General features: G+C 63.9%; 92 protein-coding genes, 1 pseudogene and 1 riboswitch (1 of these 94 running past the window's edge). Of the genes and pseudogenes, 30 read left to right on the top strand and 63 right to left on the bottom strand.

The window, feature by feature from the left end; genetic code table 11:
• The 4 genes from JFN91_RS21940 to JFN91_RS15770 form a co-directional block, all read left to right on the top strand.
• On the top strand, positions 1–181 hold a 181-nt coding region (locus JFN91_RS21940; protein ID WP_215907420.1), incomplete at its 5' end, for a hypothetical protein.
• Between the two features lie 254 nt (positions 182–435).
• Entirely contained in the window at positions 436–2271 is a 1836-nt protein-coding gene (locus JFN91_RS15760) for a tetratricopeptide repeat protein (protein WP_199390151.1), read from the top strand.
• A gap of 153 nt (positions 2272–2424) precedes the next feature.
• Positions 2425–3645, top strand: coding sequence for a tetratricopeptide repeat protein (locus JFN91_RS15765; protein WP_199390152.1), 1221 nt, complete (start codon positions 2425–2427; stop codon positions 3643–3645).
• A 351-nt stretch (positions 3646–3996) separates the two neighbouring features.
• Positions 3997–6075, top strand: coding sequence for an Lcl domain-containing protein (locus JFN91_RS15770; RefSeq protein WP_199390153.1), 2079 nt, complete (start codon positions 3997–3999; stop codon positions 6073–6075).
• Positions 6076–6342: 267 nt separating this feature from the next.
• Here the strand turns inward: JFN91_RS15770 and JFN91_RS15775 are convergent, their stop codons facing one another.
• The 3 genes from JFN91_RS15775 to JFN91_RS15785 are packed head-to-tail and all read right to left on the bottom strand — an operon-like array spanning position 6343 to position 10619.
• Positions 6343–7620 carry an N-acetyl sugar amidotransferase gene (locus JFN91_RS15775; RefSeq protein ID WP_236015220.1) on the bottom strand — a complete coding sequence of 426 codons (1278 nt, stop codon included), beginning with the start codon at positions 7618–7620 and terminating at the stop codon, positions 6343–6345.
• Positions 7617–9500: an asparagine synthase (glutamine-hydrolyzing) gene (asnB, locus tag JFN91_RS15780; RefSeq protein WP_199390154.1), complete on the bottom strand. Its 1884-nt coding sequence runs from the start codon at positions 9498–9500 to the stop codon at positions 7617–7619. Before asnB ends, JFN91_RS15775 begins: the two co-directional genes overlap by 4 nt.
• Before the next feature lie 48 nt (positions 9501–9548).
• A complete protein-coding gene (locus JFN91_RS15785) occupies positions 9549–10619 on the bottom strand; it encodes a Gfo/Idh/MocA family oxidoreductase (protein WP_199390155.1) in 1071 nt (356 codons plus the stop codon).
• A 547-nt stretch (positions 10620–11166) separates the two neighbouring features.
• Between JFN91_RS15785 and JFN91_RS15790 the strand changes: the two genes are divergently transcribed.
• From JFN91_RS15790 to JFN91_RS15815, 6 genes are read left to right on the top strand one after another with little or no spacing between them, the layout of a single operon-like run.
• Entirely contained in the window at positions 11167–12423 is a 1257-nt protein-coding gene (locus JFN91_RS15790; RefSeq protein WP_199390156.1) for a glycosyltransferase, read from the top strand.
• A gap of 52 nt (positions 12424–12475) precedes the next feature.
• The gene (locus JFN91_RS15795) at positions 12476–15412 is read left to right on the top strand and encodes a CmcI family methyltransferase (protein ID WP_199390157.1); all 2937 of its coding nucleotides are present in this window, start codon (positions 12476–12478) and stop codon (positions 15410–15412) included.
• A 56-nt stretch (positions 15413–15468) separates the two neighbouring features.
• Positions 15469–17676, top strand: a complete 2208-nt coding sequence (locus JFN91_RS22405) for a glycosyltransferase (protein WP_199390158.1) — start codon at positions 15469–15471, stop codon at positions 17674–17676.
• Positions 17673–21566, top strand: a complete 3894-nt coding sequence (locus JFN91_RS15805; RefSeq protein WP_199390159.1) for a glycosyltransferase — start codon at positions 17673–17675, stop codon at positions 21564–21566. Before JFN91_RS22405 ends, JFN91_RS15805 begins: the two co-directional genes overlap by 4 nt.
• Positions 21563–24880: an O-linked N-acetylglucosamine transferase family protein gene (locus JFN91_RS15810; RefSeq protein WP_199390160.1), complete on the top strand. Its 3318-nt coding sequence runs from the start codon at positions 21563–21565 to the stop codon at positions 24878–24880. The genes JFN91_RS15805 and JFN91_RS15810 overlap by 4 nt, the downstream gene beginning before the upstream one ends.
• Before the next feature lies 1 nt (position 24881).
• Positions 24882–26657 (top strand): O-linked N-acetylglucosamine transferase, SPINDLY family protein, encoded by a 1776-nt coding sequence (locus tag JFN91_RS15815; RefSeq protein WP_199390161.1) that lies wholly within the window; start codon positions 24882–24884, stop codon positions 26655–26657.
• A gap of 247 nt (positions 26658–26904) precedes the next feature.
• Here the strand turns inward: JFN91_RS15815 and flaF are convergent, their stop codons facing one another.
• The 24 genes from flaF to flhA form a co-directional block, all read right to left on the bottom strand.
• Entirely contained in the window at positions 26905–27294 is a 390-nt protein-coding gene (gene flaF / locus JFN91_RS15820) for a flagellar biosynthesis regulator FlaF (RefSeq protein ID WP_199390162.1), read from the bottom strand.
• Positions 27284–27673, bottom strand: coding sequence for a flagellar biosynthesis repressor FlbT (locus JFN91_RS15825; RefSeq protein WP_199390163.1), 390 nt, complete (start codon positions 27671–27673; stop codon positions 27284–27286). The genes flaF and JFN91_RS15825 overlap by 11 nt, the downstream gene beginning before the upstream one ends.
• 5 nt (positions 27674–27678) lie before the next feature.
• Complete coding sequence (locus JFN91_RS15830; RefSeq protein WP_199390164.1) at positions 27679–28422, bottom strand: hypothetical protein; 744 nt, start codon at positions 28420–28422, stop codon at positions 27679–27681.
• Positions 28423–28481: 59 nt separating this feature from the next.
• On the bottom strand, positions 28482–29300 hold the full coding sequence (locus tag JFN91_RS15835; protein WP_199390165.1) for a flagellin N-terminal helical domain-containing protein: 819 nt from the start codon (positions 29298–29300) through the stop codon (positions 28482–28484).
• A gap of 218 nt (positions 29301–29518) precedes the next feature.
• Positions 29519–32488, bottom strand: coding sequence for a tetratricopeptide repeat protein (locus JFN91_RS15840; RefSeq protein ID WP_199390166.1), 2970 nt, complete (start codon positions 32486–32488; stop codon positions 29519–29521).
• Between the two features lie 3 nt (positions 32489–32491).
• Complete coding sequence (locus JFN91_RS15845; RefSeq protein ID WP_199390167.1) at positions 32492–36838, bottom strand: tetratricopeptide repeat protein; 4347 nt, start codon at positions 36836–36838, stop codon at positions 32492–32494.
• Positions 36831–37883 carry a glycosyltransferase gene (locus JFN91_RS15850; protein ID WP_199390168.1) on the bottom strand — a complete coding sequence of 351 codons (1053 nt, stop codon included), beginning with the start codon at positions 37881–37883 and terminating at the stop codon, positions 36831–36833. The genes JFN91_RS15845 and JFN91_RS15850 overlap by 8 nt, the downstream gene beginning before the upstream one ends.
• Before the next feature lie 235 nt (positions 37884–38118).
• Positions 38119–38892 carry an OmpA family protein gene (locus JFN91_RS15855; protein WP_199390169.1) on the bottom strand — a complete coding sequence of 258 codons (774 nt, stop codon included), beginning with the start codon at positions 38890–38892 and terminating at the stop codon, positions 38119–38121.
• Positions 38893–39657, bottom strand: a complete 765-nt coding sequence (locus JFN91_RS15860; RefSeq protein ID WP_199390170.1) for a flagellar motor protein — start codon at positions 39655–39657, stop codon at positions 38893–38895.
• Positions 39658–39696: 39 nt separating this feature from the next.
• The gene (locus JFN91_RS15865; RefSeq protein WP_199390171.1) at positions 39697–39954 is read right to left on the bottom strand and encodes a flagellar FlbD family protein; all 258 of its coding nucleotides are present in this window, start codon (positions 39952–39954) and stop codon (positions 39697–39699) included.
• Positions 39955–40114: 160 nt separating this feature from the next.
• The gene (gene flgL / locus JFN91_RS15870; RefSeq protein ID WP_199390172.1) at positions 40115–41035 is read right to left on the bottom strand and encodes a flagellar hook-associated protein FlgL; all 921 of its coding nucleotides are present in this window, start codon (positions 41033–41035) and stop codon (positions 40115–40117) included.
• Positions 41036–41045: 10 nt separating this feature from the next.
• Positions 41046–42491, bottom strand: coding sequence for a flagellar hook-associated protein FlgK (flgK, locus tag JFN91_RS15875; RefSeq protein ID WP_199390173.1), 1446 nt, complete (start codon positions 42489–42491; stop codon positions 41046–41048).
• A 1-nt stretch (position 42492) separates the two neighbouring features.
• On the bottom strand, positions 42493–42993 hold the full coding sequence (locus JFN91_RS15880) for a flagellar protein FlgN (RefSeq protein ID WP_199390174.1): 501 nt from the start codon (positions 42991–42993) through the stop codon (positions 42493–42495).
• An 11-nt stretch (positions 42994–43004) separates the two neighbouring features.
• Positions 43005–43307 carry a flagellar biosynthesis anti-sigma factor FlgM gene (gene flgM, locus JFN91_RS15885; RefSeq protein WP_199390175.1) on the bottom strand — a complete coding sequence of 101 codons (303 nt, stop codon included), beginning with the start codon at positions 43305–43307 and terminating at the stop codon, positions 43005–43007.
• Positions 43297–43638, bottom strand: coding sequence for a rod-binding protein (locus JFN91_RS15890; protein ID WP_199390176.1), 342 nt, complete (start codon positions 43636–43638; stop codon positions 43297–43299). Before JFN91_RS15890 ends, flgM begins: the two co-directional genes overlap by 11 nt.
• An 11-nt stretch (positions 43639–43649) precedes the next feature.
• A complete protein-coding gene (locus JFN91_RS15895) occupies positions 43650–44741 on the bottom strand; it encodes a flagellar basal body P-ring protein FlgI (protein WP_199390341.1) in 1092 nt (363 codons plus the stop codon).
• Positions 44742–44833: 92 nt separating this feature from the next.
• Entirely contained in the window at positions 44834–45535 is a 702-nt protein-coding gene (locus tag JFN91_RS15900) for a flagellar basal body L-ring protein FlgH (protein WP_199390177.1), read from the bottom strand.
• Positions 45536–46255: a flagellar basal body P-ring formation chaperone FlgA gene (flgA, locus tag JFN91_RS15905; RefSeq protein WP_199390178.1), complete on the bottom strand. Its 720-nt coding sequence runs from the start codon at positions 46253–46255 to the stop codon at positions 45536–45538. It abuts the gene before it with no gap.
• A 6-nt stretch (positions 46256–46261) separates the two neighbouring features.
• Complete coding sequence (gene flgG, locus JFN91_RS15910; protein ID WP_199390179.1) at positions 46262–47050, bottom strand: flagellar basal-body rod protein FlgG; 789 nt, start codon at positions 47048–47050, stop codon at positions 46262–46264.
• A gap of 157 nt (positions 47051–47207) precedes the next feature.
• On the bottom strand, positions 47208–47924 hold the full coding sequence (gene flgF, locus JFN91_RS15915; RefSeq protein WP_199390180.1) for a flagellar basal-body rod protein FlgF: 717 nt from the start codon (positions 47922–47924) through the stop codon (positions 47208–47210).
• A gap of 8 nt (positions 47925–47932) precedes the next feature.
• Positions 47933–48685, bottom strand: coding sequence for a FliA/WhiG family RNA polymerase sigma factor (locus tag JFN91_RS15920; RefSeq protein WP_199390181.1), 753 nt, complete (start codon positions 48683–48685; stop codon positions 47933–47935).
• The gene (locus JFN91_RS15925; protein ID WP_199390182.1) at positions 48669–49583 is read right to left on the bottom strand and encodes a MinD/ParA family protein; all 915 of its coding nucleotides are present in this window, start codon (positions 49581–49583) and stop codon (positions 48669–48671) included. Before JFN91_RS15925 ends, JFN91_RS15920 begins: the two co-directional genes overlap by 17 nt.
• Positions 49583–51013 carry a flagellar biosynthesis protein FlhF gene (gene flhF / locus JFN91_RS15930; RefSeq protein WP_199390183.1) on the bottom strand — a complete coding sequence of 477 codons (1431 nt, stop codon included), beginning with the start codon at positions 51011–51013 and terminating at the stop codon, positions 49583–49585. Before flhF ends, JFN91_RS15925 begins: the two co-directional genes overlap by 1 nt.
• On the bottom strand, positions 51003–53084 hold the full coding sequence (gene flhA / locus JFN91_RS15935) for a flagellar biosynthesis protein FlhA (protein ID WP_199390184.1): 2082 nt from the start codon (positions 53082–53084) through the stop codon (positions 51003–51005). Before flhA ends, flhF begins: the two co-directional genes overlap by 11 nt.
• A 508-nt stretch (positions 53085–53592) precedes the next feature.
• On the opposite strand from flhA, the gene JFN91_RS15940 reads away from it, so the two are divergent.
• On the top strand, positions 53593–54825 hold the full coding sequence (locus JFN91_RS15940) for a BamA/TamA family outer membrane protein (RefSeq protein ID WP_199390185.1): 1233 nt from the start codon (positions 53593–53595) through the stop codon (positions 54823–54825).
• 346 nt (positions 54826–55171) lie between these two features.
• Here JFN91_RS15940 and JFN91_RS15945 read toward each other — a convergent pair whose 3' ends face one another.
• Both JFN91_RS15945 and pdxR read right to left on the bottom strand, forming a co-directional pair.
• Positions 55172–55969, bottom strand: coding sequence for an FRG domain-containing protein (locus JFN91_RS15945; RefSeq protein ID WP_199390186.1), 798 nt, complete (start codon positions 55967–55969; stop codon positions 55172–55174).
• 86 nt (positions 55970–56055) lie between these two features.
• Positions 56056–57498 (bottom strand): MocR-like pyridoxine biosynthesis transcription factor PdxR, encoded by a 1443-nt coding sequence (gene pdxR, locus JFN91_RS15950; protein ID WP_199390187.1) that lies wholly within the window; start codon positions 57496–57498, stop codon positions 56056–56058.
• A gap of 160 nt (positions 57499–57658) precedes the next feature.
• Between pdxR and JFN91_RS15955 the strand changes: the two genes are divergently transcribed.
• A complete protein-coding gene (locus tag JFN91_RS15955; RefSeq protein ID WP_199390188.1) occupies positions 57659–58291 on the top strand; it encodes a hypothetical protein in 633 nt (210 codons plus the stop codon).
• A gap of 35 nt (positions 58292–58326) precedes the next feature.
• Here the strand turns inward: JFN91_RS15955 and JFN91_RS15960 are convergent, their stop codons facing one another.
• Complete coding sequence (locus JFN91_RS15960) at positions 58327–59244, bottom strand: TIGR01212 family radical SAM protein (RefSeq protein WP_199390189.1); 918 nt, start codon at positions 59242–59244, stop codon at positions 58327–58329.
• A gap of 278 nt (positions 59245–59522) precedes the next feature.
• Between JFN91_RS15960 and JFN91_RS15965 the strand changes: the two genes are divergently transcribed.
• Positions 59523–62015, top strand: a complete 2493-nt coding sequence (locus tag JFN91_RS15965) for a helicase C-terminal domain-containing protein (protein ID WP_199390190.1) — start codon at positions 59523–59525, stop codon at positions 62013–62015.
• A gap of 451 nt (positions 62016–62466) precedes the next feature.
• Here the strand turns inward: JFN91_RS15965 and JFN91_RS15970 are convergent, their stop codons facing one another.
• The 3 genes from JFN91_RS15970 to JFN91_RS15980 form a co-directional block, all read right to left on the bottom strand.
• The gene (locus JFN91_RS15970; RefSeq protein WP_199390191.1) at positions 62467–63438 is read right to left on the bottom strand and encodes a peptidylprolyl isomerase; all 972 of its coding nucleotides are present in this window, start codon (positions 63436–63438) and stop codon (positions 62467–62469) included.
• Positions 63439–63542: 104 nt separating this feature from the next.
• Positions 63543–64532, bottom strand: coding sequence for a prenyltransferase/squalene oxidase repeat-containing protein (locus JFN91_RS15975; RefSeq protein WP_199390192.1), 990 nt, complete (start codon positions 64530–64532; stop codon positions 63543–63545).
• A gap of 84 nt (positions 64533–64616) precedes the next feature.
• A complete protein-coding gene (locus JFN91_RS15980; RefSeq protein ID WP_199390193.1) occupies positions 64617–66110 on the bottom strand; it encodes a hypothetical protein in 1494 nt (497 codons plus the stop codon).
• A 503-nt stretch (positions 66111–66613) separates the two neighbouring features.
• On the opposite strand from JFN91_RS15980, the gene JFN91_RS15985 reads away from it, so the two are divergent.
• Positions 66614–67213, top strand: a complete 600-nt coding sequence (locus JFN91_RS15985) for a DUF2845 domain-containing protein (RefSeq protein ID WP_199390194.1) — start codon at positions 66614–66616, stop codon at positions 67211–67213.
• A gap of 19 nt (positions 67214–67232) precedes the next feature.
• On the opposite strand, the gene JFN91_RS15990 is transcribed toward JFN91_RS15985, so the two are convergent.
• The 9 genes from JFN91_RS15990 to proB form a co-directional block, all read right to left on the bottom strand.
• Positions 67233–67970 carry a ComF family protein gene (locus JFN91_RS15990; protein WP_199390195.1) on the bottom strand — a complete coding sequence of 246 codons (738 nt, stop codon included), beginning with the start codon at positions 67968–67970 and terminating at the stop codon, positions 67233–67235.
• Between the two features lie 167 nt (positions 67971–68137).
• Positions 68138–68791, bottom strand: coding sequence for a lactate utilization protein (locus tag JFN91_RS15995; RefSeq protein WP_199390196.1), 654 nt, complete (start codon positions 68789–68791; stop codon positions 68138–68140).
• Between the two features lie 264 nt (positions 68792–69055).
• On the bottom strand, positions 69056–69718 hold the full coding sequence (locus JFN91_RS16000; protein WP_199390197.1) for a flavodoxin family protein: 663 nt from the start codon (positions 69716–69718) through the stop codon (positions 69056–69058).
• Between the two features lie 138 nt (positions 69719–69856).
• Positions 69857–71395, bottom strand: coding sequence for a 2,3-bisphosphoglycerate-independent phosphoglycerate mutase (gene gpmI, locus JFN91_RS16005; RefSeq protein WP_199390198.1), 1539 nt, complete (start codon positions 71393–71395; stop codon positions 69857–69859).
• 82 nt (positions 71396–71477) lie between these two features.
• The gene (locus JFN91_RS16010) at positions 71478–71942 is read right to left on the bottom strand and encodes a 23S rRNA (pseudouridine(1915)-N(3))-methyltransferase RlmH (protein ID WP_183350076.1); all 465 of its coding nucleotides are present in this window, start codon (positions 71940–71942) and stop codon (positions 71478–71480) included.
• Positions 71939–72328 carry a ribosome silencing factor gene (rsfS, locus tag JFN91_RS16015; RefSeq protein WP_199390199.1) on the bottom strand — a complete coding sequence of 130 codons (390 nt, stop codon included), beginning with the start codon at positions 72326–72328 and terminating at the stop codon, positions 71939–71941. Before rsfS ends, JFN91_RS16010 begins: the two co-directional genes overlap by 4 nt.
• Positions 72318–72968 carry a nicotinate-nucleotide adenylyltransferase gene (gene nadD, locus JFN91_RS16020; protein WP_199390200.1) on the bottom strand — a complete coding sequence of 217 codons (651 nt, stop codon included), beginning with the start codon at positions 72966–72968 and terminating at the stop codon, positions 72318–72320. Before nadD ends, rsfS begins: the two co-directional genes overlap by 11 nt.
• Before the next feature lie 134 nt (positions 72969–73102).
• Positions 73103–74359: a glutamate-5-semialdehyde dehydrogenase gene (locus tag JFN91_RS16025; protein ID WP_199390201.1), complete on the bottom strand. Its 1257-nt coding sequence runs from the start codon at positions 74357–74359 to the stop codon at positions 73103–73105.
• A gap of 150 nt (positions 74360–74509) precedes the next feature.
• A complete protein-coding gene (gene proB, locus JFN91_RS16030) occupies positions 74510–75631 on the bottom strand; it encodes a glutamate 5-kinase (RefSeq protein ID WP_199390202.1) in 1122 nt (373 codons plus the stop codon).
• Between the two features lie 146 nt (positions 75632–75777).
• Between proB and JFN91_RS16035 the strand changes: the two genes are divergently transcribed.
• Entirely contained in the window at positions 75778–76263 is a 486-nt protein-coding gene (locus JFN91_RS16035; protein ID WP_199390203.1) for a DUF2062 domain-containing protein, read from the top strand.
• 65 nt (positions 76264–76328) lie between these two features.
• On the opposite strand, the gene JFN91_RS16040 is transcribed toward JFN91_RS16035, so the two are convergent.
• Positions 76329–77330: an inorganic phosphate transporter gene (locus JFN91_RS16040; protein WP_199390204.1), complete on the bottom strand. Its 1002-nt coding sequence runs from the start codon at positions 77328–77330 to the stop codon at positions 76329–76331.
• The gene (locus tag JFN91_RS16045; protein WP_199390205.1) at positions 77323–77940 is read right to left on the bottom strand and encodes a DUF47 domain-containing protein; all 618 of its coding nucleotides are present in this window, start codon (positions 77938–77940) and stop codon (positions 77323–77325) included. Before JFN91_RS16045 ends, JFN91_RS16040 begins: the two co-directional genes overlap by 8 nt.
• 225 nt (positions 77941–78165) lie before the next feature.
• Here JFN91_RS16045 and radC point away from each other — a divergent pair, with 225 nt between their 5' ends.
• From radC to JFN91_RS16060, 3 genes are all read left to right on the top strand, one after another.
• The gene (radC, locus tag JFN91_RS16050) at positions 78166–78861 is read left to right on the top strand and encodes a RadC family protein (RefSeq protein WP_199390206.1); all 696 of its coding nucleotides are present in this window, start codon (positions 78166–78168) and stop codon (positions 78859–78861) included.
• A gap of 17 nt (positions 78862–78878) precedes the next feature.
• Entirely contained in the window at positions 78879–79226 is a 348-nt protein-coding gene (locus JFN91_RS16055; protein WP_199390207.1) for a hypothetical protein, read from the top strand.
• A gap of 72 nt (positions 79227–79298) precedes the next feature.
• A complete protein-coding gene (locus tag JFN91_RS16060; RefSeq protein WP_199390208.1) occupies positions 79299–79772 on the top strand; it encodes a hypothetical protein in 474 nt (157 codons plus the stop codon).
• Between the two features lie 558 nt (positions 79773–80330).
• On the opposite strand, the gene JFN91_RS16065 is transcribed toward JFN91_RS16060, so the two are convergent.
• The 3 genes from JFN91_RS16065 to JFN91_RS16075 all read right to left on the bottom strand — a co-directional run bounded on the left by JFN91_RS16065 (position 80331) and on the right by JFN91_RS16075 (position 86328).
• A complete protein-coding gene (locus tag JFN91_RS16065) occupies positions 80331–81005 on the bottom strand; it encodes a DUF1318 domain-containing protein (protein WP_199390209.1) in 675 nt (224 codons plus the stop codon).
• 63 nt (positions 81006–81068) lie between these two features.
• A complete protein-coding gene (locus JFN91_RS16070; RefSeq protein ID WP_199390210.1) occupies positions 81069–84623 on the bottom strand; it encodes an AsmA family protein in 3555 nt (1184 codons plus the stop codon).
• Positions 84624–84882: 259 nt separating this feature from the next.
• A complete protein-coding gene (locus JFN91_RS16075; RefSeq protein WP_199390211.1) occupies positions 84883–86328 on the bottom strand; it encodes a glyceraldehyde-3-phosphate dehydrogenase in 1446 nt (481 codons plus the stop codon).
• Positions 86329–86770: 442 nt separating this feature from the next.
• Here JFN91_RS16075 and JFN91_RS16080 point away from each other — a divergent pair, with 442 nt between their 5' ends.
• Both JFN91_RS16080 and JFN91_RS16085 read left to right on the top strand, forming a co-directional pair.
• Positions 86771–87100: a DMT family protein gene (locus JFN91_RS16080; RefSeq protein ID WP_199390212.1), complete on the top strand. Its 330-nt coding sequence runs from the start codon at positions 86771–86773 to the stop codon at positions 87098–87100.
• 106 nt (positions 87101–87206) lie between these two features.
• Positions 87207–87680: a DUF2127 domain-containing protein gene (locus JFN91_RS16085; protein WP_199390213.1), complete on the top strand. Its 474-nt coding sequence runs from the start codon at positions 87207–87209 to the stop codon at positions 87678–87680.
• On the opposite strand, the gene JFN91_RS16090 is transcribed toward JFN91_RS16085, so the two are convergent.
• Together JFN91_RS16090 and JFN91_RS16095 are read right to left on the bottom strand one after the other, a co-directional pair.
• Entirely contained in the window at positions 87677–88447 is a 771-nt protein-coding gene (locus JFN91_RS16090) for a sugar phosphate isomerase/epimerase family protein (RefSeq protein ID WP_199390214.1), read from the bottom strand. The two genes, JFN91_RS16085 and JFN91_RS16090, sit on opposite strands and share 4 nt — an antisense overlap.
• Complete coding sequence (locus JFN91_RS16095) at positions 88440–89492, bottom strand: potassium channel family protein (protein ID WP_199390215.1); 1053 nt, start codon at positions 89490–89492, stop codon at positions 88440–88442. Before JFN91_RS16095 ends, JFN91_RS16090 begins: the two co-directional genes overlap by 8 nt.
• Before the next feature lie 145 nt (positions 89493–89637).
• On the opposite strand from JFN91_RS16095, the gene JFN91_RS16100 reads away from it, so the two are divergent.
• The 6 genes from JFN91_RS16100 to cysS all read left to right on the top strand — a co-directional run bounded on the left by JFN91_RS16100 (position 89638) and on the right by cysS (position 97082).
• Positions 89638–90330 carry a GntR family transcriptional regulator gene (locus tag JFN91_RS16100; RefSeq protein WP_199390216.1) on the top strand — a complete coding sequence of 231 codons (693 nt, stop codon included), beginning with the start codon at positions 89638–89640 and terminating at the stop codon, positions 90328–90330.
• 634 nt (positions 90331–90964) lie between these two features.
• Positions 90965–92338, top strand: a complete 1374-nt coding sequence (gene selA, locus JFN91_RS16105) for an L-seryl-tRNA(Sec) selenium transferase (RefSeq protein ID WP_199390342.1) — start codon at positions 90965–90967, stop codon at positions 92336–92338.
• 189 nt (positions 92339–92527) lie between these two features.
• The gene (gene ispD, locus JFN91_RS16110) at positions 92528–93223 is read left to right on the top strand and encodes a 2-C-methyl-D-erythritol 4-phosphate cytidylyltransferase (protein ID WP_199390217.1); all 696 of its coding nucleotides are present in this window, start codon (positions 92528–92530) and stop codon (positions 93221–93223) included.
• 4 nt (positions 93224–93227) lie between these two features.
• On the top strand, positions 93228–93704 hold the full coding sequence (gene ispF / locus JFN91_RS16115; protein ID WP_199390343.1) for a 2-C-methyl-D-erythritol 2,4-cyclodiphosphate synthase: 477 nt from the start codon (positions 93228–93230) through the stop codon (positions 93702–93704).
• A 179-nt stretch (positions 93705–93883) separates the two neighbouring features.
• Positions 93884–95572, top strand: a complete 1689-nt coding sequence (locus tag JFN91_RS16120) for a glutamine--tRNA ligase/YqeY domain fusion protein (RefSeq protein WP_199390218.1) — start codon at positions 93884–93886, stop codon at positions 95570–95572.
• Positions 95573–95639: 67 nt separating this feature from the next.
• Positions 95640–97082 (top strand): cysteine--tRNA ligase, encoded by a 1443-nt coding sequence (gene cysS, locus JFN91_RS16125; RefSeq protein WP_199390219.1) that lies wholly within the window; start codon positions 95640–95642, stop codon positions 97080–97082.
• Between the two features lie 99 nt (positions 97083–97181).
• Here the strand turns inward: cysS and JFN91_RS16130 are convergent, their stop codons facing one another.
• Positions 97182–97361 carry a ribbon-helix-helix protein, CopG family gene (locus tag JFN91_RS16130; protein ID WP_199390220.1) on the bottom strand — a complete coding sequence of 60 codons (180 nt, stop codon included), beginning with the start codon at positions 97359–97361 and terminating at the stop codon, positions 97182–97184.
• A 246-nt stretch (positions 97362–97607) separates the two neighbouring features.
• Positions 97608–99890 (bottom strand): sigma 54-interacting transcriptional regulator, encoded by a 2283-nt coding sequence (locus JFN91_RS16135; protein WP_199390221.1) that lies wholly within the window; start codon positions 99888–99890, stop codon positions 97608–97610.
• A 373-nt stretch (positions 99891–100263) separates the two neighbouring features.
• Between JFN91_RS16135 and JFN91_RS16140 the strand changes: the two genes are divergently transcribed.
• A complete protein-coding gene (locus JFN91_RS16140) occupies positions 100264–101706 on the top strand; it encodes a transglutaminase-like domain-containing protein (protein WP_199390222.1) in 1443 nt (480 codons plus the stop codon).
• Between the two features lie 116 nt (positions 101707–101822).
• Here the strand turns inward: JFN91_RS16140 and JFN91_RS16145 are convergent, their stop codons facing one another.
• Complete coding sequence (locus JFN91_RS16145) at positions 101823–101960, bottom strand: hypothetical protein (RefSeq protein WP_199390223.1); 138 nt, start codon at positions 101958–101960, stop codon at positions 101823–101825.
• 540 nt (positions 101961–102500) lie between these two features.
• On the opposite strand from JFN91_RS16145, the gene JFN91_RS16150 reads away from it, so the two are divergent.
• The gene (locus JFN91_RS16150) at positions 102501–102881 is read left to right on the top strand and encodes a hypothetical protein (protein WP_199390224.1); all 381 of its coding nucleotides are present in this window, start codon (positions 102501–102503) and stop codon (positions 102879–102881) included.
• A 751-nt stretch (positions 102882–103632) separates the two neighbouring features.
• Here the strand turns inward: JFN91_RS16150 and JFN91_RS16155 are convergent.
• From JFN91_RS16155 to yihA, 10 genes and pseudogenes are all read right to left on the bottom strand, one after another.
• Positions 103633–104463, bottom strand: coding sequence for an energy-coupling factor ABC transporter ATP-binding protein (locus JFN91_RS16155; RefSeq protein WP_199390344.1), 831 nt, complete (start codon positions 104461–104463; stop codon positions 103633–103635).
• Between the two features lie 419 nt (positions 104464–104882).
• On the bottom strand, positions 104883–105644 hold the full coding sequence (cbiQ, locus tag JFN91_RS16160; protein ID WP_199390225.1) for a cobalt ECF transporter T component CbiQ: 762 nt from the start codon (positions 105642–105644) through the stop codon (positions 104883–104885).
• Positions 105644–106682, bottom strand: a pseudogene (locus JFN91_RS22080) (energy-coupling factor ABC transporter permease). The gene cbiQ and the pseudogene JFN91_RS22080 overlap by 1 nt, the downstream one beginning before the upstream one ends.
• Positions 106683–106744: 62 nt before the next feature.
• Positions 106745–108052, bottom strand: a complete 1308-nt coding sequence (gene thiC / locus JFN91_RS16175) for a phosphomethylpyrimidine synthase ThiC (protein WP_199390227.1) — start codon at positions 108050–108052, stop codon at positions 106745–106747.
• A complete protein-coding gene (locus JFN91_RS16180; protein WP_199390228.1) occupies positions 108049–109437 on the bottom strand; it encodes a cobyrinate a,c-diamide synthase in 1389 nt (462 codons plus the stop codon). The genes thiC and JFN91_RS16180 overlap by 4 nt, the downstream gene beginning before the upstream one ends.
• 16 nt (positions 109438–109453) lie before the next feature.
• The gene (locus tag JFN91_RS16185; protein WP_199390229.1) at positions 109454–110050 is read right to left on the bottom strand and encodes a histidine phosphatase family protein; all 597 of its coding nucleotides are present in this window, start codon (positions 110048–110050) and stop codon (positions 109454–109456) included.
• A 232-nt stretch (positions 110051–110282) separates the two neighbouring features.
• Positions 110283–111020: an adenosylcobinamide-GDP ribazoletransferase gene (cobS, locus tag JFN91_RS16190; RefSeq protein WP_199390230.1), complete on the bottom strand. Its 738-nt coding sequence runs from the start codon at positions 111018–111020 to the stop codon at positions 110283–110285.
• 16 nt (positions 111021–111036) lie between these two features.
• On the bottom strand, positions 111037–112089 hold the full coding sequence (gene cobT / locus JFN91_RS16195) for a nicotinate-nucleotide--dimethylbenzimidazole phosphoribosyltransferase (protein ID WP_199390231.1): 1053 nt from the start codon (positions 112087–112089) through the stop codon (positions 111037–111039).
• 46 nt (positions 112090–112135) lie between these two features.
• Entirely contained in the window at positions 112136–112657 is a 522-nt protein-coding gene (gene cobU / locus JFN91_RS16200; RefSeq protein WP_199390232.1) for a bifunctional adenosylcobinamide kinase/adenosylcobinamide-phosphate guanylyltransferase, read from the bottom strand.
• Positions 112658–112746: 89 nt separating this feature from the next.
• Positions 112747–112927, bottom strand: a riboswitch (cobalamin riboswitch).
• Positions 112928–113139: 212 nt separating this feature from the next.
• Positions 113140–113775: a ribosome biogenesis GTP-binding protein YihA/YsxC gene (yihA, locus tag JFN91_RS16205; RefSeq protein WP_199390233.1), complete on the bottom strand. Its 636-nt coding sequence runs from the start codon at positions 113773–113775 to the stop codon at positions 113140–113142.
• Positions 113776–113923: 148 nt separating this feature from the next.
• On the opposite strand from yihA, the gene JFN91_RS16210 reads away from it, so the two are divergent.
• Positions 113924–114775 (top strand): HDOD domain-containing protein, encoded by an 852-nt coding sequence (locus JFN91_RS16210; RefSeq protein ID WP_199390234.1) that lies wholly within the window; start codon positions 113924–113926, stop codon positions 114773–114775.
• A 2-nt stretch (positions 114776–114777) separates the two neighbouring features.
• On the opposite strand, the gene JFN91_RS16215 is transcribed toward JFN91_RS16210, so the two are convergent.
• Complete coding sequence (locus JFN91_RS16215) at positions 114778–114960, bottom strand: hypothetical protein (protein WP_199390235.1); 183 nt, start codon at positions 114958–114960, stop codon at positions 114778–114780.
• 177 nt (positions 114961–115137) lie between these two features.
• On the opposite strand from JFN91_RS16215, the gene JFN91_RS16220 reads away from it, so the two are divergent.
• On the top strand, positions 115138–115343 hold the 5' portion of the coding sequence (locus tag JFN91_RS16220; RefSeq protein ID WP_236015221.1) for a sensor histidine kinase. The gene runs 1267 nt beyond the window's last position; the window shows 206 of its 1473 coding nt (coding positions 1–206); the start codon lies at positions 115138–115140; its stop codon lies off the right edge, out of view.

Raw genomic sequence — 115343 nt, forward strand, 5'->3', positions numbered from 1 at the left:
TACAAATTACGTTGAGGGAACGAGTGTCCACGATGTCCTGGCATCAAAATCTGTCCACGATGTCGTGGCACTCAACATCTACGTTCTACGTTCGGCATTCGGCGTTCGGCGTTCGGCGTTCGGCGTAAACCGTACTGGCGACGACAAAGATGATCCTGAAAGGCAACTGTCGGATAATTGACCATGGAGGCGACCGGCGCCTTTTCAAGAATTTGACAGGGCACGCTAATTCCTCCGCCCGCCACCCACTTCCTGCGCGGGGTTCAGCCAAGACCCGCGTCCTGCGCCTCTTGGCGCGGGCACCAGATCCCTCCGACGGGGGGCGATTCTTCTGGCATGCCAGTTGCTTCTCCTAACCAGGTCGGACTCCACGCCCCTCCCGAACCGTCAAGGGAGCGACCAAAGCCGTCACACCACCGCACAATGGAGAACTCAATGAGCCAGATAGTTACCCGCCCCAGCGCCCCGCTCGCCGTCGTGGACCAAGGACCGCTCGTCTCAGCTATCATCGTCACCCGCAACCGGGAGTCCCACCTGAGGGAATGCCTCACGGCACTGATGGAGCAAACGATAGCGGACCGGATGGAAGTGATCCTGGTGGACCAGGGATCGGATGAGTGCGAATGGGCCGTGGCCGCAGACCTGCAGAAGCGTTACGGCAACTTGTCGCTGCTGCGCGTTGCTGCCACGTCCGCGGGCAAAGCGGTCAACATGGCCCTCAGAATGGCTGCCGGCAGATACCTGACCATCGTGGACGCGACTGACCGCATGCGGCGCGACGCGTACCAACAGTTGGTGGCAAGCCTGGAAACGGCCCCGGAGGTGATGCTGGCGTACGGCGACACCTGCTTCACCGCCATCCCCCACGAGACCTTCGCCAACCACACCAGCTACGGCAAGGTAATCTGGCCTGACTACACCCCGCAGCAACTATCCCAACTCTCCGAAGTGGCCCCACACCTGCTCTGGCGCAGGGAGGTGCACGACAGCGTGGGCTTCCTGCCGGAAGGGTATCCGAACCACGGGCTGCGCGAGTTCCTGCTCAACGTGGTGCAGCGCTTCCGCATCCAGCACATCGCTGACTTCACCGGCTTGAGACTGATCGCCGCCGTCCCGCAATCGGCTCCCCAACAGGCTCCGCAACCGGTGGAGGTACAGAGCGCTCCCCCCGCCGCGCAGCCGGTTGCGTCGCCGCGGCAGAGCGACCCGGCCCCCAGGCCGATGCCGGAGCGGGTCGGCTTGCCGAGCGCGGAAGACGCCTACGCCGCCCTGAGCCCGCAGCTCTCCGGCGACGACTTCGAGCAGGCAGCGGCAGTGCTGCGGCAGCACCTCGCCAACTACCCTGACCACGCCGTGGCCCACAACGACCTCGCCGCCGTGAGCTACCAACTCGGGGACACCGATCAGGCCCTGGCCCATTACCGCGAGGCGGTGGCCCTGGAGCCGGACGAGGACGTCTACCTGAAGAACCTGGCCGACCTCCTCTACGTCGAGAAGGGGCAGACCGACGAGGCGATCAACATCTACCTGAAACTGCTGGAGAGGGCGCCGCGCGACGTGGAAACCCTGCTGAACCTCGGCATCATCTGCGAAGGCGTCGGCCAGCCGGACGCCGCCGAGTCGTTCCTGCAGCGGGCGCTCGAGATCGAGCCGTCCAACATGACGGTGCGCGAGCGGCTCTCCGAACTGAGGCAAAACGCTTCCCCAGCGACCGCACCGACGGCAGCGACCGCGCCGACGGCACCGGCTGCACCGGCGGCAGCCACAACACCGGCGACAGCCGCCGAGGAAGAGGAGGACGATTTGACAGCTGAAGACCACTACCTGAAGTCGCAGGAACTGGTGAACCGTGGGGACCTGGCCGGGGCCGAGCAGACGTTGCGGGGCATCGTGGCACTCTATCCCGATTTCGCACCGGCCTACAACGATCTCGCGGTGCTCGCCTATCAACACGGCGACAACGACACCGCCCGCCGCAACTACGAAAAAGCGGCTGAACTGGCTCCCGGCAACAACACCTTCCAGAAGAACCTGGCCGACTTCTACTTCGTCGAGGGGTACGACGTGGACGGCGCCATCAACATCTACCTGGACCAGCTCAGGAAGGAGCCCAAGAACGTCGAGACGCTGATGAGCCTCGGCAAGATCTGCACCATCCTGGACCGGCCGCAGGAGGCCGAGACCTTCTACGGCAAGGTGATCCACCTGGAGCCCTGGAACCGCGACGCCCGCGAGTGCCTGGACACCCTGAAGCAGGCCGCCAACTCCTAGGGAGGCAGGCGCATCTACCAAGCGACAAAACGCCCGGTCGGCCTGCACGCGCAACCGGGTGTTTTCGTTCACTATTGCAGATTTCACTAAAGTTTTCAGCCCGGATGCCGATACGCGACAGGCGGCTAATGAGTATCTAGCGCGGAGGATGTTATGGCAACCCAGAAGACAGCCTGGGACTACCTGGGCGACATGTTCGACACGCTGACCTCGCAGGACAGCATGAAGGCCCAGGCGGCGAACGGCGCCATGGCCACCGGTGCCGGGTTCTTCCAGAAGAAGGACTACGCCCGCGCCGCCAGCGAGTTCAAGCGCGCCATCTCCCTCGACCCGACCAACTCGCAGTCGTACAACTACCTGGCCAACGCCTACCTGGCCCAGAAGAAGTACGACGATGCCATCAAGACCTACAAGACCTCCCTCACCATCGACCCGACCCAGGACTCGGTGCACACCAACCTGGGCAACATCTACCTGCAGCAGAAGAAATACAACCTGGCCGAGAAGGAGTTCAAGGACGCCGCCCGCCTCAACCCCTCGGACACCCTGGCACCCTACACGCTGGGACAGCTCTACCTGCAGACCAACCGGCTGCCGGAGGCGGAGGCCCAGTTCAAGAAGGTCTCCAAGATGGCTCCCAGCGACCCCAACCCCTACTACAGCCTCGGAGCGACCTACAACAAGGAAGGGAAATTCCAGGACGCCGTGAAGCAGCTCACCCAGGCCATCAAACTGAGGCCCAAGATGGCAGCGGCTCACTTCGAGCTCGGCGTAGCCTACGCGGGGCTCGGGGACACAACCAGCGCGCAGGACGAAGTCGACACCCTGAGCAGGCTCGATGCGACACAGGGAGCACTGCTGGAGAGGACCATAGCGAAACCCAAGATGGTCGCTGGAGGCGGCGGCGAACTGGACACCTTCTTGCCGATCTTGCAGAAAGCGCCAGACCCGCCCCTGGTCGGTTACGACCCCTACCAGCTCATGTTGCTGGACGTCGTCAACCTCTCGACCCCCAACGCATCCAAGGCCTTCAGCATGACCTTCTACTTCGATTCGAAAATGGATCGCGAATCGGTGCAGGACGTAAACAACTGGACCATCACCAAGGCAAGCGGCGGTGCGGCGGGGTACTACAACAACCTGCAGCCTGTGCTCCCCACCGAAGCGTATATCCCGCAAAACCCTATGACGGTGAGCTACGATGCTGATGCACAGAGCGCGACGGTCACCTTCATGCTCAGCCAGAACGACACGAACAACGCCACCATCGACGCTGCCCACATGGTCTTCAAATTTTCAGGAAAGGACGTGACGGGAAAGACGATCGACCCGACTGCCGACGAGTGGGATTACGAAGCCCCCACCCCCTTCTAAGGGCAAATACACTGCAACCGCCCAAGAGGCGTCGGTCCCTGGACAGGCGCCTTTTTATTTCCCCCCCCTTGCCTTCCCCCCCTCGGAAAACTTCCCATTTCAATCGCCGCTTCCTTGTGCGCATTAGCTGAACAATCCAGCTGTTCAATATTTGCACATTCCTGTAGTGACTGCCCCTTGAATCACCACCTCCAAGAACACAACCTGCTGTTTTTTAATCATTGAGCCTGGTGGCATACGAATTGCCGACAGAGATGCGTCAACTTCTGTTTTGGTCCAGTCGTTCCTCGGCCTGTCACTACCTTATTCGCTGCAACACGCAGTCATCGTCTCACAAGGAGGCACCTGATCATGATCCACAAAACTTCCCTGTTTTTACTACTGACGTTGACCTTGTTGCTTCCACTTCACGCACAAGCGGGCACTGTTGAGATCCCTCAGACCGGGCAAGTCACAAGCTATGCGGCAGGGGATGACGGTGCTATACAAACGGGCGTGGCTTGGCCTAATCCGCGCTTTACCGACAACGGCGACCAGACCATCACGGACAACCTGACAGGATTGATGTGGGAAAAAAACGCCTATAAAGGGAACTATGACAAAGCTGCCAATGGCGTCATAGTTGGGACATTTACTTGGCAAACAGCGTTGGATACCGCAGCATTCTACAACAACATCAGCTACTTAGGGTACAGCGATTGGCGTCTGCCAAACATAAACGAGCTCAAAAGCCTTCTCAACATGGGGGCACCGGACCAGTCCCAATGGTTGATGTCGCAGGGCTTCACCAACGTTCTTAATCAGCCTTACCGTACATCAACCTCCCCATCTGTGATGGTAAACATGGCTGATGGCGGCATCGCCAATAACCTATACAGCTATGCCTGGTTTGTGCGCGGTGTGAAGCCCGGTGTTGTGGCTCTGCCTGAAACAGGTAAAGAGACCTGTACGGGGAGTGATGGTTCCTGGCGGCCATGTAGCGGCACTGAAGATGCCAACTTGCGAATGGGAATCGAATGGCCGGAGCCGCGTTTTACCGATAACAGTCTGGCAAATCCAGCGGACTTGACCCTGCTCGACAATTTGACTGGGCTGGTTTGGCCTAAAAATGCCGGACTCGCCGGCAAGATGACTTGGCAGCAGGCGCTCGACTTCATCGAGACCCTGAACAACGCCAACTATCTTGGGCACAATGATTGGCGGCTGCCAAATCTTAATGAACTGCAAACGCTTTCCCACGCTCAGTATTCGGACTATTTCAAATATCACGCCTTCCTCAATTACCAGCTCGGATATTACTGGTCATCCAGTACATACGTAAAAAACCCCGTCGGAGCTTGGGTTAAGTCTTCTGGCACGTTTAATACCAGTTGGTTTGCTAAAACCTCATTGCAGTACGTCTTGCCAGTTCGCGCCGGAGGGGGCGGTCTGACGACACCGGTTATCAACTGGGCCGAGCCGTACGATATCGTTTACGGAACTCCTATTTCTGCGGTTCAACTGAACGCTACGGCTGATGTGGAAGGGACCTTCGTCTACACGCCTGTTGCAGGGACGGTGCTTGATGCGGGAACCCACACGCTAAACGTAACGTTTACACCTTCCGATACTGCAAGGTACAAAGCGTCTACAAAAACAGTAACGATCAATGTCGTCAAGGCGACCCCTGCCATCACTTGGAGCGATCCAGCGGATATCGTGTACGGGACGGCTCTTTCGATAACACAACTCAACGCCACGGCTGACGTTGCCGGTGCATTTTTCTACTCACCTGCGTCGGGCACAGTGCTGGACGCGGGCCTCCATACGCTGACCGCTATCTTCACTCCTGCAGATACGGTCAACTATACAGTTGCAGCAGCCACTGTGAGGCTGACGGTACTCAAGGCAAACCAGACCATTGTTTTTCCCGCAATAGCTACCAGATCCGTTCGTGATCCCGACTTTGATCCGGGCGCTAACGCGAGTTCAGGGCTTGCTGTCACCTACACTAGCAGCGATGGCACCGTGGCTACAATCTCCGTAGGCATGATCCACATCGTCGGTGGAGGCACCGCAGCTATAACTGCCTGGCAGGCCGGAGATGCTAATTACAATCCAGCCTCGCAAACACAGATCCTGAAGGTCACTGGGCGCCCTTCGAAAAGACCGGTGCTCACTATCAACACACTTGCCGATGGTACTGTCACGAGCAGCGCTTCTCTCAGCATCACAGGCAATGTCGGCGGCCTCAACAAAAAGGACACGCTCACTATCAGCATAGCCAACAACGGCACAACAACTTCAGTCCCCGTTCAATTCGCCGTACCCTCCGGCAACTTCAGCGGAGTCTTTTCCTTGGGAGACGGAGAGAATGTGATAGAGATTGCCGCAACCAACCGCCTCGGTACAACTGTCGACAGGCGAACGATCTTCTTGCAGGTCCCGTAGCCTGAAGATGAAGCACATTTAACTGCTGTAAAAAATAAGCCACAGGCGTTAACCTTGCCTTCCAGTTCACCGGCACCGACGCCCTCGGCAAGGTCATGGACCCGACGGCGGACGAGTACGCCGGCGCGTCGGACACCCCCTTCCAGCCCCCCGCCTTCCGCGACGAAGGGTCCCAAAACGACGACTGCCGCCTCTCCTTGACCGGGAGAGGCGGCAGTTTTCGTTCCGGGGTCGCTCCCCCTTGCGGCTCATCGGAGCAAGCGCAGCTCAATCCGAGACGGGAAAGCAGTACTTCAGGTAGAAACTCATCGGCACCAGGTTCGCCCGGGCCAAAAGGGCGAACAGCGGCCGCATCCTCTCGAAGCGCCTCTTGTAAGTCGGGTAGTCGCGCCAGCACTTCGGGGGCTGCGCCATGACCCGGTCGTACTCCGCGTCGCTCAGCTCGAGCCGCTTCTTGAAGTAGGCCAGCAGTTCGTCCTCCACCGCGGGCTCGGTGTTGTACTGCGCCCAGGCCTCGGCGCGCGACAGCTTCCCCGTCCGCGCCAGGGCGGCAAGGGTGTTGTTCCTGAAGTCGGCCCCGAATTTCGTCGGCGCGTAGATACCGTGGAAGAAGGCGGTCATGCGGTTCTCCAGGTGGTGCCCGCCGTAGTATTCCCAGCCGTACTCCCGCTCCAGAAAGGCCCGGGCCTCCTCCTTGCCGTAGTCGAGATACCAGAAGGGGCGGATCTTCCTGATGCGCGCCACGCAGGACCACCACAGGAAGCGCTCGAAGGTCATGAGCGGATAGGAGCGCATCGGGCGACGGCCGAAGCGGCTGTGGATGGCGCTGATGTACCGGCCGTCGAAGTAGTTGCGCCCCACCGGCGTGATCCCCTCGGTCACGAAGGAGTGCCCCTCCAGGACGTAGCGGATGCCGTACTTGGCGGCGGCCCGGTACATGGTTTCGGCCAGCGCCAGGTCGGTGGAGGCCTCTATCTCCGCCACGCCGGCGTAGAAAAAGGACCTGAAGATGTCGTCGGCCTCCTTGTTGTCCACCACGTGGGTGTAGAGGTCGACGTCCAGGGCGCTCAGCACCTTGCGGATGTTCTGCGTCGAGATGGCCGTGTTCCAGGTGTTGTCGTAGTGCACCGCCAGCGGGCGCAGCCCCATCTCTTTCGCCAGGTAGACCATGTACGAGGAGTCGGTCCCCCCGCTCACCCCGATCACGCAGTCATACCTCTTGCCGTGACCGGCCCGGGCGATGTCCTCGACGATGGCCTCGAAGTTCCGCTTCCCCGCCTCGGTGCCGGTGCCGTACTGCTCCTTGAGGGCGTCGATCTGGCGGCAGTAGTTGCAGACACCCTCCTCGTCGAAGCTGATGGCGCTGACCCGCTCGTCGTAGATGCAGCGCGAGCAGACCCGCACCCCCGCCCGCTCCAGCTCCGCGTCCAGTATCATCCCGGAGGCCCGCCCAGCACGGAAAGGGAGGGACTCCGTCTGTGCCGCCCCCTCCGCGTCGCTTTCGTACCAGGCCTGCGGCGTCGTTGCCAGGATGTTCCCGCTCATGTTCCTCCCAGGTAGTGCCGGAGCCACTGCTCCACGTTGAGCAGCGACCAGATGAAGAGGCGCCGGTTCTGCCGGCCGCTCAGGTGATCGTCCACCAGGCTGCGCACCGCATCCCGGTCCAGGTAGTCGTAGATGAGAGGCGACCCCTTGAGCAGGTGCCTGCGCACGTAGTCGATGCTCTCCCCCTTGAACCAGGAGGCGTCCGGGGCGGAAAAGCCCTGCTTCTCGGCGCGGGTGACGCTCTCCGGGATGTAGCGCTCCATCATCTTGCGCAGGATCACCTTGCCGTCGTTGGTCTTTTGGAAATACTTGTGCTCCTTGCCCGGGTCGTTCTCGTCCATGCGCAGTACCGAGGAGAGGTCGCGCAGCTTCAGGGAGATGGGGATCTGCTGGGCGAAGTCGACCAGGTCGTTGTCCAGGAAGGGGACCCGCGTTTCCAGCCCGTGCGCCATGCTGATCTTGTCCTCGACCACCAGGAGCCCGTGCAGGAAGGTCTTGGCCTCGAAGTAAAGCGACGAGTTGATGTAGTCGGCCGGCGACCTGAGCTCCTGGGCCTCCCTTTGAAAGACGCCGCAGAAGATATCGCGCAACGAGACGTGGCTCACCCGATCCCATACCGGGCGGAACACCCGGGCCAGCTCCGACTCCGGGATGAGCCGCTGCCAGTAGCGGTAGTACTTGTCGGTGTAGTCGTCGAAGCTGTGGTTCACCGCGGCCCGGTAGTAGCGCCAGGGGTAGCCGCCGAAGAGCTCGTCGCCGCCGGCGCCGGAGAGGACCACCTTGACGAAGCGGGAGGAAAGCTTGGCGGCGTAGAAGTTGGGATAGCTCTGCCCCACCCGCGGCTCCTCGAGGTGCCAGGCGAGTTGCGGCAGGCAGCGCTCCATGTCCCCGGCCTTGAGCACCATCTCGTAGTGCTCGGTCTTGAACAGCGCCGACATCATCTCGGCCGTCTGCCGTTCGTCGAAGGCGAGCTCGAGTCCGGAGGCGGAACTCAGGTCGAAGCCGCAGGTGAAGGTCTTGATGTAGGGAAGCCGGCTGGCAGCTATGGCGGTGATGGAGCCGGAGTCCATACCGCCGCTCAGGTAGGTGCCGAGGTCGACGTCGCTCACCAGTTGGCGGTTGACGGCCTGGCAGAAGAGCCGGTCCAGCTCCTCCAGGTACTCCTGCTCCCCCATGGGGCGGTCGGGTTTCCTGAAGTCGTAGTCCCAGTAACGGACCGGGGCCAGGGCGCGGGACGGGCGGCGGGTGGAGAGCCTGGCCCAGCTCCCGGCGGGGAAGATGCTGACCCCCTTGAGCAGGGTCCTTTCCGTGAAGATGTTCTGGAAGGTGAAGTACTCGAGCAGCGCCTCCAGGTCGACCTCCCGGCGCAGCCCCGGGAACTCCGTCAGGGCCTTCTGCTCCGAGCCGAACAGGAAGCTGTTGCCGCAGAAGGTGTAGTAGAGGGGCTTGATGCCGTAGCGGTCGCGGGCGAGGAAGAGCTCACCCAGCTCCCGGTCCCAGACGGCGAAGGCGAACATGCCGTTGAAGCGGGAGACGCAGTCCTCGCCCCAGGCGGCGTAGGCGTGCAAGACCACCTCGGAATCGGTGCGGGAATGGAACCGGTGCCCGAGGCGCTCGAGCTCGCAGCGCAGCTCACGGAAGTTGTAGATCTCGCCGTTGTAGACCAGGGCGAAGCGCCCATCCGGGGAGAGCATGGGCTGTTGACCCGCCGGGGAGAGGTCTATGATGGCGAGGCGGCGGTGCCCAAGGCCCACCGCTCCCGACACGTAATGCCCTTCCCCGTCGGGGCCGCGATGGGCGATGGCATCGGTCATCCTGTTCAGGATGACCGCCGATACCGGGGAGCCGTCGAGGGTTGCTATGCCTGCTATGCCGCACATGTCAGTCGCAAAACGCCGGGAACCTGCCCTGCGTCATGAGCGTCCTGATCATTCCCCACCCGCCTTTTGCAGCGACTGCTCCTCCCCCTGCTTCTGCTTCAGGCGCTCCTTGAGCTTTAGCTGCAACAGGCTCGGGCGCTGCCTGGACTTGGCCGGCGCGACGATGGCGCCGTAGCGGGCCAGGAAGGGGTGGCCGTGGGTCGGCGTGGCCGGGGCGGCCTTGGCCTCGCGCAGGTGGTACACCAGGTCGATGGCCGGGCGCACCGCGTCGAGGCCGAACCCCGCTCCGTCCAGGATGTGGCGGTAGACCTCGGTGTGCAGGTCGGTGAAGCCTTCCGAGAACTCGAACGCCTCGCCGTTCAAGGTCAGCGAGCGGTAGGTCGTCTTGCCGGCGCGCAGCGCCTCCTCCGGCAGGTCCTCGCGCCCCACCGACAGGAACCAGCGCACCCGGGCATTTTCCAGCTCAAGGAACCCCGCCATGCGGCGCGGGTCGGAGAGGTGCACCTCCTGGCGCTGTACCGGCCCGAAGATCCACATGAGCATGTCGAAGAAGTGCACCCCGATGTTGGTGGCGACCCCACCGGACTTGCTGATGTCCCCCTTCCAGGAGGTGAAATACCAGTTCCCCCGGGAGGTGATGTAAGTGAGTTCCAGGTCCAGTTTCGACCCCTTGGGAGCGCTCTTCACCTTGTCGCGCAGCGCGATGATGGCGGGATGCACCCTGAGCTGCAGGATGTTGTGCACGCGGCGCCCGCTCTCCTGCTCGAATTCCTTGAGGGCGTCGACGTTCCAGGGGTTGAGGACCAGCGGCTTCTCGCAGATGGCATCGGCGCCGATGCGCAGGGCGAAACGGATGTGGGAGTCGTGCAGGTAGTTGGGGGAGCAGATGCTGACGTAATGGATGCGCTCCTCGTCGCCCAGGCGGCGCAGCTTCTCCGCGTGGCGGTCGAAGCGTTCGAATTCGGTAAAGAAGGCAACGTCGAAGGAGTAGCTGTCCAGGATCCCCACGGAGTCCGACTTGTCCACCGCGGAAACGAGGCGGTTGCCCGTGTCGCGGATGGCTTTCATGTGGCGCGGTGCGATGTAGCCGCCGGCGCCGATCAGCGCGAAGTTTTTCATGCTCGTCCTTTCCTTTCATGGTGTCGGCTAGCCCGGGCGATGGGTCGCTGCAGCACTCTTTCCATCGCGGGGGCGCTTGGGCCGGAAGCTCCGGCCGCTTCTGCCTACTTGCAACCTCCACGCCAGCGGCTGCCGTCCCCTGCGCCACCCCTGGCCTCCGTGCGGGGGCACTGCCATATTTTCATGAGATCTCGGCCGCTTGCCGCATGCCCCGCCGACTCCGGGGAGCAGGAGGCTGCGGCGGGTCGATCCCCCCCGCTCCCCCCTGTGCAGCCGCCCCCACCGTGCCGTTCAATTTTTTGACCCGCCCCCGTTCCCGTTACCTGTCAAAGTTGCGGCTGCCGTGTCAGGAGCTCGGATAGGGACGCACCGGCACCGGGTGGGGGGCGCCGACGCAGGCCAGACGCGGCTTCAGCAAAGGGGAACGCTGCCGGCACGGGGGCGGCAGCGGGGGAAGACGCATTGGCGCCATAATTGCAGCGACTGGGAGCCAACGGGCGGCATCAGGTGCCCGGAGCGGCTCTACCGCAGCGGAAAGGGGTTCAGGATGAGGATAATGATTGGAGTCACCGAGATCGGCGGCAACATCCCGGTGGTCGCCGGCGCCCTGCGCCAGTTGGGGCACCAGGTGACCACGGTGGTGAGGCAGAAGAACAGCTGGTGGCCCATCGAGTACGACGTCGACTTCAGCGGCCGGGACATGACCATCGAGGACGTGCTCAACATCGGCTACCTGATCGGGACCCACGACGTCTTCTTCTTCCAGTGGGCGCGCACCACCCTGCTCCCCAACCACAGCGACTACCCCTTCATAAAGAGGGCGGGCAAGAAGATCGTCTCCTGCTTCGTGGGGAGCGACGTGAGGGATACCGGGGCCTACAAGCAGTGGTACGCGGACGGGCGCAGGTTCCTGGAAAAGCTCCCCTTCCCGGAGGACCCCGTGGTCAACCCGCTCTTCGCCATGAGGATGGCGGAGCTGCACAGCGAGATCATCCTGTCCCAGCCCAACCAGTCGGTGCTAGGGGTGCGCCCCTACCATCACTTTTTCCTCCCCATGGAACTCTCCCTGTACCGCCAGCACATCCCGGCGCGGGAGGTGCCGGTGGTGGTGCACGCCCCTTCCAAGAGCTGGCTCAAGGGGACCGACGTGATCATGGCCGCCCTGGAAACGCTGAAACAGCAGGGGGTGCGCTACGAGTTCCGCTTGCTGGAGGGGCTCCCCAACGACGTGGTGATCAAGGAGCTGATGAACGCCGACGTCCTGATCGACGAACTGTACTTCCCGCTGCACGGCAAGCTGAGCCTGGAGGGGCTCGGCTGCGGCTGCGCGGTGGTGAACGGCGACCGCGCCGACTACGAGCCGTTCCCGGCCGACCGTCCCTTCTGGTACGTGAACCCGGACAACATCGTGGAGCGGCTGCGCCAGCTCCTCACCGACCGGGACCTGCGCATCGGCCTCGCCCTGGAGGGGGTCCCCTACCTCAAGACGCACCACGACCACGTGCGGGTCATGCAGCGGGTCATGGACGCGCTGGAGCAGGGGGAATCGGGCCGCTGCGACCACTACCCCGACTTTTTCAGCACCGGCTACCACCTTCCCGCGGGGGAAACCATTCCCGCCGAACTGCAGGGCGCGACCGCCCAGCTGATCCGCAAATGGGGCCTCCCGGCCGAAGCGGACCTGGCGGAGCTGGTGGCACGGGGGCTGGTTTCCTCCGACATCCTGGCCGGCGCGGCAGGGATCCCGCGCTGGGGCGCCCGCCCTGCCGGTCAAACTTTTGACCGGTACGCCATGCACGCCTGAGCGCACACGTTATCACGCGCCCGACCGGGCGCAGCGGAGACTGTATAGGCCTATGAAATTCCTGCAAATCCTGACCTTCTACCCGGTCTACCTGACCCACTTCTACAACAGCCGGCCGGGGCTTGCCCAGCAGCCGTACCAAGTGCAGCTGGAGGCACTGTTCGAGGACGGCTTCGGCGCCTCCCACGTCTTCGCCCCGTACTTGAAGGAAGCCGGCTACGACAGCCGCATGCTGATCGTGAACTGCGAGCCGCTGCAAAGGCGGTGGCTGGCCGAGCAGGGCGAGCTCGCCCTGGCGCAGCGCCCCGACCTCACCATCCACGAGGTCACCGCGAAGCAGGTGGAGGCCTTCCGCCCCGACATCCTCTACACGAGCGACCCCATCCTCTTCGACAGCGGCTTCGTCAGGGCCCTCTCCTACCGCCCCGCCATGGTGTTCGGCTGGCGCGCCTCGAGCGTGCCGCAGGAGACGGACTGGTCGGAGTTCGACCTCATCATCTCCAACTTCGAATTCTCGCTGGAGCTGGCCAAAAAACGCGGGGCGCGCGGCACCCGGTTCTTCATGCCCGGTTTCCCTCCCCACGTGGCGCGGGCGGTGGCGGCCGAGGAGAAGCGCTACGACGTGGTCTTCACGGGGCAGGTCTCCGGCGACCATCACCGCCGCCGGGAGGTACTGAACCAACTCTACGCCGCCTCGGGGCCGGGGAAGTTCGCCGTGGACTGTTTCATCCCGGAGCCCCTGGAAGGGTTCGCGCCGGAAATCGCGCAGCACAACCACGGGGCCGTCTGGGGGATGGACATGTTCCGCACCCTGCGCCGGGGCAGGATCGCCCTCAACGTGCAGTGCGACATGGGGAACGAGCAGGCGGGCAACATGCGGCTTTTCGAGGCGGCGGGGAGCGGCTCCTTTCTCCTCACCGATTACCAGGCCAACATCAGCCGCTACTTCGAGCCGGGGCGGGAGCTGGAGACCTACGCGAGCCCGGGGGAGTTGGTGGAGAAGGTCCGCTACTATCTGGATCATCCCCAGGCGCGCGAGGAGATCGCCCGGCGGGGGCAGCAGCGCTGCCTGGCCGACTACGCCATGGACAAGCTGGCCTTCGGGATGGACGAGCTGATCAGGGAAACCCTGGCCGCCAAAGGGACTCCCGTCCCTCCCCCCACACGCGGCAAAGGGCCTCCCGCCGCGCCGACCGGCGAGGACACGGCAGCAGCTACTGGCGCAACAATCACAGACAAAGGAAAAGAGACCATGACACAGGGAACCGCACAGCAGTCGGTCGAGGAAAAAGTGAAGAGCTGCATCAACGAGTCGGTGGAGCACCTCCAGGCGGGACGGGCCATCAAGGCGATGCGGCTGGCCGAACAGGCCATCGGCTTCGGACTCCACGTGCCGGGGCTCCACTACCTGTACGCGGTATCCCTGGACCAGGTCGGCCGCCACGAGGAGGCCCTCGAAGAGCTCAAGAGCGAGCTGGCGAAAAATCCGGGGCACAAGGAAGCCGCCGCCATGGCCGCCCACCTCACCCCCCTGCTGGTCAAGCCGCCGCGCCCGGAGATCCCCACCGCGCAGCGTGGTTACCAGACCTCGCTCCCCCGGGAGACCCTGCTGGAAATCCAGAACACCAGCCACAACTACAGCTACCGCGGCGTCCCCATGATCAAGAACCCGTTCGACTTCGCCATCTACCCGATCCTGATCTGGGACAAGAAGCCGCGCACCATCATCGAGATCGGCTCCAAGGACGGCGGCAGCGCCCTGTGGCTGGGAGACATGCTGGACAACTTCGGCATCGACGGCCACGTCTATTCACTGGACATCGTGGGGGTCAAAAAGGTGAGCCACCCCCGGGTGACCTTCGTGGAGGGGGACGGGCGCGACCTGGCGGAGAGCTTTTCCCCGGAATTCATGCTGACCCTGCCGCGCCCGCTCCTGGTCATCGAGGACGCCGACCACTCCTACGAGACCAGCAGCCACGTCCTCTCCTTCTTCCACCGCTACCTGGCCGAGGGGGAAACCATCATCGTCGAGGACGGCATCATCTCCGATCTCGGCATGGACGCCACCTACAGCTCCGGCCCGCACCGGGCCATCAAGGAGTTCCTGGCGGGTCACGGCGGCGACTACCAGATGGAGGGGCGCTACTGCGACTTCTTCGGCTACAACCTCACCTGGTGCACCAACGGCTTCCTGAAGAGGACCACCCCCAACCGGGAGGTGGCCGAGGCGCACCGCAGCGGCAACCTGGTCTACCCCACCCCCCGGAGCGTCCCCTACCCGGAAAACCACCTGCTGGACAAGGGGCTCATCAGCGAGTTCAGGGAAGATGATCCGGCGCCCAAGGGGATTCAGAGCCAGATGTCGGCCAACGAGCGTTTCCAGCTCTACTACGCCCTGAGAAAGGAGCTCGTCCCGCAGGGCCCGCTGCTCCGTTTCGTGGAGATCGGCTCCTACAGCGGGGCGTCGCTGGTCTTGATCAACCAGGCCCTGCACCGGCTGGGAATCCAGTTCCAGGGGCTCTGCGTCGAGCCGGGGGGGACCCAGCAGTTCCACGAGGTGGTGCAGAAGCTAAGCGGCAGCGTGATCCACTTTCCGCTCCTCTCGCACGAGGCCGCCCAGCGGCTCTCGGTCATGCTGGAGCCGGGGCGGCTCCCGGAGTTCATGTTCATCGACGGCGACCACACCTACCAGGGGGTGAAACAGGACATCCTGGATTACTACCCGCTGCTCGCCCCGGGAGGGATCATGCTGTTCCACGACTACCTCCCCGCCATGGACGACGCCAACCGTGCCGCCATCCTGAGCCACCACGGCAACAACGAGCCGGGGATCCGGCAGGCCTGCCAGGAACTGATGGAGGAGACCTACCGCTGCCAGCGGATCGATCTCCCGCTGCTGCATCCTACCGACCCGACCCAGACCCAGCCGCAGCTCCCCATCATCCCCGGGGTCTTCTCCACCGTGCGCGCCTACCGCAAGCCCCGCTGATTGCTCCGTCCGCTCCCCCGATGGGGGGAGCGGACCCGTGATATCCAGGAGACACCGTGACCAACCAGCACAACCGCCCGGCCGACAACCCGATCAAAGTCGTCCACCTTTCCCATACCAACTTCGGAGGGGCCGGCAAGGCCGCGTACCGTCTGCACCAGGCACTGTGCCTGAGCGGCGTCGACTCCACCATGATCGTCCTCAACCGCAAGGGGGACGACCCCACCGTCAGGGCCATCCCGCACGGCAAGGTCGAGGGGACCATCGACTGCCCGATGCTGTACCCGCCCAACGTCGCCTACTCGCAGCGGGTCTGGACCTACTGGTGCGAGAAGATCTACAGCTATCCCAACCGCCACAAGGCCATCGAGATCTTCACCGACGACTACTCCGAAGTCGAGCTGCACTGCGCGCGCGAGATCCAGGAGGCGGACATCATCAACCTGCACTGGGTGCCGGGGTTGATCAACTGGCACAACGCCGCGACCGCCTTCCGGGGCAAGAAGGTGGTCTGGACCATGCACGACATGAACCCCTTCACCGGCGGCTGCCACTACGCCGGGAGCTGCACCAACTTCCTCCGGGAATGCGGCAGCTGCCCGATGCTCGGTTCACAGGACCCCGCCGACATCTCTCATGAGGGATGGCAGGCGAAGATGGCCGGCTACCGGCAGCTCGACCTGCACCCGGTGGCCCCCAGCCGCTGGCTCGCTGCGACCGCCTCCGAGAGCTCGCTGCTCTCCCCTTTCCCCGTCCGGGTCATTCCCAACGGCTTCCCCACCGGGGTGTTCCGCCCCTTCGCCAGACGCGACGAGGTGCGCCGGGGCTACGGCGTCCCCGAGGGGGCCAAGGTAGTGCTCTTCGGCGCCGAGAACCTGGCCAACGAGCGCAAGGGGTTCATCTACCTGCTGGAGGCCCTGCGCGGGCTCTCCGGCGAGAACCTGGTGCTGGCCGTCTTCGGCATGCTGCAGGAAGAACTGCGCAACCAGCTCAACCTTCCCATCATCAACCTGGGGTACGTCGAAGAGGAGGAGACGCTGGCGGCGCTCTACTCCATGGCCGACGTGTTCGCCATACCCTCCATCGAGGACAACCTCCCCAACACGGTGGTGGAGGCGATGCTCTGCGGCGTGCCGGTGGTCGGTTTCGACGTCGGTGGCATTCCGGACATGGTGCTGCACCGCGAGACCGGCTTCGTCGCCCCCGCGCGCGACGTCAAGGCGCTGGCGGACGGGATCCGCTGGACCCTGTTCCATCCCGAGGCGCAGGGGATGGGGGAAAAGGCCCGGCAGCGCGCCTTTGCCACCTACAGCCTGGAAGCCCAGGCCGCGCATTACAGCGCGCTCTACCGCGAGCTCATGTCCCCGGCGGAGGCCCTGTCGTCCGGCGCCGCCGCCCCCGTGGCTCCGCCCCCACCCGCCGGCTCTGCGCCCACCCTTTCGGCGCCCTCCGTCGGGTCCACGGCGCTCGCAGCGTCCACCGGGTCCACAAAAGTGCCGCCGCAGCCCCCGCGCCTCTCCGTGGTAATCCCCAGCTACAACTACGCCCGCTACCTGGAGCCCTGCCTGGACTCGATCCTCTCCCAGGGCTACCCCAACCTGGAGCTGCTGGTCCTGGACGGGGGCTCCAGCGACGGCACCGTGGACATCCTCAAGCGCTACGAAAAGCACATCTCCTTCTGGCGCAGCCACAAGGACGCCGGCCAGTACGCCGCCATCGAGGAAGGACTCAACCGTTCGACCGGCGAGATCATGACCTGGCTCAACGCCGACGACAAGTTCCACCCCGGCTCCTTCGACGCGGTCTCCCGCATCTTCGCAGCCGCACCCGAGGTGGAGTGGCTCATGGGGCGCCCGAACAGCTTCGACGAGAACGGCGTGCAAAAGCACGTGCTCACCTTCCTCCCCATGAACTCGCGCGCAAAGTACCTGGCCGACGAGGAGTTCATCCAGCAGGAGGGGGTGTTCTGGCGCCGTTCCCTGTGGCAGCGCAGCGGGGCCTACATCGACGGGACCCTGCCGCTTGCCGCCGACCTGGAGCTGTGGGCCCGTTTCTTCAGGAGCGCGCGGCTCTTCTCGGTGGACCTCCTGCTGGCGGGTTTCCGCGACCACCCGCTGCAGAAATCCAAGGACAAGGCGGGGTACACGGCGGAGGCCGACCGGGTGCTGGCCCGCGAGCGGGAGCTGTTCGCCGCCGAGAAGGCGCCCTTCAACCCGCCGGCGCCGCTCCCCATCCTGGTCCGGGGCGACGAGGTGATCCTGTGAGCAGTGCAGCGAACCGCTACCTGGTCTCGGCGATCGTCTCCACCTACAACGCCGACCGCTTCCTGCGGGGCAAGCTCGAGGACCTGGAGGCGCAGACCATCGCGCCCGAACTGGAGATCATCGTCATCGACTCGGCCTCGCCGGGCAACGAGCGGGCCATCGTGGAGGAGTTCCAGGCCCGCTACGACAACATCCGGTATCTGAGGACCGAGAAGCGCGAGACCGTGTACCAGGCCTGGAACCGCGGCATCCGCATGGCCACCGGCGAGTTCGTCACCAACGCCAACACGGACGACCGGCTGAGAAGGGACGCCTACGAGGTGCTGGTGCGGACGCTGAGGGAGCACCCGGAGTGCGTGCTCGCCTACCCGGACATGCGCATCACCAAACAGGAGAACGCGACCTTCGAGCGGCACGAGTCCTTCGGCTTCCGCGACTGGCCCGAATTCGACCGCCTGAACCTCCTGGAGCTCTGCTGCGTGGGCCCCTTCCCGCTCTGGAGAAGGTCGCTGCACGACGCAATCGGCTACTTCGACGAGCGCTTCAGGAGTGCCGCCGATTACGAGCTGTGGCTGCGCGCAGCGCTCAGGCACGACTTCATCCACGTGCCGCAGTTCCTGGGGCTGTACTGGCTTTCCGAGGAGACCGTGTCCCGCAAGGGGGACCTCCCCACCCTTGAATACCTGGAGGTGCAGAAGGAATACCGCCCCCGTTTCGCGCCGCTCGCCCCGCCGCCGGTGGAGCTGGAGCCGGAACAGTGGCAGGAGTTCCAGGCGCTTGCGGCGCGGCTCGACGCCGGGGACGGCTCCATCCTCCCCGAGCTGGAGCGCTTCAGCGGGCGCCACCCACGCGCGCCCCGCTTCCACCTGGAACTGGCCCGCATCTTCTACAAGAAAGGAGAGATCGGCTACGCCAAGAAGAATTTCGAGAAGGCCGCCATCATCGCGCCCGGCGACGACAGCTACCGCGACGCCCTCCTTTCCTTCCTGAAAAGCGAGCTGTACCAGGCGCTGCAGCACCAGACCGCCTTCATCGCCGTCAACCCGGACGACCTGGAGGCACACCTCTGCGCCGGGATGATCCTCGTCCTCATGGAGCGCTACCAGGCCGCCCTGTCCCACTACCGGCGCGCCCTGGAGATCAACCCGGACAGCGCGCTGGCCCGCGAGAACATCGCCTTCCTGGAGCGGGAGCTGCGCCCCAAGGTGCACCCGCTCACCTCCATCGTGGTGGCCGCCGGCGACGACGCCGCCTGCGTCCGCGAGTGCCTGGAGAGCGTCGAGCGCCATACCCCGGAGCCGCACGAGGTGATCCTGGTGTTCCGCGGCAGCGACGAGGCGGCGCTCGCGCAACTGCAGGAATTCTGTGACGGGCGCAGCGGCCACCTCCTGATCGACTGCGGCGGGCGCTCCCCTGCGTCCGCCTTCGGCGCCGGTCTGCGCGAGGCGGTGGGCAGGGAGCTGGTCCTCTTGCAGGGGGACGTGGTGGTCACCCGCGGCTGGCTGGCGCGCATGCTGGACGCCCTGGCCCGCGAGCCGAAAGCCGCCCTGTGCGGCCCCATGACCAACCGCGCTTCCGGCCCCCAGGGGAAGGTTGCCTGCGACTACCGCAACCTGTCGGAGCTGGACAGCTGCGCCGAACGCTTTGCCGACGCCCACTACGGCCGCCGTATCGTGCTGCCGCGCCTGGCCGGTTTTTGCCTGCTCTTTTCGCGCGAAGTTTTGGAAGAGGTCGGCGAGCCGGACGGCAGCTTCGCGTCGGACGCCTGGGCCGAGGACTTCTCCTTGCGCGCGGCGCTGAAGGGGTACGGCTGCGTCGCCGCCGGGGACGTCTTCGTGCACCGCTACGGCACGCCGGATGAGGATTTCCTGCTGCGCCGGGAACGCCCGCTCCTGGAGCGCAAGTGGGAGCCGGGGACCCAGGAACCGGAACTGGCCTTGCACCTGTTGCGGCTGCGGGCGGCGGTCGACGGGACCCGACGTGCCCGCGCCGGGAGGCTCACGCACGCGGTAAATATCATGCTCGAGCAGGGGGTCGGTCTCGCCAGTGGTGCCCCTGCCCCCTACCTCGCCCTGGCCGGGATGCTGGCCGAAGCGGGGCAGAGCCGCCAGGCGCTGGAGGTGCTGGCTCACGTCCCGCCCGGGGAGGCGCAGGCGACGCACCTTTTGCGGGCGCGCTGCCACGAGGCCGTCGGGGAGCGCGACCTGGCGCTGGCCGAACTGGAGCGGGCCGCGGCGCTGGATGACCAGGCACCCGAACTCCTCGAACTGCAAGGGGTGCTGGCGCTGCAGGCAGGCGAGCGGGACCGGGCGGAGGAACTGCTGCGCCGCGCCCTGGTCGCCGACCCGGGCTACGCCCGCGCCTACTGCGCGCTGGCGGCCATCGCCTGGGAGCGGGGGGAAAAGGAACAGGGACTGCAGCTCGCCGAGCGCGCCTTCCTCCTCGACCCGCTGCAGCTCGCCGCACTCGGCCGCTACCACGACTACGCCACCGCGCTCGACCTGCTGCCGCGCGAGGAGGAGCGCCTGCGCGAGGCGGTCGCCCTCTACCCGGAGCACAAGGGGCTTTGCTACGGCCTGATCGAACTGCTGATCAGGAGCGCCCGCTACGGCGAGGCGATCCGTGAGATCGAGCGGGCCGCCGCGCGCTTCGGGCTCGACGACGCCGGCATCGATGCCGGCCTGCAGATCCGGGAACTCGCCGGCGCCCCGCCCCCCGCCACCAAGGGAGCCGGCAGCATCTCGGTCTGCATGATCGTCAAGGACGAGGCGGGGAACCTCGCCGCAGCACTCGACTCGGTGCACGGCCTGGCCGACGAGCTGATCGTGGTCGATACCGGCTCCACCGATCGCACCCGCGACATCGCCCGCATCTTCGGTGCCCGCCTGTCCGAGTTCCCCTGGACCGGGAGTTTCGCCGCAGCGAGGAACTTCTCGCTGGCGCAGGCCGCCGGGGACTGGATCCTGGTGCTGGACGCGGACGAGGTGCTGGCGCCGACCGACCTCGGGCCGCTGGCCGACCTGGTGCGTAATGGGGAACGCATTGCCTACTCCTTCACCACCAGGAACTACACCCGTGAGCTGGCCCTGCGCGGCTGGGTCGCCAACGGCGGCGAGTACCCCGAACAGGAGCGGGGGCGCGGCTGGACCGGCAGCGATAAGGTGCGCCTGTTCCCCAACCTCCCGACGTTGCGCTTCGAGGGAACGGTTCACGAGCTCTTGGAACCCTCCCTGCTGCGCGAGGAGATCCCGATCCACGCCTGCGACGTCCCGGTGCACCACTACGGCAAGCTGGACCAGGCCGCGGTTCGCGCCAAGCAGGAACTCTACTACCGTCTGGGTCTGCAGAAACTGGAAGAGACCGGAACCAGCCACGAGGCGCTGGCCGAGCTGGCCCGGCAGGCGACGGAACTTGGTTTCTTCGCAGAGGCGGAACAACTCTGGCAGCGGCTGCTCGGGGTCAAGCCGGACCATGCCGAGGCCTATTTCAACCTGGGCTACCTGTACCTCTCCCTGGGGGATTACCCGCAGGCGCGGAGCCACGCCGCTCGGGGTGCGGAACTCGCCCCGGACCTCAAGGAGGCCGCCTTCAACCTGGCCAAGTGCGAGCTTTACCTGGGAGACACCGCGGCGGCGCTGGCGCGCTGCCGCGACATGCTGCACCAGTGGCCGGGCTACCCGGCGGCCCGCTCGCTGCTGGCGGTCTGCCTGCTGCTTGAGGGGGACCGCGCCGGCGCTGAGGCCGAGGTGGCACACCTGGCGGCGCAAGGCTTTGACTGCGCCGATTTCCTGAACGAGTACGCCGGCGGCCTGCAGCGGGGGGGGCTGGATCAGCTGGCCGCGCCGCTTGCCGACCTGGCAGCGCGGCTCAAGGCGGGGGAACGGCCATGACCGAGTCCCAGAGCCTTAAAGAAGTCTTTGCCGCGGCCAACGCCCTGTTCGCCTCCGGCGACCTTTCCGGCGCCGCCGAGCGCTATCGGCGCGTGCTGCAGCTGGATCCCTATTTCGCCCAGGCCAGCTTCAACCTGGGTTGCACCCTGGACCGGCTCTGCGGGCCCGGCGAGGCGCTCCCCCACTTCGAGCGGGCGGCGCAGCTGGTGCCGCAGTGGAGCGAGGCGCACGGCAACCTGGGTTTCGCCCTGGCGCGGGTGGGACGCATGGAGGAGGCCGCCGGCGAGCTTACCGAGGCCTGCCGCCTGGAGCCCGGCCACGCCGGCTACCGCAACAACCTGGGACTCGCCCTGAGCGAACTCGGGCGCGGCGAAGAGGCGCAGGCAAGCTTCCAGGAGGCGATCCGCCTCGATCCACGCTACCCGGAACCCCACAGCAACCTCGCCATCCTCTACGAGCGCTTCGGCAACGGCGCCGCCGCCATCGACTCGCTGCGCCAGGCGCTGCGGCTGCGCCCCGACTTCCCGGAGGCGCACCACAACCTCGGCAACGCGCTCAAGTCGCAGGGACGCCACGAAGAGGCCATCGCCCATTACCGCGAGGCGCTCCGGCTCAAGCCCGATTACCTCGAGGCACGCAGTTCGCTGCTCTTCGCCCTCCTCTACGGCACCCAGGTCGCCGAAGAAACCATCTTCGCCGAGCATGCCGCCTTCGGGGCCTCGCAGCGCCGCGCGGTCAAGCCCCACGACAACGCCCCCGACCCGGACCGGGTCATCACCATCGGCTACGTGTCGGCCGACTTCCGCGAACACGCCGTGGCCCGCTTCATCGCCCCGGTCCTCGCCCACCACGACCGGAGCCGCTTCCGGGTGCTGTGCTATTCCAACGTCGCCGTCCCGGACGCGAAGAGTTGCGAACTCGCCGGTTTGTGCGACCGCTTCGTCAACATCGCCGGCCTCCCGGACGACCAGGCGGAGGAGTTGTTGCGCGAAGACGGCATCGACATCCTGGTCGATCTTTCCGGCCACTCCGCGGGAAACCGACTGCCGCTCTTCGCGCGCAAGCCGGCGCCGGTACAGGTCACCTGGATCGGCTACCCCTTCAGCACCGGGCTCGACAGCATCGACTACCGCATCAGCGACGCCTTCTGCGACCCTCCCGGCACGACCGAGCGCTACCACAGCGAGGAGCTGATCCGGCTCCCGGGCACCTTCTCCTGCTTCGCGCCCCCCAAAGACGCCCCCGCCGTCGCACCGCCTCCCTGCCTCGCCTCGGGTGAGATCACCTTCGGCTCCTTCAACAATCCGGCCAAGATCACCGGCGAGACCCTGGCTATCTGGGCCGACGTACTGCGCGCGGTGCCCGGTTCGCGGCTGCTGCTCAAGGGGTATTCGCTGGCGTGCGCCAAAGGGAGGCAGCGCTTCCTGGACGCCTTCGCCGCAGCCGGAATCGATACCGGGCGGCTGGAACTGGTAGGGAACACCCCCTCCTACCGCGACCACCTCGCCCTCTACGGGAAAGTCGACATCGCGCTGGACACCTTCCCCTACCACGGCACGACCACGACCTGCGAGGCGCTCTGGATGGGGGTCCCGGTGGTGACGCTGGCCGGCTCCACCCATCGCTCCCGCGTCGGCGCGACACTCCTGCACAGCGTCGGCCTGGACGGTCTCGTCGCCCACGATGCCTGCAGCTTTGCCCAAATCGCCCACGCCCTGGCCCTGGACCGGCACCGGCTGCAGGGGCTCAGGGAGACGCTGCGCGCCACCATGGCTGCCAGCACGCTCACCGACGGCGCCGGTTTCACCAAAGAATTGGAGCTGGAATTTCTTGCTGCCTGGGGGCGCTGGTGCCGCCGCCACGCCCCTCCCGCTGCGGACCCGAAACAGGAGGGGCGCGAACTGCTGCGCGAGGGGAGGCTCGATGCCGCCCTGCAGCGCTTTCTGGTGCCGCTGCGCTCGGGCGACAAGTCGACCCTTACCGAAATCCAGGACACCCTGAACGCCCAGGCCGCGGCCGACCAGGCACGGGCCCTGGCGCTCGATGAGGGGCACCAAGATACTTCCTGCCCGGGGACGATCGCCAGCGAAACCCTCGACGAGTGCGCCGAATTGCTCTGCAGCGCGGGGCTCACCACCCCCGCCGACTTGATCTGCCGCTACCTGGCAGACCGCGGCTACGACAGCACCCGCATGAGCCGCACTATCGGCGCGGTGGCCCTTGCCATCGGGCAGCCGGGCGCGGCGGTGGCCGCACTCTCCCGCGCCCTGGAACAGGGAGACGCGTCGCGCGCCACCCGCATCCTGCTGGTCAAGGCGCAGCAGGCGGCCGAGTTGCCGCCGCCGCAAGAGCCGGGGGAACGCCTGCTGCTCATCAAGGCTTGGGGCTACGGCTTCTGGAGCGACGTGAACCACGTGCTGGGCCAGTTCCTCGTGGCAGAGATCACGGGGCGCACGCCGGTGGTGCACTGGGGGCCCAATTCCCTCTTCAGCGACGATCCGCTGGAGAACGCGTTCCACAACTTCTTCGAGCCGGTGTCGCAGGTCACCATCACCGACCTGATCTCGCGCCGGCGCAGCTTCTACCCGCCCAAGTGGCAGCGCGACAACGTGCGCCACGAGAACCTGGCCAAGTTCGACGGTCCCTGGTCCCGCTGCTCCGCGCTCTGGGCCCTGGAACGCAAGGAGGAGGTCGTGGTGAGCGACTTCCATTACGCCGTCAACGACCTCGCCCCCTGGATCCCCGCGGGGCACCCGCTGCACGGGCTCTCAACCGAGGAACTCTACCTCTACCTGTTCGACCGCTACCTGAAGGTGCAGCCGCGCGTCCTGGAGCGGGTGGAAGCCTTTTACCGCCAGCATCTGGCCGGCGCGCCGGTGATCGGGCTGCACGTGAGAGGGGGAGACAAGGTGGGCGAGGACCCCGGGCTCGTCCGGCTGAACGCCCTCTACCTCCCGGAACTGGAGCGGCTGTTGCGCGACACGCCGCAGGCGCGCATTTTCCTCAGTACCGACGATGACCGTATCCTGGCCCGCTACCGCGATCGTTTCGGCGACCGGCTGGTCTACACCGTCTCCACCCGCACCGCCAACGTGCAGGGGGTGCACTACCAGAAGCAGGCGAGCCGCCGGGCCCTGGGGGAAGAGGTGCTCATCGACGCCCTCCTTGCCGCGCGCTGCGACCATTTCCTGGGCAACGGCCTCTCCAACGTCTCGCTAGCCGTGGCGCAGATGAGGCGCTGGGCGCCCGGGACCTGCCGGCTCTTCGGCACCCGGCTCGACTACCTGCGCCAGCTCACCCTGTACCGGAGCTGACATGACCGCCGAGCACTCGCCACAGGGGCAGGCACAGCTCAAGTACGTCGAGTTGCTGCTGCGCAAGGGGATGCAGGAGGAGGCGCGCGCCCGGCTCGATGAGCTGGTGCGGCAGGAGCCTCCCGTCGCCGCGGCCTGTTACCTGTTGGCCGTGCTCAAGGGGGAGGACGGCCAGGCGCAGGAGGCGGCCGACCTCTTGGCCCGGACCCTGGGGTTGGAGCCGGAGAACACCAAGGCGCTCAACGCCCTGGGGGGCGCACTGCGGCAGCTGGGTCAACTCGAGCGGGCGGCGGCGGCTTTCGCGGAGGCGCTGCGTATCGAGCCCGGCTTCGGCGAGGCGCGCATCAACCTCGCCCTCCTTTTGAAGGAGGCACTCCGTTTTACCGAGGCGGAGGCGCTGCTGCGCGAAGGGGTCCGGCTCGACCCCGGCTCGCTGCGTCTCACCTACAACCTAGCCAACGTGCTGCACGCGCAGGGGCGGAGCCTGGACGCGGTGGCGGCCTACCGGGAGACGCTGCGCCTCGACCCGGACCACCTGGACGCCCGCCAGAACCTCCTTTTCGCCCTGCACTACGCGCCGCAGTTCACCAGGCGCGCGATCTACGCCGAGCATCTCAAGGCGGCGCGCAGTCGCCCCTTCCGCCCGGCGCACCGGCAGGAACTGTCCCGCCCCCATCCCGGCGGGCGCATCAGGGTCGGCTACCTCTCCCCCGACTTCCGGGGCCACGCCGTGGCGAGCTTCATCGAGCCGGTGCTCGCGCAGCACGACCGCGACCGTTTCGAGATCTTCTGCTACGCCAACGTGGCCACTCCCGACGCCACCACGGCGCGCCTGCAGGGGCTGTGCGATCAGTGGCGCGACATTCACGGTATGGCCGACCACAACGCCGCCGCCCTCATTGCCGGCGACGGCATCGACATCCTCATCGACCTGGCCGGACACACCGCCGGCAGCCGGCTCCCCGTCTTCTGCCACCGCCCCGCCCCGATCCAGGTCACATGGATCGGCTACCCCGACACCACCGGCCTGAAGGAGATGGACTACCGCATCACCGATGCGCTGGCCGATCCCCCCGGGACCGACGACCGCCTGCACAGCGAATGGCTGCTGCGGCTGCCGCGCACCTTCTGCTGCTACCACCCCCCCGCCGAGGCGCCGGAGCTCGCCCCGCCCCCCTCTTCCCAGAACGGGCACATCACCTTCGGCTCGTTCAACAACCTCGCCAAGGTCACGCCGGAGGTGATCGCGCTCTGGAGCCGCGTGCTGCACGCCGTGAAGGATTCGCGCCTGCTCCTGAAGGCGAAGCCGCTGGCGGACCAGGGGGTGCGCCGCCGCATACTGGACCAGTTCCGGGAGCAGGGGGTGGCGGCGGAGCGCATCGATCTGGACCAGGGGCAACCCGGCACCCGTGAGCACCTGGAGCAGTACCAGCGCGTGGACATAGGCCTGGACACCTTCCCCTACAACGGCACCACCACGACCTGCGAGGCACTCTGGATGGGGGTCCCGGTGATCTCCTTCTCCGGCGACCGCCACTGTTCGCGCACCGGCGCGAGCCTGCTCACCAACTGCGGCCTGGCCGACCTGGTCACGAAAAGCGAGGCGGCCTTTGTCGACATGGCGCGGCAGGTGGCGCACGACCGGGAGACGCTGCGGGAGTTCCGGGCGGGTGCCCGGGAGAGAATGCGGCGCTCGCCGCTTCTGGACGCGGCCGGCGTTACGAGGGAGCTGGAAACGGCGCTGGCTGAGCTTTGGGCGACGTCGCGCAGGCCATGAAAATCAGCCGCTGAGAGCGTTAGAGACCTACTGAGAGAACCTAAGGTATTGGTTTCACCCTAAAGCTTGTGCTTTTTGGCTTTCTCAGATTTCCTCAGATTTTCTCCGTGGCCAACGGTTTGCTTTTTTTAGATGTTTTGAAGTTCTTGGTTGGGCAGGGTAATGGCGGTGAGCGGCGCGGCAAACGTCATCGAGGGGGACCACCGTGCGGCAATCCCCCTCGAAGAGCAGCTGATTTCTGCGACGACTAACCCGCGTTCTCGGGATTGGTCCTCAAGCCGGCGGCGATGTTGAAGTTGATGTCGACCACGATGGAGAGCTTCTCCGCAGCCGGGAAAGCCATCACCTCGAAGAACCTCTTGTCCACGAACAGGCTCAGGTTCAGGAGGTCCTCCCGCAGCTTCTTCGGCATCGGGTGGTTGGGCTCGGTCAGCTCGGCCTGGAAGAAGCTCCAGACCTTCTGGTTGTACTTTATCGCCTCCAGCAGCTTGGCTTCGCGGTCCGGGGCATCCCAGTTTTCCTGGACGGCCTTGAGCATAAGCCCCGCCTTGGTCAGCACGGAGGCTTCGAGCTCGCGTCCCGACATGCTCTCCTTCTGGATACCGACGTACTCCTTGATCGCGTTGTTAGTTTGCATTTTTCAGTAGCTCCTCTTCGTACTCGATGAGAGTTTTGGCAAGTTTGAGTGCCTGGTAGTAGTTCCCGCCCTCTATCCGTTCGTTCAATTGCTCGATGTAGGTCCTGGTGCTCGGGGCCGCCTTCAGTATCTCGGTCGCCAGTTCCGAGTACGCCTTGACGTACTTCGGGACGTTGGGCTCGTCGATATACATGAGCTGGATGGTGAAGTAGACCCTCTTGCAGGGCGTGGTGATGTCCTTCTCGCCCAGGATGTCCTTTTCGCGCAGTATGGGGACCGTGTTCTCGATAAAGAGAACCGTCCCTTTGCCGCCGTTTCTGACCACGGCGCCGCCCACGATGAGCCGCTCGTTGCTCTTCAAAGTAATTTTCAGGGACATATCGGTTAACTCAACCCTTTCAGGAATTGAGGGTGCTGTTGCGCCACCCCCTGAGTAACCGATTCTGCAAATTGCTGGCCAATCTCGGCACTTTTTTGCGCCGCGTGCGATTCGGTGGCGACCGGCTGAGAAACCAAGCTTTCCGCACCCTTAGGAGCCGAGAAAATGCGGGCGAAACGCCCGTCGGCAACAAAGGAGGCGGTGGCCGCGGCAATGTCGCTGCGCAGCGCCGTCAGCGACTGCGCCGCCGCGTCAAGTTTGTCCACGTGGTCAGCAATTTGACTGTCGTCCGCATTCATAGCGAGCGGCTCCGGAAGGGGCACCTGCTTGCGGGCCTCGACAACGGAGGGAGGAGGAGGGAAGGTGAGCTGATCGATCTCCTTGCGGAGGGCCGTGTAGGCTCTCAAAAGCTTCATCCTTTCCTTGTCTTGCGGTGCGAAGGGAGGAAAATTTTTAACTATCGTTTCCAGAGGTTCCTTCATCTTGTCAATCTTTTGACCCAATTCCTGGGCCGCCTTGTCGGTCTCCCTGATGGATGCAGCGGCGCTGTTTTGCCGCTCGTTTTGCAGACGGATGTCCGCCAGCTTGCGGTCTCCCTGCACGGAAAAGAGCACCTGGTCGGTGATGGCGGGGTCTTCGGGCTTTTGCTTTTCGGTCGGGGGATTTTGGGCAGAGCTGGAGAGGGAGGTGAGTTGGGAAGAGGAAGTGGGGACTGGAACGCTCTCGGGTTGCAGTCGATCGATTAACATACGCTACCCCCCTTGAAGAGGGATTGCGGAGCGGGTTACCCCGCTCCGCAAAGCTAGGGTTAGAACAGTCTGAGGACTGCCTGTGCTGCCTGCGAGGACATCGAGAGCGAGGTGGTACCCAAGCTCTGACGGGTCTGCAGCATCAGCATGTTGGCGCCTTCCTGGTTCATGTCGGCCAGGGTCAGGTTGTCCGCACCGGTCTGCAGCGTGTTGATCATCGAGTCGGTGAAGTTCTGACGGGTGGTGATGATGTTCAGGTTCGCCGCCAGGGTCTGGGTGTTGGACCTGAGGGTCGAGATCGCCGTATCCATCTTCGCCGTGTCGGTGGTGATGTCGGAGTTGGCAGCCCATGCGCCGCTGGCGCCGCTGAGGCTGAGGCCGCTTGCGCTGGCCAGGAAGCCGACGACGTCGAGGCTGGAGCTGGCATCTTCGTTGAAGTTGACGGTCAGGGTGTTGGTGGAGCTCAGCAGGTTCAGGCCGCGGTATCCGGAGTCAGAGGAGATGTTGTTCACCTGGCTGCGGATGGTGTCGTACTGGGTCGCCAGTTTGGACCTGGTCGAGGTGTCGCTGGTGGAGAGGGCGGATTGTGCGATACCTTTTGCTGCGTTGATCAGGCCGGTGATGGCGGTGATACCTGCGTTGGCGGCCGATACGGTCTGAACCGCCTCGGACATGCCGTCCTTGCGGTCAGCGAGGTCGCTGGCGCGCTGGTTTGCGTTCTGCGCTGCAAAGTAGTTGGTCGGGTTGTCGAGCGCGCTGTTGACCTGCTTGCCGGAAGAGAGCCTTTCCTGGGTCCTGTTCAGCAGCTTGCTGGTCGATTGGAGGTTGAGAAGGTTGGTCCTCATGCCTGCGGTGAGAGAGATGTCGCTAGTTGCCATGGTACTTCTCCTTTTCTGGGTGTTTGCCGGCATTCTTGCCGGGTTGAAAACCGTGTCGATGCTGTCTTCTTCGGTATCGGGCATCCTGCCCTACGGCGAGTAACTGATGAATTTCACCCCCTCATCGCCGGCGCGTCCTGCGCGTTTGTAAAGAATATCGACACGGCGGGCCCAAAACTTTAACGGAAAAGCACCACCTTACGATTATTTTTGTCAAATTATTGGCAGCTCAACCTCCCTTCCAGGGCGGCGCGGATCCGGCGCATGACGCCGGGCCAGTCGCCGGGGCGCCCCTGCCGGAAGATGCGCATGGCGGGATACCAGGGTGAGTCCTCGCGCTCGGCGAACCAGCGCCAGTCGCAGGAGTAGGGCAAAAGGAGCCAGACCGGCATCCCCATGCCGCCGGCCAGGTGCGCCGCCGCCGTGTCCACGGTGATGAGCAGGTCGAGCCCGGCCAGGATGGCGGCGCTGTCCCCGAAGTCGTTGATCTGCGGCGCGAGGTCGACGGCGGGGAGGAGCCCGGGGTCCGGGGCCTCGCCCAGTTGCAGGGAATAAAAGAGCACACCAGGCATATCGGCAAGAGCGGCGAAATGCTGAAACGGGCAGGCGCGGTTTCTGGGCAGCGGCCCGCCGCGCCAGACCAGCCCGACCTTTAGGGTCGCCCTCTCCTCCAGCATGAGGCTCCAGAGCGCGGCGCGCCGCTCCTCGGCAAAGAGGTAGGGGCGCCAGGGAGGCATCTTTGCCAGCGTGGTGCCGAACAGGTAGGGGAGGGAAATGAGCTGGACCTGGCAGTCGCACGGCGGCAGCTCGTCGGGCCCGCACACCGCCGCCACGCCGGGGACTCGCGCCAGGAGGGGCTTCAGCGCCGGGATCTGGCAGCGCACCACCACCCGCCCTCCCCGCTGCGCCACCAGCGGCGCGTAACGGATGAACTGGAGCGTGTCGCCCAGCCCCTGTTCGCACTGCAACAGGATGGTGCGCCCGCCAAGCTCCTCGCCGCGCCAGAGCGGCACGGACAGTTCCGGCTCGCACCCCGCCAGGCGCCACTGGTACTCGCGCCACCCCTCTTCGTACTCACCCACGGACAGCAGGCTCAGGGCGAGGTTCCAGTGCGCCTCCGGGTGCTCGGGCGCCAGGCGCAGCAGTTCCCGGTAGGACGCTATGGCCTGCTGCGGCTGCATGAGATCCTGGTAGGCGGTGCCGAGGTTGATGCGCGCCTCCAGGTAGCCGGGATCGAGCGCGATGGCGTGACGGTACAGCTCGACCGCCTGCGCCGGATCCTCCAGCACCTGCAGGCAGGCGCCCAGGTTCACGTAGGCGGGAAGGTAGCCGGGATTGAGCTCGACGGCGCGCCGAAACAGCGGCTCGGCGGCGTCGTGGTCGGCGCGGCCGACCAGGAGCGTCCCCAGGTTGTTGTAGGCGTCGGCGAGGTCGGGTTTGAGCTCCATGGCGCGCCGGTAGCTCGACTCCGCCTCCATCAAAAGCCCCTGGTCCTGCAGCGCGAGCCCCAGGTTGTTGTAGACCTCGGCGCACTCAGGGAGCCGGTGCAGCAGGGCGCGATAGAGCGCGACGGCGCCGGAGAGATCTCCCTCCCCCCTCAGGCGGTTCGCCTCCCGGAACAGCTGGTTCGGGTCCTCGAGCGCCGCCCCGGGGAGCGGTGCGATGCCGTGCGCCACCGCCTCGATCACCGGCTGCCACTGTCCCGGTTCCGGCTGGCGGTGCAGGGCGACGCCCGGATACCAGGGGGAGTCGGAACGGCCGTGGAGCCAGCGCCAGTCGCAGGAGAAGGGGAGCATGAGCTGCACCGGCTTCGCCATGGCCGCAGCGAGATGCGCGACGGCGGTGTCCACCGCGACCACCAGGTCGAGGTTGTCGATTAGGGCGGCGGTGTGCGCGAAATCTTCGAGGTCCGCGGTCAGGTCGACGAAAGCCCCTGCCCCGGCCAATGCGGCCAGGTCCTCGGCCGCCGCGCCCAGCTGCAGGTTGTACAGGGTCACCCCCGGCAGCGAGGCCAGGGGGACCAGGGCCTGCGCCGCGAGTGAGCGGTAGCGGTCGCGCTTGTACCCGGCGCTGCCGGCCCAGACCACCCCCACCCTGAGCCCCGTCCCCGGCGCCACCTTTGCGCGCCACTGTGCGCTCAGCGCGGCGTCGGCGGTGATCGGCGGGTCCTGCGGCGGGATGGTCTTAAGGGTGGTGCCCAAAAGGTGCGGCAGGCTCAGGAGGTAGGCGTAGGTGTCGAAGGGGGGAGGTGCTTCACCGGCGGCAACAAGGGCGATCCCGCCTCCCTGGGCGGCGAAGAGCGGCAGCAGTTCGCGGCGGCACTCGAGCACCACCTGCTCGCCCTGGCGCGCCAAGAGCTGCGCGTAGCGGAAAAACTGGATGGCGTCGCCGAAGCCCTGCTCGGCGCGTATCAGGAGGGTGCGGCCGGCCAGCGGGGAACCGTCCCACATCTGCCGCCCCATGAAACTGGTGTCGAAAGCGCCGGCCGGGTCCTGCAGGCGCCACTGGTACTCGCGCCACCCCTCCCGGTACTCCCCCAGGGCGAGCAGGGCCAGGGCCAGGTTCCAGTGCGCATCGACGCTGTCGGGATCGAGCGCCAGGGCCTCGCGCAACGCGGCCAGCGCGTCATCGAACTGGTTCAGCGCGAGCAGCGAGCCCCCCAGGTTCACCCATCCCTTCAGGTGGTCGGGCTGCAGTTCGACCACCTTCCGGTAGCACTGCGCCGCCCCCTGCCACTCCCCCTGGGCGCGCAGGGCATGGCCGAGGTGGTAGTAGGCGTTGCCGTAGCCGGGATCGAGGGCGATGGCGTCGCAGAAACGTGCTACCGCCGCATCCAGCTCCCCAAGCTTCAACAGCACGTTGCCCAGGTTGCCCATGGCCTCCGGGTAGTCGGGCCTGAGCTCCAGCGCGGCGCGGTAGCGCTGCTGCGCCTCCTCCAGCCGCCCCTGGTCCTCCAGCACCACGCCCAGGTTGTTGTGCAGCTCGGCCTGCGCCGGGTCGAGGGCCACGGCCCGGGAGAAGGCCTCGAAGGCCTGTTCCGGCCGTCCCAGAAGACGGGCCAGGGCGCCGGCAAGGGTGAGCAGGTCGACGTCGTCCGGCGTCTCCCGCAAGAGTTCCCGGCACAACTCGTCCGCCCGCTCGACGCGGTTTTCCGCCAGGGCGCGCTTCAGTTCATCGCGGCTTTGCATCGACTATCGTTCTCCTTTGTTTCGCACCAGCAGTTCCAGCTGCCTCGCCACCCGCTCCAGCACCTCGCCCCAGTCGCCGCGCCGGCGCTGGCGGAACAGGCGGGCGGTCGGATACCAGGGGGAATCCTCGCGCTCCATGAGCCAGCGCCAGTCGCAGGCCATCGGGAGCAGCACCCAGACCGGCACGCCCAGACCTCCGGCCAGGTGCGCCACCGCGGTGTCCGCCGAGATGACCAGGTCGAGCTGGGTCAGGATGGCGGCGGTGTCGGCGAAGCTCTTGATCCCGGCGCCCAAGTCGGTGAGTTCCATCCCCGGCGGCGGGGTGGCAGCCTGTTCCGCGCCGTCCCCCACCTGGAGCGCGCAGAAGCGGGCGCCGGCAACCTGCGCCAGCGGCGCGAAGAGCGCCAGGGTGAGCGAGCGTTTCAGGTCGTCCTTGTAGGTTTTCCTCCCCGCCCAGACCAGCCCGACCCGCAACCCACCGCCCGGCAGCGCGCCCTTCCAGCGCCGCACCAAGGCGGGATCGGCGGCGAAATACGGGATGTCGGCCGGGATGGTGTCGACCACCGTGCCGCACAGGTGCGGCAGGCTCATGAGCGGCGCGTGGCAATCGAACTCCGGCAGAGGCTCCCCGCGCACCAGCACCCGCGCGACACCGGGCACCGTGGTCAGCACCGGTGCTATCGGTTTCGCCTGGCACTGCACCAGCACCGTCGCCCCCTGGGCCGCCAGCACCGGCGCGTAGCGCACGAACTGGAAGGTGTCGCCGAAGCCCTGCTCGGCGTGGAGCAGGATGGTTTTGCCGGAAAGAGGAGAGCCGTCCCAAAGCGGCCGGGGCAGCTCCAGGCGCGGGATAGGATCCACCTTGTCGAAGCGCTGTTCGTAGCCCTGCCATCCCTCGCGGTACTCCCCGAGCTGCAGTTGCACCAGGGCGAGGTTCCAGCGGGCGTCGGCGTAGCCGGGATCAAGGGCGAGCACCTTGCGGTAGCAGTCGACGGCGGTCGCCACATCGTTCAGGGCGCGGCTTGCCGAGCCCAGGTTGTTGAGGGCGTGCAGGTAGTCCGGTTTCATGCCCAGCGCCCGGCGGTAGCACTCCACCGCTTCTTCCAGGCGCCCCCGTCCCTGGAGCGTGATGCCGAGCGCGTTCCAGGAGGGGAGGTAGCCGGGGTCGTCGGCCAGGATGGAGCGGAAGGTGGCCTCGGCCTGGTCCAGCTCTCCCATGGCGTCGTGCAGCTCACCCAGGTTGTGCCGGGCCTCCAGGTAGTCCGGGGCGACCGCGACCGCCCGTTGCAGGGCCTGCAGCGCCTCCTCGTACTCACCCTGGTCCTTCAGGGCCAGCGCCAGGTTGTGCCAGGCCTGCGCCAGGTCCGGTTGCACGGCCAGGGCGCGCCGGTAGCAGTCGGCCGACTCGGCGAGCCGCCCCAGCGTATAGAGGCTGTTGCCCATGTTGTAGTGCGGTGCCACCAGGCCGGGACAGAGCTCGATGGCCTTACGGTAGCGCTCAATCGCCTCCGCCTGCCTCCCCGCCCCGTCGAGGGTGCACCCCTCGTCGTTGTAGCGCTCGGCCAGCCACATCGGGTCGGCGGCCGGCGCCTCTTCTCTGCCGGCTCTCTGCGCCAGAAGCATGCCCAGCTCCCGTAGCACCCGCTGCAGCACGCCATTCCAGTCCCCCGGCGTACTTTGCCGGAACAGGCGCATGGTCGGATACCAGGGCGAATCCTCGCGGTCGGTGAGCCAGCGCCAGTCCGGCACGAAGGGGACCAGGAGCCATACCGGCAGACCCAGCGCCCCGCACAGGTGCGCCACCGAGGTGTCGGCGGAAAGCACCAGGTCGAGCCGGCTGGCAAGCGCCGCGGTATCGGCGTAGTCGCCGATGGCGGGGGCCAGGTCGGTGACCGGCAGGATGGCGGCGAGGTCGCCGCGGGCGCCCAGTTGCAGGGAATAGAAGCTCACCCCGGCCCCGGCAACCCCGGCGAGCGCTGCCAGCATCTCCGTGGGGAGCGAGCGGTTCTGGTCGTTGGGGTGCCCCGGGTTCCCCTGCCAGGCCAGGCCCACCTTCAAGGTCCGATCCTCGGGGAAGCGGGCTGCGCAGGCCGCCACGCGCGTCGGGTCCGGCCGCAGGTAGGGGACCTGCGCGGGGATGCCGGCGAGGTCGGTCCCGAAGATGGCGGGGAGGTCCATGAGCGACACCTGCAGCTCGAAGGGGGGCAGGGTGTCGCCGCAGGCGAAGACCCCCTCGACGCCGGCAACGGTGGCCACCAGCGGCACGAGTCCCGGCGACTGTACCTCGACCAGGACGCGGCCGCCGCGTGCCGCAACCAGTGGTGCGTAGCGCACGAACTGGAGCGTGTCCCCCGCCCCCTGTTCGCCGTAAAGGAGGATGGTCCTGCCGGAAAGGGGCGCGCCGTCCCAGGGGGGAACCTGCTGCCAACGGCGTTGCGGCGCCTGGCTGCTCTTCTGGAAGCGCCAGGAAAACTCGCGCCACCCCTCGGCAAGCTCCCCGGTCATGAGCAGCAGCACGGCCAGGTTCCAATGGGCGTCGGCGTAACCGGGTGAGAGGCGCACCGCCTCCCGGAACTCGTGCAGCGCCTCGTCAAAACGCCCGAGCTCCTTCAAGGTGGTGCCGAGGTTATAGCGCGCCTTGACCAGTGCGGGGTCGAGCCGCAGGGCCTCGCGGTAGCATTGTTGCGCCCCGTCCAGATCGCCCAGCACCTGCCTCACGATCCCCAGCCCCTCGTGCAGCTCCGCTACCCCCGGTTCCAGGGCCAGCGCCTCTTCCAGGCTCTGCCGCGCTTCGGAGAAGCGCCCCTGCTGCTGCAGCGCCTGGGCCAGGGCATAGTGCGGCTGCCACTGCCGGGGCAGGAGCTGGGCGGCCTTGGTGAAGCGGACCGTCGCCTCGCCCGGCTTGCCGACGGCAGCCAGGAAGGCCCCCATCAGGTAGTGGCTCCCCCCGTCGAAGGGATGCGCGGCCAGCCGCCGCTCCAGGAAACCCTCTACGGCATCGCCAAGCGCGGCACGCAGCCGCTCGACCACCTCGCCCCACTCCCCCTGCGTCTGCTGCCGGAACAGGCGCATGGTCGGATACCAGGGCGAATCCTCCCGGCGGTGCAGCCAGCGGTAGTCGCCCGCCATGGGGAGCATGAGCCAGACCGGCTTACCCAGCGCCCCGGCCAGGTGTGCCACCGAGGTGTCGATAGAGATGACCAGGTCGAGTTGGGCGATGAAGGCGGCGGTATCGCCGAAATCGCGGATGGCGGCGGTGAAATCGATGAGGCCGGGGCACTCTCCCGGTCCGGCCGCCGCCTCCCCCACCTGCAGCGAGTAAAGGCTCGCCCCCGGGATGCCGCACAAGGGCGCCAGCGCCTGGAGCGAGCAGGAGCGGAAGGGATCGGGGACCGCCTTGCCGGCCCAGACCAGCCCCACCCTGAAACCGGCATCGGCGGACAGCTTGGCCTGCCAGAGCCCGAGCCGCTGCGGCGGAGGGGAGAGGTACGGGACCTGGTCGGGGACGGTCTCCAAGGTGGTATCGAAGAGGTGCGGCAGCGACATCAGGGGGATCTCGAGGTCGAACTCGGGGAGCGGCTCGCCCATGACGCAGACCTCGGCGACACCGGGCATGCCGCGCAGAAGCGGCACCAGCGCGGCCGACTGGCACTCCGCGATGACGGTGCCGCCAGCTTGAGCGACCAGGGGTAGGTAGCGGGCGAACTGGATGGTATCTCCGAACCCCTGCTCCCCGTGCACCAGTATCCGTTTGCCCTCAAGCGGGGCGCCGTCCCAGGCCGGCGCCTGGAAGCCGCGCCTGGGCGAGGTGAAGTCGTCCCTTTGCCAGCGCCACTGGTACTCGGCCCACCCTTCGCGGAACTCCCCCGCCAGCAGGAGGGCGAGGGCCAGGTTCCAGTGCGCGTCGGCGCAGTCGGGGAGGCGCCGCACCAGGTCGCGGAATACGGCGATGGCCCCGTCGACGTCGCCTGAGCGCTGCAGCGCCCCGCCCAGGGCGATGGCGGGTTCCGGCGCATCCGGCGCCTGCGCCAGTGCCAGCCGGAACTGTTCCGCGGCCTGCGCAAACCGCCCCAGCTTGAAAAGCGAGGAGCCCATGTTGTTCAGGGCGAGCGGGTCCCCTTCCCGCAAGGCCAGCGCCGCGCGGTACTGTGCCAGCGCCTCCTCGTGACGGCCGGTGTCGTCCAGGAGCGCCCCCAGGTTGATGTGCACGTCCGGGAGGAGGGTTCCCCCCGCCGCCGCGAGGGCGCGGTAGATCGGCTCCGCCTCGGCCAGACGCCCGGCGCGCTGCATCTCCAGGGCGTGGGCGAACTCCTGCGCCAGGTCGGGCTGTCGGGTCAGGACGCTAGGCATTGCGCATCCGGGCGAGCTCCGCCTGGTTGGCGAGCTTGGTGGCGACGTAGTGGAACTGGCGCGCGGCGCCGCTCCAGGTGAGGTTCTTCATCTCCTGCGCGGCGAGCGCCCCCTTGCCCGGGAGCTCGTGCCGGTTGCGGTAGACGTGTTCCAGCATCTCGATGATCTCTTCCAGCTCCGGCTCCTCCCAGACGCCGGTCTGCACGCCGCCGCTGGTGACCACCATGGGACGGTAACGGGTCAGCGGATAGGCGATGGCGGGGTTGATCACGTCGGCGTGGCCGCTGGTCTCCGAGGCGATCACCGACCTGCCGCAGGCCATGTACTCGCACATGACCATGTTGTTCCCCCCTTCGCAGCGGTTGGGGAACAGCCCGACGTGCGTCCCGGCGAAGACGTCCCTGATGGCATTGTTGTGCACCAGCGGGTGCACCACGGTGCGCGCCGGGTCGAGCCCGTTTTCCAGGGCGCAGCGCCCCGGGACGCTCAGGAAGTCGACCTCGTCGTGGCGGTAGGTGATGAAGGGGGAGCTTTCCATGGTGAGCAGCGAAAAGGGCCATTGGTTGGCCCAGCTGCAGGAGAGGTAGACGTCGCCGTGTCGCTGCATGAGCACCTTCATGGCGGCGATGACCAGGTCCTGCCCCTTCCTGAGCTCGAACTTGCCGCCCGAGAAGACCACGAAGCGGTCGTCCGGGGGGAGCGGCAGCGGGTAGAAGCGCTCCGGGTCCACCCCCTGCAGGATGGTGCCGCAGTTCTTCACGCCGCCGATGCGCAGCAGGTACTCGCACCATTTGGAGCCGGCGACGATGAAATCCCATTTGCGTGCGGCTTCGCGGGTGAAGTTGAGGATCTCGATGCTGTTTTCGAAGAAGCAGTAGCCGATGTTGATGGCGTCCCAGGCATCGGGGTTCAGCGGGGCGAGGTTCTGCGACATGCAGTGCAGCGTTACCCCCGGCACCGGGGGGAGTTGGGCAATCTCGCGCTCCAGGTAGGTCCCGGCGATGCCCCAGCCATGCATGGAGCCGCTGGGCATGGATACTCTCATGGATGAAAACCTCACAGTGGTGATGGGTCGACCACTACACGTGAGCAACTACCGTACCAGAGAGAACAGTGGGTGGCTAAAGGGTTGAAAAAGGTGGGGTTTGCCGCAACAGGGCAGGTGGCGGGTCATTTGTTTGACAGCCGGTCCGACGTCGGACCAGTCGGACGAAGGGGACAGGCACCTGGCGGATGGACAAAGGGGACAGGCACCCGACGGAGCCAGTCCCCTTTTACGACTACGGCTCGTTGCGCTCGCTCTGCTCGGAGAGAAGGACGATGTCGACGCGGCGGTTCTGGGCGCGCCCTTCTGCCTCGCTGTTGTCGGCTACCGGGCGATACTCGCCGTAGCCGGCGGCGGAGATCCGGGCGGGGTCGAAGTCTTCCTGCTTGGTGAGGTACTGCAGCACGTTGGTGGCGCGCGCGGTGGAAAGCTCCCAGTTGGACGGGAACGCGGCGGTGCTGATGGGAATGTTGTCGGTGTGCCCCTCGACCCGCACCGCGTTGGAATAGCTGGCCAGGGAGGCCACCACGTCCTTCAACAGGCTCAAGGAACTCTGCTTCAAGGTGGCGCTGCCGCTGTCGAAGAACCCTGCTTCCTTCAGACTCACCACCAGGCCACGCTGGGTCACCGAAACCGAGACCTTGTTCTGCGCCCCCGCCTTCATCAGGTACGCCTCGATGGAGGCCTTGGTGGCCCGGAAGTCCTGCTCGCTGCCGCGGGTCCTGGTGCTGCTCATCCGCTTGGGAGCCTGGGTGATCTTGTGGATGGAGGGGATGACGCTCATGGAACCGGCGTCGATGACGGTGGGCTTTTGGCCAGCCGAGGTGGTGCTGTAGCCGAAGGACTCGCGCATGGAGGCGAGCACCTCCTCGGCCTTTTTCTTGTCGGTCTGGCTCATGGCGTAGAGCGTCACGAACACGGCGAACAGCAGCGTGATGAAGTCGGCGTAGGATACCAGCCAGCGCTCGTGGTTGGGTTCTTTTTCGTGCTGGGCCTTTTTCTTAGCCATTTACTTCCCCTTCTTCTCTCCACCGTCATGCAGGTAGGCCCTGAGCTTCTGCTCGATGAAGTGGGGGTTCTCGCCGTTCTGGATGGCGATGAGCCCCTCGATGACCATCTCCTTCTGCAACAGCTCTTCCTTGAGACGGATCTTCAGCTTGGTGCCGAAGGGGATGCAGAAGATGTTGGCGGTCATCAGGCCGTAGATGGTGGCCACGAAGGCGACGGCGATGCCGCCCCCGAGCTTGGAGGGGTCGGAAAGGTTGCTCATGACGTGGATCAGGCCGAGCACGGCGCCGATGATACCGATGGTGGGGGCAAAGCCGCCGGCAGCCTCGAAGACCTCGGCGCTGTGCTTGCCGTGCGACTCGAAGGAGGTCAGCTCGATCTCCATGGTCTCCCTGAGCTTCTGCGGGTCGATGCCATCGACCACCAGCGAAATCCCCTTCTTGGTAAAGGAATCCTTCACCGTCTGGGCTTCCTGCTCCAGCGAGATCAGGCCGTTTCTGCGAGCCTTGGCCGCGTAGTTGATGATGTTCTTGATCACCGCCTCGGGGTCTTCCTTGGGGGGCATGAAGACCTTCTTCAGGTCCTTCACCGCGGCCATCAGGACCGGCAGCGGGAAGCTGACGATGGTCGCCGCCGAGGTGCCGCCGAGGACGATAATGGCCGCCGTCGGCTGTATCAGCGCCGACATGTGCAGCCCTTCCAGGGCCGCGCCGCCGAAGACGGCGAAGAGGCCCAGGGCTATTCCGATTAGGGTCGATAAATCCATAACTGTTCCCGGATTGAGAAGACGCTCCCTTGCGAGCGGTTATATCCTGCAGTTGGGTTGGTAGCTTTCCGCATCCCTTTTGCGCAGGTAGCGCCGGGCCACGCTCGACGAGGCGTGCCGGAACAGGTGCGCCTTGAAGTTGACGATCCGGCTGATCACCACCCGCGCCGGCTCCAGTACCAGGTATCGGTTGCCGTTGGAAAGGGTGATGTGGGTGTCCGGGGTCTCCGTGATGAGCTCTATCAGGTCCGGGTTCAGGTACATCTCGGAGCCGTCTCGTGTGGTCACCTTGATCATGGCTTCCCCCTGCGGAATGCGGCAGCTAATTTTGTTTTTCGGATGCAGCACCGAAAGCTTTAGCGCTATCACCGCCCTTCGTCAAAAAAGAAATTGAAAAGGCCGTGCGAGCCTGGCCAGCTCACACGGCCCTTGGTGGCGCGGGGGATACGCGACAACCCTACTTCATGTAGTCCAAAAGCGAGAGCTGGCTCAGCTTGGAGGTGGCCGACAGCGCCGCGTTGAAGGCGGTGGTCTGCTGGGAAAGCACCACCCCGGCCTTGGCGTAGTCCACGTTCTGGATGTCGCCGAAGACGGTCTTCAGCGTGTTCTGGTTGTTGGCGATCATGCTCTTCATGTTGTCCAGGCGCACCAGGCGCCCCGCGACGTCGCTCTGGGCCACGGTGATCTGGTCCGCGCCCGCCTTGACGTTCTTGACCCCGTCCAGGATCCCCTGGCTGTTCTTGCTGCCGATCGCGGAGATGAGGGCGTCGATGGAACCGATGATGTCCACCGGACCCTGCCCCGCGGTGGCCCCGCTCCCCACCGCCGCCGGCGGGTTGCCGCCGCGCAGGAGGTCGCCGCCGGATACGGTGGTGCCCACGGTGCTGTTGGGGGCGATCTCCACCTGCGGGATGTCGGTGGTGCCGCTGAAGACGCCGGTGGAGCTGAAGGGCTGGCTGGTGGAGAAGCCACCGAAGACGTACTGGTCGCCCAGGCGGGTGTTGCCCATGTCGATCAGCTGGCTCTTCAACTGGGTCAGGTTGGTCACCGCGCTGGCGGTCCCGGCGGCGTCCAGGGTGCCGGCCACCATGTCGCCGGCGATCTTCTTCACCTGCTGCATCAGGGTTGCCATGCTGGTGAGCGAAGTATTGGTCACGTTCAGGAGCGTCTCGGCCTTGGTGATGTTGGAGCTGTACTGGTCCCCCGAGGCGATCTGCTCCTTCAGGTCCAGAAGCTGCCTGGTGGAAAGGGGATCGTCGCTGGGGCGGTTGATGTTGTAGCCCGAGGCGATCTGTTCCTGGAGCTGGTCGATCGCGGTGCGCCCCTGCTGCAGGTTGTAGATGGCGTTGTCGGCGCTCATGCCGGGGGTGATTCTCATAGCGATTCTCCTATCGGACCATGTTCAGGATGGTGTCCAGCATGTCGCTCCCCGCGTTGACCACCTTGGCGGAGCCCTGGAAGGCGCGCTGGTACTTGGTCAGGTTGAGCAGCTCCTCGTCCAGGGACACCTCGGAGTTGGAGGACCTGAGCGCGTTCAGCTGCTTCAAAAACGCCGCGTTCTGGGAGGTGACGTTCTGGGTCCCCTCGGTGTCGACACCGACCTGGGACACCACGGAGTTGTAGAAGTTGCCGAAGGTGGCGCTCCCGGTGCTGAAGGCAAAGCTGGTGCTGCCGATGTTGGCGAGCTTGACCGCGTTCACGTTGTTGCCGCTGCTGGTCGGTATCGGGTCGCTCGCGGTCGGGAGCCCCGCCGCGATCTTCACTGCCGAGATCCCGGAGTCGAGCGCGATGCTCCCCGCGGTGACGCCGGCGGGGTCGAAGAAGTTGTTGTTGGTACTGCCGTCCAGTGCGTACCCGGCCTTGTGCACCGTGTTCACCTGGGTGGCGACCTGGTTGGCCATCTCGTCCAGGAGCGAGCGGTACTTGGGCACAATGCTGTCGCGCACCTCCATGGTGCCGCCCAGCTTGCCGCCGATGGTGGCGCCGTCGCCGACGGTGCCCACCAGGGTGTCGGTGCCGGGGGCGTTGGCAGGGGGCGGGCTGCCCAGCCCCGAGAGCATGATGTCGTTGGTCGCCGGGGCGCCGGTCGCGTTGGTGTAGAGCGTCGCGTACCTAGTGCTGGAAACGAGCTGCCCCCCGCCCGCCAGGGTCACCGAGGCGGTGTTGTCGCTGGCGATGGTGTAGCTGACGCCGGTCTGCTCGGAAAGCTTCCTGAGCAGGAGATCGCGCTGGTCCAGAAGTTCGTTGGGGCTTCCCCCCACCGCGCTGGTGGCCATGATCTGCTGGTTCACCAGGGCGAGATTGCGCGCGTTGTCGGTCACCTCGGCGGTGATGCCGACCAGGTTGCTGTCCGCGGTCGAGGCGACCGAAGTGAGCGTGGAGTCCGCCTGGTGGAAGCTGTCCACCATGATCTGGGCCCGGGTCAGCACGGCCTGGCGCTCGGCGGCGCCGGAGGGGTTGACCGAGAGGTCCTGGAAGGCGCCGAACAGGTTGGCCACGGCGGTGCCGAGCCCGTCCGAGGTGAGCGAGTTGAAGCTCGGTTCGATCTGCTCCAGCGCCGACTGCTGCGCCAGCCCCTCCTGGTAGGTGCTGTTGGCGTTGACCAACTGCAGCTGCAGCATGTTGTCGTAGCTGCGCTGCACCGCCGCTATCTGCACCCCGGTCCCCAGCGCGAAGCCGTTGGAGGTGCCGACCGGCTTGTTCTCCATGATCACCCGCTGGCGGGAATACCCCTCGGTGTTGACGTTGGAGATGTTCTCGCCGGTGACCTCGATAGCCAGCCGCTGGGCGGTGATGCCTGAGGAGGCTATGTCGAAGAGGGTGTTGATGCCCATGCTAGATCTCCTTGCTGACGAAGCCGCTGTTGCCGCGCCCGGCGTTCACGAAGGCGCCCGCCCCGCCGTAGGTCTGCCCGGGGTTGAAAATCCGGTTGAAGAAGTTCACCGAGCGCCCCACCACGTTCATGGAGTCCTCGATCAGCCTCCGGTGCAGCGCGAGCGCACCCTGCAGCGCCCGGGCGTTGCCGGTCACCGACTGCTGCGCCTCCCGGAGCGCCTGCTTTTCCGGCGCGCCGAGCCGCTCGATGATGGGCGAGAGCGTGCTGTTGCCCGGCATGCCGAGCTCGGTGCCGAGGGCGGCGATCATCTCCTGGCACTGCCCGGAGAGCCTGGCCAGGCGTTCCATCCCCGCCGTGATCTCCTGCTGGTTCTCCTCCATGCGGGCCAGGTCCAGCGAGGTCATGCACTCCTGCTCCTCCTGCAAAAGGACCTGCATCCGGTCCAGGAGCACCCCCTTCTCGCACAGGGCCGCTATCAGTTCGACGACGTTACGATCCATCTAATTCCCCCTTAACGCGACTTGTACGCGTCCATCATCTTTTGCGCCAGTTCCGAGGCATCGACGCGGTAAGCGCCGTTTTGCAGGTTCTGCTTGGCCAGCGCCACCCGGTCCATCCTCACGTCGGGCATGGCCGCCACCTCGGCTTTCAGCCGCTGCAACTCCCTCGCCTGGGACGAGATTTCGACCCGGTCGAAGGGGATGACCCGTCCGGCCGGACGGCTCCCCTGGACTGCCTGCGTCTGCTGCGTGTCGTTCCGGACCTGCTGCGATCGGTTCAGATCGACTACGTAGGCTGAACCTTCAATCCGCATCCCGCACCCCCTTAGCCGGAGCCGGCGTGCCGTAGGCCCGCGAGAGCTCCCTCTCTATGGTCTGTGCCAGTCCTATGCCGCCTCCCTGCACCGCGGCGTTGGCGTACTCCTGGTCCAGCAGGGAGCGGAAGGTCTCTTCGCCTCTTCCCCCGCCGGTCAGGGTGTCCTTGCCCACCGTGTCCCGCATCGACTTCAACATCATGGAGACGAACATCGCCTCGAAGTCGCGGGCCACCTTCTTGATCTGCTCCGGGTTGCGCTCCTGCGCGCTCTTTTGCGCCCGCAGGTCGGTGACCGGCAGCGCGTTGTCCGGTATCGGCTTTACTTCCATGCCCCTTCTCCCTACATCACGCTCAGCTCGGCGTTGAGCGCGCCGGCGGCCTTGATGGCCTGCATGATGCCGAGCAGGTCCCTGGGGGTGACGCCGAGGGTGTTGAGCCCGCGCACCACCTCGCCCAGGTTGGCCCCCTCACGCACCAGCGAGAGGTTCACCTTCTCCTCGGAGATCTTCAGGTCGGTGCGGGGCACCACGGTGGTGGTGCCGGTCTTGGCGAACGGCGCCGGCTGGGAGACCTTCGGGGTCTCCTTGACCACCACGGTCAGGTTGCCGTGCGAGACGGCCACGGTCGAGATGCGCACGTTCTCGCCCATGACGATGGTGCCGGTGCGCTCGTTCATGACCACCTTGGCCATCACGTCCGGGTTCACCTCGAGCCGCTCCAGGTCGGCCACGAACTCCACCACCCGGTTCTGGTACTCGCCCGGGATGGCGATCTGCACGCTCCCCGGATCGGTGAGCGACGCCGAGCCCTGGAAGCGGCCGTTGATGGCGGCGGCGACCCGGGCGGCGGTGGTGAAGTCGGACTGGTGCAGGTTCAGCTTCAGGACCGGGCGGTTGGCCAGCACGTTCGGGAGCTCGCGCTCCACCAGCGCCCCCTCCGGGACGGTGCCGGCGGTGGGATGGTTCTTCACCGCCGTGGTGGCCTGGCCGCCGTAGGAGAAGGAGTTGGTCAGGACCGGCCCCTGGGCCACGGCGTAGACCTGGTTGTCGGCGCCCTTCAAGGGCGCCATCATCAGGGTGCCGCCGGCGAGGCTCTTGGCGTCGCCCATCGAGGAGACCAGCACGTCGAGCTTGTTGCCCTGCTTGGCGAAGGGGGGGAGTTCGGCGGTCACCATGACCGCGGCCACGTTCTTCACCGTGATGTCGGCGCGGTTCACCGTGAGCCCCAGGCGCTCCAGGGCGCCCACCAGGGACTGCACCGGGAACTTGGTCTGGTCCGAATCGCCGGTGCCGTTCAGGCCGACCACCAGGCCGTAGCCGATCAACTGGTTCTGGCGCACGCCGTCGAAGGCGGCGATGTCCTTGATGCGCGCCCCGAGGGCGATCTGGGGCAGCAGCAAAAAGATGAGCAGCGCGAAGCAGCTTTTTGAAATAACGTTAATTTTCAAGCGTTTCACCTAACCCTTTTCGGCCGAAGTGTCGGAATCTTGACACAAACGCGTCAATTCCCGAACACGCCGCCCGCCTAGAACGGCCATACCTTGTCCAGCACGTTCATCAGCCACCCCGGTTTCTGCCGGTCGGAGATGATCCCCTTGCCGGAGTAGGAGATCCTGGCGTCGGCGATGAGCGCCGAGTTGATGGTGTTGTCGGTGCTGACGTCGCGCCCGCGCACCGTCCCGGTCAGCACGATGATCTGGTCCTCGTTGTTCACCCTGACGTTGCGCCTCCCCTCGATGAGCATGTTGCCGTTGGGGATCACGTCCACCACCTTGGCGGAGATGGTCGCCTGCAGGGTCTCCTGGCGCGAGGTGGAGCCGGCGCCGTCGAACTTGGAGCCGTAGCTTGCGCTCAGGAGGCTGGCGAGGTCGGCCCAGGTCTTGATGGGTGTTTTCTCCAGCCCGAGCAGGTTGGGAATGCCGGCGCTGATCGAGGAGTTGCGCGAGGTGCCGGTGGCGGCCTTCTTGCTGGCGCTGGCGTTCTCGGAGATCACCACGGTGATGATGTCGCCGCGCCGTCTAGCCTTCATGTCCTCGGCGAGTCCCGTGGAGGAGGCCTGCCAGAGCGACCCGTTGCTGTAGTTCACCTGCGGCGCCGGGATCTGCTCGTCGAAGGCGGGGGTTGCCACCTCGGCGGTCTGGTGCGCGCAGGCGGAAAGCCAGAACAGCGGCAGGCACAGGGCCGCCGCCTTCAGGATAGTCAAGCTGTTGCTTTTCTTGCGGTCCATCTAGAAATCCACCTTTACCGTGGTCGCGTCGATCACCCGCGCCGCGATCTCCTTCTGCGAGGAGAGGTTCTGCACCGTGATCAGGTCCCCCGAGGCGCCGGCCCCCTTGGCCCGCCCGGTCGCGGTGATGCGCACCACGTCGTTCTCGGCCACGATGGTCACCACCTGCCCGCTCTTGACGATGGGCACCTTCTCCAGATTGTCCTTTCTGATCGGGGCGTTGGCGCGCAGGGTGCTCTTGACCCTCAGCCCCACCGCCTCGTCGAGGTTGTTGAAATAACGACCCTGCACCTGGGCCAGGTCGCGTTTCACGATGGCCAGGTCGGAGGTAGTCAGCACCTCGCCCCGCTCCAGCGTGCGTGCGGCCACCACCATCTCGGCCAGGGCCTCGACCTCGACCAGCACGGTCTGATTTTTCTTCACCTGGTCGTCGACCCGCACCACAAGCGCCACCGAGGCGGGTCCGTACCCTTCCCAGCGCTCCGGGGCCACCACGTCGAAGGTCACCTTGCCGGCGGGAAGCTTCAGATCCCCCTGGTAGTTGATCTTCTTCACGGTGATGTCGGCGTTCAAGGGAGCCGCCTTCTGCACCAGGTAGTCCTTGATGGCCGCCTTGACGGTCGCCTCGCTCACCACGTTGACGGCGGCGGGGGCCGCTACTTGGGCGAATCCGGACAGCGGCAGGGCAAGCAGTGCGAGAGCCAGCAAAAACGCGCGCATCAGTGGTTACCTCTTCAGCCCGGCGGCCTGCTGCAGCATCTCGTCCGAGGCCTGGATCGCCTTGGAGTTGATCTCGTAGGCGCGCTGGGAGACGATCATGCTCACCATCTCCTCCATGACGCTCACGTTGCTCTGCTCGATGTACCCCTGCTCCAGGGTGCCCAAGCCGTTCTGCCCGGCGGTACCGGTAGTGGCGTTGCCCGAGGAATCGGTGGGGAGGAAGAGGTTTTTGCCGATGGCGTTGAGGCCCGCGGGGTTAGTGAAGTTAGCCAGCTGAATGGTCCCCACCGTGGTGGAGGCGGTCTGTCCCGCCTGCTGCACCGAGACGGTGCCGTCGGAGCCGACGTTGATGCTGGTGGCGTTGCTGGGGATGACGATCTCCGGAACGATGGGCTGGCCGTCCGGGGTGACCACCCTCCCCTGGCCGTCCTTTTTCAGCGAGCCGGCGCGGGTGTAGGCGGTGGTGCCGTCGGACTGCTGCACCTGGAGGAAGCCGTCCCCTTCGATGGCCACGTCCAGTTCGTTGCCGGTGTGCACCATGGTCCCGGTGGTGAAGATCTTGCTCACCGAGCCGGGGCGGACGCCGAGGCCGACCTGGATGCCGGTCGGGATGGTAGTGGTGTTGGTGGCCGGGGCGCCGGTGGTCTTCTCGGTCTGGTACATGAGGTCCTGGAAGTCGGCGCGGCTTTTCTTGAAACCGGTGGTGCTGGAGTTGGCCAGGTTGTGGGCCACCACGTCTATGTTGAGCTGCTGAGCCTGCATCCCGGATGCGGCGGTCCAAAGTGCTCTTATCATCTCTTTCTCCTAACGGCCGTTCAACGTTCAACGTTCAAGGTTCAACGTTGGGCTGCCGACCCTCTGGTCATCTTTCTCGTTGGTTGTGGAACTGCTGCCGTCGCGCTGAAGATCCCAAGCGGTACGCGCGTGTCGAACGTCGAACGTTGAACGGGTTTTAGATTTTCCCCAGATCGTTGACCGCGCGGGCGGTGAGGTCGTCGTAGGTCTTGACCGCCTTGGCGCAGATCTCGAAGTAACGGCTCGCCTCGATCAGGCGCGACATCTCCACCACCGCCTTGACGTTGGAGGTCTCCAGGTAGCCCTGCTTGATCCCGGCCGTGGAGGCGGTGCTCGCGGCGTTGGGGTCGGCGGGCTGGAACAGCCCGTTGCCCAGCTTGTTGAGGGCATACGGCTTGGCGAAGTCCACCGTGCTGATGGTCCCCACCGTGTTGCCGTTCACGCTCACCTGCCCGTTGGAGCCGATCTCGACCTTGCCGTTGGCGGGGACGGTTATGGGCCCGCCGCCCCCCTGCACCTCGTAGCCGTCCGCAGTGACCAGCCTGCCGTTGGAGCCCAGGTGGAAGCTCCCCTGGCGGGTGTAGGCGGTCCCCTGCGGGGTGTTCACCACGAAGAAGCCGTCGCCTTCCAGGGCCACGTCGAGGCTGTTGTCGGTGCGCTGCAGGCTGCCGGCGGAAAAGTCGGTCGAGTAGCGGTCGTTGCTGAACACCGGCCCGTCTGTCGAATTTTTGACATTGGCCAGTACGCTCTCGAACTGGATCTGGTCCGCCTTGAAACCGGTGGTGCTGGCGTTGGCCAGGTTGTTGGAGATCACGTCCAGCCTGCGCTGGGCGGAAAGGTTGCCGGTCAAGGCCGCGTACATCCCTGCGTTCATGATCCCCCCTAGGCGACGCGCTTCATCTTGCCGCGCAGCCTGACGATGGCCTGGCTGTGCAGCTGCGAGATGCGCGACTCGGTGAGATCGAGCACGGCGCCGATCTCCTTCAGGTTCAGCTCTTCGTAGTAGTAGAGCGTGATTACGATGCGCTCCTTCTCGGGGAGGGAGTCGATCGCCTCGGCCAGGCGCTCCACGGTCTGGCGCGCGATGAGCTGGCTCTGCGGGCTCTCGGTCCCCTTGTCCTCGAGGACGTCCAGGAGGCCGAACGGTGCGCCGTCCTCGTCGTGCCAGGCATCGTCCAGGGAGACGAAGGAAAGCAGGTGGATCTCCTCCAGGAGCCGGAAGTAATCCTTCAGCTCCAGCCCCATGGCGGTGGCCACCTCGTCGCTGGAGGGGTTCCGCCCGAGGCGCTGCTCGAGCTGGGAGAACTCCTTCTCCAGCTTCTTGAACTTGTCCCGCAGGCTCCTGGTCAGCCAGTCCTGGGCCCGCAGCTCATCCATGATGGTGCCCCGGATGCGCTGCTCGGCAAAGGTCTTGAACTGTACCCCGCGGCTGGGATCGAATCGTTCCGCGGCGGAGATCAGGCCGATTACCGCGGCGCTTCTCAGGTCGTCCCGGTCGAGGTGCGGGGGGAGTGACGAGGCGATCCGGTCGACAATGAACTTAACCAGCGGGAGGTGGCTGACCACCAGCTCGTCCCTGCTCATCGGGACCCCGCGTTGCGCCTCATGCTCATACGCCTTAAGAAGACAATTCATGGTTCCTCCACATCGTGCTAGATGCCACCGAAGCCGCCGGCATGGCCCCTGCGCCGGCCGACCGCTCCGCATTGATTTTGTGTGCCAAATTTTTGAAACCCGTCGACGCCTTGGCATCCGGGAAGAGGCGGCATAAAGCCCCGCGGCGCCTCACACTTTCCACCAGGAGCTCGTCGTGCAGGATCGTTCCCGCGTGGTCAAACTGTACTTGCAAAAAGCGGCCCGTAATTGCGGCCAACTTGGAAAAGAGTGTTTCCCCCTCCTGGTTGTCGCGGCACATGTTGATCAGGAGCCGGAACCGGAACGAGCTGTCGCGGCCGGAAAGCATCTTGATCAGGGCATAGGCGTCGGTGATGGAGGTCGGTTCCGGGGTCACCACCAGCATGATCTCGCGGGCGATTGCGGCGAAGCCGGTCAGGTTGGCCGCCATCCCGGAGCCGGTATCGATCAGGAAGCAGTCGTAGTCGTTCTGCAGCCGGAGCATGGCCTGCAAAAGGGCGCTGCGCTCCCAGGGGGAGAGGGCGCTGTACTGCTGCATCTCCATCCCGGCGGGAAGGACGCTCACGCCCCCTCCCAGTTCCACCACCGTTTCCTTCAGGTCGATGTCGCCGGAGAGGACCTGCCCCATGCGGAAGGGCGCGTCCTTACCCAGGCGCAGGCAGATATCGCCGATGCCGGGGTTGCAGTCCACGATCAGGACCCGCTGCCCCTTGGCGGCGAGCGAAGCGGCCAGGTTCACCACCACCGAGGTCTTGCCGACCCCGCCCTTGCCGCTGGTGACCGAGATCACCCTGAGCCCCTCGCGCACCTGGAGCTGGTCCGGTACTTCGGTCTTGGCACGTCCCGCCAGTCTCCTGAGCGATTCGGCCTGGTCTGTTGCTAGGCAAGACATTGTCATCAGTTAGACTCCTGCACTACCATGGCGGCGAGCTTTCTGGAGGTCGCCACCTCGATGTCTTCGGGCACCTTCTGCCCGGTGCTGAAATAAGAAAGAGGGATCTTGTGCTTGAAGCAGGTGTCGACGATGCAGCCGAAGGTCCGGCTCTCGTCGAGCTTGGTGAAGAGGAGCTTGGTCAACGGCAGCGTGCCGAAGGTGGCGATGATCTCGTCGATCTCGCGGCTCCTCGTGGTTGCCGAGAGGCAGAGGTAGACGTCGATGCCGGTCTGGGTCTCGAGGTAGCCCTTGAGTTCGTCGAGGCGGTCGGCGTCCTTGGGGCTGCGGCCGGCGGTGTCGATGAGGATCAGGTCCTTGTCGGAATGGCGGGCCAGCGCCTTGGAAAGTTCCTGCGAGTTGCCGGCTACTTCCAGGGGGAGGTCCATGATCTTGGCATAGGTTTTCAGCTGCTCCACCGCGCCGACCCTGAAGTTGTCCATGGTGACCATGGCGACGGAGACGCGGCGGTTCAGGGCGTACATGGCGGCGATCTTGGCGATGGTGGTGGTCTTGCCGACGCCGGTCGGTCCGACCACGGCCACGATGCGCGGCCCGGTCTTCTTGATGCGCAGCGAGCCGGAGCACTTCACCATGCCGGCCAGGTTGTCGGCCATCAGCGAGCGGAGCTCCTCCAGCGAGGCCCCCTCCTCGGCGGCGGCGCGGATCGACTCGGTCAGGGTCTGCACCGCCAGCGGGCCGACATCCTCACCCCTCAGTTCCTCGGCCAACTGCTGCAGCAGGCGCTCCTCGTCGCTGGTCCTGGCGACCTCTTTGACCAGCTTCAGGGCCGGGGCGGCCGTTTCGGGCTGCTCGACCGGGAAGGGGAAGGCCAGCGGTTCGGGCTGGGCCGCGGCCTTGACGGTCTGCTCCAGCGCCTGCCCGGCCAGCTGGAAGGTCACCGGCTTGGCGCCCTTCTCGGGAGCCTTCTCCTTGGTGCCGGAGACCGCGTTGTAGAGAAGCTGCTTGATCTCCTCCAGCTCTTCCTTACCGAAGGTCCTGGGAACTGCCGGGGTATCCGGCTGGAGCTCCTGGACCTGGGGCGCGCCCTGCTGGGTGGCCTGCTGCGCCTCCTTCTTGGTAAGCGCCTCGATGCGCTGCTTCAGCTCGCGCACCTCGCGCGCCAGGGGGCCCAGCATGGAATTCTGGAACTCCTCGCGGGTGGACAGCTCGCGCTCCGGGGCCGGCGGCGGCTCCTCCCGGTACGGGTTGGGGCGCTGGACCGGCCTGGGCTCCAGGGCCGCAGTGACCTCGTAGTACGGTTTGGAGAAGAAGCCGAGGATACCCTTCTTGCGCTCCTTCTTGGAGGAGAGGATCATGGCGTCCAGACCCATCTCGGCCTTAACCATCCTGAGAGCTTCCGACATCTCGCCTGCTTGGAATGTTTTAACTAGCATTGATCACCACCACGCCTAAGGATTGGATTTTTATGTTGGGCGGGATCTCGTTGTGCGAGATGACCGCCAGGTTGGGCATGAACCGTTCGGTAAGTTTCTTCACGTGACGACGGATGGACGGGGAAGCCATCAGGACCGGCAGCGCGCCGATGGCGTCGAACTGCTCGGCATTCCTGCGGATGGCGGCCAGGACGCGCTGCGCCACGTGCGGGTCGATGGCCAGGTAGCTTCCCTGCTCCGATAGCTGGACCGAATCGACGATGGCCTCCTCGATGTCGTGGTCCAGGGTGAGCACGCACAGGGTGTCGTCCTCGCGCTTGTACTGCTCCACGATGTAGCGCCCGAGGCTCTGCCGCACGAACTCGGTGAGCATCTCCGGGTCCTTGGTCACCCCGCCGTAGTCGGCCAGGGTCTCCAGGATGGAGCGCAGGTCGCGGATGGAAACGTTTTCCTTCAGGAGGTTCTTCACCACGCGCAGCACGGTGCCCAGGGAGAGGAGCGACGGGACCAGTTCCTCGACCACCTTGGGCAGGGTGGCGGCGATGCTGTCCAGAAGCTGCTGCAGTTCCTGGCGCCCGACCAGCTCGTGGGCGTGTTTCTTGATGGTCTCGCTGATGTGGGTGGCCAGGATGGTGGTGTTGTCCACCACGGTGTAGCCGGAAACCTGCGCCTTCTCCCGCTCTTTCCCCTTGATCCAGACTGCGGGGAGGCCGAACACCGGCTCGGTGGTCTTGATCCCCTCCAGCGCACCGACCGCACCGCCGGAATCCATGGCGAGGTACTGGCCGGAGAGCTCGCCGCCGCCGACCTTGGCGCCGTTGATGAGGATGTTGTACTCGTAGGGTTTCAGCTGCAGGTTGTCGTGGATGTGGATCGGGGGGACGATGAAGCCCATGCGGTCCGCCACCTGCTTCCTGATGGAGCGGATGCGGTCCAGAAGTTCCCCCTGCTGGCTCGCGTCCACCATCGGGACCAGGCCGTAGCCGACTTCCAGCTCCAGCATGTCCAGCGGACGGATGCTGCTGATCTGGTCGCTCTCCTCGGCGCTTCCGGCCGTGGTCTCCACCACGTCCTCGACCTCGGCCTTCTTCTCAACGGCCATCTTGCTCACCATGTAGGCGACGCCGGAGAGGAGGAAGAAGGCGAAGTGCGGCAGGCCGGGGATCATGGCGAACAGGAACAGTACGCCCGAAGCGACCTGGAAGGCCTTCGGGTAGTTCAAAAGCTGCCCGGCGATCTCGTGGCCGAAGTTGTTCTCGTCGGCGGAGCGGGTCACGATGACGCCGGCCGCGGTGGAGATGATCAGGGCCGGGATCTGGGCCACCAGCCCCTCGCCGATGGTGAGCAGGGTGTAGTTCTGCAGCGCCATGTCCAGCGGCATACCCTTCTGCCAGACGCCGATGACGAAGCCGCCGATGATGTTCACCAGCACGATCATGATGCCGGCGACCGCGTCCCCGCGCACGAACTTGGAGGCACCGTCCATGGAGCCGTAGAAGTCCGCCTCGCGGGCGATCTTCTTGCGGCGCAGCTTGGCCTCCTTGTCCGTCAGGATGCCGTTGGAGAGGTCGGCGTCGATGGCCATCTGCTTGCCCGGCATGGCGTCCAACGTGAAGCGGGCGGCCACCTCGGCCACGCGCCCGGCACCCTTTGTGATGACCACGAAGTTGATGATGACCAGGATCAGGAAGATGACCGCGCCCACCACGTAGTTGCCGCCGACCACGAACTGGCCGAAGGCCTTGATGACGCCGCCCGCCGCCTCGACCCCCTCGCTGCCGTGCATGAGGATGAGGCGCGTGGAGGCGATGTTCAGTGCCAGTCGGAATAGCGTCGTGACCAGGAGGATGGAGGGGAATACCGAGAAGTCGAGCGGTTGCACCGTGTAGAGGCAGACCAGCAGGATCACCAGCGCCACGGTGATGTTGGTCGCCAGGAAGATGTCGAGCATGAACGCAGGCAGGGGGACCACCATCAGGGCCAGCACCCCGATCAGGGCGATCGCCATGTAGATGTCCGAATTGCTCTTGGGTCCCGGGAGCGCCAGGGCGTCCGTCGAGGGGTTTGCCATGCGTCAGTTTCCTTTGCCTTGCCTGGGGGTTTTCTCTGCAGAGGGACCTTGTGCAACCGGTGTGCCATTTTCCGGAAGTCGGCCCGGCAGCCTAGTGGCAGGCGAAAACCGGAGTGAATACAAGGGGGAGCAGCAGCAAAGGTGAGGACGGTGGGATCGCGACGGTAGCCATGGCACCGTCAGTTTTGAAGTGCCGCGCCAGTCATTTTTTTGACCGCACATCAGCGGCCCCCCTCCCCACGCGGGAGGGGGTTAGGGGGTGGGGGTAGGTGCCACATTAGCGGTCATGGCAAGGTCACCCACCCCCCCTGCCCCCTCCCGTCAAGGGAGGGGGAGAACTGGAAGCGGTCGATTTTGATTACAGCAGGCACCTAACCGGACAACACTGGCCGCACATGGGTTAGAGTCTTCTTTTTTTCTTGTCAAAACGACGGGGAGCCGCTATGTTTTCCCCGCCCGAAGGAGGCTTCCCGCAGCCCTCCCAGGAGTTCCCCCAAAACGGACCACCATGCGCGCCTTATCGCTTCTATCGCTGATCCTTTTTTCGTTTCTGGCTGGCTGCACCAGCTACATCCCGTCCACCGTGCTCCCGGCGCCCTCGCCGGCACAGCCGTACGTGAAGATGGTCACCATCCCGCTTCCGGTGATCGCCTCCAGCCCCAACGAAGGGGTCACCTACGGCGCCCTGACCGCGTTCCTTCTGCACAACGACAAGGACGAGGTTTCCGCGCTGTTCGCCCCGCAGGTGAACCAGAACGAGAACTTCGGCACCACGGGGACCATCTACGGCGCCATGTATCCCTCTCCGCTGCGCAGCATAGAATTCAACCTCTCCAAATCCACCAAGGTGAACTCCGACTACGAGGTGAGGGTGAGGGACCAGAGCCTCATGGACCGCCAGTTGGAGCTGAACGCCTTCCTCTACAACTTCACCGACGGTTCGGCCCGCTTCTTCGGTTTCGGTCCCGGCAGCCGCGCCGAGGACGAGACCAACTTCGCCGACCGCGAATTCGGCTACACCGTATCGGCGGGTTACCCGCTGACCGCCAACACCATCCTTTTCCTGGGCGATCGCCTGAGAAGGGTCGAGGTGGACGACGGTGCGGTGACCAAGCTCCCCAACCTGCAGCAGCACTTCAGCGCCGCCGAGGTCCCCGGCATCGACGGCTTCAGCACCCACGCCCAGTCCGTCTCGCTGGTCTACAGCACCCTCGACGCCCCCGCCATGGCCAGTTCCGGCATCCGGGCCCGGGCCACCATCGAAGGGAGCCTGGCCGCCCTGGGGAGCAGCGCTCGCTTCGTACGCTACGAGGCCGAGGTCAAAGGGTTCTTCCCCGTACCGGACAGCCGTTTCATCAGCGCCGGCAGGTTTGCGGTGGGGCAGGCGCGCGGCAGTTCCATCCCGTTTTTGGAGCGGAGCATCCTCGGCGGCGAGAACACGCTCAGGGGGTACGGCAGGAACCGCTTCATCGACAACAGCTACGTGGTCTGCAACCTGGAGGAGAGGATCAGGCTGTTCCGGTGGGAGGTGTTCGACGTCAAGGCGGACTGGGAGCTGGCGCCTTTCGTGGACATCGGCGGGGTAGCCGACACGGTCGGCGACCTGAGGGCGGGCAACATCGAGGTCAACCCCGGCATCGGCTTCCGCGCCGTAGTGCGCCCAAACATCCTAGGGCGCATCGACGTCGGCTTCGGCAAGGACGGCCCCGCCGTATTCGTGGGGCTCGGGTACCCATTCTAACGGCCTTAACAGCCGTTCAACGTTCAACGTTCAACGTTCCAAATGTAAAGGGGACAGGCTCCGCGAGGTGCCTGTCCCCTTTTTGCATCTGCGTTCAAATCCCCCTCAATCCCCCTTGATCTCGTTCCCAAGGTCCACCTTGGGAACGTAAAGTCTACCGAAGCTCCAGCTTCCCCCGGATGCAAAGCTGGAGCTTTGCGCCACATTGGGTTCCCAGGCCGCGGAGCTCGGGAACCAGAAAAAAAAAGAGCCCGGAAGGGCTTGGTACACGTGACCTAGCGTCCCCCCCTTGTCAAAGGGGGGACAGGGGGGATTTGTCGGTGGTCCTCGTGTGAGGAAGGCGACACTATGTATGCCTGTGCGCCAGCGACTGCTGGGGATCTATCTTGTCCGACACCTTCTCCTGGATGTAGCGCGCCAGCCCGTCCAGGTCGGCAAACACGAAGGCATGGTTGATCCCCAAAAGCTTCAGCTCCTGGGCGAGAAAACCACGGTTCTCGAAGGGAATGCGGTACTTGCGGATGTGCTCGCGTGGAGTAAGCTGCTGCTCCAGCGGCCGCCAGGGGTTCCTCAGCAGCGAGAACACCCCGCTTTGCGCCTTGATGCGCGAGGCAATGACCGGCGCCATGAAGAAACAGGTGTCTGCCTCGAAGGGATTGGCCCTCTCGTCAATCTCGGAGAGCCCGTACATGGTGTGGGCGATGTAAAGCGCGGCGCCGCCGCAGTAGTCCGGGTTGTTGAGCCGGTCCCGCCGCAGGTCCAGATCCCCGTAGGGCTCGGCGATGGCGAAGTACAGGGCGATCAGCGGATTCACCGACCAGTCCAGCAGCCGGGTCGGCAGGCCATGATGCTGCGCCAGCGCCAGCCACTCCCATTCCGTAGCGGGCTGCACCTCGACCAGGTGGCGCCCGGACTTCTTGAACTCCTGCAACGCCTGATACTCGCCGTAGATGTCGGCCGGCATCACCTCGCTGGCGGGACGCCGCCCAGCGCCGCCCGGATCGGGAGTGAGCCGCCCGATCTTGGGGATCAGGGTATAGAAGTCGCGGCTCTCGCCCCGGAAGAAGTTCCACGAGCCCGGAGCGGTCTTGATGATCAGCCTGCGGAAGTCGTCAAAAGATGTAATCTCGCCCGAGATATCCATGGCCCCCTCCTGACCGGTGCCGCAACGTCCACCACGCAGCACCACAAGAGTTAACCACAAATAATCTTCCCGGCATCTTCACATGATCAGCCGAACCACGCCTGCCGCAGCAGCTTGATCCCCTCGGCGATTTCTTCCGCAGAGAGGCCGCCGAAGCCGATCATGATCAGGTTCTCCGGGGCCGCGGCCGGGTTCTGCCAGAACTGCCGCGTGGGTGTCACCTTGACCTGGTACGCCGCCGCCCGCGCCACCATCGCTTCCTGCGTCTCGCCGGTGAAATGCTCCAAAAGGACGTGCAACCCGGCGTGGGACCCGTAGATGCGCACCCGGTCCCCCATCTCCCTCTGTATCGACTGCACCAGCACTTCGTGCTTCTTCTTGTTCACCAGGCAGACCTTGCGCAGGTGCCGGTCCCAGTGCCCGCCGGACAAGAGGCTGGCGGCGACGTACTGCTGCAGCCTCGGCACGGTGCACTTGTAGCGCTCGAAGACGGTGTGATACCGGGCCAGGAGCCATTGCGGCAGCACCATGTACCCCATGCGCAGCCCCGGCGCGAACGCCTTGGAAAAGGTCCCGAGGTAAATGACGCGTTCCTGGCAGTCGATTGACTGCAGGGCCGGGATGGGCCGGGTGCGGTAGCGGAACTCGCTGTCGTAATCGTCCTCGATGATGACGCCTCCGCTTTGCTCCGCCCACTGCAGCAGCCGCATGCGGTGCTGGATGGGCATCACCACGCCGGTCGGGAGCTGGTGCGAGGGGGTCACATAGGCGAGCCGCGCCCCGCTTTTCTTCAGTTCCGCCGGGTCGATCCCCGACTCCCCCACCGGGATCGGGAGCACCCGGTAACCGTGGTTGCCGAAAATGACCCTGGTGAAGTCGTAACCGGGCTCCTCCATGCCAAGGATGCGCTCCTCCGGCGGAAACAGCAGGCAGATCATCATGGCTAGGTCCTGGAGTCCGGCGCCGACGACGATCTGCCCCGACGAGCATTTGACACCTCTCGACTGGCGCAGGTATTTCGCCAGCTCCCGCCGCAGTTGCAGTTCCCCCTGTTTATCCCCGTAGTAGGCGATGGAATCGACCTTGAGCGAGGTCAGCACCTCGTTGTTCAGGCGCCGCCACAGCGCATGCGGGAAGGAGTGCGGATCGAAGTCGCCGTAAGAGAAGTTGTATTTCACCGGTTTGCCCTGCACCGGCACCGGTTCCTCCGCATCCGTGCCTGTCCCGCTTACCGCAAGGAACTCCGACTCGTCGCCCTCGCCCGTGATGCAGGGAAAATTCAGCAGGTCCTCCTGGAGATCCTGCACCACGTAACCCGATCCGTGCCGCCCCTCCACGTACCCCTCGATGCAGAGCTGGTCGTAGGCCGCCTCCACCGTGTTGCGCGCAATGGATAAATTTTTCGCCAGATCCCTGGTCGATGTCAGCCGGCTCCCCTTCTCGTATTCGCCGGTGATGATGTTCTGTTTCAGCTGCTCATAAAGCTGCTGGTACAAAGGCTTTTTTGACTCGGGATTGAGGTAGATCATGGCGTTCCTCTCTCAGCGCGCTCACCTGAAGCAAAAAACTGTAAACGAAGTGTATCCATAAAATTTCTAAAATGTGGCCCTTCACAAGGATACTGTTTGAGTCCTATCCTTACACCAGATCGACAGCGGTGTAAATACTCACCCACCACAGGAGGACATTATGAAAGGTCTCAGAGCACATCTCCTCACAGTCATGACCATTATCGCCACCGCGCTTGTAGCTGCGTCTCCCCTGACTGCTACTGCCGCAGAACCCGGCGCCGCAGGCAAGGCCACCCATAAAACAGCTGCACCTGAACAGGCGGAACGGATGGAACTGAAAATCGGCTGGGTGACCATCGCCAACGACGGCTCTCTGCACGTCGAGTTCACCGCCAAAGACGGCAACGGCAAAGCGATCACGGGACTGACCCGGGACGACATCGCCGCGGTATCTTTCGGGCGGCTTGGTTACGAGGACGAGGTGGGGCTGAGGACGGTAGTCGGCCAACCGAACAAGATCTGGCTGAGCTACCTGGAAAAGCGCCGCGAGGGGCAGGGCGTTGAGCGGAACCGGGGCGTGGTCGCACTTGGGGCCAAGGATCGCCTGACGGAAGAAGGGGACGGCAGCTACAGCCTCGATGTCAAAAGGCCGGCGCGGCTGCTGACCAAGTTCAGCTATGAGCCCACGGCTGAAACCGGCGTCATGCTGAGGATCGCGAGAGATGGCGGTGCGGAAGGGCGCGACTCGTACTTCTGGCGCCCGGCGCTGGCGAAGAGGATTGAAGTTCCGAAGATGCTGGCCCGCAGATAAAGGTAAAGGAAGGGGAGTAAAGGGGGACAGGCACCTTACGGAGCCAGTCCCCTCCCGGAACCCTGCCTGGTCTTTCTCCGCTCCAGTTCGTGGTCGATGCAGTTCAGCACCTCGAACTTGGCGAGCGACCAGAGCGGCGCGACCAGGTCCTTCCTGTTGCCGTCTCCGGTCAGACGCTGCACCACGATGTTGGGGTCGAGCCGCTCCAGGAAGTCGCAGACCAGCCCGACGTAGCTGTCGCGATCCAGAAGCGGCACCTCCCCTGCCTGGTACAGCTCGGCCAAGCGGGTGCCGCGCATCACGTGCAGGAGATGGACCTTGACCCCGTCCACGCCGGCCTGATTGAGAAACTCGGCACCGGAAAGCATCTCCTCGCGGCTTTCCCCCGGGAGTCCCAGGATGATATGGGCGCAGACCCGGATGCCGCGCTTTTGACACTCCGCGACGGCGGCGCTGAAAGAGGCGAGGTCATGGCCGCGGTTGATGGCGGAGAGGGTGCGATCCAGCGGCGACTGGAGGCCCAGTTCCAGCCAGAAGTAGCAGCGCCGGGCGTACTCGGCGAGCAGGTCGAGGGTTTCGGTCGGGAGGCAGTCCGGGCGAGTGCCGACGATAAGGCCCACCACGTCCGGCACGGAAAGCGCCTCGTCGTAGAGCCGGCGCAGCTGTTCCACCGGCGCGTAGGTGTTGGAGTAGGACTGGAAGTAGGCGATGAAGCGGGAAGCCTTGTACTTTCGGACCATGACCTCCTTGGCGTGCTCCAGTTGTTCGGCGACACCTACCCCTTGCAGGATGCCGTAGGAGCCCGAGCCCTTGCCGCCGCAGAAGATGCACCCTTCCGTGCCGACGCTGCCGTCGCGGTTCGGGCAGGTGAATCCCGCGTCCACCGACAGCCGCTGCACCTTGCAGCCGAACACCCTCTTCAGCTCTTCAGAAAATGCGTTGTAGCGCTGCATGAAATCTCCTCGGCATCTCTTCTAACATATAGCGGCCCGATGGATCAATGACGCTGCGTCTCCTGTCCACTGTAGCGGCGAATAATCATTCGCCCACGTCATTTCGTGGATCCGTCCGCTTCTCGTTCCCGCCCCCGGAGGGGGAGGGACAGGGAGGGGGTGCAGCGGTTCGTTCCCCCCTCCCAGCCTCCCCCCTCCGGGGGGGAGGGGCTAGCCCCGACCTTACCCTGCCTTTTCAGTTGCCTCCCCCACCCAAACCCTGTATCTTCAACCGGGTCATGCAAAAGTACTTTTCAGCTCTCGCCATCGAGCAGCTCCGCAATGCAATCGCAGAAGCAAACGGCAACGAAGTCTTCTTTTTGGGTCGCACCGACGAGGCGCGCATCGTCGTAACCGTGGAGCCGCTGGCGCGCGGCAACAAGGACGCCGTCCCCGCCATCATGATCGCCTGTTCCTTCGGCGACGTGGTCATCCACAACCACCCCTCCGGCAACCTCAACCCTTCGCAACCCGATATCGAGATCGCCTCACTCCTGGGCAACCAGGGGGTCGGCTTCTACATCGTCAACAACGATGCCTCCCGCGCCAACCAGGTGGTCGCGCCCTTCGCGCGCAAGGTGGTGGAGCGCCTCTCTTATCCCGAGGTCGAACATTTCTACGCGCCCGACGGCGTGCTGGCCCAGGCCCTGCCGGGCTACGAGCACCGCCCCGAGCAAAGCAGAATGGCACTCAACCTTTCGGAAGCCTTCAACGAGGAGAAGGTCGCCATCGTCGAGGCGGGAACCGGTACCGGCAAGTCGCTGGCCTATCTCCTTCCCGCCGCCCTCTGGTCGGTGCGCAACAAGGAGCGGGTGGTCATCTCCACCAACACCATCAACCTGCAGGAGCAGCTGATCCAGAAGGACATCCCGTTCTTGCAGCAGCACGCAGGGGTGCAGTTCCGGGCTGTGCTGGTCAAGGGCCGCGGCAACTACCTCTGCCTGAGGAAGCTGCGCGTGAACGCGGCCGACGCCTCGCTCTTCAAGGACGATACCGCCCAGGAGCTGGACGCCATTGTCGCCTGGAGCAAAAAGACCGAGGACGGCTGTCGCGGGGACCTGGCCTTCATCCCCAAGGATGAAGTCTGGGAAGAGCTCTGCTGCGAGTCGGACCAGTGCGGAAGGGTGAAGTGTGCGGAGTACCCGCGCTGCTTCTTCTACAAGGCCCGGCGCGAGGCGGCCGGCGCCGACCTCCTGGTGGTGAACCACGCCCTGCTCCTCGCCGACCTCTCGGTACGCCAGGAGACCGGCTACGACGCCACGGCCATCCTCCCCCCCTTCCACCGGCTCATCTTCGACGAGGGGCATCACCTCGAGGATGTCGCCACCAACTTCCTCTCCAGCCAGGTCAGCCGGCTGGGGCTGGTCAAGCTTCTGGGCAAACTGCAGCACCCCAGGAAAGCGCACCGCGGCGTGCTGCCGCAGCTTTCCACCCAGCTCTCCGCCGCCGTGCCGGAATCGCAGGACGACCTCTACCTGGAGATCGCGGAAGTCCTGGAAGGGCGCCTGATCCCGAGGAGGGTCGCGGTGCTGGAGGCGGTGACCCGAGGCATGGACCAGATCGGCGAGGCGCTGTTCAGGAAGCTGAAGAAGGATGGAGTCGAACAGAAGCTGCGGGTGACGCCGGCCATTTACAACACTCCGCTCTGGCAGGAGGTGACGCCGCACATCGAGCACATGGCCAAGGAACTCTCGGACTACGCCCTTGCCATGCAGGCGTTCCTGAAGGGGTGCGAGAAGCTTTCCGACAAGGTGCTGGAGAAGCTGTCCGGGCCGCTCACCGACCTTAGGGGGGTGAAAGGGAGGATCGAGTGCGCGGTCGACGCACTGAGGTTCTTCATGGCCCGCGAGGACGAGTTCTGCCGCTGGTTCGAGTTGAGAAAGGGCCCCCTGGTGAAGCTCTGCTGCTCACCGCTGGAGGTGGCGGAGTCGATCAAGAAGGCGATCCTCGATCGCTTCAAGACCGTGGTGCTCACCTCGGCCACGCTGGCCATCGGGGAAAAGTTCGACTTTTTGAAGCACCGCACCGGAATAGAGCTGCTCGCCAAGGATCGGGTCAGCGAGCTTTTGCTCCCCTCTCCCTTCGACTACGCGCACCAGGCGCTGGTGGCGGTCCCCGCCGACATGCCCGAGCCGACCTCGCCCATGTTCGAGGCCCGGCTGTGCAGCCACCTTTTGGACGCGCTCAAGATTTCCCAGGGGCGCGCCTTCGTGCTCTTCACTTCCTACGACCTGCTGGTCCGGGTCTTCAACCGCCTGGCCGAGCCGCTCAAGGCCGCCGGCCTCACCCCGATGCGCCAGGGGGAGACCAATCGCCACATGCTCCTCTCCAAGTTCCGCAACTCGCTCAACCCGGTGCTGTTCGGTACCGATTCCTTCTGGGAGGGGGTGGACGTGCAGGGGCGGGGACTGGAACTGGTCGTGATCACCCGCCTCCCCTTCCGGGTCCCAACCGAGCCTATCCTGGAGGCGAGGAGCGAGCACATCACCGCCAAGGGGGGCGATCCCTTCATGAGCTACACGGTGCCCCAGGCGGTGATCAAGTTCAAGCAGGGCTTCGGGAGGCTGATCCGGAGCAAGGAGGACCGCGGGGCAGTATTGATCCTGGACTCGAGGGTACTGACCAAGAACTACGGCAAGATATTCCTCACCGCGCTCCACGGGGTCACCGTCCTGAAAGCGCCGGAAGAAGAAATCTGTCGCCGGCTCGAATCCTTCTTCGCACCGAACTAGGAAGTCCACTCCCTATCTGCAGTTCACGCAGCGGAACTGCGAGACCTCACGTCCCCCCCTTTACGCAGAGGATACCAAGGGGTTTTGCGCTGAGGACCATGCTTCCAAATCCCCCCTGTCCCCCCTTCGCAAAGGGGGGAACTCTAGTTCGCGCGCAGCTGTTACGCGCCAACATATTCCACTTTGCCGAACTTGTATGATGAATCTGCCGCAACGGGAGGAGGGACCAAGCAGCCTCTCTCGTAAAATCCCACGCCTAAGGTCATTTCCCCTTGAAAACATGTTAGCAGCCGGCACTACGTCCCCCCCTTTTGCGAAGGGGGGACAGGGGGGATTTTGCCCCACGTACCATCTCCAAAAAAATGGGGCCGACTTCCCGGTCGGCCCCTTTATCACAACCTCCGCGTTGACCCATTCACAACGCGTCGAATAACAAATCCGCCAGGCGGAACTACACCTTTTCGATCTTAGCCTTGCCACGCAACTCTTCGACGTAAGCCGCCAGCATGCCCCGGATCTTCTCGCGCTTTATGTTCCCGGCGATGGTGTTTTTGACATCTTCGTAGCGCTCCGTCGCCGGCGGCAGCTTCTGCTCCACCTTGATCACGTGATACCCGAGCGGAGTCTCCACCACGTCGCTAATCTCGCCGGCCTTGAGTGCAAAAGCCGCCTTCTCGAAAGGAGGCAGGCTTTGTCCCTTGCCGATAATGCCGAGGCTCCCCCCCTGCTCCTTGGTGGGCGAAGTCGACTCCTTCTTGGCCACCAAGGCGAAGGCTTCGCCCCCCTTGACCCGCTTCAACACTGCCAGCGCCTTATCCTTAGCCTGCTGCTTCGCTTCCGCGTTGGCGCCCTTGGCAACCCCGATCAGGATGTGACTCACCTTGATCCGGTCCCCCTGGGTGAACTGTTTCAGCTTGTTGTCCTCGTAGTACTTGCGCACCTCTGCCTCAGACACATCCGTCTTGCCGGCAAATCGCTGCACAATCAGGTTGTTGATCACGATATCCTTGCGCGCCGCCTCCTCCAGTTCCTTTTGGGTCATCCCCACCGATTGCAGCGCCTTGTCGAACTCTGCCTGGGAAGGGTACTGGTACTTGCTCTGGACGATGCGGGTGGTCACCTGCTTGTCGAGGTCCTTGATCTCCAGCTTCATCCCCGCCTGGTAGAGCAACTCGGCAGCGGTCAACTGGTTCAGTGCCGCGTCGGTCGCCTTCTTGAGCTGGTCCGGCGGCAACTGTTTGGGATCGGCCTGCCCGACGAGGGCTTTGACGGTACGGTCCAGTTCCGCGCGGGTGATGGGGGCGCCGTTCACCTTCTCCACGGCGGCCTGGGGAGAGTTCTTGGCAGGCCCGCCTGTGCAGGCTGCCAGCGCCAGCAGCGACAGGGCTGCCGCCGAACGGGTCATCTTATGTAAAGAAAGCATGTCAACTCCTTTAAAAGCGAGGCTAAGATCGAGGTTAAGGTTGAGTGGAAAGCGTTTCCGTTCTCAACCTCACCCTTGACCTAACCTGCTTCTCAACTGTTTCTTTATCGCTTCGCCACCTGCACCTGCACACCCTTCACCTTGCCGATCTCGCTCAGGATACGGAGCGCGGTCGTGGTGGAGTCGGGAGTGGAACCGTACCCTTCCAGGGGGCCAAACCCGCCGTTCACCTTGATGTACAGCCGCTTCATGAAGTTGAAGGCCAGCGCCTTGTCGACGCGGTTACCTGCATTGATCTCCTTCAAGGCGCGGATGGTGTAGAGTTGCTCGTCGAGGTCCGGACGCTCCTTGCTCTTCTTGTCGAGATACGGTGTGCTCTCCAGGTACTGCAGCGCACTTTTGGCGGTCGGGGCATCCATGCCCGACAAGGCGTTGAGGATGTACGCGGCCATGTAGGTGCTGCGTGCGTTGGGGCGGCCGGGACCCTTTTCCGGGCCGAAGCCTCCCTCCTTCTTGGCGAATCCTTTTACGTATTCAAGGGTCTTGCCCCGATCCACCGCATCCAGCCCGTTCACAGCCTTCAGCACGTGTAACGCGTAGTAGGTTGTCGCAAGCGAGGATTTCCTGGCATCAGTGGAAAAACCGAAGCCGCCGTCATGGTTTTTCAAGGAAGCGGCAAAGGCCTTGACCTTGTTGCGGTCGATGGCGTTGCCGGCGTCAAGCAGCGCCAGGGTTTCCAGGGCGATGTCGGTGTAGAGGATGGAGGAGGTCTTGCTGGACTTGTCCGGCGTGAAGCCGCCGTCTTTTTGCTGGGCAAGCTTGGCTGCCAGGATGATGGCATTCTGCCTGCCGGTATCTATCTTCTCTCCCATGGCAAGGAGCGTGTAGACGTAATCGTTGGCGATCACAGTGGCGACCGGGAAATCCGGGCGTCCCTCCATCTCGCGGATGAAGGCGTTGGTTTTCTTGAAGTCAAACTCGGCGCTTTTCGCTTTGGGCTGTCTGGCTTTTTCCTTGGCCAGGGCGGGAGCTGCCAAAGCGGCGACCACGGTAAGCGCGGCCGCTATGCGTAGGATGTTGTTGGCAATGTACATGGTCGTACTCCGTATGGATATGAATGGGCTTTTTGGGGAAAGGGGGGAGGATTTCCTCCCCCCCGGAATTGCAATTACGTTGTCTTACTGATGCGGCGGAACGCCCCAGGTCGAGGTTTTGCCCGAGTGGCAGAAGACGCAGACGCCAAGAGCGTAGGTCTTGTCTTTGCCGGCGGGGAAGCTGTAGCTGGTGCTACCCTGCAGGGTGGACAGCTGGGTGTTGTCCAGGGTCATGGTCGACGGAGCCTCGGCATGAGCGGAGCCGTGGCAGGTCTGGCACTTGATGCTCCCTTTGTGACCCCGGCCGTTGATGAACTTGCCGAACAGGGTCGGGCTGGTCGGGTACACGGTGCCACCCACGATGTTGGTGGCGTGGCAGGCGAAGGCCGGGGTGGCCCCGGCACTTGCCGAGGTGCAGGACGGCAGGGTGGAGGCTTTCCACGGTTGGGTCAGCTGGCCGGCAGCGGTACGCTGGTTCAGGTTGCCATGGCAGTCGACACACCAGAGGGTTGTCTTAGCCTTGTGAGAACCGCGGTAGCAGTTGACGTTGTTGCCCGGGTGGCAGTCGTAGCAGTTGGTGGCAACGTTGGCGTCGTACTGGGTCAGAACCTTGCTGCTCTGGCTGTGGAAGCGGTGCAGAACGTCGGAGAAGGAATACTGGGAAACCTTGACGTCAGCCTTGGTGAAGGTGGCGCCCGCCATGATCACGTAGTTGGGCCATACGTTGGCGAGGCCCGGTGCTGCGCTCTCGCCCATCGCCGGATCCCAGTGGCACCAGGAGCAGCGGATCGGGCCAGAAGTGCCGTCGCCGGTCGGGTCAAGGTAGTTGAAGTCGATCTTGCTGGAGTTCATGCCGTGCATCTTGCCGAGATAGGCGAAGGAGCCGGTCGGGGTTGCCGGGTAGCCGTTGGCGGAAGCAAGCGACAGGTGGCAGGAGCAGCAGCCGCCGAAGGCAACCGGGGTCACGGTGCTGGTCTGTGCCAGGATGGTGCCGGAGCTGTTCTTCACGTACACGTTGGTCATCGGGTACGGGTTGCGGTTCGCGCCGCCAAGAGGGTCGGTCATGACATTTTTCGCGGAGTTGGCGTCAATTAGCGGGTACGCCGGAATGCCGACCGCGGTCCAGTCCTTCAGGTTGCTGTCGTAGGTCATGTTGCCGGAGATGCCGTTGCCGGCGATGCCCTGAACTTTGCCGCCGACGACCGGCACAAAGCCCGGGAACAGCTTCGGCGAATAGGTGATCCACTGCTGGAAGTAGGAGTCAGCCTGCAGGGTGGACTCGGTATTGTCGGCCATGCCGTAGCTTACCGTGACACCGTAGGTGCCGGCGTTGGTCGAATCGATGATGACGGGGTCATTGCCGCCGTACCCCAGGACCTGGGCCCTTACCGTGTTGAACGGGGGGAGGAGCAGGAACCCGGCAAAAGTCGGGCAGGCGCAATGCATACCAAGATCATTCCACGCAACGACCTTGTAGGAGCTAGGGGCTCCGGTCTTGCCTGCAAATGCCGGAGCGACGACAACCGTCAGGGCTGCTGCGGTAAGGGCCAGCGCGGGTACAAGTTTTTTCAATCTCATGCCTTGTGTTACCTCCTTTTTCGTGTAAAACCATTTTTCCCTCTAGGGGGAACTCCCGGCTTGGCCTAGGGTGGGTACCTCACTCGGCGTAACCGGTTGCTTCCGTTGTCCGCACCCGGTATGCGGACGGCGCTGATATTAGCAGGGAGCATGCCAGCATCAAAAAGGCTTCTAACCCCGTGTATAATTGACCACCGAGCGTTTCGGGTATCGTTCATTAATGTGGGGCATAGCACCCATTCCCCCCGCCCCCGCACCCATCCAGAGCCATTTCTCCCAGAGCATAACCACCCAGCCCGGTGAGGCTTTACCCCTAACAGCCTGTACCAGCACCCTCAAAGCGAGGGGTACCGCCAGAGGGCGGGTGATGACATAAAGGTTTGATTACGAGGGAAGATCTCATGCAAATGGCCGGGCAGGCGATTTGCTGGTGGTTCTTTGGCACCCCTTGTGCTACTAGATGGCGGCGATGATAGTCCGGAGGTGATGGTTCAGGAGTGAAAATGCTTGGTTCGGCAGGGTTGAAGCTTTGGGTCGTAGTGGCGACCCTGGGGGTGTGCTCATCGTTCACCGTGCCTGCTCATGGGGCGGCTTGCAGGGAGGAGGTCGTAATCGGTCAGCCGATGGCGGAGGTTGCGGCCCAGTGTCCGCAGCCGACACTGAAGGAGCACCGCGACCTTTGGGAAGAGCGGTTTGAGGGGAAAAAGACGACGCGCAGTACCACGTCCTACGACGAGTGGATTTTCGATACCGGGCCGCAGGAGTTCATGCTGAGCCTGGTCTTTCTGAACGGGAAACTGACGGAGGTACGCAACCTGGGCTACGGCAGCATGCGCGACCCGATGATGCCGGAATGCCGCAACGGCGAGGGGTTGGCGCTGGGTGACACCATAGTGGATGCCTACCTGAAGTGTGGCGAGCCCCTGGCGCGCGAAAAGCGCGGCGACAAGATGGTGGTGTCCGTGGAGGGAGAGGTGACCAAGCGCACCTCGATGGCCATCGAGGAATGGACCTATCGCTATGGCCCCGATCTTCCCGGCTATACCCTGCGTTTCGAGAACGGCGTGGCTACCGACATCCGTCCGCGGGAGTTCGGCAAGTAGCGCGCGGGGCCGGTTCCGCTTACTGCTGGATCCCCCGCGCCACCGTTACCGCCACCACCGCGGCGACCTCCGCCTCGTGCAGCGCGTCGGCACAGGCACCGAGCGTGCTTCCCGTGGTGAACACGTCGTCCACCAAGAGCACCCGCTTCCCCGCCAACGCCTTCGGATCCCGCACCCCGAAGGCCCCCTTTACGTTGGTCACCCTTTCGCCGGCATCCAGCGTCGTCTGGGGCTCGGTCCAGCGCAGCCGGCGCAGGTTCCCCACCACTTGCGGCACTTTCAGCTTTTTCCCCAGCACCTCGCCAAGCAATTGCGATTGGTTGTAGCCGCGCTGTCTGAGCCTTTTGCGATGCAGCGGCACCGGCACCACGCACTCCGGCTTCGCCTCACCCAGGAACTGTTCCAGCCTTTGATAGGCCAGCAGCCCAAGCGGATCGGCAAGATGGAGTTTGCCTCCGTACTTGAAGCGATGGATCAGTTCCTGGAGCGGACCGGCAAGGACAGCCACCGAGCGGCAAGTATGGAAAGGGTGATGGGACAGGCAGGCGCCGCAGGTATGGTCATGGCCATCGCCGGTGGCAAACGGGGCGCCGCAGCGGGTGCACAAGGGCGAGGTGAGGAAAGCGATTTTGCCGAGGCAATCGGCGCAGATGAAGGGGTGGGGCGGAGTTCCCTCCGCCCCGGTCGCAGGTAAGGCCCCTTTGCAGGCGTGGCACAAAGGAGGAAAAAGCAGATCGATCAGAGGGCGCAAGAACATGACAACCCCGAAGAAACAAACCCGTTCAACGTTCAACGTTCAACGTTCGACGTTAGGAACGCCCCTTGCCCCTTGCATGAAGTCCGCGCTGCATCTGTCCTATGCCATCAGCACGGAAGGTCCTGGTTTTGACATAGAACGTTGAACGTTGAACGGCTTCTGCTTCTCTAAAGTCCCATATCCTCGTTGACCACCAGCACCCTGATATCGGTGTTCCTCGGCTTCTTCTCGATGATGGTGGTCACGCGGCAGATGCGCTGCGGCGAGTTGCAGTCGGAACAGAAGCCGGTGGTGGTGCAGGGGGTGGAGAGATTCAGCCTCTTGGCGTTGGGCGGCGAGGCGTAGGTCCTGATGCGCTGCACCGCGTCCTCGATGCTGCCATCCACGAGCTTGTTGCGTCCCACCACCACGATCACCTTCTGCGGCCCGAAGAACATGGCGGCGGCGCGGTTGCCGTTGCCGTCGATGTTGACCAGCACGCCGGAGAGGGTTACCGCGTTGCTCCCGGTCAGAAAGAGATCGCAGGTAAGCTGCCGCCTGGTGATGGCCAGCTTCTCCTCGGGGGAAAGCCCTGGCAGACCGTGGTTCAGGATCTCCTTCCCCATCCCCTTCAGCTTGTCGGAGAGCTTCAGGTCCGCGATGGAAAGCGAGCCGCCGAAGCCGACGCTCTGCGCCTGGGCCGCCTCGTTGACGATGTAGTGGAACACCTCTTCGCCGTTATGGCAGTAGAGCGCGTCGAAACCATTCTTCTTCAGGTTCTCCACTGCCTTTTGGCATTTGTGGGCGAAGGCCCAGTTGTTCAACTCTTCGGTATTGCTCATGTATCCTCCAATGACCCGTAGGTGATTACTGTTACGCCGATGCCGAAAACAAGTTCGACTCCGGTGAGAGCGTCCCCGCCCCCGGAGGGGGAGGGACAGGGAGGGGGTCCGACTCAAGCTATGCCCCCCTCCCGACCTCCCCCCTCCGGGGGGAGGAGATGGACGTGCGGGGCCTTCTCCCAGAGGTAGAAGGTATCATTTTCCCCCTCGCCCCCCGGGAGAGGGGCAGGGGTGAGGGCGCCTGCCACCGGGAAGATCTCGGCGCTACCTCTGCGCCAGGTACTCCTTCTCATACGGCCAGCACTCGCCCATAAAACCGATCAGGTGGCTCATGCGCTCCTTGAAGCCAAGGCGGAACGGGTCCTGCTCCGGGAAGGAGCGTTTCTCGCGCACGCTGTCGCAAAGGTCTTTGCCCAAGGCTCGGGCCTTCTGGAACAGCGCCTCCTGGTCCGGGAACATGCGCGGACCGGCACCGGGAGAACCGATGCTGCCGACGTTCTGGGCCCCCATCGCGTTCACGATGCGCTGCATGTATTCAAGCGGCTCTTCGTCCCCGCCACCGCCGGAGGTCTCCACCAGCGCCGAATACTTCCCTTCCAGCGCGGTGAGGTGGATGAGCCCGTTGCAGCGGTCCAGGAATGCCTTCAACTGCGCGGTGATGCTCAACAGGTAGTTGGGGGTCGCCAGGATGAAAGCGTCCGCCGCCAGCAGCTTGTCCTTGATGGTCTCGTACTCGTCCTTCACCGGGCAGATGCCGACCTTGTGGCAGGCATCGCAGGCCAGGCAAGGTTTGATGGGAGTCTCCGAAAGCGAAACGATCTCGATGTCGGCGCCCGCCTGCACCGCGCCGGCCAGAACCTCTTCCAGAAGCCGTCCCGTGGTGCCGTTCATGCCGCGGGGGCTGCCGTTAATTGCCAGAATTTTCATGCAGTTCTCCTATCGTGGGTCCCCCCTCCCAGCCTCCCCCCTCCAGGGGGAGGAGCTATGGGCGGATGCCCATTGCTGATGAGTGCGCCGCAGCGTCCCCTCCCCCGGAGGGGGAGGGACAGGGAGGGGGATGTTTTGCTACTTCGCCAGCAAACTCTTCCCGGTCATCTCGGCGGGCTGCGGCAGGCCGAGCAGCTCCAGCATGGTCGGGGCGAGGTCGGCGAGGACGCCGGCCCTCAGCTTGACACCCTTCCTCGCGTCATCCACCAGCACCACCGGCGCCATGTCGCAGGTGTGCGCCGTGTGCGGTCCGCCCTGATCGTCCTGCATCATCTCGGCGTTGCCGTGGTCGGCGGTGATGATGGTGATGCCGCCCTTGGCGCGCACCTTCTCCACCAGCTTGCCCACGCACTCGTCCACCGCCTCGACCGCCTTGACGGCGGCGGAGAAGATGCCGGTATGGCCAACCATGTCGGCGTTGGCGAAGTTGAGGATGATGACGTCGTACTTGTCCTCGTCCAGCCGCTTCATGAGCTCTTCGGTGACCAGGTATGCGCTCATCTCCGGCTTCTGGTCGTAGGTGGCGACCTCCTTGGGAGACGGAATCAGGGCGCGGTCTTCACCGGGAAAGGACTCCTCCCTGCCACCGTTGAAGAAGAAGGTGACATGGGCGTACTTCTCGGTCTCCGCAATTCTCAGCTGGGTCAATCCCGCGTTGCTGATCACTTCCGGGAAGATGTTGACCAGTTCCTCCGGGCCGAAGGCCACCGGAAGACCGAAGGTTTCGTCGTAAGTGGTCATGCAGACGTAGGAGGAAAGCTTCGGCCACACCTCTCTCTGGAATCCGTTGAACTGCGGATCCGTGAAGGCGCGGGTGATCTCGCGGGCGCGGTCGGAGCGGAAGTTGAAAAAGATGAAGGCGTCGCCGTCGGAAAGTCTCCCGACCGGCTCGCCCCCGGCCATGATCACGCTGGGGAGCACGAATTCGTCGGTGACCCCGTCGGCATAGCTCTGCTTCATGGCGGCCTCCGCGCTGGCAAACGGGTTCCCCTCGCCCAGCACCATGGCCCGGTAGGCCTTCTCCACCCTGTCCCAGCGGTTGTCGCGGTCCATGGCGTAGTAGCGCCCGATCACCGTGGCGATCTTACCGAAGCCGATCCGGGCGATCTCGTTTTCCAGGTTGCTGATATAGTCGGCGCCGCTCTGGGGCGGGGTGTCGCGACCATCCATGAGGCAGTGTACGAAGACCTGCGCCACTCCCTGCTTTTTAGCCATCTCGATCAGCGCGTAGAGGTGAGTGTCGTGCGAATGCACGCCGCCGTCGGAGAGAAGTCCGGCCAGGTGCAGCCTGCCGCTCCCCGCCTTCGCCTTGGCCATGCAGTCGAGCAGTGCGGGGTTGGTGAAGAAATCACCGTCGTCGATCGACTTGCTGATCCTGGTCAGGTCCTGGTAGACCACGCGGCCGGCACCTATGTTGGTGTGACCGACCTCCGAGTTACCCATCTGGCCGGAAGGTAGCCCGACCGCGAGCCCGGAGCCGTCGATCTGGCCGGAAGGGTAATCGGCAGTGAGCCGGTTCATGTTGGGTGTCTTTGCCTGGGCGACGGCGTTGGCTTCCTGTTCGGGGTTGATCCCCCAACCGTCGAGGATCATCAAGAGCAGAGGCTTTTTCGGCATGGCATTTCTCCCTCATTAGAAGTATTAGACCCAATTAAAAAAGGTGAAGCAGAACGTCTTCACCTTTAAAACAATCATTTACCTACTCATGATGGTACGGCTCACCGTTAATGATGGTGAAGCCGCGGTAGATCTGCTCCAGCAGGAAGACCCTCACCATCTGGTGGGTGAGCGTCATGCGGGAGAGCGAAATGGTCTTGAAAGCCTGGGCCCGGAAGCTGTCCGTGAAGCCGTAGGCCCCGCCGATGGCGAAGACCAGGTCCTGGGTTCCCTGGTCGCGGTTCTTGGACAGGAAGGAGGCGAGTTCCGGGGAACTCATCTGCTCCCCCCTCTCGTCCAGGAGCACCAGCTTCCCCCCTTTGGGGATCAGCTTGGCGAGGCGCTCGCATTCCCGCTCCCGCATGGTAGCGGCCTGCGCCCCCTTTTCCTCGCGGGCCTCCAGGATCTCCAGCGGTGCGTACCGCTTCACCCTCCCCGCGTACTCTTCGATGCCGGTGCGGACCCAGCTCTCCTGGGTCTTGCCGACCCAAAGGAGCTTCAGTCTCATTTCTCTTTATGCTCCCAGAGGTATTCCTCGGGGATCTCGATCTGCGGGGCGCGGCTCCAGAGGTCGTCCAGGTTGTAGATCTTGCGCACGTCCTCCTGGAACAGGTGCACGATGACGTCGCCGTAGTCGACCACCACCCAGCGCCCCTCGTCGTACCCTTCGGTGTCGATGGCCTGGTCGATCGGCTTGAGCCCCTGCTTGACCGAGTCGGCCATGGCCTGCACCTGGCGGTCGGAGCGCCCGGTGGCGAGCACCAGGTAGTCGGCGATGCTGGAGATGTTCTTGATCTCGAGCACCTTGACGTCGAGCGCCTTCTTGTCCAGGGCGAAAGCCGCACATTTCACGGCGCGTTCAACGGCCGGAATCATTACTTCCTTATCTTGCATCAACGTATAACCCTTGTTCCTTTATGTAGTGTTCGACGACCTCGGGAAGGAGATACCTGATCGAACGGCCGGCTTTGACGAGCTGCCGGATATGGCTGGATGAGATGTCGAGCAGCACACCGTCCAGCGCGTAGACACAGTGCCCCGAACCGTGGTTCAGGCGTTTAGCCGCCGAATCATAGCAGAACTCCCCACTCATGGCAACAGGGAGGGCCTGGGCGAGACTGGCGATGGTTGAGCCGGGACGCTGCACGCTGATGATGTTGCACAGGCCGAAGATGGCTTGGTACTGGTGCCAGGTGGAGATGTCGTTGAACGAGTCCGCCCCCACGATGAAGAAGAGTTCGTCCTCCGGGTGCTCCGCGTGCAGCTGGCGCAGAGTGTCCACCGAATAGGAGCGTCCGCCGCGCACCGCCTCCATGTCGGAGACCTCGAAAGAGGGGTTGCCGGCGACCGCCAGGCGCACCATCTCCAGACGGCTGGCGAAGGAGAGTTCCCCCACCTGCGGCTTGTGCGGTGGTGTGGCAGCCGGGATGAACACGACCCGGTCCAGTTGGAACAGGTCGCGCGCCTCCTCGGCTATGCGCAGGTGCGCGTTATGGATGGGGTTGAAGGTCCCCCCCAGTATCCCCGTTTTCATTGCTATTGACGCTCCGGTTGTGACAAGGACGAGGCTTTAACGCAAAGCCGCCAAGGCGCCGAGGCGCAAGGATGTAGACCCGACTTCTTTTGGTTTTCTTCGCGCCTTCGCGGCTTTGCGTTAAGGCTTTTGCCTTAGGGCCTCACCTGTCCGGCGCCGTACACGATGAATTTGGTCGTGGTCAGGTCGGTGAGCCCCATCGGGCCGAACGAGTGCAGCTTGGTGGTGGAGATGCCGATCTCCGCACCCAGCCCCAGCTGGTTGCCATCGGAGAAGCGGGTCGAGGCATTGACCATGACCACGCCGGAATTGACTTCACGGATGAAGCGCTGGGCGTTGCCGTAGTCCCCGGTGATGATGGACTCGGTATGCAGCGAGCAGTAGCGGTTGATGTGGTCGATGGCGGCATCGAGCCCGTCCACCACGCGAGCGGCCAGGATCAGCTCCAGGTACTCGGCGTACCAGTCCTCCTCGGTGGCCGGCACGGCCTGCGGCGCGAAGCTGCGGAAGGTCTCGTCGCCCCGGATCTCCACCTTTTGTGCGTCCAGCGCCTCATAGATGAAGGGGACGAAACTCTCGGCGATGTCCTTGTGGATCAGCAGCGTCTCCAGGGCGTTGCAGACGCCGGGGCGCTGCACCTTGGCGTTGATGATGATCTCGCGCGCCATCTCGAAGTCGGCGGAGGCGTCCACGAAGATGTGGCAGACCCCCTTGTAGTGCTTGATGACCGGGATCTTGGAGTTCTCCACCACGAAGCGGATCAGGCTCTCGCCTCCCCTGGGAATGATCACGTCGATGAACTCTTCCTGCTTGAGCATCTCGGTGACTCCTTCGCGTTCGGTGAACGGGATCAGGGAGAGTGCCGCCGCGGGGATATTGCGCTTGGCCAACTCGCCCTTTAAGACGGTGGCAATGGCCAGGTTGGAGTGGATTGCCTCGGAGCCGCCACGCAGCACCACCGCGTTGCCGCTCTTCAGGCACAGGGCGGCCGCGTCGGAGGTGACGTTGGGGCGGGACTCGTAGATGATGCCGATCACCCCCAGCGGGATGCGCATCTTGCCGACCATGAGGTCGTTGGGGCGCTTCCACATGCCGGTCACCTCACCCACCGGATCGGGGAGCGCTGCCACCTCGCGGATGGCGTCGGCCATCCCCTTGATGCGCGCCTCGTTCAGCATGAGGCGGTCCAGCATGGCGGAGGAGAGTCCCCGCTCCTTGCCGGCCGCGAGGTCCTTCTTGTTCTCGGCGATGATCTCTTCGGCGTTGTTAACCAGCCCCTGCGCCATGTCCAGCAGGAGCTCGTTCTTAACGGCGGAAGAGAGTTTCGCCATGGCGAAGGAAGCCTGCCGGGCCTCGGCTGCGATGGTGCGGATCTGTTCGGCGACTGACATGTGTACCTCCAACGGTTTAAGGCTGTGCTGCTGTGAGAGCCCGACCCTCTCCCGGAGGGCGAGGGGGCTCACGTTCCTTCCCCCTCTGGGGGAAGGTGCCCCGCAGGGGCGGATGAGGGCGCTACCGCGAGCACGTGGCTTGCGGTGCGGTTAGAGAAGAACCAGATTGTCCCGGTGGATGACGTCGTCGCCATAGCGGAAGCCGAGAATCTGCTCGATCTCGTTGCTCTTGTGGCGGCTGATCTTCTCGATCTCCTGGCTGGAGTAGTCCACGATGCCGCGCGCAAATTCGACCCCGTCCGGGTCCACGATCCGGACACAGGCGCCGCGATCGAAGCGCCCCTCCACCTTGGCTATCCCGGAAGGGAGCAGGCTCTTGCCATGGGTGGCCAGCGCGCCCCGGGCGCCGGCGTCAACCACGAGGCTCCCGGCCGGCTTGATGGTGAAAGCGATCCAGTGCTTGCGCCGGTTCAGCGATTCTCCGGCAGGCAGGAACAGGGTCCCGAGCAGTTCGCCGCTCATGACCCGGGCCAGGTTGCCGTCCCCTTTGCCGGCGAAGATGATGGCGGCAACGCCTGACTTCACCACCTTCTTGGCGGCAGCAAGCTTGGTCGCCATGCCTCCGGTACCGACGTTGGTGCCGCTCCCCCCCGCGCCGCGCTCCATCTCGCGGGTCACCGCGCCCACCTGGTGGATCAGGGTGGCGTTCGGGTCGGTGCGCGGGTCGGCGGTGTAGAGGCCGTCGATGTCGGTCATGATCAAGAGAAGCTGCGCCTCGACCAGGTTGGTGACCAGCGCGGAGAGGTTGTCGTTGTCCCCGAACTTCAGCTCATCTACGACGACGGTGTCGTTCTCGTTGATCACCGGCACGATGCCGCAGGAGAGCAGCGTGTCCAGGGTGCCGCGGGCATTCTGGAAGCGTCGCCGGTTGGCGAGGTCGTCGCGGGTCAAGAGGATCTGGGCGACCTTGAGATCATAGCCGGAGAAGGCTTCCTCGTAGGCACGCATCAGGCGCGATTGGCCGATGGCGGCCGCCGCCTGCTTCTGCGGCAGGGTCTTCGGCCGGTCCGGCAGACCGAGCGCCGGGCGCCCCGCCGCCACGGCACCGGAGGAAACCACGACTACCTCGATCCCGCGGGCGCGCAGCCCGGCAATTTGCGAGGCGAGCCCGTCCAGGAACGCGGGATCGATGCCGTTATCCTCGCAGGTCAAGACGCCGGAGCCGATCTTAACCACGATTCTCTTTACCTTTTTGAGCAGTTCCTTACGCATAACGGATTCCGTCTATTTGTTTAGTAAAGGTAAGGATACTAACACGTTTCCCCACCTGTGGCAATTTTCTTAAGAAGCCGGAGCCGTCAAACTCATTGACAAAGGCTGGTCCGAACTTTAGACTGGGGCCCACTTCGAGGTGACTGTTGCTGAACAAAGAGCTCTGGAAAAAAAGGATCTATGGCATCCTATCGCTGGACAGCCATCCCGGGCACATCGCCGCCGGTTTCGCCGTCGGCGTCTTTATCAGCTTCACCCCGTTCTTCGGCCTCCACACTCCCCTCGCCATCGCGGCAGCCTTTCTCCTAAGACTCAACAAACTGACCTGCATCACCGGGGCCTGGGTCAACACCCCCATCACCGTGGTCCCCATCCTCGGCGTGAGCTATAAGCTCGGCGCCTTCCTGCGTGGGCGCCCCATCAAGGACCTTCCCATTTCCGGCGGCTTGGAGTGGCACAACCTGGAACGCTACGCGAAGTCCCTGATCCTCGGCTCCTCCATCCTCGGCTTTTTCGCTGCCGTCATCGCCTACTTCCTCTGCTACTACCTCGTCATCCGCTTCCGCGCCAAGGACGCCGCCCAGGCTGAACTGGCCAAGGAGATGTCCGAGGTGGGTGAAGAACTGGAGTAGATCGCAAAAAAAATCGGGGACAGTCCGCAGACCGCCCCCGACCTATTCCCGATGTCTCCCCCCAGTTACTTACCCAGGAATGGCGACAACACCATATAGCTGACAAAACCGACGAAGCCCGAAGCCGGGATGGTGATCACCCATGCCGTGACGATGCGGTAGGCAACGCCCCAGTTCACCGCCGAGATCCTCTTGGTCAGGCCGACCCCGAGGATGGAGGAGGTGATCACGTGCGTGGTACTGGTGGGAAGGCCCATGGCCGAAGCGCCCAGAATGACCGCTGCCGAAGCGGTCTCGACGCAGAAGCCGTGCACCGGCTGCAGTTTCACGAAGTCGTGGCCGACCGTCTTGATGATCCTCCAGCCGCCGGCGGCGGTGCCCAGGCCCATGGCGATGGCGCAGGACATCTTGACCCAGTTGGGGACATCAAAGGTGGCAATGGAGCCGTAGCTGACCAGCGCCATGGTGATGACACCCATCGACTTCTGGGCATCGGCGGTGCCGTGGGAGAAGGCCATCACCGCGGCGGAGAGAATCTGCAGCTTGCGGAACACCTTGTTCAGGTTGTAAGGCGCCTTGTTCCTGAACGCCCACATCATGCCGACCATGAACATGAAGCCGAAGAAGGCACCGACGATGGGCGACACGATCAAGACGGTGATGATCTTCTTGAGACCCGCCCAGTGCAGCGCGCCGCTGCCGGCGTGGGCCACGACCGACCCCACCAGTCCGCCGATAATGGCGTGCGACGAGGAGGAAGGCAGGCCGTAATACCAGGTGATCAGGTTCCAGATGATGGCGCCCAGGATGCCGGCCAGCACCACCATCTGCGTAATGCTGCTGGCGTCGACGATCCCCTTGCCGATGGTCGCCGCAACCTTGGTGGAGATCATCGCACCGATGAAGTTCAGGCCCGCGGCCATGAAGATCGCCGTCCTGACGGTGAGCGCGCGGGTGGACACGCAGGTCGCGATGGCATTCGCGGTATCGTGGAAGCCGTTGATGTAGTCGAACAGCAGGGCCGCGCCGATGACGGCCACCAGCAGGACCAGTGTGACCTCAGGCATTTTTTACCACCACGCTTTCCAGGATGTTCGCGGCATCCTCGCACTTGTCGGTTGCAGTCTCCAGCGTCTCGTAAATCTCTTTCCACTTGATGAGCTGGATCGGGTCCTTCTCCTCGGCGAAAAGACGGCTGATCGCCTCGCGGCAGACGCGGTCCGCCTCGTTCTCAAGGGCGTTCACCTCGATGCAGTAGGCGCTGATCGGCTCCAGCTTGCCCCCGAGGACGGCAACGGTCTTGTCGATGGTCTGGCAGGATTTCAGGATCAGGAAGGCGAGTTCCTTGGATTCCGGCGTCGGCTTCTGCACGTTGTACATGACGAAGCGCTGTGCGGAGGCGTCGATCAGGTCGAGGATGTCGTCCAGCGCGGCGGAGAGGGCGTAGATGTCCTCACGGTCGAAGGGGGTGATGAAGCTCTTGTTCAGCTTCTTGATGATATCGTGGGTGATGGTGTCGCCCTTGTGCTCGACGTCCTTTATCTTGCGCTGGCTGGCCACAGGATCGTCAAAGTTGTCCAGCATGTCCTTCAGGAGTTGAGCTCCTTCGATGATGTTGTGGGACATTTCCCTGAACATGGCGAAAAACTTTTCATCTTTTGGCATCAACCCAAACATTTAGTCCCTCCAAAGTCCCGGCCGCGGGCCGGCATCTAGTTGCAAACTGTGGAGATATAACATATCCCCGGGAAATATAAAACCATGAAATAAGTAATTCGTCCAAACTAATTAGGGGGATGCTGTTTACTCCCTCCCCGCTTTCGGTCTGGCGCAGCCGCTGCCCTTGTGTATTATTAAGCTTTAATTTTTTCCAACCCAAGACTCCATCACAGGAGCGGTTTCATGAGCGGCGGAATTAAGTGCTGGCCCGAAGCGGAACGTCCCCGTGAGAAGATGATGCAACGAGGCCCCTCGGCACTGTCCGAAGCGGAACTGCTGGCCCTCATCCTCGGCAGCGGCGATGCCGCCAGCGGCCGCAGCGCCCTCGACCTGGGCCGCGAGCTGATCCTCCAGTTCAAGTCCCTGCGGGGGCTGGCCGACGCCTCGTTGCCGGAGATCCAGCGGGTCAAGGGAATCGGCCCGGCCAAGGCGACCTGCATTCTGGCTGCGCTCGACCTGTCCCGGCGCATCCGGGAGAAGGAGCGGCGCCCCATCGAATCCTTCGAGCGCTTCACCTCGGCGGCGCAGGTGTTCGAACACCTGAACCACGAGTACCGGGACCGGCACACCGAGCAGTTCGTGGCGCTGCTTTTGGACGGCAAGAACCGGATCATCAGCCGCGCCCTGATCTCGGAAGGGTCACTGAACCAGAGCATCGTGCACCCGCGCGAGGTCTTCAACGCGGCGGTGCGCCAGTCGGCGGCGGCCATGATCCTGTTGCACAACCACCCAAGCGGCGACCCCACTCCCAGCCCCGAAGATCTTGCCGTCACCCGCCTTCTGTGCGAGGCCGGGCAAATCATGGGGATCAGGGTGCTCGATCACATCGTCATAGGCGAGAACGCGTACTACAGTTTTGCCGATAACGGCCAGATCTAGCGGCACCCGGAGGAGCCATGGAAGCGACCGTCGCCCAGGTGCAAGGGGGGTACTTTCTGATAACGGGCCAGTGGCCCATCTTCAGCATCAGGACCTTCATAATGGTCACCGGCCCCAAAACCGACCTGTGGCTGGTGAAAACGGTCGGGGCGGTCCTGGCCGTCATCGGGGCGGCACTCATCGCGGCCGGTCTTGCCGACCAGGTGACACAGGCCGTGGTGCTGCTGGCGGTAGCAAGTGCCGCAGCCCTTGCCGCCGTCGATGTCATTTACGCCTCACGAAAAATCATCGCATCGGTGTACCTGCTGGACGCCGTCCTGGAAGCGGCGTTGATCGCCTGGTGGGTTGCCTCGTTGCTGCTTTGAAGACGTCACCTCTACAGCCCGGCCGCCGGATCAGCCGGTGAGGGCACCGCCACGGCGGAACAGGAGAGCCAGATGAGGAAAACCGTAGCGAAAAGCCAATTTCAGCAGCACCACGACCAAAGTGCCGAGTGGTTGGACCTCGACAATATCGCCCGGGTGGAAATATCCTCGGAAGACCCGACCCAGCCCATAGAGGCCGCCCTGCAACCGGCGGGAGCCCCGGGATGGCGGGCGGCTGACCCCGGCCCGCAGATGATTCGCCTGCTGTTCGACACCCCGCAGCAGGTGAAGCGGATCTACCTGCTGATCAACGAAGAGGAAGTGGCGCGAACCCAGGAATTCGTCCTGCGCTACGCCCAGCATCACGGCCACAACTTCCGGGAGATCGTGCGCCAGCAGTTCACCTTCTCCCCTCCCGGCACCACCGCGGAGCAGGAGGAGTACCAAGTGGACCTGGACGGGGTGACGGCGCTGGAACTGGAGATCATGCCGGACGTCTCCGGGTCGGCGGCGAAAGCATCGCTAGGGAGACTCCTGCTGGCGTGACGGCAACAAAAAAAAAGCGCCGAGAGGAAAAGGAGGATCCATCATCGGCGCAAAAGTTGGGTTTTCTGGCAAGCGGCATCTGCTGTGCCGCTTTGTCTTTCATTATTACAAGAGCGGTGCCAAATTCACCGGGCGCCCGAAAAAATTTTAAGATCCCGTTTTTACTAACTTTTTCCGCAACTACCACCAGAAGTCACGCTGTGCCGTCGATCCAGCGACTGAACAGCTAACCCGCTCCGGCTCACCACTTTCGACAAAAACAACCACAGTTCAACCACTTTCACGTTTTGAGCAGCAGTTCAAACTTTGCACAACTGTCAAAATCCCGCTATCGCTGTGTCATCAATCCTGTCCAGCGTGCCCCCTCTCCCCCTGGGAGAGGGTGGCCGCAGGCCGGGTGAGGGCGCTGCTTGCTGTGTCATTCTCTCCTGATTAAGCCCTCACCCCAGCCCTCTCCCAAAGGGAGAGGGGGCTTGGTAGCAACGCACCGCCCACAAAAACGGCCGCGGAATTAAATCCCCGCGGCCGTTTCTTCAGATATGTCCCTGTTTCACGTCATTACTTCTGCACCCACCGGTCGTTCGGCAGTTGCATCCACCACCCCGGCGGGGCCGCTTCCCGCTTGGTCTCGGCGTAGGTGGCGGCCGCCTTACCCATGACCTGGTTCAGCGCCTCCTTGGTCTCTTTCTGCTTCTGCAGCTTGAGAATGGCCTTGGCCATGCTCAATACCACCGTCTTGCGGCTCAGGTTTTCCGCTGCGACCAGCGCCTCATCCTGCGGGCCGAGTTTTGCTTTGGCAGAAGGTGGAACCACCACCAGCGCCTGCTTCGACAGCCCGACTGCACCGCTGGCGAAGAGGGCGTTCAGCCTGGGGAGGCGCTTGCTCATGTCGTCGTAGGCCTTCAGGACCTCCGGCATGCTGGAGAGCTCGACCGCGAGGGCGTCCGCGTCGGCCTCGGTATTCGCGGCATAGGCCTCAGTCACCAATGAGAACTGCGGCAAGGTGTCAAAAAGCCGACTCTGCGGTTTATCCTGCGGCGCCGCCGGCGGCTGGCCCGGGGGAGCAGAAGGGGTGCCCGGCTTCTCGCCGCTCTTCAGGAGCATGTCGTCCAGCGACTTGTACGCCTCCTTGGCTGCCTTCTCGGGGAAGTAGACGTTGACCGTGATCACGGCGCAGGCGGCAAGGGAGAAGCAGGCAACGGCCAGCAGCAACTTGATCAATTTTCTGTTCATGGGATACCCCCGTCTTTGTCGTTGGTCTGTTCAGTGGCACTTCACGAATATAGCACAGCAGCATCACTCTTCCCACTTGAACTCCGGCACCGGCTCGGATTTGGACGGCGTCTTCTCCGACGGTGGCTCGCCGGTTGCCGGCTTGCCGCGCACCGCCGCCTCCTTGATCGACTCCAGCAGATGGTCCAGGGCGATCCGGTTCTGGGTCGGCGCGATGTTGACGTTCAGGTCCTTGACCCCGAAGAAGTTGGTGTTGACGATCTTCAAGGTGTTGAAGGTCAGATCCCCATCCTGCAGGGTTGCCTTGATCTCCGCCGCGTCGTAATCGCGGTCCCGGCTCAGGAAAAAGCCACTGAGCTTCTGCTTGGCCAGGCGCTGCAGGAACTCTTTGCTGACCAGCATCTTCTCGCCTCCCCCTTCGCGGGCCCAGAGGTCGACAAACCCGGTCATCCCCGCGACGCTGCCTCCCATCCCCCTGAAGCTGATGACACCGTCCACCCGCCCCGAGATGTACCCTTGGACGCTGGGGATGCTGCGGCAGAGCCGCTTCAGGCTAAGGCCGTTCACCAGCAGGTCGGCGCGATACGTTGTCTTTTCCCTGACCGCCAGGTGAGCCGTTCCAAGAATGGTGCCGTCGTACAGGGTGGTGCGCAGGGGGACAACCTCCATGAGCCCCTGTGCCGCACGCAGCTGCAGGGTGAGTTTCCCCAGTTCCAGTGTGCCGAAAACCGTCTTCCCAACAGTCAACTGCTCGCCTGCCATAGGGAGAGCTTGCAACTGGCCGAGCAGTCGCGGATAGTTTGCCCTGCTGAACTCCCTGCTCTCTTTGGGCTGCGGCGCGCTTTTGCCGGAGAGGTCGAGGGAGATCGGGATCCTGCCGTTGATGTCGGCAACCGTCAGCTTCTGGGGGGGCGACTCGACACTCCCCCCCTGCAGGTCGATGCCACCCTCCAGAAGCTGACGCCCGTCCCGGAACTCCAATGTGCCCTTGGCGGCGAACGCCCCTTTCAGCGTCGCCTCCTGGAGTGCCGGGGGCAGCAGGTTCACGGTGGCATCGACCAGTTCATCGATCCGGGTGTCGGGGAGCGCGAGGCTTAAGGTCCCGCGCCGTTTGGGGGTGAAGGCGGCGGCTATCTGCCCCCGCGCCCTTAGCGCAACCCCTTTGCCCGGCGAGAACATCCCTTCGCCGATCGAAAGGTTCCCTCCCGCATAGCTCCCGGACAGGAACAGTGAGGCGCCGGAGATAGCGTTCTTGCCGCCTTTGGCCAGGGCCAACCCGCGCCCCTTGGTATCGAAGCGGCACTCCAGCCCCTTTTTGCCGGAGTAGGTGCCTGAAGCGTGCAGGTCGAAGTGGCCGCCGGTGGGACTGACGGTCGCCGTCCGCGGCAGCAAAGATGCCGCCTGGGTCGCGCTGCCGTCCTGCAGGGAAGCCTTGAACGCCACTCCGGACTCGGCAGCAAAGGGACGGAAGGCTGCCTCTGCGGCCAGCTTTCCACCCAGCAAAGTGCTGTTCAGCTGTGCGTGCCCGCCAGCCTTGGCAAACGTTGCCTGAAGCACCGCCCCCCCGAGCTGTTTGCTATTCACGGTTACGGCCCGGGAGGAAAGGTCTGCGGAGCCCTCCAGCCATTTTTCCGTTCCTGCCGTGATCATGCTGCCTTCAACCCGCCCCGACAGCCCCGACAACTCCAGCTCGCCCTGACGCAACGCGCCCCCCTCCAGCTGCAGGAAGAGCGGAGTCTGTCCGGCCGGGGTTCGTGGAGGGGGCAAGCGGCTGACGATCCGGTTGGCGACCAGCCTGGCCGCTCCCAGCCGGGCCTGGACTCCGTCCAGGGTGACCTTCTCGTCTTCGACCCGGTAGCCGAAGCGGGCGTCGCCGTGCTGTGCGCCCACGGTCACTCCTGTCAGCTGTGCCTGGCCGGAAGCCTGCCGGTGTCCCCCCTGCTGCCGCAGGTCTATGCTGACCGCCCCGTCCCTGACGGCCACCGGCTCCTTGCCCCGCATTCCCGCGAATCCGGCCAGCGCGATGCGACCCGAGAGCTTCAGGTCCTGCGCCCCTTTTCCAGCCAACGTCACCGTACCCGAACAGGTGCCGGCGGTGGCCTGCACGTTGTAGCGTTTCAGGAACGGGTTCAAAGAGGCGAGCTTTGCCTGCGCGAGCCTGAGCGTCGCCGACAGCGGCTCGGGACGCTGCAGATCGTATGACAGATCCCCCTCCGCGGGGACTCCGAAGGCGCGGAAGCCGAAGCCTCGGCTTTGCATCGTCACCGGCTTCAAATGAGAAGAAAGGGTTACATCGAAGGGGAGGTGCAGTGTCTCGATGACCGCCCCGCCCGCCCCTGGAGCGGCAGAGAGAGAACCGACCGCGGCGATGCGCTGTCCCTTGCGCGACAGCGCCGCCTTCCCGGAGAGCCCCGTGACCAGCAGTTCCCCCTTCCTGGTCAATGAGCCATCCTGGATCAGCAGGACACCGGCGGCACTCTCCACCCCGCCGGTGCCGGTGCCTTCCAACCGGAGGGACTCGCAGCGCAGCTTCCCCGCCAGCAGCAGGCCGCGCCGGGCCTCGTCGTTCAGCAGCACGTTGAGCAGGGCAAGGTCGACCTGGTCCACCCCGAACAACAGGGCGTAGCGACGCTCCTTTCTCACTCCGGTCAGGCTCCCTTCGGCGTGCAGTTGCGCTACCTTCTCGATGGAGAGTGTCGCGTCGTTCAGGTCCGCCCGGTCCTCGGCAAGGGTGTAGGTTCCGTTGAACTGCAGGGTCCCCGCTATGGGATAGCTGCCCCGGGCAGCCGGCAGCAGCACGTCCCTGAACCGGAACGAGCCCGAGCTGCGCAGTTCCCCCTTGGCCAGCACCGCGTTGACGGTGAGCGAGCCGGCCGCCTTTTCAAGCGGCTGCGGGTTCTTCAGCTTCAGTAGCGTCGCGACCTTGCGCAGCGACAGGATGGGGGCGCTCAGGGTGAGGTCTACGGCAGCCTGGTCGCCCGGCCGCGCGGTCCCTTGCAGTTGGTAGCGGTTGTGTCCGGCATCCTCGAAAGCAAGCTCCACCTGTGCGCTGCGCGAACCGCCGCTGGTCAGGTTGTAGAGCTTGACATCGAGTCCCCGCACCCCCTCCCCCTGCACCGTCAGCGCTCCCTTGCGCACCAGGAGTGTGCCGAGCACCGTCTCGGGGGCGGGCCTGGCCGGTTTCTTTGCTGCCAGCCTGCGCTGCAGCTCGGTGAAGTTCCAGGCGCCGGTGCCGTTTTTGAGAAGGTTGACGCTGCCGCCGTCGACGGCAATGAGATCGAAGCGCCGCTTGCCGCGCAACAGGCCAAGCCATTGCGGCTTGACCGCCACGGTCTCCGCCGCGACCAGGTCCGGGCCAGCAAACCCTTTCGGGTTCATTAGCCTGACCCCGCTCAGTACGAGGGTTCGCCCCGAAAGCGAGACGCGCTGCACGGTGAATTGCTGGTTGATGGTGGAGGTGACCAGGTGGGAGATCTGGCGGGCGGGGAGCGGCGTGGCGAGGTAGATCTGCAGGAGGATAAAGGCGAGCAGGCACAAGCCCAGGAGCCCGGCGCCAATGTACGCCAGGATCCTGACCGGTCCCTCCGGGATTAAGTCTCTGCCGCCGACCTCTCTCATGTGCCCCCTTCCTGTGCAGCGTGAACTTTACCCTGCTTCGCCGCCGTGGGCAAGGAAAGCATCCGTAGCACATCGTTGCCAGCCAGACGCGAAGACGCCGGCAGTCCAGCTCTCCTCCCCCTCCCTACCCCTCCCCCTCCGGGGGAGGGGACCGGACTGCGCGGAAACATGTCCCGGCAAAAGCGAGTCCTTCTAAACGCAAAAAGGGGCACCCGGCATGGGTGCCCCTTTTCCTGTAGCAACTGTTGCCTGCGCCGAACTAGGCCGGCAGCGCGGGAAGTTCCAGGCCCGCCATCTTCTGGACCATGCGCACAACCTGGCAGCTGTAGCCGAACTCGTTGTCGTACCAGACGTAGAGCACGCAGCGGTTGCCCTGGACGATGGTGGCCAGGGAGTCGACCACGCCGGCGTGGCGCGAACCGACGAAGTCGCTGGAAACGACGTCCGGGGAGTTGGTGTAGTCGATCTGGTTCTGCAGCGGCGAATCGAGCGATATGGCGCGCAGGTGGGCGTTCAGCGTCTCCACGTCGGTCTCGGCGCCAAGCTGCAGGTTCAGGATCGCCAGCGAGACGTTCGGGGTCGGCACGCGGATGGCGTTTCCGGTCAGCTTGCCGGTCAGTTCCGGAAGCACCTTGGCCACGGCCTTGGCGGCGCCGGTCTCGGTGATGACCATGTTCAGCGGGGCGCTCCGCCCGCGGCGGTCGGCCTTGTGGTAGTTGTCGATCAGGTTCTGGTCGTTGGTGTAGGAGTGGCAGGTCTCGACGTGGCCGCTCACGATGCCGAACTTGTCGCTCACCACCTTCAGTACCGGCACGATGGCGTTGGTGGTGCAGCTCGCGGCGGAGAAGATGGTCTCCTGCGGCACGATCAGTTCGTTGTTGATGCCGGCGACGACGTTGGGGATGTCACCCTTGCCCGGAGCAGTCAGCAGCACCTGGGAGACGCCGGGCGCCTTCAGGTGACGGCCGAGACCTTCACGGTCGCGCCACTTGCCGGTGTTGTCGATGACGATGGCGTTGTTGATGCCGTACTGGGTGTAGTCGACGTTTTCGGGGGCGTCCGAGTAGATGATGCGGATCATGTTGCCGTTGGCGATGATCGCGTTCTCTTCCTCGTCGATGGTGATGATGCCGTTGAAGGGCCCGTGCACCGAGTCGCGGCGCAAAAGGCTCGCCCTCTTGACCAGGTCATCCGGACCGGCCTTACGCACCACGGCGGCGCGCAGGCGGAGTTTCTCGCCGCTGCCGGACTTCTCGACCAGGATGCGGGCGAGCAGGCGGCCGATGCGGCCGAAGCCGTAGAGCACGATGTCCTGCGGCTCGTCGAGCAGCGAGGTGCGGCCGGTGTTGACCGAAGCGAGCTCGCTGGCGACGAAGTCGTCGATGGAGACCTTGTCCTTGACGGCGTCGTAGCGGACTGCGAGCCTGCCGAGGTCGATGCGCGCCGGCGCCAGGTCCAGCTTGGCGAGGGCTTCCAGGATCGGGAACGTCTCCTGGACGGTGAGTTCGCCGTCGAGGATCAGACGAGCGAAACGATGCGCCTTGAGGATCTCGATGGTCGGGCTGTTTACCAGGGAGCGGCCGTACACCGTGGTGACGATGTTGTTGTCGCGGTAAAGATGACCGATGATCGGGAGCATGCGCTCGGCAAGTTCCTCATGGCCCTGCCATTCCTTCAAATAAGCTTCCTGTTTCTCAATCTTCATAGTTCCGTCCCTTCGCAGAAAATAACACCGGACACTGCCAGGCGCCTCCGGCGCAAAACTCAGCGTACATAACGGCCGACGCGCCACTGTCAATTGCACACCAAGGCATTGCCTAAGTACACCGAATCATTTCGCGGTTGACAGAACGACAGTAGCAGGAACGGCCAAAACGCCCGCATACTACAGTATTTTTGTGATGTAAACAATTGAAACTTCAGGGAGATAAAGAAGTAATGTTTTTGTTAATTACCTGCAGCCAATAATCGTCGCCCACATTCGTCGCCGCGATTTCATGACGCCACAATCTTTGCGCCGGACACAGTTATCGTGTTATCCTTGCCCGTTGCCGCTGCCGCAGCGGGTGGGTAAAGCATCGGTGACCCGTCCGGCGCCGGACACGCCTCCCCTGCCTAACGGGGCTAAATCTCTACTCGGAAGCGCTATGAGAACCATCGTACTGTTGATCCTTTCCAACGTCTTCATGACCTTCGCCTGGTATGCCCACCTCAAAGACCTGCGCAGCGCGCCGGTCTACGTCGCCATCCTGGCCAGTTGGGGCATCGCCCTTTTCGAATACATGCTGCAGGTCCCGGCGAACCGTGCCGGCTTCGGAACCTTTAGCCTGGGACAATTAAAGATCATGCAGGAAGTGATTACCCTTTCTGTCTTCGTCCCCTTTGCGGTCTTCTACATGGGGCAGCCGCTCAAGCTGGACTACCTGTGGGCGGGCATCTGCATGGCGGGAGCCGTCTTCTTCATCTTTCGCGGGTAAAAAAGTCCCCCCTCCCGTCAAGGGAGGAGGGGGGGAGCTGCAAACACGGATCGATCTCGATAAGTGCTAAGGTCCGGACAACGCTGGGCTAACGGGAGAACAGCGGATGGCAAAGGCGAGAAGTGCAAAGGGGCGCGGGCTGCGCGTGGTGGCGGTCTTCGAGGCCCTAAAGGGTGTGGTGGTGCTGCTGGCAGGATGCGGCGCGCTGACGCTGGTGCACAAGAACCTGCACGACATCGCGGTGCGACTGGTGCTGGTCCTGCATATGAACCCGGCGCGCCATTATCCGAGCATTTTCATCGACGCCGCCAACCGCGTCACCGATCTGCAGCTCTGGATGCTCGCGGCTTCCGCACTGGCCTTCGCGGCGGTGCGACTGGTGGAGGCCTACGGCCTGTGGCATGAGAAAAGATGGGCGGAGTGGTTCGGCTTCCTCTCCGGAGCAATCTACCTCCCCGTCGAAATTTTCGAGATCTTTCGCAAGCCGGACTGGGCACGCACCGCCGTATTCCTGGTGAACATCTGCGTGGTCGGTTACCTCGCCTCGGCGCTGAAGCGCTCCAGGAAGTCCCGCCGCTAGCCCAGGTAAGGGGCCAGGACCTGCAGCGAGCTCTCCAGGTGCGGCCTGCTGTGGGATTCGATGGTGTAGGCGGCGTCCGGCGCATACCGCTCCATCAGCTTGAAAAACAGCGCGAAGTCGATGGCGCCTTCTCCCGGAGGCGCATGGTCGTCCTTGGTGCCGCTGTTGTCGTGGATGTGCACCTCCCTGATCCACGCCCCCAGCGCCTCGAACCACTCCTCCATCCCCACCCGTTTGAAAAGATTCCAGTGTCCCACGTCGAAACAGTGCCCGAAGGAAGGATCCTGCACCGCCTCGAAGAGCGCCTTCAGGGTCGACGGCTCCTCCTCGAAGATGTTTTCCACCGCGACCACCGTGCCGATCTCCTTGGTGCGCCGCAACACCTCCCGCCAGGCGGCGACGCTCAGCTCGAGCCACTGCCCCTGTGCCTCGCCGTAACGCCAGCGATCGAAACCGGGGTGGAACACCATGACCTCCGGGCGCAGGAGCGCGGCGGCGTCCAGCACCTGTCCGAAGCGGTGCATGGTCGCGTCGCGCAGCATCCGCTCCAGCGAGCCGGGGTTCAGGTCCATGAACGGCGCGTGGATGGTGCAGGAAAGGCCCTCCCCGGCCAGCGTCCGCGCGGTTTCTGCCAACTGAGCCGGCGTGGCGGCGTCGAGCGCGTCCGCGGAGAGGTAGATCTCGGGGTTCAGCTTGCGCTCCAGTATGAAGGGGAGATGCTCGCCGATTTGGCTGTAGGGGACGTGGACGAAAACGCTTTTACTCATCTTTTTTCCTGTGTTTTTTGATCAGTTCCTCGGCGCAGCTGTCGCAGCGGACCAGTTGGTCCAGCTTCTGGATCGCCGCCGGTTCTCCCAGCACGATCAGCGTGTCGTGCGCCTCGATCTTGGTGTGCGATTCGGGGTTGAAGACCATCTTGCCGGTCTGCTTCTTGACGCCGACGATGATGACCCCGGTCTCCTTGCGGAAGCCGGAGCTGGCCAGCGTCTCGCCGATGAAGCCGGAATGCGGGGGGATCAGGATCTCCTCCATCTGCAGTTCCATGTGCTCCCGTCCGGTGGCGATCTCGATGAAATCGACCACGGTGGGGCGCAGGATCGCCTGGGCCATCCTGGAACCGCCGATCAGGTAGGGGGAAACGACCTTGTTGGCGCCGGCCCGCTTCAGCTTGATCTCGCTCCCCTCCTCGCCGGCGCGGGCCAGGATGAAGAGGTCGGGGTTGAGCCCCCGCGCCGTCAACGTGATGTAGACGTTCTCGGTGTCGGAGGTGACCACAGAGATCAGCCCCTTGGCCTTCTTGATACCCGCCCGCAGCAGCACGTCGTCGATGGTGGCGTCGCCCGGCAGGAACAGGTAGCCGTGACCATCCTGCTCCATCTGGGCGATCATCTCGATGTCCTTCTCAACGACCACAAAGGGGAGCGGCTTGGCCGAAAACTCCTTGCAGATCAGCGAGCCGATGCGCCCGAAACCGCAGATGATGTAGTGCCCGTCCAGGGCGGCAATCGCCTTTTCCACCTTTTTCCTCCCGATGATGCGCTGAAACTGCCCCTCGAACATGATCTGGGCCAGGCTGCCGACGATGTAGCCGATGACGCCGACCCCGAAGAAGATCAGCATCATGGTGAAGACCTTGCCGACGTGGCTCAGGTCGTGGACTTCGCGGAAACCGACCGTGCCCAGTGTGATCACCGTCATGTACAGGGCGTCGAGCAGGCTCCACCCTTCCAGCGTCATGTAACCGCAGGTACCGACGGTGAGCAGTAGCAGCAGCACACAGATTGAGATCTTGAAATGGCGTACCGGATCCATAGCTAAACTCCCTCAGCGTCGCAACATACAGACGGCGCTGGGAGATTACAAGCTTTTTCATGTGCAACCCCACAATTTTGAAGAGGGAAGTTCTTGACAATCTTTGGATACTGTATACAATACGGCGATCATTGAAGGGGGCCGCATGAAGAAGAACGTTGAGAAGCACCTTACCCTTAGAGAACGGATACTTGAGACGATCCGCGACGCCATCATGTCGGGCGCCCTCAAGCCGGGAGAAAAGGTAGCTGAGCCCGAACTCGCAGCCCGCTTCGGCATCAGCCGCACCCCGATCCGTGAAGCGTTCCGCCAGTTGGAATCCGAAGGGTACCTCTCCGTCATACCGCGCAAGGGAGCGCTGGTCGCCAGCTTCTCCGCCAAGGATGTCGAAGAGTTCTACGCCATCAAGAGCATCCTCGAAGGTTACGCCGCCCGCAAGGCGTGCAGTCTGCTCAGCACCCGGGAAATCAACAAGCTGGAAGCGATCAACGAGAAGCTGCGCGAGATCGCTGAAGAAGGGGACGTGCGCCACTTCTTCAAGGTGCACAACAGCTTCCACGACCTCTTCATCAAGGGGGCCGGAAACGAGAAGCTGCACGACATGATCGCCCAGTTGCTCAAGAAGTTCCAGCGCCTGCGCCTGGCGTCGCTGATGAAGCCGGGCCGGATGCAGCTCTCGGTGGAGGAGCACGAGAAGATCATCGAGGCTTTCCGCAAGCGCGATCCGGTCATGGCAGAGATGCTGGTACAGAAAAATGCCGAGTACGGCGGCAAGGTCCTCATCGAGGAAGACACCGCCGCTGAAGAAGCCTGGACCAGCAAAGGGCTCGATCTCTAAAAATCAAGAAGGTCCCCGTTTGAACCACAGGCGCGGGGCCTGTCTTTTCTAAGGCTTGCGGTGCCGGCGCATCTGCCCGGCATTGCCACGCCGTCCCCTGTTTTCCGTCCACCCCCTTCCCTTTCTATTGCTCCTGCCAACCAGCGCTACCCGCTCACCCATGACTTATTCAAGCTCCACCACCGGGAGGGGACTGGCTCCGCCAGGTGCCTGTCCCTTTAGTCGCTTAGTGAAGGTGGCTGTGCTGAAATGAGCGTTGATCTCGTTCCCAAGGTCCACCTTGGGAACGCAAAGCCTCTCCGAAGCTCCAACTTCCCTCGGATGCAAAGCTGGAGCTTTGCGCAATATGGGGTTCCCAAGCTGGAGCTTGGGAACCAGAAAAGGTCCACCGCAGCGCTGGGAGGGGCACTGGCTCCGCCAGGTGCCTGTCCCCTTGGGGTTGTAAGGTGGGGCTAAGCGGAATGGAGCGTTCCGCCAGCGGGACAGGCACCTGACGGAGCCTGTCCCTTCTGCCACGCCCCCTCGCCCCATTCCCCCCTCAACCTGTGGTTTTTCTTTGCCTCATCGCTCACTTTGCGCTAAATTAGCCCGTTGCCATTTCATTGGAGAGGGAGGCGCCGTGCAGCAGCTGAAAATGATCCCGAAAGTGGACCGGGTACTGGAATGGGAGGCGGTACGCGCACTGCTGGCAAGCCACCCGAGGGAACTGGTCCTCAAGGCGGTGCGGCTGGTACTGGACCGGCTCAGAAGCGGCGCCCGCGCCGGCGGGCTGAGCGACGCGGCCTTCGGCGAAGCCGCGGTGTGCGCCGAGGTAGCACGCGAACTGCGGCTGCTGATCCAGCCCAGCCTGAAACGGGTCATCAACGGCTCCGGCATCGTGATCCACACCAACCTCGGGCGCTCCATCCTCCCCGAGGCGGCACGCGAGGCGCTGAACACGATCGCCTTTTCCTATTCCAATCTCGAATTCAACCTCGACGAGGGGGTCCGCGGCAGCCGCTACAGCCACGTCGAGGAGTTACTGTGCGAGCTGACCGGCGCCGAGGCAGCCATCGTCGTCAACAACAACGCCGCCGCGGTGCTCCTTACCCTGAGCGCCATGGCGGCGGGGCGCGAGGCCGTGGTATCGCGCGGCGAACTGGTGGAAATCGGCGGCTCCTTCCGAATCCCCGAGGTGATGAAACTTTCCGGCGTGACGCTGAAGGAAGTCGGCACCACCAACCGGACCCATGCCAAGGATTACCTGGGCGCGGTCAATGAAAACACCGCTGTCTTCCTCAAGGTGCACTGCAGCAACTTCGCCGTGCTCGGTTTCACCAAGGAGGTGACCGCCGAGGAGATGGTCGAACTGGGCAAACAGGCGGGCGTGCCCGTGCTGGCCGACATGGGGAGCGGCAACCTGGTCGATCTCTCCAACCGGCTCCCCTGCCCCGAGCCCACCGTCCAGGACTTCGTCCGCGCCGGGGTCGACGTGATCACCTTCAGCGGCGACAAGCTCCTGGGCGGCCCGCAGGCCGGCATCATCGTGGGCAAGAAGCCCTTCATCGAGGCGATGAAGAAGCACCAGCTGCTGCGCGCACTCAGGATGGACAAGCTCACGCTGGCCAGCCTGGAGGCGACGCTTGCTCTGTACCGCGACGAGATGGTGGCGCTCAAGGAAGTGCCCACCCTGCGCATGCTGACCGCCACCCTCCCCGAGCTCACCGCGCGGGCGAAGAAGATCGCCGGTCGTCTGCGGCGCCGCACCCCGGAAGCAGTCAGCTTCAAACTGAGCGAGGGATTCTCCCAGGCCGGTGGTGGCACGCTGCCTTTGTTGAACCTCCCCACCATGCTGATCGAGGTGGCGGTCGCGGGGCTCACCCCCAACGACATCGAGGCCAGGCTGCGCGGTATGGAGATCCCGGTGATCGGTCGCATCAACAAGAACGCCTTCCTGCTCGACCCGAGGACCCTGCAGGATGCCGATCTTGACGACCTCGCCGCCGCCCTGAGCGCCCTCGCGGCCTAAGCCTCCTCCGTCCACATCCCCTCTCCCTCTGGGAGAGGGTCAGGGTGAGGGCGTGCCGTTGGTCCGAGATCGGGTAGACGCACCAGTGACACCGCCAACTTTGGTCATATTTAACTGGTTTTTTCACAGCCAAACTGTATAATTCGGCGATTTCCCCCTTGGGGGGCGCCCGCTCTTTTCGAGGTAACTTTGGCCAGAACATTCGCGCTCATCCCTGCCGCCGGCATGGGCAAGAGGATGGGGGCAGGCTCCAACAAGCAGTACCTCATGCTGGACGGCATGCCGATCCTCGCCCGCACCGTGCAGACCTTCCAGGAAGCCGACTGCATCGACGCCATCTACCTCGTCTCGCCGGAACAGGAGATCCCGTTCTGCCGCAGCGAGGTGGTCGAGCGCTACGGTTTCACCAAGGTGCGCGCCATCGTGCCCGGCGGCAGCGAACGGCAGCACTCGGTGTACAACGGGCTGCGCGCCATCGACGACATCCAGCCCGACGACGTGGTACTGATCCATGACGGCGTGCGCCCCTTCGTTTCCGTGCAGATGCTGGAGGATGCCGTTGCGGCTGCCCGCAAGGGTGGTGCCTGCGTCGTCGCCGTCCCCGTGAAGGACACGGTGAAGGTGGTGCGTGAAGGGGTGGTCACCGCCACGCCGCCTCGGGAAACGCTCTGGCTCGCCCAGACGCCGCAGGGCTTTCGCTACAGCCTGATCCGTGCCGCCCACGACCAGGCTGCCGCCGCAGGATTCCTGGGGACCGACGACGCCTCACTGATGGAATGGCAGGGCCAACCGGTCCGGGTGGTGCAGGGCGACTACCGCAACATAAAGATCACGACGCCTGAGGACATGATCCTCGCTGAGGCGTTTTTGAAGGAGAAGAACTGACATGATGCGCATCGGACACGGCTACGACGTACACCGACTTGTGGAGGGGCGCAAACTGATCCTGGGAGGGGTGGATGTCCCCTACGTCAAGGGGCTCCTCGGGCACTCCGACGCGGACGTGCTGCTGCACGCCATCTCCGACGCCATCCTGGGCGCCATCGGCGAAGGTGACATCGGCAAGCACTTCCCCGACACCGACCCGGCCTACAAGGGGGCCGACAGCCGTAAGCTCCTGCGCCACGTGATGGATCTCGCCGAGCGCAAGGGATACCGGATCGGCAACGTCGACGCCACCATCGTGGCCCAGCGTCCCAAGCTCGCCCCCTTCATCCAGCAGATGAGGCAGAACATCGCCGAGACACTGGGGACCGAGGAAGACCGGGTCAACGTCAAGGCGACCACCACCGAAGAGCTCGGCTTCGCCGGCCGCGGCGAAGGTATCGCCGCCTATTCGGTGGCGCTGTTGGCAAAGAAGGAATAAACGGTATCACCCCTCTCTCAACCTCTCCCTCCCCCGGAGGGGGAGGGCCGGGGAGGGGGAAGCCGGCAGACAAGCCTCCCTCCCGACCTCCCCCCTCCAGGGGGAGGAGAATGTGCGGAGCACGAACAATAAAACTCTACGCACGCCGGCCCAGTGCCGGCGGCGGACAGGACATCTATATGACTACAGAAGAAACCCCAATCGTCGAAAAGGCGGCCAACTTCATCCGTAACATCGTCACCGACGACCTGAAAAGCGGGAAGCACGAGACCATCGTCACCCGGTTCCCGCCCGAGCCCAACGGCTACCTGCACATAGGCCACGCCAAGTCGATCTGCCTCAACTTCGGCCTGGCCCGCGACTTCGGCGGCCGCTGCCACCTGCGCTTCGACGACACCAACCCCACCAAGGAAGACATCGAGTACGAGGACTCCATCAAGGAGAACGTGAAGTGGCTCGGCTTCGACTGGGGCCAGCACATGTACTACGCCTCGGACTACTTCGAGAAGTTCTACAACTACGCGGTGCTCCTGATCGAGAAGGGGCTGGCCTACGTCGACAGCAGCTCCGCCGACGAGATCCGCGCCATGCGCGGCACGCTGAGCGAGCCGGGCAAAGAGAGCCCGTACCGTAACCGCAGCGTCGCCGAGAACGTGGACCTCTTCGCCCGTATGCGCGCCGGCGAGTTCGAGGACGGTAGCCAGGTTGTGCGCCTGAAGATCGACATGGCTTCGCCCAACATCAACCTGCGCGACCCGGTCATCTACCGCATCAAGAAGGTCGACCATCACCGCACCGGCGATGCCTGGTGCATCTACCCGATGTACGACTACGCGCACTGCATTTCCGACGCGATCGAAGGGATCACCCACTCCATCTGCACCCTGGAGTTCGAGGATCACCGCCCGCTCTACGACTGGGTGCTGGACCAGCTTCCGGTCCCCTGCCATCCGCGCCAGATCGAGTTCGCGCGCCTGAACCTCAACTACACGGTGATGAGCAAGCGCAAGCTCCTCGAACTGGTCCAGGAGAAGCTGGTCGACGGCTGGGACGACCCGCGCATGCCGACCCTGGTGGGCATCAGGCGCCGCGGCTTCACCCCGGAATCGATCCGCGCCTTCTGCGAGACCATCGGCGTGGGCAAGAGCGACAGCCTGATCGACATGAGCATCCTGGAAGACGCGGTGCGCGAAGACCTGAACCTGCGCGCCCCGCGCGCCATGGCGGTGCTGCGCCCCCTCAAGGTGGTCATCGATGGATATCCGGAAGGGCAGACCGAGGAGTTCGAGGCCGCCAACCACCCCAACAACCCCGACATGGGGAGCCGCATGGTCCCCTTCGGCAAGACGGTCTACATCGAGCGCGACGATTTCCAGGAGGAGCCGGCCAAGGGGTTCTTCCGCATGGCGCCGGGCAAGGAAGTGCGCCTGCGTTACGCCTACATTGTGAAGTGCGAGTCGGTGGTGAAGGACGAAAACGGCGAGGTGATCGAGGTGCGTTGCAGCTACGATCCCGGCTCCCGCGGCGGCAGCGCCCCGGACGGCCGCAAGATCAAGGGGACCATCCACTGGGTCAGCGCCGAGCATGCCGTCAACGCCGAGGTGCGCCTCTACGATAGGCTCTTCAGCACGCCCAACCCGGGCGGCAAGAACGAGCCCGACTACCGCACCTCCATCAACCCGAACTCCATCGAGGTGCTCACCGACTGCAAGCTGGAGCCGTCGCTGGCCTCGGCGACCCAGGAGGACCGTTTCCAGTTCGAGCGTCTGGGCTACTTCTGCCCCGACATGAAGGATTCCCGCGCCGGCGCGCTGGTCTTCAACCGCACCGCGACTTTGCGCGACTCCTGGAACGACGGCAAGAAGTAAGGCAAATCCCCCTAAATCCCCCTTTGACAAGGGGGACTCTTAAAACTTTATACAAAGAGGATCTGACATGGCTTTACGCGTCTACAACACCCTTACCGGCAGCAAGGAAGAATTCGTACCGATCAACCCGGGCAAAGTCGGCATGTATGTCTGCGGCGTAACGGTTTACGACCACTGCCACATCGGGCACGCCCGCGCCAACGTCGTCTTCGACATGATCTACCGCTACCTGCAGGCCAAGGGGCTCGACGTCACCTACGTCCGCAACTACACCGACATCGACGACAAGATCATCAACCGCGCCAACCGCGACGGCGTCCCCTACAACGAGATCTCCGAGCGCTTCATCCACGAGTTCGACAAGGACATGGCGCGGCTCATGCTGCAGCTTCCCACCTTCCAGCCCAAGGCCACCGAGCACATCCCCGAGATCATCGCCCTGGTCGAGCGGCTGATCGAGAAGGGATACGCCTACGCCTCCGGCTCGGACGTCTTCTTCCGCGTGGACCGCTTCGAAGGTTACCTGAAGCTCTCCAAGAGAAACCTCGAGGACATGCAGGCCGGCGCCCGCATCGAGGTGGACGAGAAGAAAGAGCATCCCATGGACTTCGCCCTTTGGAAAGGCGCCAAGCCGGGCGAGCCGTACTGGGAATCCCCGTGGGGCCAGGGCCGTCCAGGCTGGCACATCGAGTGCTCCGCGATGAGCTCCAAGTTCCTGGGGGACACCTTCGACATCCATGGCGGCGGCAAGGACCTCATCTTCCCGCACCACGAGAACGAGATCGCGCAGTCCGAGGCGGCGTCCGGCAAGCCGTTCGTCAAGTACTGGCTGCATAACGGCTTCGTCAACATCAACTCCGAGAAGATGTCCAAGTCGCTGGGTAACTTCTTCACCATCAAGGAAGTGCTGGAGCGCTACGACGCAGAGGTGCTGCGCTTCTTCCTGCTCTCGGCCCACTACCGCTCCCCGATCGACTTCTCGGACCAGAACCTGAAGGAGTCCGAACTCGGCCTGGAAAGGATCTACAACGCGCTGGCCGGCATCGACGAGCGCCTGGCCGCCGGGACCGACCACGCCCCCACCGAAGAGAGCGCCGAACTGGACGAGAAATGCCGCAGCATCGCGACCCGCTTCAGCGAGGCCATGGACGACGACTTCAACACCGCCATGGCGCTCGGGCACGTCTTCGACTTGGTGCGCAGCATCAACCGCGCGCTGCCGGTCTCCCCGCTGGAACTGCTTAGCCGGGTGAAGCAGGAGATTGCCAGCATCGCAGCGACGCTGGGCGTGTGCGACTCCGTGCCCGCGGAATACCTGCAGCGCATGAAGGACCGCAAGACCTCCGAGATGGAGATCCCGGTCGAGGAGATCGAGGCGCTCATCGCCGAGCGCGCCGAGGCCCGCAAGGCCAAGAACTTCAAACGCAGCGACGAGATCAGGGACCTGCTCCTGGAGAAGAACATCGTGCTCCTGGATAGCGCGCAGGGGACCACCTGGAAAGTGAAATAATGTAACAGGAAGGACCCGGGAAACCGGGAACTGCAGGAATAAAAAAAGGCCGCTTAACGCGGCCGTTTTTTATGTTTCGGCGGGGTGATGCGAGGCGGCCTAGGCCGCCTTCTGGTTCATCTCGGCGCTGCGTGCCTTCACGAGTTCCATCGCTTCCCTCATGATGTCGGAAACGCTTTTCTTGGTGGAGTCCATGATTGCTTCGAGGGTCTCACGCTCTGCGTCGCTGATCCTCATGGAAATGACATTGTACCTCGGGTTCTCTCTCATTCTGCCCATCTGCTTCTTCTCCTTGTACTGCTCAAGATTGGTGACACGATGTCTACAATATTGCTATATGCGTGCCAACCTCAAAAAAGAGCAGCCCTGCCGCGTAACCCACTGTTTTCACGTATACCCTTAATTTTACGTTAGATATTTATAATCCAATGGTGTATACAAAGTGCGCCACTTTTGGCACACGGTGCGTAATTGTGCCCATTTGTATCATTTTGGCCACGCCGGCGTGACCGTCCGTGTGGCAAATCACTCATCTTCTTCCTCGCGTGCTCGGATTGTGCGTCCTTTCAACCCGTGCTTGGCCAAAAGACGGTAAAAAGTCCTTCTGGGAATGTTGGCAAGTTGTGCCGCTTTTGACACATTGCCCCCGGCGTCGGCCAGGTAGCGCTGGATCAGCTTCTTCTCGACCCGCAGTACGTGCGGCTCGCGCTCCTTTTTGAAGGAGCGCAGGTCGATGACATCCTCCCCCTCGTCGGCGTAGCTCTCCGCGAAGGCCAGCGGCAGGTTGCCCAGCTTTATGACGTCGTCGTGGGTGAGCACCGCGGCGCGCTCGATGACGTTCTGCATCTCCCTGATGTTGCCCGGCCAGGGATACTTGACCATGGCGTTGATGGCACGCTCCTCGATCCCGGTAATGTGTTTGTTCAGCTTGTTGCGCGCCTTCTCCAGGAAGTAGTGCGCGAGCTGCGGAATCGACTCCACCCGCTCCCGCAGCGGCGGCATGGTGATGGAGAAGACGTTGAGGCGGTAGTAGAGGTCCTCGCGGAACCAGCCGTCGCGCACGCCGTCCTCCAGCGACTTGTTGGTCGCCGCAATGAGGCGGACGTCGACGCGGCGCGCCACCGTGCCGCCGACCGGCCGCACCTCACCCAGGTCGAGCACGCGCAGCAGCTCCGCCTGCAGCTTGGGGGTGATATCGCCGATTTCGTCCAGGAAGATGGTGCCGCCGTCGGCCGCCTCGAAAAGACCCTTCTTCTCGGTGATGGCGCCGGTGAAGGAGCCCTTCTTGTGGCCGAACAGTTCGCTCTCAAGCAACGAGTCGGTGATGGTGGTGCAGTTGACCGTTACCAGCGGTTTATCGTTTCTCTTGCTGTAGCGGTGAATGGCGCGCGCCGCCAACTCCTTGCCGGTACCGGACTCGCCGCGGATCAGCACCGTGGTCGGCGTCGGCCCCACCTGCTTGATCTGGTCCAGTGCCTCCAGCGTATTGCCGTCGCTCCCAACGATGAACTCGTCGCCGTACTCGCGGTCCAACTCCCTCTTGGCCAGCTCGTACTTCTGGATCAGTCGCCCGCGCTCCTCTTCCAGCTGCTGCAGGTTGTGCGGCAGGCACATCTCCAGGTCGGCCAGCCCCTGGAACACCGCCACCGCGTATTCGCGGCAGGTGCGGTAGCCGCAGGTGCGGCAGTTGAGCTCGTCCTTCTGGGTGAACTTGTTGGTCGCCTGAAGGATCTTCTTGACGTCGCCCCCCTTGGGCGTGGGGAGCTTCGCGTACTTGTCCGAGAAGGTGCGCGACAGGTTGAGGTCCCAATCCTTCTGGTAGTGCTCCGCCACGCGGTAAGGCGTCTCGCCGCGGAAGTGGTTGATCACCATGTTGCGCCGGGAAAACTCGGTCAGCTCCTTGTTGCGCCCCGGGCCGCCGATGCAGCCATCGTAGCAGAAACGGAGATCGACCAGTTTGGGGCTGATGCGCCCGGCGGCGAGGTCCTTGATGATCCCCATCACGTTCACTTCGCCCTCGGCGGTGACGATCTCGGTATCGAGCGGATCCGGATTGATGCCGAAGGCCTGGAAGGAGCCCTGGGAGAGCGAGAAGACCCGCCCCATGTGCGGCGCCCTGCCGTCGAACGGCTCCTCCTGCAGGGACGACAGGTCGATGCCGCGCTCCCTGAAGATCGACTCCAGTTCGCGGTAGGTGAGCAACACGTCCACGGCGCCCTTGGTCTGCTCGGCCTGCACCTCGAATTTCCCGGCGATGCAGGAGCTGATGTAGATCACCTTGACCTGCTCTCCCAGCACCTGCTTCAGGTAGCGCCCCATGGCGACCATGTGCGTGACCACGCCGACCAGGTTCTCGATCAGCTGCGGGTAGTGCCGCTCGACGAGATCGACGACGGCCGGGCAGTGGGAAGAGATGAGCGGCAACTCGGCCTTGTCGATGGCATTTCGGTACTCGCCGGCGATCAGCTCCACGCCGCGGGCACCCTCGTGCACCTCGGTGAAGCCGAGCTGGCGCAGGCCTGCGGAGAGCTGGCCGGGGGAGCAGTTGTGGAAGAAGGCCGGGAAGGAGCAGCCCAGGACGGCGACAACGGGGTCACCGGAGGTAAGCAGCGCCTCGGTCACCACCACGTTGTCAGCGATGACCTTGGCGTGCTGGGGGCAGTTGCTCAGGCAGTTGCCGCAGCCGATGCAGCGCTCGAAGATGATCTCGGTGTAGCTCTTCTCCACCTTGATCGCCTTGACCGGGCAGCTGCGCACGCAGGAGTAGCATTTTCGGCATTGGTCGGTAATGGTAACAATAGGATACATCGGTCCTCGCTGGCACAGCCGGATGAAATTGCAGGTCAGGTGGGATTGTATAGGAATCGGGAAAAGTGTGCAACGGTTGGCACACTTTGGGAGGCGGTAGCTGCAAAAAAAAACCCTAGCGACTAGGAGGGCAAGTCGGCTAGGGGAAGGAGGATCCTACGATCCTCCGCAACTCTTATCTATGAACACATTATACTGAGGCGCTCAAAAGACTGCAAGAGCTTAACTGCAATTAATCAAAGGATTCTTGCCGTCCATCACCTAATGAGCCCCGCCCGGCGCGTCTTTCATAAGAAAAAGAGCGGGTTGGCGCATTGCGCCCGGCGCAATTGATGTGGTATAAGTTACCGCGACCTACGCCAAGGAGGATGGTATGACAACCACGGCACGCTTTCATTTCTCACTACGGCTCATGGCGATACTGGCCCTGGTCCTTCTGCCGCTGCAGCTCCTGGCGGCAACTCCTCTCCCCAAGCTGGCCGCCCCGCCCGAGGGCGAGCGCTGGTTCAGCATCATCATGGGCGACGAGCAGGTCGGCTTCGGCCAGACCACCGTCACCCGCACCGCCAACGGCTACCAGATCTCATCGCGCGGCAGCGTAAAGATGAAGGTCATGGGGTTCTCCCGTGAGGCCAGCTCCACCGAATCCTACCAGGTGGCCCCGGACCTTACCCTGCGCTCGTTCCAGGTCCAAAACCGCATCGACGGCAGCCCCGTGGACATCGACGGCGCGGTTACCCCGAAGGGGATAACGGTGCACACCCGTTCGGCCAACGGCAACAAGGAGCGGGTCCTGAAGGTGAAGGGGGCAGTGTACCCTCCCCATGCCCTGAACCTGTACCCGCTCATGCAGGGGGCCGTGCCGGGCAAGACCTACAAGATCCAGTACCTGGATCCGGAAGCGGTGAAGGTGAAGCAGGCGAAGGTCGAGGTAGTAGGTCCGGAAACGCTGGACGGCAAGCAGGTGGTGCACCTGAAGAACGATCTCTATACCATGGTGGACAACGACATCTGGGTCGATCTTTCCGGTAACACGTTGAAGGAATCGGTGCGGGACGGGCTGGTGGTCACCGTGGCGCGGGACGAGGCGACCGCGAGGGCCGAACTCGCGGAAGCGGCCATGGAGAAGAAAGACCTCGTCTACGACTTCAGCATGATCCGTGTCACCCCTCCCCTGGAGCATCCCGAGCGGTTGCAGAAGCTGGTAGTGCAGATAACCGGGATACCGGCGCAGCAGCGCCTGTTGCAGGGGACGTGGCAGAGTGCTGAGCGCCAGGCTGACGGCAGCGTGATCTTCGTCCTCCCCAACCCCGGCCTCCCGGCGGAAGTAGCGCCCACCGAGGCAGACGTGCAGCCCGGAGAGCGGACGCCAAGCGACAACCCGGAGATCGTTGCCCGCATGAAGGCCATCGTGGGGGACGAAAAGGTTCCGGCCCAAAAAGTCGCCCGGTTGACGGCGTGGGTTGCCACGCAGATCAAGGCCGATGTCATCGATTCCCAGTCGCCGTTGGAAACGCTGCAGAAGGGGCGCGGCAACTGCCAAAGCCACGCGCGTCTCTACGTCTCGCTGGCGCGGGCCGCCGGCATCCCGACCCGCTTCGTGTCCGGGCTCGTGTACCAGGGCGACGGGTTCCTGTACCACAGTTGGGCGGAAAGTTACCTTGAGGGGAGGTGGGTCTCGGTCGATCCGACCTTCAACCAGGTTCCCGCCGACGTCACCCACATCAAGCTGGTCGAAGGAGAATCGCTGGACGAGATGGGAAGCATCGCCGGCATGATCGGCCGGGCGCGGGCCAAAGTGCTCGAGAAGCGGTAGGGACTGGCTCCGTCAGGTGCCTGTCCCTTTAGCGGAACGCACCTTTCAGCTCAGCCACCTTCCCAAGCAGAAAGGGGACAGGCACCTACCTGAGCCTGTCCCCTTCTTCTTGCCGTCTAGTGGCAGGCCTGCGCCGCCACCACACCCACTCCGCTCTCTCTCGTCCCCTTCTTCAAGCTGCTCCGGTAGCAGGAGATCTGCACCAGGATTGCCACTACGTACACCACCCCAACCGCAATAAAGAAACCACCCATCTGTCACCCCATAATTATTTGTATTCGCCGCGGAAGAGCTTTGTCCTCGACTGCCGACGCACCTTCTAATGAGCACGATACATGCCGCCTCGGGCCCAGCGTATGGGGTTGGTGGGGAAACGCGAAGTTACGGCATTGTAGTCAGGTTGTGGAACCAAAACGTGTGCGAAAGTGGGACGCCAACCTGTCTCAATAGCTAACATCGCCGCAGGCTGGTGACACGGAAAAGGGCAGCCCGTTGGGGCGTCAATGATGAGCGGCTGGAGTTCAAGTTTTGAGCGGGCTGTTTAAATTTTGAAAGATTAAATATTGCTAACACTTAAGTCGGTTTGCACGGCGGGCGGTGTATAGGCGGAGTACAGGCGGCGGTGAAACCAGATTTCAACAGCAGCACAATAAAAACAAAATTTATGATTAATACCAGCTAACTACGACTGCCGGCATGCGACATCACGGATTGGCACGATGGCTGAAAGGTAACGTTACGTACACCGCAGCAAGCTTCACGACGGCAACCACACCACAGAGAGGAGGCACACCATGGACGAGCTCAGCTTCAAATCAACCGGCACGGATTCGACTTTCTTGGCCAGCACCAACATGTTCTTCGCAGTCTTGTTCACCCTCCAGATCTTTCAGAACGGATGGCCGGAGGAGAAGCTCGGGTCCCAGAGCGTGCTGCAGAAATGCGGCGACTGGTTCCGGCAGATGTTCGAAGGGGGATTGACCGGAAACCGGCTGCAGATCGCAGAGCGCAACCAGGCACGGCAGGACCTGAAGCTGCGCATCAAGAAGATCCTGCACTACATCATGGTAATGGGCGACGAAAGCGATATTACAGCCCTCATCAACTCCGGCGTGGTAACCCGCAAAAGCAAAAAGAGAGCCCGCAGGACCGTGAAGGCCGCCACCAGCAACTAAACGTACCCCCCAAGTTCCAACGTCAGACACGCCCTCGTTTCAAACCACCCCGACGGGTCCGGTTCCATGCTACATGGGATCGCCGCCGGGGCTTTTCATTTCTGCCCCCGACGTCGCGAGCACCTTCCAGTGCCATTACACCCCTTCTTTTTCCCGCATAAGCAAAACAAGGCGTGCATTTTCTAATGTAACGGTAGAGTTAAGCAAAAGCAGACCTGCTTTTCCTAATGTATGGTCGTAGTTAGCTTAAACACGCCTCCAAATCGTTCAAAACGGAGGTGTTGTGCGCCGGTGCCCTCGTCACTTGCTGTTGCGAAAGACAATTTTCCACTTTCTGCGCCCGCCTTTTTCTCGCAGCAGGCATCTCGGTCGTTAACTGCGCCTCGGTTTTTCCTAAACCGTCCCCTTCGCGGTTCACATGCCATGACATTTAGCGAAGGGACAGGGCGCGGCATTTAATGAACTGGGGCGCGAAGCTTAACTGCACCCGTAGTTAGCTTAACTGCGACCTGCTTTAGCTTAACTGCGACCTGCTTTAGCTTAACTGCGACCTGCTTTAGCTTAACTACGACCTGCTTTAGCATATTTTCGTCTGCGTTAGCTTAACCATGGTCTGAGGTTGCTTACGCCGACCCGTCCGCGGCTTGAAGTTGGGGTGAGATAGGTTAGCAAGGGGGGCATGGAGCTTATATTGGCAGGACGTTTTGCTTACCAACGGGGAGAGAAGGCTTAGGGGCGATGATGGAAAGTGCTAACGCTTCATGGCTTCCACCATTTCCCGGCGGGCTTCGCCGATGGTCAAGGGGAGACGGGTGAAGGGGAGGCCTTCTTCGTGCTTTAGCTGGTAGATCAGCTCCGCTATGTGGGGGAGGCGCAGCTTTACGTTGGCCAACTCTTCGGGGGCGGTGAAGACGTCTTCGGGGGCGCCGCCGCGAACCAGACGACCTTTGCTCAGGATATGGAGCTGGTGCAGGAAGATGGGCACCAGGTCGACGCTGTGGGTGGCCATGACGATGGTGACGCCCTGGTCCCGGTTCAACCGGGTCAGGAGCTCCATCATCCGGTACTCGCCCATTGGATCCAACCCGGCAGTGGGCTCGTCCAGAAGCAGGATCTCGTGCCCCATGGCGAGAAGACCGGCAATGCAGACCCGCTTCTTCTGACCGTAGCTCAGGTTGTGAATCCCCTTGCCGGCAAACTCGGACATGTCGACGCTGGCCAGGGCCGCCTCGACACGGCTTTTGACCTCGGCCTCGGCGCACCCCATGTTGCGCGGGCCAAAAGCGGCGTCCTCGAAGACGTTGCTGGCGAAGAGCTGGTCGTCGGGGTTCTGGAACACGAGCCCGACCTTGCGGTAGATGTCACGCGGGTGCAGACGCAGCACGTTGTCGCCGTCCAGCAGCACCTCGCCGCGATACCCCTTGATAAGACCGTCCATGATCTTGAGCAGCGTCGTTTTGCCCGAGCCGTTGGAGCCGAGGATGCCGGCAAACTCGCCGCGGGCGATATTGAGGCGCAGGTCGGAGAGGGCAACGGTGCCGTCGGGGTATTTATAGCTTTCGAGGTTGACGGAAATTCTGATCGGGTCCACAGGTCTCCTTTTCCTGATTAGCTACCGACCCCGCCTGCTGCGGTGTTTTGTCGGTGAGAAAGCGCGCCTCCCTCCGGGGGCGGGAACGCTTCGGCAACTTTTTCAGAAGCTACAACTCTATTTGGCTTTTCCTGCCAGAATCAAATCCCCCTGTCCCCCCTTCGCAAAGGGGGGAACGTCGGGGCTCGTGCAGCGCTTCGGAGGGGACTGGCTCCGCCAGGTGCCTGTCCCCCTTAGTGTTTGCTCCGCCAGGTGCCGGTCCCCTTGGGGTTTGAGAAAGGTGGATGAGCTGAAAGGGGCGTTCCGCTAGAGGGACAGGCACCTGACGGAGCCAGTCCCTTCCGCTTTTGCCCTTGGCAACGCCCTCACCCTGACCCTCCCCCGGAGGGAGAGGGGATGTGGACGTGAACTTATGACATCAACCTCAACACTGCGATAGCACTCACCAAGAGAAACGCGGAGCCGACCTCGACTGCCCGCAGCGGACGGTGCACTGACGCGGGCATGGCGCCGTCATAGCCGCGCTGCACCATGGCGGTGGTGATGCTCTGGCTGTTGTCGAAGGCCTTGATGACCAAGACGCCGGCCAATGTCCCCAGCGAGGAGAGGGCGCGGCGGCAACCGACGTAGCCGAGACGGTTCTTCTGGGCGTTGTACACGACCTGGGCATCCTCAAGGAGCAGGAACAGGTAGCGCCAGGCGAAGAGCGCGATGTCGACCAGCACCTGCGGCACCCGCAGCCACGAGAGCGCAGCCATCAGTTCGGTGAAGGGGGTGGAAAAGCCGACGACGGCAAGCAGGGACACCCCGCCCAGGATACGCCCGGCGATGAGAAGACCGGCCGCCAGCCCGTCGCGGTGCCCAACCAACTCCCACCCTGCCACACCGATGCTGAACATAGGTATGGTGCCGGAAAAGAAAGTTTTCAGCGCCAGCACCATGACTGCGATGAAAAGCGGCTCGGAGAAGCGCAACGCAAGGATGCGCAGCGGTGTGCCCAGGTGCAGGCAGAGGGCGAGCCCAAGTGCCGCTACCGCCAGGGGAAAGGCAACGCCCTGCGAGCTCAGCACCATGACCAGGAGGGCCAGGGCGCTGACCAGCTTCACCCGCGCATCGACGGAAGCGAGAGGATGGGCCGCGTGGTGGCGGTATGCGTTGAAGTGATGGTGCATCAACCTTCCTTCTTGTCTTTGCCAATCAACTGCCGCCAGTAATACCCGGCGGCGAACCCGCCTACTACGCCCGCCCCAAGGAAGGCGAACAGCAGCAGGTCGCCGGAGCCGGGATCGATCAGCGGCGCCTTGGCCTCCCGCCCGTGCTCCTTGGCGATCTTCTCCACCACGGCCTCGTCCACCCCCTGGTAGGCCTTGGGGGCCAGCGAGAAGAAGTAGAAGGCGAACAGCAGCGTCGGCAGCATCACGGTGTGCAGCAGCAGTACTTTCCACCTGCGTTTTCTATCAGGCATTGCCGGGCACCTCCTTTTCCGTGATGACCCTCATCTTTACCAGCAGGTCGGGGCGCTTGCGGTACAAAAGCGTGACCATCCCAGCGGTGATCACCCCTTCCAGGATCCCCAGGGGCAACTGCGTGGGGAGGAACGCGATGACTATTTTCACGACCAGCGGCCACAGCGGCGACTCCCCCCGGATGCCGAGGGCGAGGAGGAGCGAGGTGGTGGCGTAGGTGGCCCAGTCTGCCACAAGCCCGGCGATAAATCCAGCCAGAGCTAAACTCCCGCCGACTCTGCGCAGGGCCCGGAAGGCGAACCACCCGGCGAAGGAACCGACCACGCCCATGGAGAGGGTGTTGGCGCCCAGCGTCGAGAGCCCGCCGTGGGCCAGGAACAGCGCCTGGATCAGCAGCGATACCGCCGCGATGATGACGCTGACCATCGGCCCCACCAGTATGGCCGACACGCCGGTGCCGCAGGGGTGCGAGCAGGTCCCGGCGGTCGGCACCGGGATCGGCATGCAGGAGATGATGAAGACCACGGCGGTGAGCAGCCCCACCAGCGGCTTCATGGAGAGGTCCTCGCGCGCCAACGCGTTCAACTGCCTGATGCCGAGGGCCAGAAACGGCACCAGCACCACGAACCAGGCCAGCGCCCAGGGGAAGGGAAGGATCCCTTCGGAGATGTGCATGGCGTGGGCGGGGGACGGTAGGAAGAGGAATACTGTAGCGATCGACACCGGCCAACCGGCGGCTGCGATCCCCCTCCCTAACCCTCCCCCTCCGGGGGCGGGGACTCTCATGTTGTGCAACTTGCCCAGCATCAAATCTTGTCCCCACGCAGGTCGGCGGCGAAGATCTTGCCGGCGCCGCGGGAGGCACAGAAGTCGCCGCACATGGTGCAGGTCTGCTCGTCCTCGGGGACGCGGCTCTTCCTGATGGCAGCGGCGTCCTCGGGGAAGAGCGCCAGCTCGAACTGGCGCTGCCAGTTCAGGTCGCGACGCGCCTTGCTCATCTCCTTGTCGCGCTCCCTCCCCCGCTCGGGGTACTTGTTCATGTCGCCGATGTAGGCGGCGATCTTGGCGGCCTTGACGCCCATCTTGACGTCCTCCTCGTTAGGAAGCGCCAGGTGCTCGGCGGGGGTGATGTAGCAGATCAGGTCGGCACCGAAGCGCGAAGACTGGGCGGCGCCGATGGCGGCGGTGATGTGGTCGAACCCGGGCGCCACGTCGGTGGAGATGGGCCCGAGCATATAATAAGGGGCGCCGCCGCTCATCCTCTTCTGCAGCTTGATGTTCCCCTCGACCTCGTCCAGCGGCACGTGGCCCGGACCTTCCACCAGCATCTGGCATCCCATGTCGCGGCCGAGCTCCGCCAGCTCGCAGTTGATCAGCAATTCCTGGATCTGGGCACGGTCGCTGGAGTCGTGGATGGCGCCGGCCCGGAGGCCGTTACCGAGCGAGAGCACGGTGTCGTAACGCTTCAGGATCTCGATCACGCGGTCGAACTTCTCGTAGAGCGGGTTCTCGCGGTTGTTGGCGATCATCCAGGCGGCCATGCTGACGCCACCCTTGGAGACCAGGCCGCCGTAGCGGTATCCCTGCTTGCGCAGGCGCTCCAGGGTGTAGAGGTTGATGCCGCAATGCACCGCCATGAAGGCCATGCCGTCGGCGCACTGGCGCTCGATGATGTCGAAGAGCATCTCCTCGTCCAGCTTGTTGGGATCGCCGTACTTCCTGGCCGCCTCGCAGAAGGCCTGGTACAGCGGCACGTTGCCCACCGGCAGGTCGACCGCGGCGATCACCTCGCGCCGCACGCGGTCCAGGTCGCCGCCCACCGAGAGCTCCATCAGGGTGTCGGCGCCCGCTTCCTGCGCCACATGCGCCTTGCGCACCTCGGCCTCGTAGTCGATGATGTCCGAGGAGGTACCGATGGATGCGTTCACTTTGGTGCGCAGCCCGGTGCCGATGCCGGCCACCTTGGGCTTGCGGACGTGGTTCCAGGGGATGACGATCTGCCCCGCTGCCACCTTGTCCCGGACGTACTCCGGCGTTACCTGCTCGTCCAATGCCACCTGCGACATCTGCGGGGTGATGATCCCCGCGCGCGCTGCTTCAATCTGCGTTTTCATGTGAGACTCCTGGTCCGGTATGCCCTGCAGTGCCCCACGAAGTCCCGTGCGATACCCGGTGAGCTGCCGAAGTGTAAATGGATGTAGGAGGCCAGGCAGTTCTGGTAGCGAAAACCTTCCAGCCCCAGGTCGGCGCCCTTCCTGCTGACCCGGTAGAGGCGTTCGATCTGCTCCGGCATCTCCTCCATCTCGGAATAATGAAATTCATGTCCCCGGGCAGTGACGCCCTTGGTGCCGATGACTGCATCATCGATCAGCTCTATCTCGCGATATCCGAGCGCCTTGCGACGCGGCAGCATCCGGGTCTGCACCGGGAAGACGCCGACAAACGGGAGCGCCCCCCCCTCGCCCGCCACGCCTTCAGTGAGGTAGATGAAACCGCCGCACTCGGCGTAAACCGGCATGCCCGCCTCGACCGCCTGGCGGATCGCCTGCCGCATCGGCTCGTTCGCCGCGAGCTTGTCGGCGAAGAGTTCCGGATAGCCGCCGGGAAGGTAGATGCCACCGATCCCATCCGGCAATGCGGCATCCTGCAACGGGGAGAAGTAGCAGATCTCGGCCCCCTCCTGGGCAAGAAGCCGCAGGTTGTCCGGATAGGCGAAGCAAAAGGCGGCATCTCGAGCCACCGCGATACGCACCAGCCCGGCACTACCCGCGGCTTCGGCCAACGGCCGCGCCGACTGCGGCAATGCCGGAAGTTCCGGCGACTCCAATTTAAGTAGAGCGTCCAGATCGAGGTGCCGCTCGACGACCTCGACCAGGTGGTCCAGAAACCCCACGGAGAGCGGGTTGTCCTCGGCCGTGGTGAGACCCAGGTGGCGCGACGGGATGGCGAGCGCCGCGTCCCTCGGCATGCACCCCAGCACAGCGACCCCGGGAAGATGCGCCGCCATCGCTTCGCGCAGGATCAGCTCATGGTTGGCGCTCGCCACGTTGTTAAACACCACCGCCGCGACCTTTACCCCCGGGTCGAACCCGGCGAAACCGCTCACGAGGGCGGCGGCGCTACGGGCCTGGCTTTTGGCATCCACCACCAGGATCACCGGCGCGGCCAGCTCCTTGGCCACCTGCGCCGTACTCCCGGCATCGGAACTGCCGTCGATGCCGTCGAAGAGCCCCATCACCCCTTCGATGACGGCAATGTCGCTGCCAACCGTGCTGCGGGCGAAGCTCTCGCTCACGAACTCGCGCGGGCACATCCATCCGTCCAGGTTGATGGACGGGACGCCGGTCACCAGGGCGTGGTAGCCCGGATCTATGAAGTCCGGCCCGACCTTGAACGGCGCCACCTTGAGCCCGCGACGCCTGAGTGCCGCCATGATGCCGAGGGTCACGGTGGTTTTTCCAGAGCCGCTGTGCGGCGCTGCGATGACGATGCGCTTCATGCCCGGGGACTCTCCGTCAGCCGTTGACCAGTTGGACCACGGTGTTGCCGTCGGACCAGTAGTCGATGATGTTCATGGCGCAGTACTGCTGGTCGATGCTGAAGAAGGAGCCCAACGGCGCCTTGATGGCATCAAGAAGTACGATCCGGTTTACGCCGCCGTGCGCCACCACCAGCACCTCCTCGCCCCGGTGCCGCTCCACGATCTCCTTCAGGGCGGGCAGCACTCGCCCGGCCAGTTCGCCTAGACTCTCGCCGCCGGGGGCGCAGAAGTTTTCCAGGTCCGCCAGGCGCGCCGCCCACTCGTCCGGGCGCTGTTCCTGGATCTGGGCCACGGAGAGCCCTTCCCAGACGCCGCAGCTCAACTCACGCAGGGCGGGCACCGTGACCGGTTCGACGCCAAGGTAGGGGCCCAGGATCTCGCCGCCGCGCACGGTGCGCTGCAGGTCGCTGGTGTAGAGGGCGCTGATCCGGTCCGGCTCCAGGCGCGGTTTCAACTGGTGGTACATCTCCTCGCCGCGCGCCGTGAGGCGGACGTCGAAGTGGCCGTTGTAGCAGTAGGGACGCTCCACCTCGCCGTGGCGGATCAGGTGGATCCTGGTTCGTTGGGTCATGCGGTTCTCCTTAAGGTCGCCTCGCCGGAGCAGCCCCTCCCCCCGGAGGGGGGAGGCCGGGAGGGGGGAAACTAGCGGCCAAAGCCCCCCTCCCTGTCCCTCCCCCTCCTGGGGAGGGGACGTGAGGCTAAGGTTTCTGCTACGGTGAACAACTACAGCAGGCGTCGTCACCCTTGGGACGGCGATGCCGACGGTGCTCTTGCTGGACAGGCACCTGGCGGAGCCAGTCCCCTTACCGTAACAGGGCCAGCAGGAAGATAAGGCAAAAGATCTCGTTCAGTTCGCTGGCACAGCCGATCACGTCGCCGGTGACGCCACCGAGCTTGCCATGCGACCACGCCTTGATGCCCCAGGTGAGCACGAACAGGAGCAACAGAGTGACGAGGCCGGACAGGTGGAGCAGCGCTCCGCCGACCGCGACGGTGCAGATACCGGCCAACACCAGTTGCAGCGTCCCCGCCCCGCCCACAAAGGCGTGGCCGAGCCCGTCCTTACGGGCCCGCTGCGACCCGACCGTCATCTGTACCTGGGCGAAGCGGGCCGCCATAGGGAAGAACAGCAACGCCTCCCGCTTGTACTCCGCGGGGACCGCCAACAGCGCCTGGTACTTGAGCATGAGACCCAGCACCAGACCGACCGCCCCCACGGCGCCGACCCGTGAATCCTTCATGATCTCCAGGAAGCGCTCGCGCGAGCCGCGCGCAGCCAGCCCGTCACAGACGTCGGAGAGGCCGTCCAGGTGCAGCGCACCGGTGGCGACGCTCAGGATAGCGACCAGCAGCAGGTCGGCCACGGAACGGGGCAACAGCGGCGTCAGCAGGAAGTCCACTCCGGCCAACAGCGCGCCGAGGGCGAGCCCCACCAACGGGAACAGCGCCATGGAGCGGCCCAGGTCTTTTTCCTCACAGCGCACCGAGAGTGGCAGCGGCACGATGGTCAGAAACTGGAAGGCGATGATGAAGAGCCTCATGCGTTCACCTCGGCGGCTAGGAGGAGGCCACCCCGGCCTCTTCGAAGGTAGCCATTTCCTTCAGAATCTTGACACCGGCCTCGATGAGCCCCATGGCCAGCGCGGCGCCGGTCCCCTCGCCCAGGCGCAGCTGCAGGTCGAGCAGCGGCTTCACGCCGATGCGCTCCATCATCATCTGGTGCCCGATTTCCACGGAGGTGTGAGCGGTGAAGATGTAGTCGCGCACGGAGGGATGCATCTCGGAGGCGATCAGCGCACCGGCGGTGGAGATGAAACCGTCGACCACCACGGGGATGCGGTTGGCGGCGGCGCCGAGCACGAGACCGGCGATGCCGGCGATCTCCAGCCCGCCCACCTTGGCGAGCACGTCGAGCGGGTCCTGCGGGTCGGGACGGTTCAGGTCGAGGCCGGCCTGGATCACCCTGATCTTGTTCTCGAGGGCCTCGTCGCCAATGCCGGTGCCGCGGTGGGTCACCTCACGGACGGTGCAACCGGCGATGGCCGCGATGATGGCGGAAGAGGGGCTGGTGTTGCCGATCCCCATCTCGCCGGTGCCTACCATGGCGATCCCTTCCTTCTTGGCCTGGTCGGCGAGCGCGATGCCGACCTCGATGGCGGCGACGGCCTCCTCACGGGTCATGGCGCTACCCTTGGCGAAGTTGCGGGTCCCCTTGGCGATTTTGCGGATGATGAGGCCCGGAGCGGGTTCGAAGTCGTAGTCGACGCCCACGTCCACCACGCGCACCTCGGCGCCGCTGTGACGGGCGAGCACGTTGACGCCCGCACCGCCGCGCAGGAAGTTGAGCACCATCTGCGGGGTGACTTCTTTCGGGAACAGGGAAACCCCTTCCTCCACGATGCCGTGGTCGCCGGCGAAGGTGAAGATGACCTTCTTGGCGGTGTCGGGGGCGAGGTTGCCGGCGATGGCGGCGAAGCGGCGCCCCACCTCCTCCAGGCGCCCCAGCGCACCCAACGGCTTGGTCTTGTTGTCGAGTTTGGCTTGGGCCTTGGCGAGCAGCGCCTCGTCCACCGGCTGGATCTTGGCGAGTGTCGTTTCCAGAAGTTGCATAGGTTCCTCCTTTGGTTTCATGGCATTGCACTGGTCATGGCAGATATCATTTCAGCCTGAGCGGCAGTCCTGAGATGGTGACGTACACCTCGTCCGCCGCGGCGGCGATGATCTCGTTGGCCTCGCCGGCCAGGTCGCGGAAGGCGCGGGAAAGCGGGTGCTCGGGAACGATCCCCATCCCGACCTCGTTGGTGACGATGATGAGGGGGGTGGCAAGCGAGCTAAAGCCCCCGGCGAAGCTCTTGACCTCGGCCAGGGCCTCGGCGGCCCCACCCGGGCAGCGGAAGAGGAGGTTGGATATCCAGAGGGTGACGCAGTCCATGAGCATCACGTTGAAGCGCCCCTCGTGGCTGCGGATCGCCTCCGCCACCTTGAGCGGTTCCTCGACGGTCTGCCATTCCGGGCCGCGCCGCCCCTGGTGCCGCGCGATGCGGTCGGCCATCTCGGCGTCCCCCGCCTCGCCGGTGGCGAGGTAGCCCCGCAGCGGCGCGTACCTGTCGGCCATCCCCTCGGCGAAGCGGCTCTTGCCGCTGCGGGCGCCGCCGGTGACCAGGACTACTTTGGACATAAAAAAACCCCCCTTCCCATGACGGAAGGCGGGTCAAAAACGCACTACAGGTGCGGTTCCGGCTTTAGCCCCTCTGCCACGGAGGTTCCAACAAGCTTCTCATCCTGGCAGGTTTCCTGACTCACGGGTCGTCTTACTCGCCGCGCCTTCCCGATGCGATCAGTGGCGTTGTTGCGGCTTTCATCTCCGTTCACAGTTGCGGGACAGCGAGGGATTCACACCCTCTTCCCTTTTAACCCCTCTCGGGGCACCAAGACGAACGTCTATGTATATATTGTTGATCTCGTTCCCAAGGTCCGCCTTGGGAACGTAATGCCTCTCCGAAGATTCAACTTCCCTCGGATGCAAAGCTGGAGCTTTGCGACATATGGGGTTCCCAAGCTGGAGCTTGGGAACCAGGGAAACCCCTCTCGGGGCACCAAGACGAACGTCTATGTATTTTTTTACAGCGACGTGTTTACTAACAGACGCTGCGGGGAAAGTCAATCACTAACCGGTGCCGCTTCCTCTGCAAATTCGCCGGTTTCGCCGGCTACGGGGGCGAGGGCCGCGTCAATGCGGGCCCAGACGGCGTCTTTGCCTTCCTTGTTCAGCGCCGAGAAAAAGGTGAGGTCCTGCTTGTCCACACCGAGCGTGGCGCTGATCACGGCCGTCTGGCGGGCGCGCTCGTTCTTGGAGAGCTTGTCGCACTTGGTGACCACGATGATGGGGGCGATGGAGTAGGCGCGCAGCCAGGCGAGCATCTGCAGGTCGTCGTCGTTGGGGACCCGGCGGATATCCAGGATCAGCACCACCCCGCGCAGGTTCTTCCGCTTGGCGAGGTAGGTCTCCATCATGGGGCGCCAGTCCTTTTTTACCGCCAGCGGCACCTTGGCGTAGCCGTAGCCGGGGAGGTCGACCAGCATGAAGTCGTCGTTTACCTGGAAGAAGTTGATCAACTGGGTACGGCCGGGGGTGGAACTGGTGCGCACCAGGTTCTTCCGGTTCACCAGCACGTTGACCAGGGAAGACTTGCCGACGTTGGAGCGCCCGGCGAAGGCGATCTCGGGCAGGTTACCCTCGGGGTAGTGTGCCGGGCGGGTGGCGCTTTTAATGAACTCAGTATTTTTAACGATCAAAGTGAAACCTTATTCCTGTTTTTTCAGGGCAGTATAGACCGCCACGCGCCCCCTTTCAATCATTAAATCCGAGCTTGCTTAAAGCTAACGTTTTGGTATATTTTTGAACCTGATCAGAACCCGGCCACCCAACGGAAGGATCCAAGGCATGAATAAAGAACTCGAAACTGCGATCATGACCGCAGCGGACCTGCCCACCATTCCCATCGTTGCCATCAAGGTGATGGAGCTTATCGAAAGTGACAGCGCCACCGCAGAAGAGCTCGCCAAGATCGTATCATCGGACCCCGCCGTCGCGGCGCGCGTCCTGAAGATTTCCAACTCATCCTTTTACGGCTGTCGCCGGCAGATCCAGACCCTCTCCAGCGCCATCGTCATCCTCGGTTTCAGCACCCTGAGAAGCCTCGTGGTAGCCGCCTCGGTGAAACAGGTCTACAAGCCCTACGGCCTGACCGAAAAGATGCTCTGGGAGCACTCCTTCGCCGCCGGCCTCGCCGCACGGATCATCGCCAGACGCACCCGCGCCGCCAACGAAGAGGAAGCCTTCCTCGCCGGCCTGTTCCACGACATCGGCAAGATCATCATGAACACCCTGGACCGGGACAAGTTCCAGGAGGTGATGCAGCACTGTTATAACGAGGGGATTTCCTTCGGGCAGGCGGAGAAGGGGGTCTACCCCTTCACCCATGACGAGGTGGGAGCGTACGTGATCAGGAAGTGGAACTTCCCCGAGGTCCTGACCACGGCGATTCTGCAGCACCACCAGTTGGACTTCAGCGAGCTGGACGACCCGGCCCTGATCAACCTGACCGCGGTGACCTCGCTGGCCGACCAGTTCTGCCTGAAACTCGGCATCGGGATCAGGGAGCCCCAGGAAGAGATAGACCTCGCCGCTTCCAAGGCGGGTCAGTTGCTGAAGATCACGGAAGAAAACGCTGCCGAGATGCTGGAGGTCTTCGACAAGGCCTTCTCCGAGGACAAGGCCCTTTTCACCAGCTAGGGCTAGTCGGAGGCGTCCTCGGCTTCGGCTTTTTCAAGCAGCTTCTTCGCCTCTTCGGAGATGCTGACGCTGTCGGTCGGCTCCGACTTCTGGTCCGGCTTGCCGCGCCTGCGCTGATGCTCCTGCCCCCCGGCATCGGGGTCGATCCTGAGCCCCCCCGAAATCCTGTCGACGCTGTAGCTCATGCCTCCTCCCATCGCTCCTGGTCCTGGCGCATTTCAACGACCGGCATCTTAGCAGCAAGTCCCAGCTAATGGAAGACAATTAATAGGTTGCGGCACCCCGATATCACCCTTGTCTAGCCAAGGGGGGTACTGTATACTTGCGGCCTTAGTGAAAACTCATATATCGGAAAGAACGTCATGAAACTGAACACAAAGCTGGTGATGATCATGCTCACCATGCTGGTAGTCGCCACGCTGATCCTCTTCGTCCTGAACCAGTTCAGCCAGAACGACCTGGTGCAGGAAATCCAGGAAAGCTCCACCGTGGTTTCCAAGGCCATTCAGCTGAGCGTCGAGGACCTGACCTCGGAAGAGGAATCCACCCGGCTCTCGGAATACTTGAG

The sequence above is a fragment of the Geomonas anaerohicana genome, assembly GCF_016458305.1.
Lineage (GTDB): Bacteria > Desulfobacterota > Desulfuromonadia > Geobacterales > Geobacteraceae > Geomonas > Geomonas anaerohicana.

Coding starts and splice junctions, on each gene's coding strand:
- JFN91_RS15760 (WP_199390151.1), top strand. CDS start 436: ATGAGCCAGATAGTTACCCGCCCCAGCGCCCCGCTCGCCGTCGTGGAC.
- JFN91_RS15765 (WP_199390152.1), top strand. CDS start 2,425: ATGGCAACCCAGAAGACAGCCTGGGACTACCTGGGCGACATGTTCGAC.
- JFN91_RS15770 (WP_199390153.1), top strand. CDS start 3,997: ATGATCCACAAAACTTCCCTGTTTTTACTACTGACGTTGACCTTGTTG.
- JFN91_RS15775 (WP_236015220.1), bottom strand. CDS start 7,620: ATGAGCGGGAACATCCTGGCAACGACGCCGCAGGCCTGGTACGAAAGC.
- asnB (WP_199390154.1), bottom strand. CDS start 9,500: ATGTGCGGCATAGCAGGCATAGCAACCCTCGACGGCTCCCCGGTATCG.
- JFN91_RS15785 (WP_199390155.1), bottom strand. CDS start 10,619: ATGAAAAACTTCGCGCTGATCGGCGCCGGCGGCTACATCGCACCGCGC.
- JFN91_RS15790 (WP_199390156.1), top strand. CDS start 11,167: ATGAGGATAATGATTGGAGTCACCGAGATCGGCGGCAACATCCCGGTG.
- JFN91_RS15795 (WP_199390157.1), top strand. CDS start 12,476: ATGAAATTCCTGCAAATCCTGACCTTCTACCCGGTCTACCTGACCCAC.
- JFN91_RS15810 (WP_199390160.1), top strand. CDS start 21,563: ATGACCGAGTCCCAGAGCCTTAAAGAAGTCTTTGCCGCGGCCAACGCC.
- JFN91_RS15815 (WP_199390161.1), top strand. CDS start 24,882: ATGACCGCCGAGCACTCGCCACAGGGGCAGGCACAGCTCAAGTACGTC.
- flaF (WP_199390162.1), bottom strand. CDS start 27,294: ATGCAAACTAACAACGCGATCAAGGAGTACGTCGGTATCCAGAAGGAG.
- JFN91_RS15825 (WP_199390163.1), bottom strand. CDS start 27,673: ATGTCCCTGAAAATTACTTTGAAGAGCAACGAGCGGCTCATCGTGGGC.
- JFN91_RS15830 (WP_199390164.1), bottom strand. CDS start 28,422: ATGTTAATCGATCGACTGCAACCCGAGAGCGTTCCAGTCCCCACTTCC.
- JFN91_RS15835 (WP_199390165.1), bottom strand. CDS start 29,300: ATGGCAACTAGCGACATCTCTCTCACCGCAGGCATGAGGACCAACCTT.
- JFN91_RS15840 (WP_199390166.1), bottom strand. CDS start 32,488: ATGCAAAGCCGCGATGAACTGAAGCGCGCCCTGGCGGAAAACCGCGTC.
- JFN91_RS15845 (WP_199390167.1), bottom strand. CDS start 36,838: ATGCCTAGCGTCCTGACCCGACAGCCCGACCTGGCGCAGGAGTTCGCC.
- JFN91_RS15850 (WP_199390168.1), bottom strand. CDS start 37,883: ATGAGAGTATCCATGCCCAGCGGCTCCATGCATGGCTGGGGCATCGCC.
- JFN91_RS15855 (WP_199390169.1), bottom strand. CDS start 38,892: ATGGCTAAGAAAAAGGCCCAGCACGAAAAAGAACCCAACCACGAGCGC.
- JFN91_RS15860 (WP_199390170.1), bottom strand. CDS start 39,657: ATGGATTTATCGACCCTAATCGGAATAGCCCTGGGCCTCTTCGCCGTC.
- JFN91_RS15865 (WP_199390171.1), bottom strand. CDS start 39,954: ATGATCAAGGTGACCACACGAGACGGCTCCGAGATGTACCTGAACCCG.
- flgL (WP_199390172.1), bottom strand. CDS start 41,035: ATGAGAATCACCCCCGGCATGAGCGCCGACAACGCCATCTACAACCTG.
- flgK (WP_199390173.1), bottom strand. CDS start 42,491: ATGGGCATCAACACCCTCTTCGACATAGCCTCCTCAGGCATCACCGCC.
- JFN91_RS15880 (WP_199390174.1), bottom strand. CDS start 42,993: ATGGATCGTAACGTCGTCGAACTGATAGCGGCCCTGTGCGAGAAGGGG.
- flgM (WP_199390175.1), bottom strand. CDS start 43,307: ATGCGGATTGAAGGTTCAGCCTACGTAGTCGATCTGAACCGATCGCAG.
- JFN91_RS15890 (WP_199390176.1), bottom strand. CDS start 43,638: ATGGAAGTAAAGCCGATACCGGACAACGCGCTGCCGGTCACCGACCTG.
- JFN91_RS15900 (WP_199390177.1), bottom strand. CDS start 45,535: ATGGACCGCAAGAAAAGCAACAGCTTGACTATCCTGAAGGCGGCGGCC.
- flgA (WP_199390178.1), bottom strand. CDS start 46,255: ATGCGCGCGTTTTTGCTGGCTCTCGCACTGCTTGCCCTGCCGCTGTCC.
- flgG (WP_199390179.1), bottom strand. CDS start 47,050: ATGATAAGAGCACTTTGGACCGCCGCATCCGGGATGCAGGCTCAGCAG.
- flgF (WP_199390180.1), bottom strand. CDS start 47,924: ATGAACGCAGGGATGTACGCGGCCTTGACCGGCAACCTTTCCGCCCAG.
- JFN91_RS15920 (WP_199390181.1), bottom strand. CDS start 48,685: ATGAATTGTCTTCTTAAGGCGTATGAGCATGAGGCGCAACGCGGGGTC.
- JFN91_RS15925 (WP_199390182.1), bottom strand. CDS start 49,583: ATGACAATGTCTTGCCTAGCAACAGACCAGGCCGAATCGCTCAGGAGA.
- flhF (WP_199390183.1), bottom strand. CDS start 51,013: ATGCTAGTTAAAACATTCCAAGCAGGCGAGATGTCGGAAGCTCTCAGG.
- flhA (WP_199390184.1), bottom strand. CDS start 53,084: ATGGCAAACCCCTCGACGGACGCCCTGGCGCTCCCGGGACCCAAGAGC.
- JFN91_RS15940 (WP_199390185.1), top strand. CDS start 53,593: ATGCGCGCCTTATCGCTTCTATCGCTGATCCTTTTTTCGTTTCTGGCT.
- JFN91_RS15945 (WP_199390186.1), bottom strand. CDS start 55,969: ATGGATATCTCGGGCGAGATTACATCTTTTGACGACTTCCGCAGGCTG.
- pdxR (WP_199390187.1), bottom strand. CDS start 57,498: ATGATCTACCTCAATCCCGAGTCAAAAAAGCCTTTGTACCAGCAGCTT.
- JFN91_RS15955 (WP_199390188.1), top strand. CDS start 57,659: ATGAAAGGTCTCAGAGCACATCTCCTCACAGTCATGACCATTATCGCC.
- JFN91_RS15960 (WP_199390189.1), bottom strand. CDS start 59,244: ATGCAGCGCTACAACGCATTTTCTGAAGAGCTGAAGAGGGTGTTCGGC.
- JFN91_RS15965 (WP_199390190.1), top strand. CDS start 59,523: ATGCAAAAGTACTTTTCAGCTCTCGCCATCGAGCAGCTCCGCAATGCA.
- JFN91_RS15970 (WP_199390191.1), bottom strand. CDS start 63,438: ATGCTTTCTTTACATAAGATGACCCGTTCGGCGGCAGCCCTGTCGCTG.
- JFN91_RS15975 (WP_199390192.1), bottom strand. CDS start 64,532: ATGTACATTGCCAACAACATCCTACGCATAGCGGCCGCGCTTACCGTG.
- JFN91_RS15980 (WP_199390193.1), bottom strand. CDS start 66,110: ATGAGATTGAAAAAACTTGTACCCGCGCTGGCCCTTACCGCAGCAGCC.
- JFN91_RS15985 (WP_199390194.1), top strand. CDS start 66,614: ATGCTTGGTTCGGCAGGGTTGAAGCTTTGGGTCGTAGTGGCGACCCTG.
- JFN91_RS15990 (WP_199390195.1), bottom strand. CDS start 67,970: ATGTTCTTGCGCCCTCTGATCGATCTGCTTTTTCCTCCTTTGTGCCAC.
- JFN91_RS15995 (WP_199390196.1), bottom strand. CDS start 68,791: ATGAGCAATACCGAAGAGTTGAACAACTGGGCCTTCGCCCACAAATGC.
- JFN91_RS16000 (WP_199390197.1), bottom strand. CDS start 69,718: ATGAAAATTCTGGCAATTAACGGCAGCCCCCGCGGCATGAACGGCACC.
- gpmI (WP_199390198.1), bottom strand. CDS start 71,395: ATGCCGAAAAAGCCTCTGCTCTTGATGATCCTCGACGGTTGGGGGATC.
- JFN91_RS16010 (WP_183350076.1), bottom strand. CDS start 71,942: ATGAGACTGAAGCTCCTTTGGGTCGGCAAGACCCAGGAGAGCTGGGTC.
- rsfS (WP_199390199.1), bottom strand. CDS start 72,328: ATGCAAGATAAGGAAGTAATGATTCCGGCCGTTGAACGCGCCGTGAAA.
- nadD (WP_199390200.1), bottom strand. CDS start 72,968: ATGAAAACGGGGATACTGGGGGGGACCTTCAACCCCATCCATAACGCG.
- JFN91_RS16025 (WP_199390201.1), bottom strand. CDS start 74,359: ATGTCAGTCGCCGAACAGATCCGCACCATCGCAGCCGAGGCCCGGCAG.
- proB (WP_199390202.1), bottom strand. CDS start 75,631: ATGCGTAAGGAACTGCTCAAAAAGGTAAAGAGAATCGTGGTTAAGATC.
- JFN91_RS16040 (WP_199390204.1), bottom strand. CDS start 77,330: ATGCCTGAGGTCACACTGGTCCTGCTGGTGGCCGTCATCGGCGCGGCC.
- JFN91_RS16045 (WP_199390205.1), bottom strand. CDS start 77,940: ATGTTTGGGTTGATGCCAAAAGATGAAAAGTTTTTCGCCATGTTCAGG.
- radC (WP_199390206.1), top strand. CDS start 78,166: ATGAGCGGCGGAATTAAGTGCTGGCCCGAAGCGGAACGTCCCCGTGAG.
- JFN91_RS16055 (WP_199390207.1), top strand. CDS start 78,879: ATGGAAGCGACCGTCGCCCAGGTGCAAGGGGGGTACTTTCTGATAACG.
- JFN91_RS16060 (WP_199390208.1), top strand. CDS start 79,299: ATGAGGAAAACCGTAGCGAAAAGCCAATTTCAGCAGCACCACGACCAA.
- JFN91_RS16065 (WP_199390209.1), bottom strand. CDS start 81,005: ATGAACAGAAAATTGATCAAGTTGCTGCTGGCCGTTGCCTGCTTCTCC.
- JFN91_RS16070 (WP_199390210.1), bottom strand. CDS start 84,623: ATGAGAGAGGTCGGCGGCAGAGACTTAATCCCGGAGGGACCGGTCAGG.
- JFN91_RS16075 (WP_199390211.1), bottom strand. CDS start 86,328: ATGAAGATTGAGAAACAGGAAGCTTATTTGAAGGAATGGCAGGGCCAT.
- JFN91_RS16080 (WP_199390212.1), top strand. CDS start 86,771: ATGAGAACCATCGTACTGTTGATCCTTTCCAACGTCTTCATGACCTTC.
- JFN91_RS16085 (WP_199390213.1), top strand. CDS start 87,207: ATGGCAAAGGCGAGAAGTGCAAAGGGGCGCGGGCTGCGCGTGGTGGCG.
- JFN91_RS16090 (WP_199390214.1), bottom strand. CDS start 88,447: ATGAGTAAAAGCGTTTTCGTCCACGTCCCCTACAGCCAAATCGGCGAG.
- JFN91_RS16095 (WP_199390215.1), bottom strand. CDS start 89,492: ATGGATCCGGTACGCCATTTCAAGATCTCAATCTGTGTGCTGCTGCTA.
- JFN91_RS16100 (WP_199390216.1), top strand. CDS start 89,638: ATGAAGAAGAACGTTGAGAAGCACCTTACCCTTAGAGAACGGATACTT.
- selA (WP_199390342.1), top strand. CDS start 90,965: ATGATCCCGAAAGTGGACCGGGTACTGGAATGGGAGGCGGTACGCGCA.
- ispF (WP_199390343.1), top strand. CDS start 93,228: ATGCGCATCGGACACGGCTACGACGTACACCGACTTGTGGAGGGGCGC.
- JFN91_RS16120 (WP_199390218.1), top strand. CDS start 93,884: ATGACTACAGAAGAAACCCCAATCGTCGAAAAGGCGGCCAACTTCATC.
- cysS (WP_199390219.1), top strand. CDS start 95,640: ATGGCTTTACGCGTCTACAACACCCTTACCGGCAGCAAGGAAGAATTC.
- JFN91_RS16130 (WP_199390220.1), bottom strand. CDS start 97,361: ATGGGCAGAATGAGAGAGAACCCGAGGTACAATGTCATTTCCATGAGG.
- JFN91_RS16135 (WP_199390221.1), bottom strand. CDS start 99,890: ATGTATCCTATTGTTACCATTACCGACCAATGCCGAAAATGCTACTCC.
- JFN91_RS16140 (WP_199390222.1), top strand. CDS start 100,264: ATGACAACCACGGCACGCTTTCATTTCTCACTACGGCTCATGGCGATA.
- JFN91_RS16145 (WP_199390223.1), bottom strand. CDS start 101,960: ATGGGTGGTTTCTTTATTGCGGTTGGGGTGGTGTACGTAGTGGCAATC.
- JFN91_RS16150 (WP_199390224.1), top strand. CDS start 102,501: ATGGACGAGCTCAGCTTCAAATCAACCGGCACGGATTCGACTTTCTTG.
- cbiQ (WP_199390225.1), bottom strand. CDS start 105,644: ATGCACCATCACTTCAACGCATACCGCCACCACGCGGCCCATCCTCTC.
- thiC (WP_199390227.1), bottom strand. CDS start 108,052: ATGAAAACGCAGATTGAAGCAGCGCGCGCGGGGATCATCACCCCGCAG.
- JFN91_RS16180 (WP_199390228.1), bottom strand. CDS start 109,437: ATGAAGCGCATCGTCATCGCAGCGCCGCACAGCGGCTCTGGAAAAACC.
- JFN91_RS16185 (WP_199390229.1), bottom strand. CDS start 110,050: ATGACCCAACGAACCAGGATCCACCTGATCCGCCACGGCGAGGTGGAG.
- cobS (WP_199390230.1), bottom strand. CDS start 111,020: ATGAGGCTCTTCATCATCGCCTTCCAGTTTCTGACCATCGTGCCGCTG.
- cobT (WP_199390231.1), bottom strand. CDS start 112,089: ATGCAACTTCTGGAAACGACACTCGCCAAGATCCAGCCGGTGGACGAG.
- cobU (WP_199390232.1), bottom strand. CDS start 112,657: ATGTCCAAAGTAGTCCTGGTCACCGGCGGCGCCCGCAGCGGCAAGAGC.
- JFN91_RS16210 (WP_199390234.1), top strand. CDS start 113,924: ATGAATAAAGAACTCGAAACTGCGATCATGACCGCAGCGGACCTGCCC.
- JFN91_RS16215 (WP_199390235.1), bottom strand. CDS start 114,960: ATGAGCTACAGCGTCGACAGGATTTCGGGGGGGCTCAGGATCGACCCC.